This is a genomic window from Lactobacillus colini, from assembly GCF_017874575.1.
Taxonomy (GTDB): domain Bacteria; phylum Bacillota; class Bacilli; order Lactobacillales; family Lactobacillaceae; genus Lactobacillus; species Lactobacillus colini.
In genome coordinates, this window is the sequence record NZ_JAGGLU010000007.1 from 1 (window position 1) to 111,753 (window position 111,753).

A 111,753-nucleotide genomic window follows, 5' to 3' on the forward strand; every position below is an offset into this window, starting at 1 on the left:
TATATCGAATACTATAACAATGAAAGAATAAAAGACAGACTAAAAGGCCTGACTCCGATAGAATATCGAAATCAAGCCTTAGCATCTTAGATTAAGTTTTTGTCCAACTTTTGCGGCTCAGTACAATAAAACGTTGATATATCAGTATTTTTATTAATTTATAAATTGAATACTTTTTAGAATTTAAGTCATATACTATTTTATAAGGTTTATTAGCCGTTCTTTAATAGGTAAGCGTGTCATAACGGAGTACGTATAATTCATTAGCTAGCTGTCCTATATTTTATTTATCAATTTTCAAGGAGGACAAAAATATGACTGAACATCCAATTGTTCCTGTCCAATATAACCAGCTCCCTAAATCTGATTTACAGACACAATCTAACCTAATTCTTAGCGTCAAAACTCAGGCTATTGAATTCAATTTTTTCAAAGGAGTCGAACACGAAATGGTGAATAATATCGTGGAAAAGTTGCTTCATGAAAATAATTGATCTCTCTGAATTTGGTCAAGTCTACATCGTCTGTGGTAAGACTGATATGAGACGTGGAATTGCTTCGCTTTCTCTGATTATCAAGGAAGATTTTGAACGTGATCCAATGTCTGGTGAAGTCTTTCTCTTTTGTGGAGCTAAGCAAGACATCTTCAAGACACTCTATTGGGACGATCAAGGATTCTGATTACTATATAAAAGGTTCGAAAATGGCAAGCTTATAATACTTTTGAGTGCTAAAAAACATGTTCATTTTTTGTGAACATGTTTTTTTAAAAAAGTATATCTCTATATAAATATGTGTTTATTGGCTATCATAAGTAAAATTTACTGTAGTTTTGCGTATTCTCCTACTTACCAGTGATTAAGCCCTTCTTACTTTTTTATTTTAATAAACGTCATTATTCTTCTCTCATCCACTTCAGACTCATTCAAATCAAAATCTTTTAATTCATCTGAAATTTGATAATCAACATTTTTAGGTAAACTTACCTGATATTTAATACATTTCTTTGAATATATAGTCTTCACTTCAATTAATCCATGAATTGTATTAATACTAATCTCTGTATTGCCTAATTCGGAATTGAAATAAGGACTTAATTCTATCTTATTGAGCCCAGCTGTCTCTTCCAACAGCTTAATACCACCAATAGCTTCAAAATACCATTTTATATAACTAGAAAACATAGCATGATTAGCTGAATCGGCAGGATGGTGAACAAATTGCTCTTCTAATATTTTATTTCCACGTTTGAGCATATATTTGAAGCTTATATTGGTCTCATTAGTTAACCAATTATAAACATAGTCATCATAGCCTAATTCATGTAATTTAGAATACAAAATTGACTGTCCAAATATACCGCTTGACCATACACCATTATTCTTATCAATCAAAGTTAGCAATTGTTTAAGCAACACTTTTTGACTTCCCAAGTTTAATGCTAAGGCAAATGCATAAGAAGATTCGGTCTTTTCTCCAAAGCTACCATCATTATTTTGATATAACTTAATAATTTCTTGACGAATTATTTGATTATCCTTCTTTAAACTAGCAGTATTTTTGCCTAAAATTTCTGCTATTCGCTGATTCATTTCATTAAATAATAAGATTGTAGCGTAACCTACAAATGCCTTATCAGGTGTTGAATAAAATACACCCGTAATAATTGGACTACCATGGTCTCCAATACAATGTTGAGCCAAATCTTCAAGTTTCCAAGTCTTGAAATACTCGTATTGCTTTTCAACATATTGATAAGTGTCTAATACTAACTCTTTATCACCATAAAACTGATAAGTTTTATATATTAAATACGGTAGGACAAACTGCCAAAGAAGTGGTCCCTCGGTTGGCGCAGTGCCTTGAGTTTCAATACCTATATATGGTGCGGTTTCTGGTATTCCTCCTTTTTCAGTTTGACCTAAAATAAAATCATAAATTGTCTTTTTATTAAATTGACTTAAATCAAATGAATATAGCATTGACATAGCCAAAGCGACTATATCACCACCATACTGTAATCTTTCACGCGCACAGTCTTCAAAAATAGCATGTACATTATTTAAGCGCGTGTTAATTCCTGCATCAAATAGTTCATTAAAAAATCGATTACCAGTTTTAACATTACCAATTTGCTTCAAATCAGTATGAACCGGAATAGCTTCAATCAGCTCAATCTCTTCTATTGATATACCCGAAATAATTACATATCTAAAAGAGTGATAGGTAAACTTATTTTCATACTCATAATGTCCAGAAGATAATTCTAAATGATCAATCTCCTCTGCTTTATCTGGTGCACCTGGTCCACCTTTTACCTCTTCATAAACGCCAATACCACCAGCATATGAAGCAGAAAAATCTAATTTATCATTTTCATCTTTACTTTCACAATACTTTAATTCTATAGTTGCATCAACTTTAGGATTTATTTTCAAATGAATAAAGCCACTAGTTACCTGTCCAAAATCAACAAATAAATAATTATTTTTCCAATTTTTAATCACTTTAGCAGATATTGGACCAAACTTTTTGATTTTAGGAATAAAACTTCGCATAAAAGTTTTATTATCATTAATTGAAACTTTAATATGTTTGAAAGCAACTTTTTTACCTGCATAATTAGGATCAATAGATTCACCTAAGTAAACATTATTAAATTTAATTTCACTAGCATGTGCCTGCCAAGTTGCATCTGAAACACATAAGCGTTCACCATTATCCTCAATAATGTCTAGAACAAACTTAGGCTCACCAATTGCCAGATTTTCTCTAAAATTATGTTTACCAAAAAACAACAATGGTGCTGGATTATACATACCATTCCCCAATTGAACAGTAACAGTATTAACTCCGATATGAATTAATTCAGAAATATCATACTCTTCATAATATTTTCTCTTAGAATAGTAAGTCCAATCATTATTAAGAACATCAGTAGTGACTAATTTACCATTAATTTTAACTATATAATATCCTAAAGAACAAATTCTTATCTTTGTCCTTTTAACAGATGAAATTAAGAATTGCTTTTCATAAATAATACTTGGATTTTCTTCATAATAGTTTCTATCATTAGCTCCATAATCTATATGTCTTCTAGTTAACCAAGAGCCTCTAAACAATTCCGTCATTATTTACCATCACTCTCTCCTTTTATCTCTGCTTCCATATTCCTTTTATCGGCAATTTTAACAAATGGAAGCCAAATTAAGGTTACAACTATAAGATCTATAAACTGCAAAACTGCCCCCTGCCAGCTACCAGTTACTAAAAATCCACTAACAATAACTGGAGTGGTCCAAGGAACCTGAACTAAGCCAGTTGGAATTGGCACAAAGTGAGTTGCAAACGCTAAATATGAAATAACAACACTAGCCATATTACTAAATACAAGTGGAATAAAATATGTAAAGTCTAACATCAGTGGCACACCAAATAAAGTCGGTTCACCAATATTAAAAATATACGGAACTAATGCCACTTTTTTCAAAGCTCGATAACGGCTACTTTTAGCAACGATCGCAATAGCAATAATTGCACCGATAACACCAATACCCGCAAAGTTATCCCAAAAACTTTGGTTAACAATATTAGGTACAGCATGGTGGGCTAGAGAAGCAGTCTTATTTTCATCTTGTAAAACTTGTAATATAGGAGTCATAACGCCATTTACAATAGAGTCGCCATGAATTCCAAAGAACCACAAGAATTGTGAGAAAGTTTTAGCAATAACTATACCAATTAGAGATCCACCGACCGCTTTAAGTGGAGCACCTAAAACAGTATTGATTACATCAAGCGCGCTTTGCCCTGCAAATTGATCGAGTATTAATCTAATAATCCAAAATACTGTAATCACAGCAAAAGATGGAATTATTGATTCAAAAGGTTTGGAAACTGCAGGTGGTACACTTGCAGGCAATTTAATCTTAATACCTTTTCGATCAATTGCACGATAGATTACAGCTACCAAAATTGCCACCAAAATAGCTAAGAAAATTGCCTGAGCACCAATATGACTCACATTTAATAAAGAGTTACCAGATTTATCATGCTGATAAGGTGTCAAAATAAAGAATGAAACTAGTGTAGTTAACACTACTGGCATTTCATCCAACTTCATTTGCTTTGCCAAATTTTTGGCAATAGCAAGCAAAACAATTAATCCTCCAATTACTAAACTAGCATCATTAACGATTCCTAGCTTTGCGGCGAATTGATCGGGTGTCAGATGAAAAACACTAGCTAGCCAATTAGCCACAGCAGGAATCGGAAAGCTCCCAATTATCAAAAATACAGAAGTAATAATGGTAAATGGAACATAGGCTAACATCCCATCCTTGATTGCCTGAATATAGATATTTCTATTAAAAAAAGTTGTCAACTTTCCTAAGGTAGACTGAATCTTTCCTGTTTTTACAGCCATTTTTTATCCTCCAAAAATACTTTTTTTACTTGATTTACAATTAGTATTGTATATTTGTATTGAAAACGCTACAATATCAGTATTACAAATAAAAAATATCATTTTTACAGGTTATAGTATGGATGAGCAACTTTTAAAACATTTTTTAGAACCTACGCCTATTGAAGTTAAGCAATTAAAGAACCACAAGTTTTACAATGATTACGACAAAAAAACTTTTATTGGTAATCCATTATCTAAGATTCCCGTTTTTTCAGAACAATTTTTTATTGATCAACCGCTTTACATCTCCAAACATAGTAGATTCGCACCATATCCTGAGCACACTCATACTTTTATGGAAATTAACTACGTTTTAAAAGGTGAAGTAACCGAAACAATTAATAATGAAAAGATCACATTACATGCTGGTGACTTTTTATTGCTTGATTCTGGAACATCGCATTCTATTGAAGAGTTAAAATATTCAGATATCATGCTTAATATTGACTTTCACGACAGTTCTATTAACTTTAAAAAATTACAAAATCTTGGTGAATCCGATAATCTAAATAGTCTTTTCTTAGCCAATATGTTAAGTCATAACTTTTTGATTTTTTATAAAGATCAATCTGAGCCAAGATTAAGAGAATTAGCTAATCTAATTATCGAAGAGTATTTTTCATCTGAAAATAGCTCATATAGCATCATTTCATCCTTAACACACAGCTTTTTGTTAATGCTAGTGAGAAATATAAATATTTCTTCTATTAAATTTAACGATAACAATCAAAGGATTATTTATCGCATCTTAACCGATATCAGGGACAATTATTCAACTGTTTCGCTCAGTAGTTTATCTGAGAAGTATAATTATAATCGAAATTATCTTAGTAATTTATTTAAGCAAACCATTGGCAAATCTTTCTCTAGTGTTTTACTAGAAAAGAAGCTTTCTGTTGCATATTATCTTTTGCTAAATAGTAAATTATCAATTGCAGAAATTGCAGAGGAATCTGGCTTTTCGAACATGACGTTTTTCTATAAAAAGTTTAAAGAGCTGTATAATACTACGCCTCATAATGTAAACAAGAAAAATTGAATAATAACTTATTAAATTCTAATTTACACAAAAAATCAGTAATCAAAATTGACTACTGATTCTTCAATGTTTTATTTAACTGTATATATTTATGCAATAATTTATTTGTTTATGTCAATTTAACCAGTCCTAGTAATTGTCCAATTCCAATGAAAATTATTACTATTCCTAAAATTAAATATAACCAATCATAATGACCAGTTTTCTTTTTGTATAGAAAGCCAGTTGAAGATAACATAAATCCAATTCCCAAAGTTATCCAATTGTTCATCTATTTTAAAATTCCTAACCAATAACCAAGAATGCCTATGCCAAATAATATAAAGATAAGAATAATAGGGCTTACTCTCTTTTTTAGCAAATACATCATCAATAAAGTTAAGCCTAAGGCTAGTAAACCTGGACACATTTGATCCAAAATATTTTGAACAGTTGTAATCGTTGTTTTTCCATTAATTGTAGTTTTTGATACAACTAATGGAACTTTAATAGTAGTCCATGTGTTCACCAATACGCCCATTATGAAGAGACCTAATACAGTAGCACCTTCTGTTAATTTCTTCAAAAAATCGCCGGACATATCTTGAACAAATGATATACCTCTATCAAGCCCTAACTTAAGACCGTACCACTTCAGTGCCAATCGTACAGCATTAAATACCACAAAAAATAATACCGGGCCTAGCCAGGATCCTTGTAATGCTAATGTCGCACCTAAAGCAGCTAAAATAGGTCTTAATGTTCCCCACATTACAGGATCGCCCACACCACAAAGAGGTCCCATCAATCCAATTTTTAAACTATTAATAGTTTCTTCACTAACATCTTCACCTTGTGCCTTAGCTTGTTCCAGTGCGCTAGTCATACCAACAACAGGACCACAAAAACCTGGAGTGACATTAAAAAATGTATTATGTCTCTTTAAAGCTGCAACTTGGTCATCCTTATTTTTATAAACTCTTTTAATAGTGGGAATCATATCAACACAGAATGCCAATGCATGCATTCTTTCATAGTTATATGATGCTTGCTGAAAATTTTCAAAAATAAACGTCTGTAAAATATCTTTCTTAGTTAATTTATTTTTTACATGAGATTCCTTTGTCGGTGTATCTTTTTTCTTTAATTCAACCATTTTTATTACCTCAAAGTTAATCCTCCAATTCATCTTCCGGCAAATCCTCTACTTTAGTAGTGATAACCGGCGTCTGCGTATTTTTATTAAATTTAGGATCGAGCTGAACATATATAAGCGCTAATACCAGGCCAACTACTCCCCAAGCCAATAAACTTAATTTCATATAAGCGCTTAAAACAAAACCTAAATAGAAAAACTGCATTAGATATTTAACGTACATCATATTTAAGATCATTGCATATCCAACTGTCACAATAAAGCCACCAGCTACTGCTAATCCTCCAGTAACTACCTTAGGCAGGGCATTCAAAGCATTTTGAACCATCGCTGGACTTACAAAAATGGCAACTACGGCTGTAGGAATTGCAACACGCAAAGCCTGAACAATCAGCGACGAAAAGTTTAACCACTCCAACATTCGAAAATCTGCCTTTTCAACTGCCTTGTCAGAAGCATGCTGAAAAGCTACAGTGATTGTTCTGCATAATACCGTTAATACTTGTCCAGCTGCCGCAACAGGCAATGCAATAGCTATACCTTTAGTAACACTCTGGTTACCTATAATAACTAATATGGTAGAAATCGTACTTGCTAAAGCTGAATCAGGTGACTGTGCTGCCCCTACATTCATCCATCCTAATGCAATTAATTCCAAAGTACCACCCAGTATTAACCCCTTGACAGGATCTCCTAAAATCAATCCCATAACAGAGCATGCAATTAGAGGTCTTTGCGTTTGAAATTCATCTAGCACACTACCAGCGCCTACAATACTTGACCAGATTGTAATCAATACAACTTGAATTGCTGACATTTTCTACACCTAAATTCTATTTGCCATACTTTTCATCAATTATTTTTAAAATATCTTTTTTAGAGTCATCAGCTAATACTCTTAAATCCAAATCCACACCTAAATTATGTAATTCTCTAAATGCCTTGATATCCTGAGAATCTACAGAAATAGCTTTAGTAATTTGCGTTTTTCCTTGTTCATAACGCATTCCACCTATATTAATTGATTTTAGAGAAATACCTCCTTTCACTATATCTACCACCTCAGAAGGATTGGTAAATAAATAAAATACAGTATCATTAGCATATTTAGGATTATGATATGTTGCAATGGCTTTTTCTACATCTACCACGTTAACTTTCATACCAGCAGGTGCTGCCTGCTTAACAATCTTCTTTCTAATGTCATCATTAAAGACTTCTGCACTAACAATGATTATTCTTTTAGCATTAGCTTGTTTTGCCCATACAGTTGCAACCTGTCCATGGATCAATCTGTCATCAATTCTAGCAAAGTTAATAATCATTAAAAATCATCTCCCTCATCTTTATCTTGTATTTGACTCAAAATACTGATATATTGCTTTGAATTTGAAGAAATCATCTCAACAATTTCATCTATAGTTTTAGTTTCTAGATTAGTTGCAATTTCTAAAAGCATTGGTAGGCACATCCCAGCAACTACATCATTAACTTTTCCCTTAAGTGCTAAAATAGATGCAGCATTGTATGGTGTTCCAGAAAATAAATCCGTTACTACTAATACATTTTCTGCAGTATCGCCATTTATTTCAGAAGTTATTTTATCCTCAACATCCTTTAATCCTTCTCCTGATTCAAAAGTTAAAGGGATAAAATCAGGTACTTTTCCAAATATCATTTGAACTGCTTCTTTAAATGCTACTGCAGTTTTAGCATGACCAACTAAAATTATCTTTTTCATGATTCTAGCCTCTCGATTTACCCCCTGCGACATTAATTGTTACGCCGGTAATATAACTAGCACGATTTGAAAGAAGATACGCAACCAAATCTGCTACTTCATATAAATGACCGCTCCTTCCCATTGGTGTAGTTGTGGTACTGCTGTATCCAGCACGTAATTGATCAACTGTAATATTTCTAGTATAGGCTAGAGCTCTTTCATAACTTGGTGTCCGTAATCCAGTTGCTTCCATAATGCCAGGTGCCACGCCTACAACGCGAATATTATATTTTCCTAATTCTTTAGCAAGCGATCGAGTAAATGCATTTATTGCACCTTTAGTTGCTGAGTAAATACTTTGTCCCAGTGAACCTTCAAGACCAGCCTCTGAAGACATGTTAACAATGACGCCATTTTTTTGCTTTATAAGATATTTTCCAACTGCTTGCGTCATTAACATCACACTTTTTACATTGACATTGAACATTTTTTGCCAGTCATCTTCATCCATTTCATATTGACTATCGGCTACTTTGTCATCGACTAATAGTCTAGGTAAATTTATCCCGGCATTATTAACTAATCCATCAATATGCCCATTTTTTTCAATGGCATTTTTGACGACAGATTCAACATCTTCTTTTTTAGTTACATCTGCTTTTACGAATTCAACATGTTCAATATTGTCTTCTAGCGCATTTAGATCAGCATCAATGACTCTAGCACCTTCTTTTGCTAGTTCTTTAACAATAGCTAATCCTATACCCGATGATCCACCGGTTACTATGTAGTTTTTGCCTTTGATATCTAACCAATTTTCCATACTGTTATCCTCCACTATAACATTTGTGATTTGGTTTATACTTTCAAAGTTAGCGCTCTCATCACTTGTATAGTACAATATAGCAAAAAGCATTTCAATAACACGCTGTCTTTTATCACATTTGTGATTTTCTCATTGTACTAATACTTAACTAATGGAGGAAAAGATTATGGATAATAATCGTATTACATTACTTACAAAAATTGCTGAATTATATTATATGCAGGGACTGACCCAATCACAGATATCTGCGAAGATTCATATTCACAGAACTGAAATCAGTAAGCTACTAAAAGAAGCTCGAAAACTAGGTATAGTACAGATTACAATTAATCCTAATATTAAAAACTCCAGTAATTTGCAAAAGTTCTTTATTAAAAACTTCAACTTAAAAAATATGATAATAGTTCCTGATACTACTGAATCTATAGATTTAAAAGCATTGGGTGAATTTGCTGGTCCATATATATCAAATATAATTACAAGCAATTCTACTATAGGTATTTCTTGGGGTAGAACCTTAGCCCATGCAATATCAAACTTCACTAAAAATAATAAAAAACATAATATTACTGTAGTTCCTTTAATTGGTGGACCTACAGGAAGATTAAAAAATGATTATCAATCCAATAGGCTAGTATACTTATTATCAGAAAAACTAAACGCTAATAGTGAAACTTTAAATACCCCCGCTATTGTCAGTTCTAACACATTAAAAGAAGAGCTACTTTCCAATCCTAATAATCAAATAGTATTTAATTATTGGGATAAATTAGATTATGCGATAGTTGGTATTGGTAGTAACTTAATAACAGAACTAGAACAATGGAAAGAGTTTTATAAAAACTCTAACTTTAGTGATATCTTTAAAAATACAGCAGTAGTAGGTGATCTTCTATCCCATCCTTTTACTCAAAATGGAGATTTTATTGACATATCAAAACTAAATATAATTAGCATAGATATGCAAAAATTAAAAGAAGTACCAAATGTTATAGGTTTGGCATGTGGTAAAAATAAGGTTAATGCCATCTTAGGTGCCCTAAATACCGGTATACTCGACATTTTAATTACTACGGACACTACAGCTTTAGCAATCAAAAAAATATATGATAAAAAATCACAAATGTGATAATAATGTGTATATCATTGACTATCATTGCATTATTTTATAATATCATTTGTGAAGTTAGCGCTCTTATCTGTAATATCGTTTAGACAGAAGGAGTAAAAAATGGTTGTTAAAAGTACAGCTTTAAGAATTTATGGTAAGGAAGATATGCGCGTTGAAAACGTAGTTCTTCCTGAAATTAAGGATGATGAAATTTTAGCGGAAGTCATCTCCGACTCAATGTGTATGTCATCTTGGAAATTAGCCAAAGAAGGTGAAGATCACAAAAAAACACCTAAAGATCTAAAAAACAATCCTGTAATGGTTGGACATGAATTTTCAGGCAAGATACTTAAAGTTGGACCAAAATGGTCTAACAGGTTTCATGCAGGACAGAATTTTGTAATTCAGCCTAACTTAGCTAGGGATGATACGCCTTTTGTACCTGGATATTCATATCCATATATTGGTGGTGATGCAACTAAAATTATCATCCCTAATGAAGTCATGGAATTAGGATGTCTAATTCCATTTAATGGTGACTCCTATTATGAAGGCTCATTGTGCGAACCGGTTAGTTGTGTAATTGCTGCTTTTAATGCACAGTTTCATTTAATACCACATTCTTATAAACATAAAATGGGGATTAAGCCTAATGGTAATATGCTAATTATTGGTGGTACTGGTCCTATGGGGCTACTTGCCATTGATTACGCATTACATGCTGATACTAAACCTAAACAATTAATAGTTACTGATATCGATCAAGATAAATTAAACCGTGCCCAACATCTATATCCATCAAAGGAAGTAGACATTCAATTTATTAATACCAAAGACTTAACAATTGAAGAGCAAGAAAATATTCTAAAAACTAAAACGAACGGACAAGGTTTTGATGATACCTTTTTAATGATTAGCGTTGTACCACTTGCAAAAATGGCCGCTAAATTACTAAATGAAGACGGGTGTTTAAATCAATTTGCAGGACCTATAAAGAAAGATTTCACGGTTCCTATTAATCTTTATGATGTACACTATAATTTCACACATTTAGTTGGTACTTCAGGTGGTAATGCAGAAAATGAATCACAAGCAGCTAAACTAATTGCCGATCATAGATTAAATGTAGCTAAAGTAATTACTCATGTGCTAGGATTAAATGCTGCCGCTGAAACAACCCTTAGCCAGCCAAATATTGGAGGTGGAAAAAAAGTTGTTTATACTCACAAAAATTTTGACAGAATTGAATTAGCAAAAGTAGATCCTAACACCGAATTAGGAAAAATTTTAAGTAAACATGATGGTCTTTGGTCTCATGAAGCAGAGCAATGGATTATGAATAATATGCCAGATATTGACGAATAATCAATTTTCTAACTCCCCCTCATAGGCATTTATTATTTTCACCATGCTTAATTTAAATAGATGATTATCAAAATATATTATAAAAGCCTTGAAATTATACATAAGAATTTCAAGGCTTTTATTACACAGATTTATCATAATAAAGCATATTTTGTAGTTTTCTGTCATAAAGGCTGTAAATCAAAAATCAAACCAAATAAATTTTAATTATTATACCGATACTAGTATAGTAATAAATTGACCTATACCAATTTCAGTTGTATTTACTCTCACATATGTAAGCGCTATTATTATATGGAAAATATTCTAATAATATAGATAGGAGGACAAAAAATGAATAATTTCATGGAGTGGATACAGACTAAGTTAATTCCACCAATGGCGAAAGTCGGAAATAATAAATATTTAGTTGCTGTTCGCGATGGATTAGTTATCACTTTACCTGCAGTTATTGGTGGATCAATATTTTTAATTATTGGTAATATACCTATCACAGCATGGACTAATTTTATTAAGCCTTATAGTTGGATGTTAACACAGGCGGTTAATGGGTCTTTTGGAATAATTTCTTTATTGGCCGTTATTGGAATCTCATATCAACTAGCCATAGCTTTAAACATAGACAAAATATCATCTATAGGATTATCAGTAATGGCATTTATCATTACTTCTTTCAATGACAAACATGCTTTAAATTACGATAATTTTGGATCCAATGGTATTTTTACTGCTATTTTAACAGCCTTTGTTGCGACTTTTATTTTTAATTTCTTTATTAAGAAAAACATAGTACTCAAATTACCTAACGGTGTACCAGCTGCAGTTTCTAATTCTTTTATTGCCTTACTACCTGGTATGGCAGTTCTTGCAATATTCTGGTCGATAAGAGTCGTATTTAATATAGATATAAATGCTGTAGTTCAAGCAATTTTCCACCCTATTGTCTTTGCTCTGAATACTTTGCCTGGTATCTTAGTTTATACATTTATTGTAAGTTTGCTGTGGATATGTGGCATTCACGGAGATATGACTTTAGAAGGTATCGCAGATCCAATTTTTTTACAATACTTGGCAGCTAATGCTACAGCCTATTCACATCATCAAGCTCTCCCATATATTACTGCATCAGGCTTTTCTAGCTTACTAGTTAATGTAGGTGGCACAGGTGCTACTCTTACTCTTTGTGCATTGATGCTTTTTTCAAAAAGTAAAACTTACCGTGATTTAGGTAAATTAGCATTTCCAAGTTCATTATTTGAAATTAATGAGCCTATAATTTTTGGATTCCCTATTGTAATGAATCCGATGATCATGATTCCATTTATCTTAATCCCATTAGTTCTCTCTATACTAAGTTATATCTTAATTAACATTGGTTGGATATCCGCTCCTGTGGTCATGGTTCCATGGACTATGCCGCCAATTATTGGCCCAATGATGGCTTGTGGTTGGGATTGGCGTGCGGGTGTATGGTCAGCGGTTGAATGTGTAATTGCTGCTGCAATGTACTATCCATTCTTCCAAGCTTGTGAAAAGCAAATGTTAAGTAAAGAAAGAGAGGCAGTAACAAATGAAACTAAATAAAGACAAAGAAACGCTTGACGAAATTGCCTCATTAGTACAATATGCCTTTCTAAAAAAGAACGATATCACTAAAGACGTCAATTTTATGAGTAGATATTATCATAGTAGTGGCTATGGAAAATTTCATAAAGACAAACTAACTAGTTATGTGATGTCAAATAATTTTAAAAGTAAAATCTTCAATCAAACTGTAAAAATGGCAGGTATTGGCTACGTTTCAACCTATCCAGAAAACAGAGGACATGGGGATATTTCTAAGATAATGAATGAAATACTAATTGATTTACACCGCGAAAATATCCCCCTATCTAATTTAGCACCGTGGTCAGAAAGCTTTTATCGGCAATATGGATATGAAAACACAATTTATAGAAAGATATTAGAATTTAGGTCCAATGCTTTACACTACTTCAAGCCTTCTAAAGAAGGTAAAATAATACGTGGAACTTTAAAAGATGAAAAAATTTCCACTCTAGTTAACAAAATGTATACAAATCAGCTCAATTCGGCCACAGAGCGGAATACTGTTATTAGAGAGAAGTGGTGGTGGAATAGATTTAATACTTATTATCCAGATCGCTACGTAGCAATATACTTAGACGGCCACCAAAATCCTAAAGGCTATATGTTTTATACCTTAAGCAATAATAGCTTTGTAGCAGATGAATTCTATTTTACATCGCAAGAATCAGCAATCAATTTATTAAGCTTTATGGGTGGACATATTTCATCAAGTGATTCTTTTAAAATTGTTACCTCGGTTGAATCACTTCTAGAGGATTTGTTTCCAAATCAAGGTATGATTACTGTAACTGTTCATCCTTATATGATGAGTAGAATTATAGATTTTCAGACCATTGCATCATGTATAAAAATGGAAACAAGAGAACCTATTATCATTGAAGTCACTGATGATAAACAATGTGAATGGAATAATAAAAAATGGAAATTTACTCCACTTACAGATAAAACAAATTGTGAGCAAACGATTAAACCACCAGATTACACTGCCTCGATTACAAATTGGACTAAAGTATTACTGGGGCGATTAACAGTTGACCAGGCCGTAAATTTAGGAATAATAAAGCATCTAACATCAAATAAATTGATTTTAAAAAAAGGTAAAGTATCGTTTTACGATTATTTTTAAAATTTTTCTCAATAGATTACTTAAATAACTGAAACCAGATAGCCAAAAATCACGCTTTTTTGCGTGATTTTTATTTTTTTAATTATGATCTTTTTCTATAAACTTTTTAATAAATTCATCCCACTCTTTGTAGCCTAATTTTTATGAAAATCGTACTACAGAAGCTTCAGATATAAATGCAGCCTGAGCTATATTTTTACATCAAGGGTAATGACATCTAAATCTGCTTGCAAAAGATACTCAGCTATTGACCTTTAACATATACAAAAAGTAGTAAGTAATAGGTGTGTCAAATGTTAATTGTCGTTTTGAATCAAACAGAACTATTTTAACTAGCAAGTAGATTAAATATTCATTGACAAACACATAAAAAAACACCAAGCATCGCTAGCTTGGTGTTAATCTAATTTACTCTCCTACCAACAAAATTCTACAGAGAACTATATTCATCTTGTCGAATAGTTGTTATCTAATACTAAATTAGTATGCTACATTGACAGACATAATTAGGCTAAAATTGCTAATTTTTACTGTATTTATTTAACGTAATATCGAAATATTTTAAAGGAATATAATATTTATTTTGTCCAATTATTTTATTGTGGTCATCAAACAAATTTTCTAATATTAACATTACAACTTCTTTTTCTCCAAAAAAGCTTTTATGGAAAGTGTCCTTTTTTCTAAGTGAACGTTGGACATGTACTTGTGTATGATAACTTTTAAGATAAATATTTTTTTCAACAAATCTAGTAACAGATTTATCATCATTTATATCTAAATTGTCAGGAACATAATTAGAATCAATTATAGAAAATACATTGCCAATAATTCTATCCTCATGTTCATACCATAAATTTATAGAATAATATTTTCTCAAAGATTCAAAAATCTTTTCAGAATATGGACTTGCATCATTAATTTTAACTGCAGATCTAACTCTATCAATTTTTTGATTACAACTGCTATAAAACAAAGATTGATTTAGTTCAATTCCATGAAATTCTGAATCCACACTATGGTTAATATAATTTCCTTTGCCTTTAACAGAATAAACAATATTATCTTCTTTTAATAAAGCTAAAACGGATCTAATAGTAACCCGACTACACTTAAAATAATTACATAATTCTTTTTCTGTTGGTAATTTTGCTCCATACTCTGCCTTCTGTATTTTATTAAACATTTCATTGTATATTTGGACATATTTTGGAACAATACTCATATTTTACTATACCTTTACAATAACATGAACGACAATATTAACATTATAATAACACCACTTACCATTGGTATAGAAGTACGTCTAATTATATTTCCAGGATCTAAATGAGTTGTTCCAGCCACAATTAATACAACTGCAGCAACTGGAGAGACTGCCCTCATTAAGTTGCCAGCTAATTGTACAGGAACTGATAATTGCTCTGGTGAAATACCTGCTGATTTAGCCAATGGGAAGAATAGTGGGATCAATGCAAAAGTTAAGGCAACACCGCTACCACTTAGCATTACAATAACAATAGTAAATATTACCATTAGGATAGGTAAAATTACACCTGCACCTTTGACATTTGTCATAGCATTTTGGATCATTGACATAATTCCAATAGCATTCAATCCTTGTACAAAAGTTTGAGCAGCAACTAACAGTACAACAATTCCAATGGCATTCCCCATACCTTTAATAAATACGTTAGTACCTTTCAAAACTTCTTTAGCTTTATGCTTATTCAACAGCTCTACTATTATTGCTATAATCCAACTGATAATGGTAACCATTTGAACTGTTAAGGACATCGTTTTGCCTTGTATCGCATCAAAAATAAATGCAATAATTAAAACGATAATTGGTAACACTGGTAATAATCCGTAAATAAATCTAACTAACTTACTGTCACTAACTTTTACAGACTCTTTTTTATCATGACTAACACCAAATTGCTTTAATTCTTCATTATAAGATAATTCTTCTGGCATCTTCTTATCTTCATACTTTTGCCAAAAATACTGAACTATAGCAATAAACAACAAAGTAGGAATCGAAACAATTGCATGGTAGCCAAACACATATTGCGTAGTAGATAATTTAAAAGCTGAGGCAATGGCAACGTTATCCGATCCCAAAGGAGTGGGAATAATAGTTGCTGACGTTGCAATAATTGCACCAGCAGTTAATCTGCTCATGCCTGCGGTTCTTAAGACAGGATATAAAGTGGCTAACAAGATTATAGCTAAGTTAGATGCACTTGGCACAACTAGCGATAATAAATTTCCAAGTAAGAAAACAATTGGAACTAGTAAATAAACAGACTTTGCCCCTTTCATTGTTGATGTTAAGCTACCAACAGTAATGTCATTAGCACCAATATAACTCATATATGAACTATAGCCGGCTAATAATAAAATTACAAAACCTGATCCAGATAAAGTTGTAGTAAATTGTTCAATCATTACTTCTATTGGTTTAAGCAATATATTACTTACAGGTTGTATAGTTTTAATTGTATTCCCCATCATTAACCCGCAATAAAGTAATATAAGTCCTATTGCAAACAAAATGATTTTTATATCCATTTTTTTGGCTAACATCCAACATAATATTGCAACTGACAACAGTGTTAAAACGATAGATAGATATATCATAATCCCTACCCTCCTAAAAGATTAATCACAATCTTTAATAGACTTTTTAAACCATTCTACAAATTCATTAAAATCAACACTAGTTGCTACATAAGCATTTTCTAACTTTTTTAGTTTATTTTTTAAGTCAAATAATGAAGCTCCGTAGGTATAACCTTCCTGAGTATTAATTTCGACATGAACATGTTCAAAACGAAACATATCTGGCTTTAAAAGTATACCTATTGCTAATGCATCATATATTTTTAAACCTGTTGAAAAACTACCGCCTCTATATTTTTTAAACAAGCTATAGAACATATCACCAGCCTTACCGTATGTTTTAATCTCTTCACTAACATTCGGCATTATTTTAGCCTGTAATCCCAGCTCCATAGGAGCAACTTCAATTTTTAAACCACTTTCAAATACAATTCTTGCAGCTTCTGGATCACTCGCAATGTTAAATTCAGAATAAATTCCATAATTTCCTCTTCCTATGGCGCCTCCCATTATCACTATCTTTTCAATATTCTCTTTATCTTCTGGATATAATCTTAAATATAATGCATAATCAGTTAATGGACCAATTCCTATCAATGTAATCTTATCTAAAGAATTTGAAACTATATTATGAATTGCATCCGGTGCAATTTTATTAATCAACAGACTATAATTCGGATTAGGAAAATTATACCCATCCATCCCAGTTTTACCATGAACATGAGTTGCATTTATAGAAGATTTTATTATTGCACGATCAACTCCCTTTACTACTGGAATAGATTTTTTAAAAAATGATTCAAGCCTTAATATATTCTCTAAAGTTTGATTTATACCTACATTACCTGCCGCTGCAGAGATCAATTTTAAATCTATATCTTTATTGAACATACAAATCGACAATGCAACTGCATCATCAATTCCTGGATCTGTGCTTAATATTACTGGTATTGATTTATTCATAATTTATCCTTTCCTGGTATTATTCAATTGTATCCGCTTACAATTAAATAATACATCTATGTCTTAAATAATACAAGCATGTATTGCTTTTTGGATAATTTATTCTAATTTTCAAAACACTTTAGAAGAAGAAAACCAACTATCAAAAAGCATATACCTAGTTGGAATTTATTCTTGCAACTCCATCACTCCAGCTGGGAGTTAATAAAAAATGCTTATTATAGTCATAGACTTTAGCTAGTAGCTCGGTCTTTTTAGAGTAAGCGCACGAAATTAGAGTATCGTCAATGATTAAAGCTAATCTAGTCTTCTTCGCTTATCAATACTCGGTTTAAGCACAGTGATTATCTTAACAGCTACTAAATAAAGTAGTTTTTGCCAGTTAATACGACCATCATTTTAAACATTTCTTGCAGTTTTGGAAGAGAAATCTTTTGATTGGTTAAATCAATATAAAGATTTTCTAGCAAAGCGAGATCTAATCATCCAAGCAATAATCATTACTAGAGAAACTATCGAATGACGTTTAAAATTAACTTTTTTTACTTAGATCAGCTAGACCAATTAGTTTGGTGAAAGCAGAAATTAACGAATTAGTATCGTTTTTCTGATTAAATTACATTCGTAAGACCCTCTTTATACTTTAATTTAGTCACTTAAAGTATAACGCGAAGAGGTCTTGCGCTTTTTATTTTGCAAAGAAAAAGCCAAAAACCACGCGGAAAGAGCGTAATTTTCAGCTTTCAAGTTTCAGGACTTAATTAAAACTTTCAAAAATCTATTTTTGCATGAATACTTTTAAAATATTACTTTATGCAGAAAAGCAATTAATGTTCAGAAGCTCCACTAGTTACATCAGATTTGCTAGCTTCTGCTTGAGAGATAGCGTCCTTAACTGCTTCTTTTAGAGCATTAGTAGTTGAAGAAGCCCCGGAAACAGTATCAACATCAACAGTATTTTCTTCAACCATTTTTTCTGGCAATGTCTGAAGAGCCTTAAGTCCAATATCTGCACTTTCATGTTGTTCAACAACTTCTACATTCTTAATCTTGCCATCTTTATAAGCTACTTTAACAGCAAGTTGACCACCGATACCAGCCTTTGACTTACCTAAGTATTCATCCTGCTTAAGTTCTATATTAACAAGATTATCTTCATTAGCAAGATCATTAACACCTTGTAGGTCTAACTTGCCACCTTCAAGATTTAGACTATCTGTCTTAGCGACATTCTCACCGGCAATCTGGCCAAAGATAATTGTTTCAGCGACGTTTTGTGCACCTTGGTAAAGATTGGCCACCACGCTACCTAATTCACCTGCGCCGTACAAGTGTGGAATTGGCTGATTATCATTATCAATAATTTCAGCTTTACCATTACGTTGAGGACCACCTTGGGTATTAAGCATCGTATTAACCATTCGTACTGCGTAGAATGGTCCTTTTTCAATCTTGCGCATAGTCTCTGGATCACGGTGATAAGCATAGTCTTCACCATAATCAACAAACTTGTTATAGTCCGCAATAGTCTTTTCTAAGTTTTCTGTTGGAACGTCAATCTTATTAGCTAATTCTGCTAAAGTATCAGCTTTTACGGCTAATTCCTTTAGGTCAACAAGCTTGAAAGTATGGTTATTGATGTAGAATTCAAATTGCTTTTGATCCATAATCATGTGTGGCTTTTGACTTAGTGCTGCATGACGGAAAGTACCGTGACTTGAAATAAAACCATGACGTGCATGTTCAACTTCGTTAAAGTAACGTGTACCATCATCAGCAACTACAATCATACCAGCATCATTCTTGCCCAAGTCGTAATAAACTTCACGTGCACGCTTCTCACCAGGTACAAAGAAGTACATACCATGCATTAAGCTGTAAGAGTTATAAGTATGCATATGCCACATCTTAGCTCCAGCTTCTTCAGCCATGCTTATACCATCACCACGATTATAAAGACTACCCATAGGCTGTAAATTTGCTTCACCAAGATAGCTTTCAATCATTTCTTCATTTGCTTCAAAACCACCTGTGGTTAATACTATACCGTTGTTTGCACCAACATAAACTTTCTTGCCATTACGTAATACTTCAACACCAATGACAGTACCCTCTTCATTTTGGATTAACTTATGCGCACGAGATTCCATCCATACATCAATATTGTCTCTGTCAGTAACATTCTTACGCAATATATTCCAAAGTGCACTATCGAAACTTCCTAAATGGATTGACAAAGCATCATTTGTATCTGCACCTGTATACTCAGGATATTCGATAACTTGCTTACTTAAATATTCAAGCTTGGTGCCCCTATACTTTTCAATTACCTCTACTGGGTTAGGCGTAATATATTTTTTATAATATGCTGGTAGATTAACTAATCCATTAACAAAAGTTTCTTTAACGTCCTCATCTTCATAAAAAGGTTCATTTAAACGATTGAAGTAGGTCATCATTTTATCATGATCTTTAGCAAAGTTAGATCCCTGACCAGATACACGTGTATTACCACCTTCTTCACCAATAGGTGCAACTTCAACCATTAGCACTTTCTTACCAGCATCTGCCGCATGACGAGCAGCAGTAGCACCCGCTCCACCAAAGCCTAGTACAACAACATCGTAAATTGCATTCCAATCTTTTTTAGTCATAATATATTACCCTTTCTTTTTCTTGTTTACGCTTACATTTATTATTATTATTATTGAATTAACACATTTAGTAAAATACTTATTTTAGGTTCATACCATAACCATGGAGGTTATAATGAAAAAACGAGAAACTTTAATCAATGTACTCATGTCCGCCAAGTCCTGTAAAACAATTACTGAAATTGCTCAGCAATTATATGTAAGCCAACCCTATATTACAAAACTCCTTCGTGAATACGAAAATAAATACAATGTTAAGTTAATAAACAGAGAGCAAACGCCTATTAAACTGACTACTGCAGGAAATACATTATTAGAAAGTCTTAATGCTGTAATTAATGATGAAAATAAATTAAAAGAGAATATGCGGTTACTTTCACAAAAAGAGTTGGGGACAGTTTCAGTTACATTCAACCAGCCTTACGCAACTATTCTCTCAGGAAAGATTTTTAGAATGTTAGATTTAAAATTTCCAAATGTATTCTTCAATTTTTATGAAGATACTACAGACATAGCTCAACAAAAACTTTTAAATAGAGAAACAGATATTTTTGTTGGATCAATGCTTGACAATAACTACATCTCTTCTTATAAAGTTACAAATGTAGAAAGACCTTACTTTCTAATTCCAAAGTCAAATGAACTTTATTTTAAAATTGATGAAAATACCGACTTATCTGAAAATCTTTCACTTTTTGAAAATCATGACTTCATTGGATTAAATGGCCAATCCTATTTCCAAGAACGAGTCAATAATATGTTTAAAGAAAAGGGTGTAAACATTAATTTTAAAGCAAATATGCCTAATACTATTTCTGCTTCTTTTGTAGCTATAAATAGCTCAGCAATCGCAATCACTTTGCCACTCATTTTTTCTAACTTAAAACTTCCCTTTTCACAATTTAAATTGGTGCCAGTTCCAGAATCATTATTTCCTGCATACTTAGGCATTTCAATTCTTAAAAATACAAACAAATTAACCAGGGAGATTGTAGAAACACTGGTAGTCGCTGCGCTTAATCACTACAAGAAATAAATTCACAAAAATAGCATCCTTAACTGAACCTTGAAAGCACCAAAATTAGCTGGACCTCTTGACAGGCTTAGCTTTTTTGCTTCTAAATTAGTTTTCCTACGCTACTGCTTGAAGTTGATTTTGAATGAAGTTAGGCAATACTTTAATAAATTAATCAAGTGCGTTTTCTATTTCTTCTGAAATTTAATCTTTGACTTTATTTAACGTTGAGGTAGACCAATGCTTGTTCAAATGCTAAATTAGGTAAATAATCATTCATTAAGTAGAATAAATCGCCTAGAGTTTTATCATCTGTTTCTTGTCTTTCTTGCCAAGCTAATAAGTCATAGACTAATGCAGTTACTGCAAAGCAACCACATTGCCTGTCATAACTTTGGATTTGCGATTTATCTAAAGCCAAGTACTGTTTAGCTGCTTTGAAGAAGGTTTCAATTTGCCATCTGCGCTTATAAAGCTGGATATTTTCTTGGGGCTGAAGTTGATATCTGGTAGTTGCTAAAACTAAGTACTTACTCTTACTGCCACATTTAGACACGAATACTAGTCTAATAGGAAAACTTTGCCCCTGATATTCAGCTTGTACGACACAACTGTAGAGATAATTACTTTTCTTATGTATCTTAGATGCAGCTAGTCTTTCATAAAGTCTCTTAACATCATAAAGCCTGCCACGATAGCGATAGTAACCTTTTTTGCTTAGCTTGAGCATAACTTACACTGTCTAAACCCAACTGTTTCAAATTCCAAAACATTTTAGGAGAAGAAAACCAGCTGTCAAAAAGTACATACTTAGCTGGAATACCTTCATGCAATGCTTGTTTTAAAAGCTCAACAGTTACATCATTCATTTGACGACGTGCTTGATTTCTTTTTTTGCCAGCAAACGAGCGATTATCAGCTGTGATAGCTGACTTACCAATTAGATTACTTTACTTCTTGGTTGACATTAAAGCAAAATTAACCGGCAAATAAGTATTACCATCACTCCATCCGACAGTTAATCCGCGATAACTTGAAACATATTCGTGCTTATTATGGTCATATACTTTAGCTAATAGCTCGGTCTTTTTAGAGTAAGCGCACGAAATTAGAGTATCGTCAATGATTAAAGCTAATCTAGTCTTCTTCGCTTATCAATACTCGGTTTTAGAAGAGAAATTTTTTGATTGGTTAAATCGATATAAAGATTTTCTAGCAAAACGGGATCTAATCATCCAAGCAATAATCATTACTAGAGAAACTATTGAATGACGTTTAAAATTAAAGAATTAGTATCATTTTTCTGATTAAATTGCATTATACTTTCCATAGCGTAAGACCCTCTTTTTATTTTGAATTTAACACTTAAAGTATAACGCAAGAGGTCTTGCTCTTTTTATTTTGGCAAAGAAAAAGCCAAAAACCACGCGGAAAGAGCGTAATTTTCAGCTTTCAAGTTTCAGTATCTAATTATTATGTCGCAGTTTCAAATTCTGGTGAGCAAAATGAGGAAAAAGATGCTTATCAGTCCAGCCGATAAATGTTCCCTGAAATATTAAAGAAATAATCGTTCCAATATTTATTGCATACATATGGTGGCTAATAATCAAACAAACAATAGTCAAAACTATCGGTGGAATAAAGTTAACCCACTGAGCAATCACTGAATTCCCTTTAAAGAAATAAAACCTTAAAACCTGCATTAAATCATCAATTGGATGCAAGACCCAGTTAACCCTTTGATATAGCGACACAGATACGCTAATCATGTAAATTCCAAACAAATCTAATGCAATTCTAACTGGCAAGTTCAAATTATTAATTCCAATATTAATAAAGAAATTTGTAGCGAAACTTACCAAATAAGAAAATGGAATCATAAAAATGAAGTAACCAATTATTTTAATCAAGTTGAATTCTCTCGTAATTAACAGAATTACAACAATAACCGCTGTACCATCGATCATTAGCCAATCAGCAATCGACAAGCCAAACGTATGTGATAGATTGGTTGCTGCTGCAGTCCACAAAGCACTTCCCAAATTTAATGCAACAGTTAAGCCATTGCCCACGCCATTCAGAAATAACGACAGTACGAAAGCAAATATCATGAAGCCTTTACTTGGTTTTTCAATGCATTTCATTAATTTTGCTTCTTCCAATCATCCAAAGCTGCACCATTAGTTTTGATAATGTGTTTCATCCAATTATATGATTTCTTCGGTGTTCGCTTAAGAGTTCCATGCCCCTTATCATCCATATCTACATAAACAAAGCCATAGCGCTTCTTCATCTCACCTGTACCCAATGATACGAGGTCAATTGGTCCCCACATCGTATAACCCAAACATGGCACGTGATCAATATTAATTGCATCAGCCATTGCCGAAAGGTGCTCTTGTAAAAATTCAATACGATAATCATCTTCTACATAATCATTTTCATCAGCTTGATCAACTGCACCAAGTCCATTTTCAACAATAAATATTGGCTTTTGAATTCTGTCATAAATTTCATTCATGCAATATCTTAATCCTAATGGATCAACTGACCAACCCCATTGTGTCTTCTTCAAATATGGATTAGCCTCACCGCCAATATTAAACCAAGGATCACCATCTTTAGTAATATTAGAGCGATAATAGCTGAAGCTGACAAAGTCCAATTGCCCTTCACGCAAAATTTCTGCATCTTCCGGTTCCATATCAACCTTATCAAAACCATGATGCTGCCAAATTACAGGTGCGTAGCTTGGGTAATAACCTCTAGCCATAATATCAATAAAGTACCAATTTTCACGGTGTTCTTGCAAATGATGGAACATATCCTCAGGCTTGCAAGTAGCTGGATAAAGCTCACTCATCGCATACATTGCTGTAAATTTGCTGCCTGGCATCATCTTGTGGCCAATTTTGACCACTTTTGCACTAGCTAAGAACATATTATGATCAGCTTGATAACGCTCTTTACCATCAGCTTTGCGTACTCCTAATTGTCCAAAACCTCTAATTGCGTTAATTTCGTTAAAAGTTAACCAATACTTACAACGATCCCCGAAATTCTCAAATAATGTTTTAGCATATTTAACATAAGCATCCACTACTTTTTTACTCGACCAGCCACCATATTTTAAGACCAAGTTCATTGGCAATTCATCATGACAAATAGTAATCAAAGGCTCCATATTATACTTCTTCAGTTCATTGATTACATTGTTATAAAAGTCTAGTCCTGCCTTGTTGGGTTGGTCCTCCTCTCCAGTTGGATAAATTCTAGTCCAACAAATTGAAAAGCGATAAACATTAAATCCCATTTCGGCCATCAACTTAATATCTTCCTTATAATGATGATAAAAATCAACAGCCTTATGACTTGGATAATATTGTCCTTTTACAAATACAGGTACTGCTTCTTCTGGCACATCTTCAGCATCCTTAAAATTACTTTGAGGTGTAATAATCGTGCCATCTGGCATTTGTAAAGTATGATGACGAGGATGTTCTTGTGAGCCATCTGTTTCATAGTCATGAGACAAAATACCTCTGCCGCCTTCATCAAATCCACCTTCAAATTGAAAGTCTGCGGTTGCACCGCCCCAAAGGAAATCTTCTGGTAACTTTTTACTTGTCTTAATCATAATTAACTTCTCCTTAATTTAATTTGCTACCGACATCTACAGTGCCTTGCGTCTTTAACTTAATTTTATTATCTGAATCATTGGTAATGATCAACATAGTAGTTAAGTCATAACCTTCTTTTTCAATTGCTTTACGATCAATTCTAATAATTGGTTGACCCGCTCTAACTTTATCACCCTGGTTTACTAATACATCAAAACCTTTACCATTTAATTTCACGGTATCAATCCCAATATGAACTAAGAATTCCAAGCCATTATTAGTAGTCAATCCAAAAGAATGTCCAGTTGGGAAAAGTGCTGAAATAGTACCATTAGCTGGTGCACAAACAAAGTCACTATTTAATTTGAATGCTACACCATCACCCATTGCCTTAGTTGAAAAGACTTCGTCTTTCACCTGTTCTAGTGGCATTAATTCAGCTTCTGAAACTGCAATAATTGCATCATCGGGATAGATTTTTTGAACTGGTGGCGTAATTTTATTCTTTTTACTATCTTTTTCTTCAATTCCTAAAATATAAGTAACAACTATAGAAACAATTATTGCAACGATAATTGCAATTACCATTGCCATGATAGTTTTACTAAAGATTGGCAAAGCGATCAGATTAGAATATCCCATTACATAAGCTCGAGCACCTAACAAACCAGCTACAATACCACCAGTCAGACCACCAGCCATGACACCCCACATTGGACGCTTTAGCTTCAAGTTAACTCCATACAATGCTGGTTCAGTAACTCCAGCAACGATACAACCAACTGCTAATGACCAGCATTCGCTTCTAAATTTTGCATTTTTTGTTCTTAGAGCAACACCGATGTTTGCTCCACCTTCTGACATGTTATGCAAGATGAAAGCCGGTCTGAGCAATGCATCATAACCTGGATTAGTCAATAACTGCGTCATAAATGGTGCTAAAGCAGTGTGCATTCCTGACATTACCATCCATGGTAAAGCTGCTGCTAATAAACCAACGGCCAGAGGTCCAACAGTTCTGTTCAAGAACATAAATGCATCGGCGATCCATTGACCCACGATATTCCCAATTGGTCCTAAAATTAGGAACCCTAACGCTCCCGCAATAAAGATTGTTCCTGAACCTACAAGCACAGATTTAAAAATACCTGGCACAATCTTGTTAAGATACTTCTCTGCATAATAAGCAACGATTGCAATTAATAAAGCCGGTAAAAGACTAGTACTATAGCTGACTAATCGAACTGGAAGCGTAAATAAACTTACTGTCTTACCAGCTGTTACTAATGCTGTGTAATTACCATGTAATAATGCCGCTGAAGCAACCATTGCGTAAATTGGTGTACCACCTAATTTTTTAGCAGCGCCATAGGCTACAAAAATTGGCATAAAGTAAAATGGTGCATCTGCAATTGCTGCCAAAAGCTGATAACTACTTGTTGCTGTAAATCCTTTATCAATAAACGTACTCCACAATAAGAGAAATACCTTTAACATACCTCCAGCAACTAAACCTGGAATTAACGGCGTTACGGAAGCAGATACGAAGCCAATAATTTTCTGACCTGCGTTTTTCCAAGTCCATGGTTCTTTTTTTGGTGCATCTAAATTTTCATCAACTACTTCACCTGTTTTAACTGAATAATTTTTGTTAATGACATCAAATGTTGGAACTAGATTCTGTCCCAGCACAACCATATACTGACCACCTGCATAGACGACGCCTAGTACCTCATCGATATTCTCTAAGGCATCTTTGTTAGCTTTTTTCACATCCTTTAAATCAAAGCGTAATCGTGTCATGCAGTGAGTTAATGAATTGATATTTTCTTCTCCACCAACATTGGTAACAATTCGTTCAGCTAATTTTTGATAATCAACTGCCATTTTCCTTTCCTCCCGTTTAGCTCCCCTTTCGATATTTTTATAATAAACCGTTTTCAATTTAAAATCAATATTTTTTATCATTTTTAATAATAATTATTATCATAAACGATAAAATGCTATAATATTCCTTAATGGAGGATTAGTATCATGACTTTAATCGACAATATTATTAGAAAAAAAGACAGCCTTTCTTCTTCAGAAAAAGCTGTCGCAAATTATATTTTAAAAAATCAAAAACCTATCGCTACAATTACAATTGCCAAAATTGCTAATGAATCACAAACCTCTATCTCAGCGGTTCAGCGTTTTTGCCAAACAATGGGGTTTAAAGGCTTTAAAGATTTTAAGTTTGCTCTACAATCATATGAATTAATTAATCAAAAGTCCAATATTATTGACACTGATGACAATATTATTAACGCTTATCAACAAGTGTTACAAACAATGAATGATGTAAATAAAGATATTCTTCATCAACTTACTAAAGACTTAATTAATTCATCCGTCAATTTTATCTTAGGATCATTTTATTCCAGTATTCCCGCAAACTATTTGAGTCTTGCACTTAATGATTTAGGCTATCTTTCAATCTCAATCGACGATAGTGACAAAGCCAGTCACCTTATTAATACAATCAATAATGATTCTACAATAGTAGTATTTTCAATTAGTGGTGATGCTGGAGCATATCAAGATCTATTTTCTTCTCTTTCGGATTCACTACCCCAAAAATCATATTTAATTACTATGAATCCAAATGCATCCCAAAACTCATTATTTTCAAACATAATCATATTACCAGCTAAAAATTTAGATCATATTTCTGTAATTGATCCGCAAGGCATTAACATTATCTTTATAGAACGATTGATAAATAGTATCTATAAGTTACGAAAAAAATAGATTAAAAAGTCTCGACCTTTATATTTCTATGTCATAAGTTAAGCGCTTGACATTGTTTTAAACGCATGATGCATCTTTTTTGAATTGTAGCCATCTTTGAATGCTTCCATTAAAAGTCATGCTTATACACTGTATTTTACATGATTATATATGAATTTGATTAAGTTATATGCTTCTTGCTTTATATATAGACTTAACTTTGCTAATCAAATTTATATTGCTAGATTTAACATAAAATCCGTATTCCACATATAAGTCTGAATCTAGGGTCTTAATTAAGTATGGTGTACTTAAATTCGCTAAAGGCTCAGGAATTAATAAGTAATCGCCATTATATTGGCTTTTATTTATTTGTGCTCGATTTAGTATTTTATATTCTTGAATATTTATATGGCAATTAAGGCTTTGAAGTTCAGTTTTCAATCTTGAATCTCCAGTTATATTTTCTGCAGGGATATCTACAGTCTTATTTGCCAAATCAGATAAAGTAATTATTTTTTTGGAAACTAATGATGATGTATTAGGTACCGCTAAAACATAAGGTACTTTTTTTGCTTTTATAAAAGTAAAACCTTGTTTGCCAATAGGCTCTTTACTTTTAATCATTTCAATAATATCTATACTAGATGGAATGTGATTATAATCAACTATCTCTTGAAATCTAATATCGTTTTTAGCTATTTCTTTATTTTTTAGTATCTCAGGAATTAATTCTTGTTTATTAAGATAGCCTGCTCCTATAACCAAATATGATTGATATGCTGCCAAACCATGGGTTATTTCTTGGGCCAAGTTAACTAATTCTTTTGAGCGAATTAAGAAATAATGACCTGCCTTAGTTAACCTGACGCCATGAGTTGTACGATCAAAAAGTAATACTCCCAGCTTCTTTTCCAAGTTACTAATTTGCTGAGCAACTGCAGCTTTAGATATATATAAGTTTTTAGCAGTTTTAGAAAAACTACCTGTTTTTGTAACATCTATAAAAGTGTCAATTTCATGATTATACATAATAAACTCCTTACTATTTAGAGTAAAGTTTACCCTTTACACTGAAGCAATTCAACAAGTTCTCCAATAAACGTAAAAGCGCATACAATATATGTAAATACTAAAATTTAGGAGGACAAATTATGGATTATGATGTAGTTGTTGTAGGCGCTGGAGCATCAGGTATTAGCGCAGCATTAAGCGCAGCCCAAAATGGTGCTAAAGTAGCATTATTAGAAAAAGGCGATAAATTTGGTGGGGCTGGTATGTTTGGTGCCCAAGGATTATTTGCTGTAGGCTCTAAGGAACAACTTGAGCGTGGTGAAGAATATACTATTAAAGATGCTTACGAAGAAATTATGAATTATACTCATCATTCTTCTAACGCACGCATGACCAAGGCAATTTTACGTGAGTCTGCCGACACAATTGAATGGATGCGCCAAAATGGTTTAGATACTGAACTTGTCACTAATACTCAAGAAGTCCACCAAAATCATCCAAGAACTTATCATCAATTTATTGATAAATTTAATGGATTTCAACGCGTAATGGATAACTTCATCAACGCTGGCGGAACTTTATTAACAGAAACTAGTGGTAAAGAAATTATTACCGAGGGTAACAAAGTAGTTGGAATTAAAGTTATCACTAAAGACGAAGAAAAAGTTCTTACTACTAATAACGTAATATTGGCTGACGGTGGCTTTGTTGGTAATAAAGATGAAGTAAATCAATATGCAAAAATTGATAGCAATGACATGTATTCAATGGGTGAAAGAAAAGCCGTTGGTGATGGTTTAAGGATGCTCAAAGAAGTAGGTGGTGTTAACAATTATAAACGTATTTTTGAAAATCATGCTGCTACTGTTTATTCTAAGAAGAGCCATAAATGGCATAATAATACCATCTTTAGCTTGACCAATCTTCCAACATTATGGATTGATCGTGAAGGCAAGAGATTCACCAATGAAGATATTGTTTATGACTTTGCTTTATGGGGTGACACTGTTTACCAAGCCGGTGGTTATTACTACTTCTTGCTTGATCAAAAATTAGTCGATTACTTAAAGAAAAACTCTCTTAATTGGACCGATTCTTTTGAAAGAACTTTTAGATTGCTTGATGGCAAGCCAATGACTTATAAAGTTGGACCATTCGAAAGTATTGAACAAGATTTACAAGAGGCAATTGATGAAGGTGCTGGCTTTAAAGCTGATAGTGTCGAAGAATTGGCTGAACAAATTAATGTTTCACCCACTTCATTATCAGATAGTGTAAAGCGCTATAATCATTTAGTTAAAAAAGGTGAAGATACCGATTTTTATAAAGATAACAAGTTCATGAATGTTCCTGTGGAAGATGGACCATTTTATGCTATTCGTGCTAACTCTACTACTTTAGGTACTGTTGGTGGTGGTCTAGTCAATGAAGACTTCCAAGCACTTACTTCTGATAGAAAAGTTATACCTGGTGTTTATGTCGTGGGTAACAATGCTGGTGGATTATTTGATTCTTCTTACCCTACTATTGAAGGATTAAGTAACGCCTTTGCATGGAATTCAGGTAGAATTGCTGGAAAATTTGTTGCAAAAAATAAATAAAAACGTAAGCGTCCAATAATAAAGTATCTAAAGACCCGGTCCTAATTATGGTATAGGATCGGGTCTATTCGTTAGTAGCCTATTTACAATTTGCTTAGACTTCTTTTGCACACGGCAAATAGCCTTCTATTACTGCACTATTTGTCAAAATCTCTTCATTTGGCAGATGATCTAAAAGATAATTAATATTTAATGACGCTTGGCAGTTTCAATAATACTCATGATAATTGCACTATAGCGTGCAACTTCATAGCTTTGTGAAAAGAGTCAGTTATTGCGTCCCATGATGATAGACTCAACACTTCTTTCAACCATATTGTTAGATAACTCTAAATCACCATTCAAGAGTACATTCTTAAATGCTTCTTCATGGTCAAGACTATAGCTGAAAGCTTTGCCAAGTTTAGATTTAGGTAACCTTGTTTATCTCGGCACAAGTCAAAGAATTTATCCATCAGTTGCTTTAATTCTTCATTACGTTTAACTTGTCTTTCTTGAATGGATAACTCTAGCCAAGAGCGTTCAAGTCTAAACATTTCGTTACAAGTAGCAATTGCTTTTTGTGCTAATGACTTTTGACTTAATCTTTGCGGAGCTGCATCTACAAACCCACTTCTTAAGTGTGAACAGCAACCTACTAGTGTTAATTGTTTATAACCTGAATATTGGTCAACCATTCAAGAAAATCGACTGTCTCAAACCATAACAGATTTAGAGATTAATCATGGTTCATCAGTTTATTATTATGTGGATCATTAAGTCGGATTGCATCCCTTCATAAAAGCCGAACTTAGCACAGTCAATTCTAACTTTAAGAATCAAGCTGGGATTATGCTTCTTGGGTAGGCTCCTCTTAAAAGTTGGAATCTGCTTCTTATCAACTAGGTAAAATTGGATAATTATGTATTCCTTTTGTAGTGCGCTTATGAAATAACTGACCTTTTTATGAATGAATTAGCTAGTTGGTAAGCGTCCAATAACAAGGTATCTACAATTATCTGATTGTCTGTTTTATACTTGAATTATCAATTTTCAAGGAGGGGAAATTTTATAGTAGACAACCTAATTTACCTGTTCTATTGATAAGAAGCAAATCAGAATTTCTAAGAGATGCTTACAGAGTACTAGCTAGTTTCGGTGTTTTAATTCTTCTACAGCTTTAATAAATCTTTCTAAGCCGTCTTTAATTTTACTTTGTGGTGCTCCTTCATTGAATCTTAGATAATTTGTGCCACCATTTCCATATATTTGTCCATCCATAATAGCTACGTTTTGTTTATTAATCATATTGTCTTGCAACACATTCATTGGTATCTTTAGGGGGCTTATATCAATCCAAGATAAATATGTTGCATCAGGAATCTTATAATCTATATTAAGTCGCTCTTTTAATAAGTTTTTGGTTAATTTAAAATTGTCATCTATGTATTCATTTAATTGGTTAAGCCAATCTCTTTCATTATTATAGCAATCTATTAAAACTAGCATTCCTAAATAAGATGTAGATGATAAAGCATTTTTAGCTCTAAGAGTATGTAAGAAAGTCAACCTATCTAGTTCATCAGGAATAAGTGCATAAGAAAAAATTAAAGATGGTGTATTGAATGCTTTTGTTGCTGAAGTTATAACAGCACTATGAACAGTAAGTTTACTAAATAATTCAGCTAAAGAATTCTTTTTAACACCTTTTCGAACAATATCTAAGTGAATTTCGTCACTGATAATGTTTACATTATATGCATTACATAACCTAACAAATTCCATTAAATCATCTTTAGACCATGCAATTCCCATGGGGTTTTCTGGATTACATAAAACAAAGATACTAGGATATTCTTGAGAAAAAAAACTTTCTAATTTATCAAAATTAATTTTTTCCGTGATTTTAAATTCTATCAATTTCCTGTCATTTGCTTCAATTGTTTTAATAAAAGCATCATAGCAAGGACTTAAAGTCGCAATTTTATCACCAGGTTTACTGAATTGCTCTATCAACTTAGCCAAGCTAAAAATAACACTTGGACTATAAACAATCCAATCGACATCAATGTCACAATCATAACTATATTGATACCAATTTGAAATAGAGGATTTTAAGTCTGGATTATTCCAGCGTGTATATCCGAAGAGACCTCTTTTAGCGGCATTTATTATTGTTTCAGTAACACCTTCAGGAACTTTAAAATCCATATCAGAAATGGTAAATGGCAAAAGGTTCTCTTTTCCGAATCGGTCTTTAACAAAATCCCATTGGGTTGAATAAGTGCCATACCTATTTACAACCTTATCAAAATTATATTTTTTGATCATCTTTAAATCTCCTATAATTGATACCATTCTCTGCTAGACTTAGTCATTCTAATTGGTTTATCCTCTTCACTCATGAAAATATTATCTTCTATTCTTACACCGCCTAGTCCTTCAATATATATTCCTGGTTCAGTAGTAAAAGTCATACGTTCTTCCATTTTTGCTTTACTATTTTGATTTAATAAAGGATATTCATGAACACTTAACCCCAGTCCATGGCCTAAGCCATGTAAAAAGTATTCACCGTAACCATATTTATTTATTACATTTCGTGCTGCTGCATCAATTTCAACTAATGGTTTTCCAATTTCACAGGAATCAATTGCGGCTTGCTGTGCCTCTTTGTCAATTTCATAAATGTCATATAATTTAGAGTCAACTTTTCCAAGAGCTACTGTTCTGGTTACATCAGAGTAGTATTTGTCATATTGAAATCCAAAATCTATGACTATTAATTCATTATTTTCAATCACTTTATTAGAAGCATGTCCGTGAGGCATAGCCGATCTATATCCGGAAGCAACAATTGTTTCAAAAGCTCTGGTAGAAGCTCCTAACTTTAATCCGTAATTATCTAATTCATTTGCTACTTCTCTTTCAGTTAATCCAGGTCGTATGAATTCTTTAATATGTTCAAAAGCTTTATCTGCAATTTCATCTGCCTTTTCAATTTTTGATCTTTCAGAATTATCTTTATGCATACGTAAAGATTCAATAATGTCTTGTGTAGGTACAATATTAATGTTATTTATGGCTTTTATTTTTAAATATTGATCTACATTCATTTCTGTAGATTCAATTGCTAAAGTACGATAGCCATTCTTTTTTATCAAGTTTGCTATTGATTCACTTAATAATAATTCATCATTTACAACAGCAAAATCGGGTGCTTGCTTTTTTATCTGTGTAAAATATCGTCCATCGGCTATGATATATTGATTATTTGCATCAATTAATACTCTGCCATATGTTCCAGTAAAGTTAGAAATGTAGTAACGATTTGCACGACTGGTAACTAAGAATGCATCCCAATCATGATCTTTCATTATCTTTCGTAAGTTATTAATTCTATTATTTTCCATATAAAATCAGCTCTTTACAGACTTACTACTGTTGACTTAGATATATAATCGTGGATAGACAGATGTTTTGAAGTCATAAAGACTAAAACAATTGACAATAAAGTTAATATATTCCAGAAAAAGGCTACGTAATTATCAATATAATTCCTACTTATTGTAGATGTTAATACTCTAAAGTAGTTAGACGTAAATGTTGCGGCACCTTCAATTAAGTTTAGAATAAGAAAATTTCTAATAAAGTAATATTTTAAATTTAAACTGCTTCCGTTTAAATGAACTATCTTTAAATTCATAATATGTTTTCCAAGTGTTTGTCCCGGAAACACTCTGTAAGGAATGATGACGTAGTATACAAAAGTTAAAACTAAACTGATCATTAAAAGAACAATGACAGCTGCTTTTCCTATTCCAGAGCTCTCTATTTGATAAAAGCTTACCAAAGCAACAGCTTTTTTGTTAAAAAATGCAAATGCCAATACTAATGGTAAACTACAAATAATACCAGCAGTAAACCAGTCAATAACTGCTGCAACTATCCTTTTACTAGAATATTCTGTTTTGACATTTTCATCCTTTTTATATCCACTCATTACTATCTCTTTTCAATTAGTATATTAGAAGTCCAAATCCATATCTTTGATAAGATCTGCATCTTCTTTAGAAATAGCAGATTTCTTTCTCTTTTCTTCATCTAATTGTCTTTTTTCTGCTAGTTTGAAGAATGGGTACCAAATTATCAAAGAAAGCATAATCTGTATACCGTTAACAATTAAGCTATGCCAGTCAAACGTAGCAAGATATCCTTCTAAGAATACACCTACATATGGTGGTGTAAATGTTGATGGTCTCAAAAAGTCGAGCTTAGTTGCCCATGCAGCGACTGAAGAATTTAAAGGTCCTAAAATTGCAAATGGAATAAAGTAAAGAGGATTCAAAACAACTGGAGCGCCAAATAAGATAGGCTCATTAATACCAAATAATGCTGGAATTAATGACAAACGTCCAATCTTCTTTTGAGCAGCAGCTTTGGAAAACATACACCAAAATACAAGTCCAAACGTAATACCAGTACCGGTGAAGTTACCAAATGCAGAGTCAAAGCCAGGAGTAAAGAAGTGTGTTAAAGCTTCACCAGCTTTGGCATGTGCAATATTTTCTGCTAAGAATTGTGTGTTAATTGAGTTAGTTACAGGGCTCAATACAGCTGGGTGAATACCAAAGAAGAATAATAAACATTGCAAGAACTTTAAGAATGTATATGCAAACGGATTATCTAATGAACCTACTAATGGTGATAACACAATTGCAAATATCATAGCTGGCATAGTATGTAATACGTTTACACAGATAACTCTAATGATTAAAAATACACCAACAATAATTAACGATAGTGGTATCATTTCAAATGATCTAGAAACAAAGTCTGGTACTGTATCAGGCATTTTAATAGTAAAGTTCTTTTTCTTACACCATCTAAAAAGCATTACCGCGATGATTGAAGCGAACATTGACAAGAAAAGCCCTTTAGTACCTAAATAAGTTACATCAACATTTCCATCCTTTGTAAAGTCTACTGCTAAGATTAAAAAACTAATAATAGCCATAGTCATTGAGCCAGGAATGTCAATCTTCCATGAATTAGCCAAATGATAAGCAATAATTGCAGTGACATATAAAGCCATCATACTCATACCTACAGTTGATGGTATTGAGATGATTTGTTCATTTTGTGTGATCCAAACAGATACAGGATTTTTAGCTCCTATCATATTTGGAATAGCCCCTGGAATCAAGCAAAATGAACCAATAATCAAGATTGGCGTCATAGCCACCATAGCTTTTTTAATAGCACTTAAATAAACATTTTTATCCATCCAATTGGCTATAGGAGTAAAATATTTATTCATAAATGCTTCAAATGAATTAAACATTTGTCTACCTCCAAGTAATCAATACATTATTATTTTTGTAATTCAGACTTCCTTTTTGCTATAAATGCTTCTTTTAATACAGTTGCACCATCCATTGATCCATATGTTTCCCTATCAATTACAACAAATGGAACATGTTTCGGCTTTGTAATATTTTCTACAAAATCCTTTTTATAAGAAATTTGTGGGCCTAATAATACAACATCAGTATCGTCAATTTGCATTGGTAATTGCTCTACTGGAATTGCCATTAATTCAAAATCTTCCTCATCTAGCTTTTTACTTTTCTTCAATACATCCTTCATACTGTCCATCATCATAGTTGTTGATAAGCCTGCTACGCAGCATAATACAATCTTCATTTTTTACTTCTCCAAATAATCGATAAATATTTAATTGTTATCTCTTTCGTTAAAAATTTCAATTAACTCTTGAACAACATCACGTACTAGTTCAGCACACATATAATGATCTTGTGCATGAACCATTAAAAGTGAAACTTCATTATTATCTTCACCTCGAATAGCTTCTGTAATCATCTTTGTTTGCATATTGTGTGCTTCAACATCTGCTTTTTCTGATTCATCTATAAGCTTTCGAGCTTTGTCATAATCATGGCTTCTTACTGCTTTTAATGCCTCGAATGCTTTTGATCTACTGTCTCCTGCAGAAGAAATTAGGGTCATAACTTCTTTTTCATTTTCTTTCATCAAACATAACCTCTTTTGTTTAAAAATTATAAAATTCTGCCACTTTTTCTTTATCCATGCTTTCGGCTATCAATTGGATTAAGTTGCTTGTATATTCAAAATCTTCAATATTGGCGAACGAATATGGATCATGACAATATTTTATAGGGAAACCTATTACTGCACTAGCTACACCACTATTTTCCAAATGAGCTGTTGCGGCATCTGTTCCTCCGCCTTTAAACATATCTTCTTGATATGGCACTTTGTTTCTCTTAGCCAACTTTCTCAAATAGTTAATTAATTTTCTATTTGGAATCATTGTCTTATCATAAAATTCGATCATTGGACCATATCCCAGTTTTCTATGATTAGTAAAACCCCTGTCAAGTTCGGGATGCTTGGCAACATCTACAGCAAAGAAGAGGTCTGGCTTAACAATATTAGAACATAATCTTGCTCCTCTTGTTCCTACTTCTTCACTTGACGTGAAGGCAGCTATTACATTAACATTTAGATTTTTATTAAACAGGCCATGCATTGCTTTAATTAGTGCAAAATCTCCTGCGCGATTATCCATTGCCTTACCAGTGACATTTTTTGTTTTTTCAAGCCTTCTAAAACTTGAGCCAAAGACAACCATGTCGCCTATTTGTAAACCGCTGTTTTTAAATTCTTCCCTATTGTCAAATCCAAAATCAGCATATATATCTTCGATTTCACCAGAAGGATTTCTGATTATATTCATTACTCCGTAAAATTTTTTCCCAGTTTGGCTTGTCGCTCTTACTAATTGATTTATTTTTGCTCTATCTTCTACACCACCTACAGGCATAAGATGTACAAAACCAATATCGGAAATATTTCTAATCATAAATCCAACTTCATCCATATGTGCGGCAAACATGATAGTTGGCGCTTTTTCAATTGACGCACTCTTTTTAATCATGAGACTTCCCAGACCATCATATGTAAATGTTTTTGAATATTCACTTAGTTCATTTTTAATAATATTTCGAACTTCATTTTCATTACTTGCAATACTATCGGCATTTGATAACTTCTCTAAAAGTTCAATCATTTTATTCTCCAATATCTTTCAAAATCTTTTGTATTTGTTTTATATCAGGAGTTTTAATTATTAATTCCATTTTTTCCTTATCATTCATTAAATTATATAAAGAATCTGAAATTACTGAATAATAGGGTAAATCCTCTTGTCTTAAGCTAACTAAAAATATTAACTTTACCTCCTTCTCATTCACTTTAACTTTTTGAGTAGGTATACCAACAAAAATACTACTTTTATTGGCATCCATTTTAATTGGATGGGGAATTGCAAAGCCATTTTTGTAGACCGTACTCATGTACTCTTCTCGCTTTAATACATTATTTACAAAGTTAGTGTCTACATAGTTTTTATCTTGAAGCTTTGCGGACATTCTTTTTAATATTTCAAAATATGTTTGATTATTATATTTGCTTATCAGATCAGACCTAAAGAATTTCAACCAACTGTTATTATTTTTCTTAAAAGTCGTTTTAGTTGAAGGAACATCATCTAAAAATAGTATCTCTTTAATATCTTCCAAATCTTTCTTAGATAAAAGTTCATTTATAAAAATGGTCGGTACATCATATCCTTTTAAAAGAGAAACCATGGTGAAAACTAAATCTGGATTAAATTCCTCAATTTTCTGAGTATCATAAAAAGAAAATGCAACGATTTTTGATTTGGGCAATATGCTTAATAACCGTGTTTTAGTTAATTCACTTACTCCCCCACCACTAGTACAAATTACTGCTACATTTCTATATTTTCCTAGCTTATCTTTTTTTCGATTCTCTATACTATTTAGAAAATGTAATGCAATAAAACCAAGTTCATCATTTGATATTTCATACTTAAACTTTCGTTTTAAAAAAGTAGAAAGTTGTAACGCTATATCAAAAATGTCTGGATATTTAACACTAATTTCCATTAAAAGAGGATTTTTACAATCTATATTTTTATTTATCCTTTGAAATAACAAGTTAATGTGTCTTGAAAGCTTTGATATGAATTCGTCATCATCCGATAGTGAAGTATGACCTTTAATATCTATTTCCTTAATAAATTTTTTTAAGTTAACTTCAATATTGTCTATATCTAGTGAGTTTTCAGCTTTTCTTTCGAAGGCTATATCAGCTATCTTTGTATGAAATAAATTACTTTCATCTTCTTGAAATCCAAGCTGATAATAGTCATATATTTTAAGGAGTAAATTTTGATATTCATCATTTTTACTAATAAATATCTTTCTCTTTTTATCTCTAAAATGCTTTTTGTAGAAAATCAAACTCTTTATCCAATCAAGTAAGTTTTGATATTGGTAGTAATTAATATATGCATTCCGTCTTCTAAATACATCTTCTATTTCATTTCTTATCCACTCAATATTTCCAGTTGATGAATCAACATCCTCAACAATAATATTTGATTTGCGACCATATAAATCAGCAATTAATTGAATAATATCCTTTTTTTCGCCAACTATTTTTATACCATAGTGACTTTTTCTCAATAGTTCTAACTTATAAGTACTTAAATAGTTCTCTAATCTTTGAAGCTTTGAAAAAATTGTAGTAGGACTTAAATTTAAATAATTGGAAATTTGATTTACAGTAATAAAGTCATTTCCAGCAAGTAATAGCAAATGTATCTCGTCAATCATTATTTGAGTAGAATCTCTTACCATTTCAAATTTACTTTGACTTTTGTAATAGTCTATAAATTTATCTTGATTTACAATATCCAAATAATAGCCTTTACTGTAGATATTTTTTATCTTAAATCCAAACTTATTTCCATCTTTATTTAAATTTTTTAGCCTATTTTGAATAGTTCTTTTTGAAACATTTAACTCCTTGGCTAAGTATGCGCTACTTAAATAGTCTTCTGATTTTTTAAGTTTTTCTATAATCTCTTTTTCCAGCATTCTTCTCCTCCTTTCATAAATAATTGTAAGGAAAGCGCCATCATATTAACAGATTATTTTTTTCGTAACTTTGTGCAAATTGTATATTGATACTATAATAGTTAACTATTCATATACATGTTATCAGCGATATTCTCCTTGTCATGTAATAGATTATTACGAACGAAAAAAGCGACTTTCTCAATCCCATCATGGATATAAGAAAATCGCTATTGCTTCAGTGTATAAGCTCATTCGTCTACTGTTTGCGCTTATTCATAATAAAAATAAACAAACTTATAGTAGGCACTTTTTTGCATACTTTTAATTTCTATACGATATTGATTTAGATATCAGTATTAAACTAACTAGATAAATAAATTCACTAAAAATATTAATATTGCTTGACTTTAGGTAGAAAAAGTCAGTCCAAATTAATGAACTGACCAAATATAAATTTTATGTATTTCTACTATTACCTTACAAGAACAACATAAATTATTGAAATATAGTTTTAAATCAGACTATCTGATATGTACTAATTTTTAGCTGCATTCTTACCTGCCAAACGACCAAAAGTTTGAGCGTGACTTGAGCATAAGCCTGGAACACGATCTGGATATGATCCCCAGAAGAATGCACCGCTGTCATTACCTGCTGTATACAAGTGATTGATCGGTTCGTAATCTTCATCCAAGACTTCCATCTTTTCGTTAACTCTTAAGCCATCAAGAGTACCAAGAATACGTCCACCTAAAATACAACCATAGTAAGGTTTACTTTTAATTGGACTCATTCTGAAGTATTCCTTACCAAAATCACGATCAACGTGATCAATATAATTTTGATTTTGACGTTCAACAGTCTTCTTTAAGTTTTCTACAGGAAGATGAAGCTTTTCAGCTAATTCTTCAATTGTATCAGCTTTAACAACTAAGCCCTTCTTTACATATTGATCAACATCATCAATAAATGATTGCTTATCTTTCATATATCCTGGGAACCCAAACTTAGCACAACCAAGCATATGGAATTGTTCTAATCTGTCTGCATAGTCTGCGTCCCAAATCATTGCATATAAGTAACCTGGTTCTTTACTTGCTGCATTAGTGATGAATTGATAAGGTACAGATTCATTAGCAAATCTGTTACCGCGAAGATTAACCTTCAAGAAAGGATATGAACCAATCCAAAGCCAATTATCATAAGTTTCAGTTTGATAGTACATATCTTCTGTCTTAGTCCCAGCTGGAACTAAGCCACGATCAAAAATACACTCTGCTGGCTCTTGATCACGTAAAGCACCGACTTCAAGTGCGGCAATAATACCACCACCATTGTTTCTTGGACTATCATTATAGACATTCTTCTTAAGTGCTTCAGGATTCCATTTCTTAAGCAAGTCTTTGTTTGCAGAATAACCACCAGTACATAGGATTACACCGTTAGTAGCACTAATTTGATACTCTTCACCAGATTCATTATTTTTAACAATAGCACCGGTAACTGTATCACCGTCCTTGATTAATTTAATCAATTCAGTATGATAACGCATATCAATCTTATGATCTTTAGCCCATTGAACAAACCAATCACCATAAGAAATATACGATTTTCCATCAATTGTTGGATCGTTTTCAGTTGGAAATGCTTTATAAATATCGCCTGCAACCATTGCATCTGGTTCAGAGCGCATATAAGCACCATTTGGTTTTAAAATATTATCTTCAAGCCAGTTTACAGTTTCAGCACTGTGATCTGCCCATAAGTTTAAAAGTTTTTGATCTACATTGTGTTGAGCAAATGAGGCCAAGTATTCAACTAATTCGGCTTTATTAATTGTTACACCAGCACGCTTTTGCGCATTCGAATTAACAGCAGCGTTGCTTAATCTTAATAAGCCAATAGTACCTTCTTTTTCAATTACTGTGACTTGGACACCGGCTTCACGTGCAGCAGCTGCAGCCATCATACCTGAGTCCCCTGCACCAACTACTAAAACGTCAGTATTGTGTTGTTCTTTGTTTTCAGTCATAATAATACCTCTCTTATTTGTTATGCTTTTCACATATATAATACTTGATTTATTAAAGAACTTCTTATCAAAAATGTTATTATTGATAAGAATGCCTTATCAGGAGGATATATATGAATTTAGATCACTTAGCTATTTTTGTAGATTTAGCAGAAACACTAAATTATCGTAAAACTGCTGAACGTAAGCATTTATCTCAACCTGCAGTTACTCAAGTAATCAAATCTCTTGAAAAAGAAATTGGTACTATGCTTTTCGCTCGTTCAAGAAATGGCGTAACAATTACTACAGATGGCAGAATATTTTATCAAGATCTTAAGCCAATCATAAATAGTTACTATAAAGCTCTGCAACACGTGCAAACTCACGATAATCAAAAGCAAAAATTAACTATTGGACTGACTTTCTCACCCAATGAAACGACCTTCTTACCGGAGCTTTTGCAGTATTACACATTTAACCACCCAAACGTAAAAGTATTTTTACAATCATCAAATCATAATGACTTAAAGCATTCTCTTTTAAATGAAGATTGTGATTTAATTCTCAATACAAAAGACGATTTTCAAGAATTGCAAGAAATAAAATACGTCGAATTAACATCTGGACATTTTAGTGCTGTGATACCAACCACTAATCCATTATCTATATCTTTAAACTTAGAAGAGCTAGATAATAATTCATTAATCCTTATGGATAGTAACTGGTGTCCACCTAAACAATTTGAACTACAAGAATTATTAATTAAAAAGACTTCAAACCTTGACATTAGTTATGTAAATGACGTATCAACTGCTTATATGATGTGTAAATCTAGCTTGGGAATTAGTATTATGCCAGATTTTATTGCTGGTAAGTCTACAGATTTAGTATCAATTGTTCCTATTAATTACAGCGTCAAATTGAGTTATGGTATTGGAATACTTAATTCGCGCTATAAGGATTATTTAGTCGACTTTATTTCATTTCTAAAAAAAGAATTTTTAATAGTAACTAAGTAAAAAAATCTTATTTTGCTTAAAATAAAACATCCCTGTTAAATACAAAATGATGTATCGACAAGGATGTTTTTATCTATTATTTACATTCACTATACTTCAGCAAATGAATATCATTTGTTCTAATTAATTCAGCAACTTTAGGATCAATTGCCATTGATACTTCCTGCGTACGAGGAATAGTTAAACTGGAAGTATTCAGGATATACTGATCTAAGTATCCTGGATGACAGACCATCATCGGGATTTGTTCATCTTCACTATGCTTAATCATTTCTTCTAAAATTTTATACGGATCATAGTTAGGTCTCATACTTTCCATGAATACGTTAAATTCTGTATTATTTTTAAAATTTAGAGGACTACCATCAAAACTAAAATCAAGAATTGGTAAATCATATCTATCTGCGACAATATGCAACCCTTTAATGAAGTTATCGCTCATTACTGCATGTCCTTCAAAATAGTCAGGTTTACGTCCAATTAAATCCAAAAACCTATGATATTGTGCATCAATTTCTGCAGTAACTTCATCAAGATTAATAATATCTGGTTTACCGTAATTTTCTCTATAAATTTTAGATCTATTAAAATTCCCATTCTCATCAACTAAGCTGGGAACTTCTTCAGCCGAAAGAACTGGTTTACCATTAGTAATATTAGTGTGCATACCATAGTCGATATCCTCATCTTTTAATAAATCTATCCCCATTTGAGTTGAAGGCATGTTTACCATAACTCCCACATTATTAATGATCCCATTATGAATTGAATCATAAATTCCATAGTTTACTGCACGAGAATAACCTAAATCATCAGCTCTTAACAGAATTCGTTTCATTTCTATTGCCTTTCTATTTTGCATCTTCAACATCTTGCCCATTAAATCCTAATAAATAAGTAGCTACAGCAGCAACAACTAGGGCAATTGCACCACTAATTACACCATTAATAATATTAGTTACACTACCACCTACATAAGTAGATAAAGCCAAGAAGTTTGCTACTGGAACTAACACATAAGCAGTTTCATGTACAATCCCTGCATACAATGCACCAGCAAATCCACCAATCATCATACCTATAAATGGGCGTTTATATCTAATAGCTAAGCCATATAAAGCTGGCTCTGTTACACCACCAATAAGGTTAGAAATAAAATATCCCCATGCTAAAGCCTTATTTTGTTTACCTTTAATTTTTAATGCACAACCTAAGGCCATCCCTGCACAAGCCATACTTGCAGCAACACCACCTAAAGTAGCAAAGTTATCATGTCCACCCTGAGTAAAAATTAAAGTCATAGCACTAATAATAACTAAATGCATGCCTGTGAGAACCAAAAGCTCCCAAACAGCACCGATAATAGCTATAGCTATGATAGCCCAAATTCCACCCATTTTGCCGAATGAAAGTAATCCATTGCAGATACCATCACCAATAAAGCCACCAAGTGGTCCTAATACACAGAGAGTAACAGGAACCATAATGGCTATAGTCAAAAACGGTGTCATCATAGTACGCAAAGCTGCTGGCATATGTTTATCAAAGAATTTATAAATATATGACATTACCCAAACACTCAACAATATCGGAACTAATGTACTACCATAATTTACTAGCGTCATAGGAATTCCATATACAGTAAATGGCCTGCCTGCAGTAATTATTTTCACCAGATTTAGGTCGAGCATAATTGCTCCCAAGAACATTCCTAACATTTTAGAAGTATGGAACTGTTTAGCAGATGTATATCCTAAGAAAATTGGAAAAAAGTAAAATCCTGCATCCCCTACAAATGTAAATACCTTATATAAATCACTTGAAGCTGGAGTGATGTTTAACATCGTAGGTCCACAAACTGCTGCAAGCATTTTAAACAATGCAGCTGAAATTAAGATTGGGATTGTTGGGGTTAAAGAACCTGCCACCTTATTTAGCACGATGTTGAAGACTCTTTTAAAAGTCAACTTTTCTTTAGGGTTTTCATCTAGGTTTTCATCTATTGGTGCACCACCAACTAAAGCACCATTACCTGCATCAAGTACAGCCTGGTAAACATCAGGAACCGTTTGCCCAATAATAATTTGATATTGCCCACCTGATCTTGCGACTCCTAAAACACCAGTAATTTTCTTTACTTTGTCATCATCAGGGATGCTAGAATCTTTTAAATTAAATCTTAAACGTGTCATACAGTGCGTAACTGACAATACATTACTTATTCCACCAACTTCTTTCAAAATTTGGCTAGTCATCTCTCTATACTTATCGCTTTTAGCCATGATATTTACCTCTACTCTGCTATAGTCTTACTAATCATTCGATTGATATAAATCATTAAATAAAACATCTCATCATCTGTAGTTTGTGTATGTAATTGTTGATCTATTGTAACCACAATATCTTGTCCACATTTATAAACAGATTTCTTATTTGTAGAAAAATCCTTAATTAAGGATGATGTAATCTCTCCTGAAATTTGTTTATTATCCTGAAGTCTTTGTAAGTAATATTGAAAGTGAATTTTAAATCTATTAAAAGCAAAACTTTTACGATTTATTGTGATATCAAAGTGGCTTTCTATTTTGGTTATAACCATCTGTAATAAGTTATCATTACTGTTTTTATCAATTTTTTCTCCTGAAATTTCAGCGGCATTAATAAAATGCATTGCTATTGCAGTTGCTTCTTCATTAGGGAGAGAAACGTTCAAATCTTCTTGAATCAACTTTAAAGCAATTTGGCCAATAGCATATTCATTAGAATATAAATGTTCAATATCATATGTTAATGAAAAATCAAATGTCAATCCTTTTTTAACTCTTTCTATCGCAAAATTAATGTGATCTGCTAAACTAAAAACAACATTCGATGAAAGATTACTATTTGATTTTTGCCGTGCTAATTGAACAATATGAGCACTCACGGCAAGCACTTCTGAGGGTATCTCTTTTAAAAGATCAATCATTTGTGAACTAACACGATAAAATGTCATATCTATCTTTGAAAGGTCTGTTAATTCGTAGGGAGTTTTAGGAAAACCAATGCCTTTTCCTAATGCAATCAATTCTTGGCCATTGCCATCTTGACAAACAGCTACATTATTGTTGATTTTCTTAATCACTCTCATATTTAATACCTCTAACTATTACATTAATTTTTCCTTACTCTTTACTTCGTTATTGTAACCAATATCAAAATTTAATTGTTTGTCCGTTTCCCCAGTAAAAATTACCATTATCGTATTATCCAGTTTGGCATCCTTAAGTTTTTGAGCATCAACGGAAATTAATTTATCACCTCGATTAACCTGATCTCCTTGTTGTGCAAAAGCTTCAAATCCATCTCCTTTTAAATCTACGGTATCAATACCAATGTGTACTAAGATATCTTTCCCAGCTTTAGTATGAATACCTACAGCATGCTTGGTAGCTGGTAATGAAACGATCTTGCCACTCACTGGAGCAAAAATTTCAATAGTTCCTGAACTAACGTCAGGCTTAATTGCAAAGCCATCCCCCATCATCTTTTGCGCAAATACTGGGTCACTAACTGTACTTAAATCAATTAATGTTCCATTAGCTGGCGCAACAACTTCATTAGGATCTGATTTTAACTTTTTCAAAAAAGCAAGCATTTTTAATTTCCTTTCTTAAACACAAAAAACTCTTTAAAGCAATCACAAACAAGACTAGAGTACTATCCTCTAAACCTTCGTTCGTGGTAATGCCTCAAAGAGTTACAATCCAGTTTACGAATTTCTTTGCATTATTCTGTTCGTTTATTATAGTAACACAATCTCTAATAATTATAAAGCGTTTTCAGATAAAAGCTATTTTTATTTTCTCTGAAGATATATCTTAGTCTCGTAGCCATGTATCCTTTCTTTATTACCTATAATCTCTATACCATTAAATAAATCAGCTAATGGTTCCGTAATGTCTAATGACTGTGTGTTTGTAGACCAGTTTTGTACATAGTAATAGCGATATTTTGAATTTTCACGTACTTGAATTGTAATCTGCTTAGTATATTTTCTAATTGGATAATCTGGCTTAATATCAAACTTTAAGACTAAATCATGATAAAACTTTTCAAGAAAATCATAACTTAATCGACAAGCTAAGTAATATCCATATCCTTCACTACATTTATTTTTAGTTATTGCGGCAATATCTTTATAAAAATCATGCTGATAAGTTCCAAGAACTTCTGCACTATGATTAATTAAAGTTTCACAATAATCATATGCGTTGCCAGTAGTATTACCCCATAGAACTGAATTGCTTTGACTAGGATATAATACATCTGTTTCAAGTGGTTCAATTCCGTATACCTCTTGCAATTGCTTGGGCCACTCGTCCATATAGGCTAAAACATTATCGTCAACAACACCCGAGATGTAAGTTCCAACAACTACACCACCGTTTTTAACGTAAGTTCGAAGCTTGTTCATGTAGGCCTCAGACATTAAGAAATGCATAGGATCAATGATTAATTTATATGAGCTGAAATCGTCGTCAGGTCCAATAATATCCACTGGGATATCATTTTCGTAAAAGTAACGATAGTGCTTCTTAATAGTTGTCCAATATTTTTTGTCACTACTATAACTTTCGCAGTTAGCTAACGCCCAATCATTATCATAGCTATATACAATGGCAACTTTCGCTTTAACATAGCTAGTCTTTACGGCGTCTTTTATCTTTAATAGACCTTCTCCAAGCTTTTTAACATCATGGTAAGCACGTGTCATTTGGGGATGGCGGTGCTCAATTACTGCCCCGTGGAACATCTCACTGCTGCCTCGAGAAGCCCTTAATTGAAAGTACAGTGCACCATCTGAGCCATGAGCAATAGCCTGCATCTCTGATAATTCATGCATCCCGGGGCGTTTTGCTCTGTTTACATTTTGCCAATTAACCCTAGATGGGGTTGATTCCATAACTAAGAAGTTTTGATGTTTTAAGCTTCTATAGAAATCATTCAACAAGCTAACCTTCATCCCTACTTGGTAAGTGCTTTGATAATCATTACCCCAATCTGGGTAAGAATCCCAACTAATAATATCCAAATGCTTTGAAATCTTCTGATAATCTAAACCATTAAATACCTTTAATTCTGCACCACCAGCCATCATATTAGTAGTAACAGGAATATTAGGGGTTAGTTTTTTTAAAGGTTCTATTTCATTATCAATAAATGAAATAGATTGATCAGTTACGAATCTGTTCCAATCTAAATTCATTCCTTTATTGCCTGTCTCACTCTTAGGTCCAGGTGCCGTGATTTCATCCCAACTATCATAATAATGACTCCAAAAAGTAGTCCACCATGCATGATTTAAATTATCTAAAGTATGATATTTCCTTTGTAGAAACTTTCTAAAGTTTTCTTGGCATAAATCACAGTAACATACACTAGAATATTCATTTGAAATATGCCAAAGAATTAAGCTTTTGCGCTTACCAAAATGTTTTGCAAGTTTAGTATTTATTTCGTGTACCTTTTGGCGATAAATTGGTGAAGAAATGCAGTGATTATGACGTCCACCAAACTTTCTCCTTATACCATCGCTATCTACCCTTAATACTTCTGGGTATTTTTTGGCTAGCCATGCTGGACGTGCACCTGATGGGGTTGCCAGAATTACATGTCCATGCATTTTTTCAACTCGATCAAAGATATCGTCTAGCCAATCAAAGGTATAGTTTCCTTCTTTAGGTTCTAGCTTTGCCCATGAGAATACACCTACTGTAACAGTGTTAATATTTGCAGCTTTAAATAGTGCAAAATCTTGATTAAGAATTTCAGGTGTATCCAGCCATTGTTCCGGATTGTAGTCTCCACCATGGAGAAATTCATTGATATTTAGTTTTGTCATTTTAATTACCCTTATTTGCGCAAAAAGCTGTGACTTTCATTGTCGCAGCTTTTATAACTTATTTTTCCATTTTAATTTGGTATATATAAGATTGAAAATCACCGATTAATTCAGCTGTGTTCTTATTAGCACCATTAAATTGATATGGTTCACGTAAGCCACGCCTCTTCAGGATTGACCCACTCAGTTTAACTTTATTAACTTGATATTCTCGATCTTGATTAACATTTAGTATAGAAAAGTACCGATTAAGTGCATCATTAGCTCTTGCAAGCTTACGATAAAAGCCAATAATCATATTTTCCTCATTACTTACTTCAAATGCATAAGTATTCTTGTCTTCAATAGGTAAGAGGTTAGAAAATTTACCATTAACTAGCAAATCTCTCTTTTGTTTATACCAGTTGATTTGATTACGAATTTTTTGCTTATCAGAGGGGGAAAGTTTATTTAAGTCAAGTTCGTAACCTAATGGACCAAAACTGGCAAAATCTTGACTAAACTTTAAGTTAGTATTTCTCCCTACCTGTCCATTTGGAATATCAGACACATGATTACTAAAAGTTGATAATGGATAGGCTAGAAGTGTACCTTGCATAATGTCAAGTCTTTCGACCGCATCACTATCATCACTAGGCCAAATTTGAGGGCTATAATACATAATTCCTAAATCATACCTACCTCCACCACTTGCACACCCTTCAATTAATAAATTAGGGAAATTTGTTAGTAATTTACTGTATAGTTCATAAACTCCTTTGATATATCGGTGGAAGAACTCACCTTGTGGTAAGTTCTGCTTTTTCAAGTATGGTGAATATGCCTCAGTAATGTATCGATTCATATCCCACTTAATGTAGTCTACTTTACAATCTTCGATAATTTTGGCCATCTGCTGATAAATATTATCCACTACTTGCGGATTGGAAAAATCTAATACATATTGTCCTCTGCCAATTGCAGCTCTTGAGTAAGGATGGCGCACAATCCAATCTGGATGACTCTTATATAAAGATGTATCAGGAGATATCATTTCAGGCTCAAACCATAATCCAAATTGCATTCCCATTTGGTGTAACTTTTGGCTAAAATGATTTAATCCCCTAGGAAACTTTTTGCGATTAACCGTCCAATCACCCAAAGATGTGTTATCAGTGTCACGATGACCGAACCAACCATCATCTAAAACAAAGCATTCCATCCCTAAAGCTTTACCTTCTTTAGCTAATTGAAGCAGTTTTTCTTCATTAAAGTTAAAGACATAAGCTTCCCAACTATTGATTACAATTGGGCGTTTTTCATATTGCCATTTTCTATCTATTACATATTTTTGAGTAAAATAATGTGTTTCATTCATTAAGCCGTTATAGCCATTTTCAGTAAAAAACATCACTCCTTCCGGTGTTTTAAATGATTGTCCAGGTTTTAATAGCCAACGAAAGCCACTTGGATTAATGCCTGTCATTACCCTCGTAACTCCCCATTCATTCACTTCAGCTTGACTAATGAAGTTACCTGAATATATCAAATTGCTAGCATATATCTTTCCTTGATTAAGTCCAACTTTCTTTTCTGTTAAGGCAATAAATGGATTTTGGTGGTGGCTGCTAGCACCCCGTAAAGATTCAACTTTAGTAATACCTTGAATCAAGGGACGTTTCTTAATGTGACGTTCCTTCAGCCAAGCCCCAGATAACTGCAAAAAATCCCAATTATTATTATCTAAAGTAAATAGGCTGCTTTGCATATTAGTGAGATAAACTATATTTTCTCCTAAGTTCTTTATCTGAGCACTTCTAACAATTGCACTACTATTTTTAAAAATTGTATAGTTTAAAATTAATTCAAGTTGATGTTCTTTATCTACCAACCTAATGCTTAAAGTCTCTGATTCTCCGACTTCTGCATAACTTTTAGGAAAGTCTAAAGTACGTTTTTTTATGTTATTAATCTTATAATCTTCAAACTCAAAACTAGGATAGAGATATTCATTGCCATTATCTAAGTTAATAGCACCTTCACGAAAGTCAGAAGTGCCATTAACAGGAAATTCCGACTCATGATCTGCCAAAGAAAAGTTAGGGATATCAGGAGAATATTTTACAGTACCTGCTGATTTGCTTTTATCACATTTAAGATATTCTAAATCTTCCCGTGTTAACTCTCCTAATTCTCTGCCATAGTAAAGATGTCCTAGTTCACCATTTTCCATGATGTAGAATAGGTAGCTAGTCTTATCGTTATGAAGATGAAAATATTTATTAAAAAGATATTCAATCATTTTATCTGCCTAATTCAGTGCTAAATTTTCTAATTGTTGCATTCTTTTTTTCATGCCACGATTATAGAAAAACTTGTATAGTAATTTCGCCAAGAAAAAGTAACTTTGACCGCGAAAAGTAGTTACATTAGTTCTTTCCGAATAATCTAACTCATTACTTCCATTAGGGCTTTTTTTAAATTTAAATGTTTGAGTAATATCATGATTACCGACTTGATGAGTTACTAATTGAAATTCCTCATTAGGGATAATCTTTGTAACTTCCATTGTCGTTACTGAGTCATGATTTATTTTTGTTTTTAGTGTAGTGTTAATTTTATCCCCTACATGCAGTTCTTTAATACTCTTATCATGCATTTGAAAGTATTCAAGCTGTGTATTCAACAAAGTTTGATACATTTTTTGAGGATCAGCTTTGTAGAAATATCTATAAGTTAAGGTATTAGTATTCATTCTATTAACTCCTCATTCGTCTATTTGGCCATGTTAGCTTGCTCATCTTTTAAGTAAGATTTATCAAGAGCTATTAAGAATGGAACAAAAATGAAGGTCATAACCACTACGTCAACCAATTGTAAAATTGCCCCAGCAATTGAACCTGTCCCAAGCCAACCAGAAATGAAAATAGGTGTTGACCAGACTACTGTAGCACCAATAGGATGAGGTACTAGCCCAATTGCTATTGCAGCATATGAAATTGCTGTAGAAGCCATTGGAGCTAAAATCCATGGTATAAAGGTTATTGGATTCAAAACCATTGGCAATCCATATGTCATAGGTTCAGAAACATTAAAGATAGATGGAACAAGGACCGTCTTCATAGTTGTCTTCATTCTTGCAGAACGTGCAAGCCAAAAGGCAAAGACTATAGCAATACCTAATTGCAAACCTTGACATACGAATACACCCATGAAAGTAGTATTAATAATATGTGGTAAATGATTTGGATCTACACCGTTGCGGTATGCGTTATAGTTTTGAAGTGCTAAAGAATCCATGATAGGCTGAATAATTGAGTTAACTAACAAGGTACCATGAATACCAAACCACCAAAAGAGCTGTGTAAAGAACACTGCAAACAAAACTGCTGGAAGTGTATCACCCAATCCCATTAATGGTTGTTGCAAAACTTTATAAACAAAATCAATCGCATCTTTGTAAGATGTAAGCGTAAATACATAGCGAATAATATTTGCTAACAAAAGTGGTGCAGCACCTGGAATAATGGCAACAAATGATTGTCCAATCATTGGAGGGACTGAATCTGGCATTTTAATAGTAATGTTGGCCATACTAATGCGGCAATATATTTCACAAGAAACAATTGCCACGATAATAGCAACAAACATACCTTGTGCACCCAATTGATTAATTGGGAAAAATGCACCTTGTGTTTTATCATTACCAACTAAAGCAAGCATTAAAAATGATGATAATGATATTGCACCAGCAAATATCTGAGACTGCTTATAGTGCCCTGCTAATTGATAAGCAACACCAAAAGCAATAAACATTGCTGAAATATTCATAGTTGCATTACCAACAGGTGCAAAGAAGTCATTAAAGAACTTTAATACTCCTGGCGACAGAAATTTTGCAAAACCAAAAGTTTGCGGTAAGTTTTGAATAATTACCATGATTGCTCCAAACATTGTAGCTGGAAAAGCAATCATCATTCCATCACGTAAACTAGTTAAATATTTATTTTTTCCAAGCATTGATGCAAACGGTACGAGTCTTTTCTGCATCCAATCTAAAAAACTTTTCATAATGTTCTCCCAAGTTAATGAAATCGCTTACTGTTTACATTTATTATTATAAATGTTTATAATTTGTTTACACAATAACCAAATAAAAAAAGTTATAACTTGCTATAACTTTTCCATAACAGACTCTCTTAAATTAAATTTACTTCGACAAGTAATGACTAATGGCATTGCATTTTCTTCTTCGATCATCATGTCTCTAACTAATCTAACAGCTACATGCCCCATTTGTTTTGAATCCATATATACGCTAGATAGAGCAGGAGTCAAATACCTATTTAACTCAACATCATCAAAGCTGACTACAGAAACTTCTTCTGGAATCTTAATATTATGATTTTTGAGCGCTTTATAAACCCCTAATGCCATTGGATCACTGCCAACTAGAATAGCAGATGGCAATTCTTGACTTTCATTGATAATTTGATTGCAGAGATTATAACCATCTTTTATAGTCCAATTTCTTATATATAGATGTTCGTATTTATTTAATCCTTTCACTTTCATCCAATTAGAATAAGCTAAGGCTCTTTTTTCAACTTCTAAGGGTACAGTTTTTCCTTTAATATCTACTACATTTGCCCTTCCTCCCACATAAACTATATTTCTATGTCCTAGCTTATATAAGTAATTCAATATTTTTGTGGTTTGATTAGTGAAATCATTTTGAATATAAGTACAATCATCTAAAACTGGATCAGCATCTACTAAAACGATATTTTTATTGTAGTTCTTCAATTTTTCAATTGCATCATTGGTCATCTGCCCTACTAAAATAATTGCTCCATATTTAGAAAGTAGATCTAAATTTTTTTCTTTGTCGTGCATTCTAAACACAATATCTGTTTCTAAGCGCCATTTATCAGCTTCTTCAATAATTCCATCATGAATATTTTGAAAATAGGGATCTTGTGCTTCATCTTTTTCAGAATGTCTTAAAATAAGACCTATATTCATTCCTTTATTTTCTTTAGGTCCGGACTTATTTTTTGATTTGTTGTATTTTAATTTTTTAGAAACTTCTATAACTCGCTTTCTAGTATTTTCATTAATATGAAAACTCTTATCGTTATTTAAAATCCTTGAAACACTAGCTGGTGAAACCCCAGCCATTTTTGCAACATCTCTTATACTAGGCATAATTAAATATCTCTTTTTCTATTTTTTGTTTATGTTTACCAAAATATTGTAAACATTATTTCAATTTTTATAAAGATCTATTGCTCAAATATATCATACTAAAATGCATCTCTTACAACTTTTTTCATGTAAGGGATGCATTTACTTCATCTTAATTACTATTATGAGGAGGAGATATTGCAACGCTCTCTTTATATTTAAGCTGATTACTACCCATTTGTTACATAACTTTTTTAAATGTTTAAAAAGTATTATGGTACATCCCCACAAGAGTATCGTAGAAAATATGTGTTATAAAGGAATTAAAACAAGCCATTGAGGGCGCTAACAATGGAGTTTATGGTCATGTCTATGATTCTGTAGAGAAATTTAGAAAGCGAAATTCTGAATAGTGAAAGTAATAATTACTAAACAGTATGATCGCGCTGAAAAGAAAAATGAAGTCCTAAATAATTGCAAACAGGCTATTAATTTAATAAAGCCCGATCCTATCTACCATCGTTAGGACCGGGTTTTATTATAATCTATTATGACACGTTTATATTTTACTTATCAAAATCAGATAAATTATTGTATTTAGTATCTAAACCGTTGCTAAACCAACGACCATTCATAACCTTGCTAATAATATTCTTCTTTTGCGCAGGAGTAACTGAAGTATCTTGATCCATTGCGTTTAAAATATCTTGATCAGTATAAGTTTTAGACTTCATCTTAATTTTTGAATAATCTTTATCAGCATCAATGTTTAACACTGGTGCATTTTGCTTTTTATATGGCTTCCAATCGACGTTATTCTTATTTGAAGAACCGTCTTTAGAGATCATAAAGTTATAGATATAATTTTGGAATGCTGCTAACATTGCACGTGCACCGTCACTCTTGTATGCATCCCCCACTACTAACTTATAACTAGTATTATTAGTATCTAGCATTGGTACAAATACACCATGATAGGCACCATAAGTTGCCATTGTTGGACCAACGACTTTTATGTCATTACCAAAATCTATGTTCATACCATAGATATTAGCCTTATAGCCTTGTTTAAGCATCTTATTAGCCGAATTTTCTACATTAAAACGTCCGTATAATTCACCACCATACTTAAATCCAAATTGATATTGTGGATCAGTAAGCAATTTTCCATCAGCTAAAGTCTTAGCAAAGTATGGGTCATATGCTTCAAATAATGAAAATTCTCTAGATCCAGAAGTCATTACTACCGGAACTTGATTGTACTTTTTGGTATCAAAACCATTCTTAGGAATCACTACACCATCTTTATAAAGATGCGGAAATACAGACATTCTAATACTTGCATTTCCCATTAACTTAGCTAAATCTGAAGCTTTTATGTTGTACAGAAATTTTCTAACTGCTTTTTGATCAGACTTGTTAGTACTTGTTAACCATCTTACAGCTTCCGCTTCTGTCTTTGCTTTACCTGATTTAACAGCTAATGGTGCAATAGCCTTAGCAAAAACTTGTTGGCTCTTAACCGTATCTGACGTAGTCATCCCTCCTGAAAAGGCAATTGCTTTATTAAATTTACCTTTAAAAATTGGAGAAATTAACATTGCCATTACATCACGACCACCAGCAGAAAAGCCAGCTACTGTAACATTATTTTTATTACCACCAAAGTATTTTGCATTTTTTTGAACCCAGGTTAAAGCTTTAGCCATATCTAGCAAAGCATAATTACCTGAATTTTTTTGCTTAGAACCGTTTTTTAATGCAGAAAGCGGATTAAAACCTAATACTCCTAAGCGATAATTAATTGCAATATAAATAGCATCATGTTTCTTAATAAAAGAGGTACCTGGAATTTCTGTAGAAGATCCAGTTTGGTTATTACCACCATGAATATATACGATTACTGGTAGGTTCTTCTTATTAGTATTTGGCCGATAAATATCAAGAGTTAGTGCATTTTTTTCAGAACCACTTACCGTGCCTGAATTATATTGAATAGCGGAAATTGATTTAGTGGTATTTTTCACGCCTTTCCACTTTTTAGGATTATTTGGCGCTTGCCAACGATTCTTTCCTGAAACTGAACCCCCATATGGAATTCCTTTCCACTGCAATACTCCACCATCTTTTTGACCCTTAACTTTACCAAATTGTGTTTGTCGAATAGTTGTTGCTGCTTTAGCTTGATTCATGGTACCTAAACCTATCCCCACTAAAGTAGCTATTACAAAGGAACTACCAATAAGTTTTAATTTCATTTTTAATCTCCTTCAAAGTCTATTTCTTACGCTTTTAAGTTTATATTTGTAAGCGCTTTTAATAAAGGGAGAAAATTGACTTAAAAGGGTCAAAAATTAACTTTTTCGCAACTGATTGGGAGTAATATGATACTTCTTTTTAAACTTATTTCGTAGTGATCGAGTATCAGAAAAACCAACCAACTTAGCGATTTCCTTTATTGATAGATCTGTTCCTTGTATTTGTTCATAAGCATATTTTAAACGAATATCTTGAAGATACTGCATAATGCTAGTACCAGTTTGTTGTTTAAATACACGAGATAGGTAGGCAGCTGAAAATGAAAAATGATCAGAAATACTTTTTAATGTTAACTTCCTTTCATAATATTTTGAAAGATAACTCAAAACTTTCTTACTTAGTTCCTGTAATTTAATATCGTGCATATCTCGATTGCATGTATCTGCCAGACAATATATAAAAAGCAAACTTAATAGTGTCAAAACATGACCATGTTGATTTAATTTCCTAATATTATCTGGTAGATTTCTTGCCTCATAAATAGCATACAATTCTTTTTTTATACTGTTTAAAGCACTTTGCGAACAATTAGACGTTATAAACTGATGATGCAAAAATTGAGGATTATAATTCTCTACTACTTCTATTGGTATCAGTAATACTATCGATTTTCTTTCAGATATATTTTTATAATTGTTGACACTGTGAATTTGACCAGAATTTACAATTATAAATTCATTATCAGTAATAGTGTATGTTTTCCCAGCTACATGGTAATCTGCTTGACCATGAATTGTGTAATCTATTTCAATAGATCTATGCCAGTGTGGTGGTATTTCTAAGCCTAGACCTTCAATGATATTCAGTTTATACGGTAGTCCAGGATCTGTTGTTACTAATTCATGTTTCATTTTTTCTTTTTCATCACAGCTTTTATAGCACGTTGTTTAATAGCATTAGAATCTATTTTACTAATCTTTTCATATCCCCTTGCTAATACATCACATATAAATAGCTGTGATGTCTGTCCAGCAACTGATCCAATTGATGAAAATTCTCCGGCAGCAGTCTGGAGTTTAGCATCACCTAGTTTGGCAATTGGCGAAAGTAATTCATTAGTAATAACAATAATATTTGAACCATTATTTTTAGCTAATTTTAGAGAATCGTAGGTATCTTTGGTATGACCAGACAATGATAAACCTACTACTACATCATCTTTGTTAAGAAGATTACTTACTTGAACTTGTATATGCGGATCAGGTTCAGCATGTGCTATTAATCCAATTCTTAGCCATGTTTTTGCAAAATCACGTGCAGATTCTCCAGAATGGCCAACACCAAATATATAAACATTTTTAGCTTTAATTAACAGGTTTATGGCCTTATCCAATTCCTGCATATTAATTAGACTTCTTGTTTTTTCAATTGCAGTTACAAGCAATGACTCACTTTTATCAATATAATTATCTTGCGATTTTTTATTTTCAGATTCCATAGATTGTTTAGCCAAAGCTATTTTTAAATCTGAGAATCCAGAAAAACCTAATTTTTTGCATAGTCTTATTATTGTTCCATCGCCAGTTGCTGTAACTTTTCCCAGTGCTTTGATAGTATCGTAAATTACTTTATCGTTGTTAGTAATAATATAATTCACTAATTTTTCTTCAGATTTTGTTAATTCATCCCTATGTTGATTTACTATCTGAATAAAATCCATCTAATAACCTCGTTTCCTATTATCCGCATAATAAAGCGGTTACAAAAAATGTTGCATATCATCATGTATAGAGTTAAAATTTATTTGGAGGAAAACTCCAAAAAATATATATTTTGGAGTAAAAAGTGCAATGAAAAAAGAAGAATTTATTCAAAAAATCCATGGTGGATTAATAGTATCTTGTCAAGCTTTACCTGGAGAACCCTTATATACACCCGAAGGTGGAATAATGCCATTAATGGCTAAAGCTGCACAAGAAGCTGGGGCCGTTGGTATAAGAGCAAACTCTGTAAGGGATATCCAACAAATTAAAAAAATTGTTAATTTGCCTATGATCGGCATCATCAAAAAAGATTATCCACCCGAAAAACCTTATATTACAGCAACTATGAAAGAAGTTGATGAATTAGTTGAAACTGGTATTGAAGTGATCGCAATTGATGCAACCCTTAGAAAAAGGCATGACGGGTTAACAATATCCGAATATATCGACAAAATTAAAACAAAATACCCTCATCAGCTATTAATGGGTGATTGTTCTAACTTCAAAGAATGTAAAAACGCCTATGAAGCTGGAGTTGACTTTGTTGGGTCTACTCTTTCAGGCTATACTGATGAAAGTCCTAGATCAGATCATCCTGACTTCGATCTAATTCAAGCAGTTGTAGATGCCGGCATGGATTTAATTGCAGAAGGGAAAATACATACTCCAGAGCAGTTAAAGAAAGTCATAGATATTAACCCAACAGGAATTGTTGTTGGTGGCGCAATTACTCGTCCACTGCAAATTGCTAGAACTTTTACTTCTGTTTTTGATAAAAAATAGCTTTCCTTACGAAAGGAGGAAAATCTGATGTCCAAACGTTCCTCGAAGATTAATCAATCTCTTTCCCAATTGGGTCAAGCTTTTATGCTGCCTATTGCAATCTTACCAGTTGCGGGTCTTTTACTAGGTCTTGGTGGTGCCTTAACCAATGATGCAGCTATTCATACATATTCATGGTTAAATCAACAATGGTTACAAACCATCTTAAAGATTATGAACTTTGCCGGTAATGCTGTGTTCAGTAATTTAGCCTTGATCTTCTCAATTGGATTAGCTGTTGGACTGGCCAAAGGTGATAAAGGCACAGCGGGACTAGCTGGTGGAGTTGCATACCTTGTATATTCTGCTACTATTGCTGGATTCTTGCAATTGTTTAGTCCTAAAAACACCATTGATACGGGAGTTTTAGGTGCAATAGTTATTGGCTCTACAGTAGCTTATCTACATAATCATTATAGAAAAGTGCAATTACCTCAATTTTTAGGATTTTTTGGTGGTTCAAGATTTATACCAATAATTTCATCTTTAGTAGCTATCGTTATTGGCGCAATTTTCTTCGTTATTTGGCCACCAATTCAATCTTGGCTAACATCAGCAGGTTATGCAATTGCTAAAATGGGTAGTTTTGGCAGTTTCTTGTATGGATTTTTATTAAGATTAACTGGTGCAGTTGGATTACACCATACTATATATCCTATGTTTTGGTACACTGCTCTTGGTGGTACTGCAGATGTTGCTGGCAAGACCGTTGTTGGTGCACAGAATATCTTCTTTGCTCAATTAGCTGATCCTAATCATCATGGGCTATTTACTTATGGTACCCGCTTTTTTGCTGGTAGATTTGCTACAATGATGTTTGGCTTGCCAGGCGCTGCCTTAGCTATGTATCTTTGTTTACCAAAGATTAACCGTAAAAAAGACGGCGGTTTATATTTATCAGGTGGTTTAACTTCATTCTTAACTGGTATCACTGAACCTATCGAATATACTTTTTTATTTGTAGCTCCTTGGCTATATGTAATCCATGCCTTCTTAGATGGGGTTTCATTCTATGTTGCTGATATCATGAATATTAGAATTGGGAATTCATTCTCAGGAGGATTCATTGACTATTTACTATTTGGAGTTTTACAAGGACAAGATAAGACTAATTGGCCTAACGTACTCATTATGGGTATAATTTGGTTCTTCTTATACTTCTTCATCTTTACACTATGTATCAAAAAGTTCCATGTTGGAATTCCTGGTATGGAAGTCACGGAAAATAAAGAAGCCGAGTCAATTCTAACCAATTCATCAACAACTGATAATAAACTATTTAATGAATCAGCCGCAATTATTACTGCACTAGGCGGTATTAATAATATTGAAACTGTATCAGCTTGCGCAACTAGGCTTCGTGTGTCACTGAAAGACAATAATATTATCAATGAAGATGTATTTAAAATGTTAGGCGCTCCTGGTGTCTTAAAAGTTGGTAGTGGTATTCAGGCTATCTTTGGTGGTAAAGCAGATATCTATAGTCAAGAAATTAACGACATTCTTACTAACCCCTCTGTATTAGAAAACACAAAATCGATTAATACAGTATCTCCTGCCCCATCTATCAAACCAACAGCAGAAAAGCATAACGAAACAATAAGCTTCTCTGCTCCAGTTAATGGGATATACACTGATTTAGGCAATGTAAAGGATGATGTCTTCTCAAAGAAAATGATGGGCGAAGGATTCGCAATAATACCTTCTGATGGATTAATCTATAGCCCCATAAATGCAAAAATCACTTCAATATTTAAAACAAAGCACGCTATAGGTCTAATTACTGACGATGGCTTAGAGGTATTGTTACACCTAGGTCTTGATACTGTAGAACTTGAAGGAAAGCCATTTGATATTAAAGTAAAGACTGGCGATACTGTTACAACTGAAACTTTAATTGCTCAGATGGATATTGATCAAATAAAGAAACATGGAAAAGATCCTATAGTTCTAACTCTAATAACTAATTCAGCTACAAATGTTGCATCAGTTGTTAAAGAGACATCAAATGGAACTACAGTATCATCTAAAAAGAAAGTATTTGAAGTAAGAACTAAATAATTTTTTTAAAATTGCTTATTTAACATGTTAAAAAGCGGAATCCCAGCTATAGTATAGCCAAGGTTCCGCTTTTTGTGGCTTATTGATTAATGGAATTGCATTCCCCCCCCATCAATCTCTAAAGTTTGACCAGTCATGTAGTCTGAATCGCTACTTGCTAAAAAAGCAACGCCATTTGCCACATCTTCTGGTTTAGACAATCTATTTAATGCTATGCCTTCAGAACAGATTTTTATACCAAATTCATCATCTTTACCTGCTTGCTTCCCTAATTTATGTGCGATACTTCTTAGTAATGGTGTATCTACTTGACCAGGGGCGTAACAATTTACTGTTATTCCTTGTGATGCTAATTCTTTTGCTACCGACTGAGTTATACCACGTACAGCGAATTTCGACCCACTATAAATTACTGATCCATATGAACCCACTACTCCAACTTGTGAACTACAGTTAATTATTTTTCCAATAATTTCTATGTCTATGCGTTTCTTCTTTTTATAGTAATCACTTGACCAAAGCAAGTAAATTGTTCTATTCAATAATTTAACTAATTTAAAAATATTTGCCGTTTTTTGCGTAATTTATGATGGAGGATAAATCTACCTCCTTCCAATAAATTACGAAAGGACGTATCAAATGCTAAGAAGAAGTTATCTAGCCGGTGACTTTAAACAAGATCTGACACTTGATCCAATCTTTGGTTATGTGATGAGCAAGAAAGAAAATTGCTTGCATCTCTTGCAAATGGCACTACCAGAATTAGACATTCAAGAGATCGTTGACATCTCACCGCAAAAGCCGATTGACCTGAACTTATTTGAAAAGACATCAAGACTAGATGTCTATGCTAAGGATAAGCAAGAGCGAGTTTATGATATTGAGATGCAGAACTTGCCGGTTGATTTTTTGACTAGGAGGGCTTGGTATTATCTACGGCAGTTAAATATACCTAAGCCCGGAGAAAATTATGACCACGTTAAGGCATCATATGTGATCTTCTTTTGTATGTTTGATCCCTTTAATGAGGATAGAGCAGCTTACAGATTTGACTTTACTGAACAAAGAAATCATAATTTAACTATAGAGAATGTAGGACATTTGTTATTCTTTAATGCAAAGGGCAAGGATAGAAACAATATAACACCGCAAATGGCGGAATTCTTAGATTATTTAAATGGTCAAGTATCTAAGAAGCCAAGTAAGTATATCATTCAACTAAATGACGACATTAAAGAATACACGAGTAAATCGGAATGGGGCGAGATTATGAATCAGATTGCTTTAATGAGAGAGAATATTCAAGAAGATGATAGACGTGAGGCTGTATCAAAAATGATTGAATTATGCCGTGAAGATTTTAATCTTGATGATAACAAGATATTATCATTATTGACTAAAAGATATGGTGATGACTTCACTAAAGATCAACTTCAAGAGATGATTGAACAGACCAAATAAAATTATTAAGGCGGCTGAAAAGTCGCCTTTTTTATCAACAATGTTTACTGTGGTGCGGCAACTATCCTGCTTAATTTCCATCATCAAGTATTCCAATACTCCCTTTTCAATTACAGCTTTATTGATGTTCTCAATTTGCTTTTCACACAAACACTGCATTATATCATTCTGTATATACGTCAGCTATTTACTTGACTAAGGTTGCATTTATATTACTTTATGTAAAAATATCGTCTTTAATCGATAAACTATTCGTTTTAATATTTTTTATCTATTATAGTCGATAAAAAATATATTTTTTTGATTTTATAGAATATATTAGATAAAATTTAAGTAAAATATCCATGATGGAGTAATAAAATGATACAAAGACCTAGTTACATGAAATTTTTTAATGAGTTTAAGGATTCTGAATTTATTAAAGTGATTACAGGAGTTCGACGCTCAGGAAAAACATATCTAATGAATATGTTTATTGATGAACTTAAGAAGTCTGGTGTAAAAGATGACCAAATTATTCATATTAATTTTGAAAGTATGCAATATTCTAAAATTCATACGGCACAAGATTTATACGATTATGTAAGTGTCAGAAAATTAGACGATCAGAAAAATTATTTATTTTTTGATGAAATTCAATACGTTAATGAATGGGAAAAAGCCATTAATAGTTTTCGGATTGACTTTGATTCAGATATTTATGTTACTGGTTCTAATTCACATTTACTTTCAGGAGAATTGGCAACACTATTATCTGGTAGATATGTTCAGCTGACTATTTATCCAATTTCATTTGCGGAGTTTTTTAATTATAAAAATGGTCAATACTTCCAAGAAAATGAACTATTCGAACAATATCTTCAAGTTGGTGGCTTTCCTAATTCAATCCTAGCGCCAAGTGAGGAGTTTCGTAACACTGTATTGCACGATATTTTTAATACAATTATGTATCGCGATGTAGCACTACGTTCCACTGTCAAGAATGAACGAGCAATTACTGTGCTTGCAGAATATATGATGAGCGAAGTTGGAAACTCCGTTTCAGCAAACAAGATAGCCAATAATTTAAAATCTAGCGGCTTTAAAATTAGTACAGATACTGTTATTTCATATATGAATCTTTTAGAACAAGCATTTATATTCTATAAGGCTCGCAGATATGATCTTCGTGGTAAAAAGTGGTTACAAACTTTAGGAAAGTATTATGTAGTCGATAATACTTTACGCAATATTCAACTTAATCGTTCTTCTCACGATAATTTAGGGCATACTTTAGAAAATATTGTTTATATTGAGTTATTGCGACGTGGATATCAAGTTGATGTGGGAAATTATGATAATAAAGAAATAAATTTTATCGCACGCAAAGGCGAAAAAATTGAGTACTATCAAGTAACTTTGCAATTACCCGTTGGTAGCAATCGTGAAACTGATAATCTACGATTTATTCCAGATGGCTACCCAAAAACAGTACTGTCTCTTAATGCTAATGATGAAGGCGTTATTGATGGCATTCAGGTTAAGTATGTTCTTGACTGGCTTTTAGGAAAATAAAAACTTAAATTAAGGTATAAATGTTGTATAGTAAGTGACTTTCAGATCATTTACTATATTTTTTTAATTGTCTAACTTTCTGAACATAAAAAAATCCTACCCCCCCGTGGATAAATTTATATATTTGGGAGGTAGGATTGTATCAACTCTTTTATTGCTTTATCTATTATCTTGCATCCTCAGGTATACCAGCATAAAGTCTATTTACGATTACTTCTACTGGTTCAATTTCATGAATCATAGAGATACCTAAGCCAAATGAAGCAATACCTTTATCTAGCTTGCCGAATAACATACCTTGACGCAAGTCGTCATAGCCACCAGCTGCATCCCAGATTTCATTAGCTGTAGCTCCTGCTTTATCCATTTCAACTAATTTATCTGGTAATTCACCTGAAAGTGAACGATAGAAACTATTAGGTGCTCTAAACATTAACATTTCTTCCGCATTTGTAGTTAACATTCTTTCTTTAATATTCTGAGCCATTGGTGCTTCTTTAGATGCCAAAAACGCTGTCCCAGCATAAATTCCTTCAGCTCCAAGTGCAAAAGCAGCCTTAGCGGTTCTTTCATCAGTAATACCACCTGCGGCAATTACAGGCACCTTATCTTCAGTAGCATCAACTGCCATTGGAATTGCAGAGAACGTCCCTACTGTCTTGCTAGGAACTGTACCACCTTCGTCAAAGCCGGTCGCGATAATTGCATCAACACCGCCTTTAATAGCGTTTTTTATTACAGTTGGCTCTGGATCCATTGGTCTAAATAAGACTTTTATTCCAGCATCATGGAAGCGCTCTACCCAACCAGGGATAAAAATTCCACTCCACATTACAACCTTAATATTCTCTTCTTTAGCTAAATTTAAAAGACCATTGGTTAATAGATCTGCATCTAAACCGAGTTCTTCATTACTATTTTTATCTGCTGATAAAATAGCTTTACCTAAATCCTTTATATCAGTTGTTTTATCGCTGTTCTGACTAGCTCCTGAACTAGTATCTACTGTCTTTTTCTTAATTGGCATTGGACTAATTGTTAACCCAAATGGCTTATTGGTTAGCTTCTTTGTCTTTTCAATTTCTTGCTTAGTAAAAGCTAAACTCTTTTCAATATTAGCTTCATAATGATCTATGCCTGCAGACATACCAATGATACCTAAACCACCCGCATTTGAAACTGCAGCAACTAATTTTGCATCTGTTAAATAAAACATTGAAGCTTGAATGATCGGCTTTTCAGTTCCGATAACTTTTGTAACTCGATTTACCAAGGTTATAACCTCCTATTTATAATCATCTTTCTAAATGATATTATAATAGTTAGTAAGCGCTTAATCTAATAACTATTGAGCTAGTAATTATAACTAAAAAGGAATAATCATGAGTAAAAGAATACTATATCAAATCTTACAAGCAACGCAATACTCTAAAACCATATCTGAAATTGCAGAAAAGCTTTATTTTAGCCAACCTTATTTGTCAAAAGTACTTAAAAATGCCGAAAAAGAATATGGCGTAACTCTAATTAAAAGAAATACTACACCTATTTCGCTAACTAATTCTGGTCTAATTGTTTTACAACACCTCCAAGTAATTTTAAAGACTGAAGATGACTTAGAACACGCTCTAAAAAATCAAATTACTACTATGTCAATTAAAATACTAGTAACTAATCCATTTCTGTATGATTTAGTTCTAGATTTAATGACACCATACATATTGGAAAATTCAAATATAGCTTTTGAAATTAATGCTTATCCAATAACTAACAGTTTAAAAGCAATTCAAGATCATAGTTTTGACATTGCAATTGGTCGACGATACATAGATGAACAAGTAATTACCAAAAAAATTCCTCAAAATCAGGTTTTCACATTTATATCCAATAGTTGTGAAGTTTATGATTCAAGTAAATTAATTTTGCCTTTCAAATCTGAATATTTAGAAAGCCTAAAAGATGCTAGCTTTGTAGCTCCCGAAAATTCTGATGGCATTCAAAATTATATCCTTAATCGATTTACTGAAGTAGGCATTCAAGTAAAAAATACTATCAAAGTTGATACTGTTAGTCATGCATGCTTAATGGCCAAGTCCTTAGGACATACTGCAATGACTCTAGTTAGCAATTATGTTGCTGAAAAAATTGCTGGCAAAAACAACTATAACTTAATGGCTTTACCTGATGATACCCTGCACTTAGACAATGCCATCATGACTAATCAAGAATCACGACTTGAGGTTAAAAAGCTAGCTCAATATTTACAACGAGAAATTACTAGTCAAATTAATCAAGAAAACGAGTTACTCACACTTTCGACTGCATACTAAAAGCATCCCCTTTAGAAATTATCGAGGATGCTTAGCTTGCACGTTAAGATCAGCTCTTATAGTCTTTTATTAATTTATCGATTTTTTACTAGCTCTTTGTCAGTCTTTTTCTATTTTAAGTATTCGGACCAAGCGCCATAATAAATATTTATATTCAGACCAGTCATTCGAGTTAACTGCTCAAATTATTTAATCAATTTGCTTAATAAAAGTTGCCATGCTATATGGTTCTATTATAAAGGATTGCTCAATATTATCTTCTAAGGCATTAGTTTGAATGTAGCCTTGATCTTTTAATTGATCTACAGCAACATCTTTATCAGACATGTTAGATAATCTTAAGACATAATGATCTTTTACAGAATATGCAGGATATATGGCTGATACTTCACAAGGCAAGTCAAGATTCAGCCAACTTTCATTTTCTGTAATCTCTGGTAGATTATCAGGAAATTCAATATCCCAAATTTTATTGTCTAAGCGATTTACAAATAAATTATACTTTTGCATTTGATATGAAACCGATGGACTAAGCCATTCATAAACAGAATGAGCAATATTAGCATCATTTAAATCCTTGCTATCAAATGCTTCTAAACCAAACTCAAAAACATTTTTGCCTAATTCTTGAGCCATTGGTGTCGGCGTCATAGTATGCCCAACTGAAGTTGTATCACCTGATGCACGTCCAGGTCTCCAAATAAGGTTAGGCTTGCCTAATTCACCGGTTGTTGCCATTAAAGTAATAAACACGCTATTGCCAATTTTTTCATATTCCTTTTCACCTTTGGCTAAGAAATAAAGCCCCCTTTCATTATCTTGAATACCTACTGACTTATCAAAAATATAAATATTAACTGGCTTTTCAACGAATTCATCGTTCCAGTTATCATTAATTGGTAAGTTTTCAGTATTCCTAAATCCGCCTTGAATTTGTGCATGAACAAATTTAGATTCAATACCAGTATTAAGTGCTAAGCGCAGACGATGAGAAAGCACCGTATTTTCAACTGTCAACTTACCTGATACAGCTTTGCTGGAAGAATTTAATGATAATTCAAGAATATATTGAACCTTCTTAGTTCTACCCGAATCATTGTTTCTGTCTTCAAGATCATAAGGAAGAACCCATTCACCCTTCAACACAAGCTTTTGATTATCATTAGCAGCATAAGCCTTAATCTCGCCATTCCAATCAAGTTTAACTTCGCGATCACCTCTTAACGGTGAAAAGTCATAGGTATCGCCATCATTTGCTTGATCATGCAGAGTAATGACATCTTTATATTCATGTTTATTACTCTTTAAGTTAAATTTACCATCTTCAAAGCTTTGGGTAACTAATTTCAAAAAAACATTTTACCGTTTTTTGCGTAAGTTATGATGGAGGATAAATTTATCTCCTTCCAATAAATTACGAAAGGACGTATCAAATGCTAAGAAGAAGTTATCTAGCCGGTGACTTTAAGCAAGATCTAACACTTGATCCAATCTTTGGTTATGTGATGAGTAAGAAGGAAAATTGCCTACACCTCTTGCAAATGGCACTACCAGAATTAGACATTCAAGAGATTGTTGACATTTCACCACAAAAGCCGATTGACCTAAACTTATTTGAAAAGACATCGAGATTAGATGTCTATGCTAAGGATAAGCAAGAACGTGTCTATGATATTGAGATGCAGAACTTGCCGGTTGATTTTTTAACTAGGAGGGCCTGGTATTATTTACGGCAGTTAAATATACCTAAGCCCGGAGAAGATTATGACCAAGTTAAAGCATCATATGTGATTTTCTTTTGTATGTTTGATCCTTTTGATGAGGATCGGGCGGCTTATAGATTTGACTTTACTGAACAAAAAAATCATAATTTAACTATAGAGAATGTAGGACATTTGTTATTCTTTAATGCCAAGGGCAAGGACAGAAGCAACATAACGCCGCAGATGTCAGAGTTCTTAGATTATTTAAATGGTCAGACAGTCAAGAAGCCAAGTAAGTATATCATCCAACTAAATGACGACATTAAAGAATACACGAGAAAACCAGAATGGGGCGAGATTATGAATCAGATTGCTTTGATGAGAGAAGCCATTAGACAAGAAGCCGTAGTAAAGATGATTGAATCTTATCGTGAAGATTTCAATCTTGATGATAACAAGATATTATCATTATTGACTAAAAGATATGGTGATGACTTCACTAAAGATGAGCTTCAAGAGATGATTGAACAGACTAAATAAAATTATTAAGGCGGCTAGCAAGTCGCCTTTTATCAACAATGTTATTGAAGAATACACGAGTAAACTGGAATGGGGCGAGATTATGAATCAGATTGCTTTAATGAGAGAAGATATTAGACGTGAAGATATAGCAAAGATGATTGAATCTTATCGAAAAAACTTTGAATTAACAGATGAAAAGATTTTACTACTGTTAACCCAAAGCTATGGTGACGACTTCACTAAAGATGAGCTTCAAGAAATGATTGAACAGACTAAGTAATCTACTCCGGTCTTTCAAGAATATAATCATAAACAAAGACGACCTTAGCACAAGCTAAGATCGTCTTTTCGTCTATTAAACATTGGAGTGCATTTAGCACAACCTATCTCTTATTAAATTCTGCTTCAATCTCATCTAAATTCAATTGGCTAGTATCAGGCACAATATAGTCAGCTTCCTTAAGCAACTCTTGGTTGCCAATTCCTACTGCAAACTGTCCTGCAGCCTTAATAGCTTCTACACCAGCCTTTGCATCTTCAAGGCTAATTACTTCATTAGCCTTCAATCCAGCGATTTTTTGTGCTTTGATATAAATTTCTGGATCAGGCTTACCATGTTTGAGTGTAGCTGGATCAACAATCCCATCAAATTCATCAATAATGCCCAATCGTCTTAAGATCTTAGGGGCATTCTTAGAAGCTGAGGCAATGACGATCTTTAAATTATGCCGTTTGGCAGCTGCTAATAATTCAGGAATACCCGGCAGAATATCCTTAGGTGTCATAGTTTCAACTTGTTCTACGAACTTAGCATTTTTTTCTGCTGCAAGTTTTTCTTTTTCTTCTAAGCTATATTTATCGCTCTGGTCCCCATATTTCAAAATTAAATTCAAAGAATCCATTCTTGAAATACCACGCAAGCTATCAAGCTGGCTCTGATTTAACTTTATCCCTAATTCTTTAGCCAAATTATTCCAAGCAGTCAGATGAAATTTAGCCGAATTGGTTAACACACCATCTAAATCAAAAAGCAATCCTTTAAGCATATTAAAATTCCTTTCAACATCTTTACTTAAATTTATTCTAAGGCTTGCTATTTACACCTACTATGCTTAAAAGAAATAACAATTATGTCGATTTCCTAGATTAATTATCAAAACTATCCTTTAATTGCTTGCTTACGATATTCTGCTGGCGAACAACCGATAAATTTTTTAAATACTTTATAAAAATATGATGGATTCTCATATCCTACCTCCAAAGAGATCTTATCAATGGGCGCATTAGTAAAAGCCAGATACTCGGCTGCGGTATTTATTCTTTGAATATGGACTAATTTGATGAAGGTATAACCTGTTTTTTTCTTTAAATATGATGATAAATAATTGGGATTAAACCCAAAATGCTTAGCCATTTGATCTAAATTAGCCGTCCTAAAATTCTTTTCAATATATAGTAACAGGGTCAAAGTATCAATTTCATTAACATTTTGTGCAGATTTTTGCACCTGCAAAACAGGATTCTTACCCGCTCCCCTGACTAATCGAACCAAGAGCTCTAATATCTCTAAGCGTATAATCTGATTGCTTTGGCTATCTGGGCGATAATATTCAGAAATAATATCATAAATAGTATTTACGACATGAGGATCGTGTTTGGTATGAAACAAATTAAATGCACCATGAGAATTAGTACTAGACAATAACGAGAACATTAATGATGAAACTGACTTAGCATTGGGGCTATGAGTTAAGAAATCGAGATCATTTAAGGAAAATGCTGCCTTCTTCATTGCAATATTAATAACAATAGTACCATTAGATATTGGCTCTACCTTATGGATTGTCTTATTCCCCATAATAATTATTTCATCCTGCTTCATGGGAATCTCTTCAGTTGGAGTACGGACAATACAATGACCTAATAGTACAACCATGATTTCGACATAATTATGTATATGATATGGAACAAATGAATTAATTGGCTGTGTAGAAATTGAAATTAACTGTCCATTTCTCTTTAAAGACTTATCTTTTAAAGCTTCGAAAAATTCATACACTGGTTCGCCATTAACCTCTTTAGCAATCATTGGTTTAAATCGTTCTCTAACCTCATCCCAACTCTGAGTTCTATTATTTTGTTGCAGCAATTCTAATATCTCTGTGTTCATTTTATACCTCACATTATTCTCAATAGCTATTATCTATTCTATATATAAATTATTAGCTAATATGTGAAATCGACATATATTTTATTAAATTTAACAATAGTATCTTATCAAACTTTACTATAAAATGTAAGCGTTAACTAAAGTGAAGATTATGGAGGTTTATTATGGTTGATTTAACTGCAAAACCATATTACTTAAACAAAGAACAAATAAATTATATTAAAAATAAACTCAAAACTATGTCTATCGACGAAAAAGTTGGTCAATTGTTCTTCGTAATTGGTCAAGATGAAGACACTGTTGATATTAAAGAATTTATCAAAAAATACCAACCTGGTGGTATGATGTACCGCCCCGATAAAGCTGAAAAAATTAAGCGTGAAATTGGCCTTGCTCAAAGCACTGCTAAAATTCCAATGTTTTTCGCTGCAAACTTAGAATCAGGTGGTAATGGTATTGTCTCAGAAGGTACCTGGTTCGGCAATCCTCTACAAATGGCTGCTACTGATGATCCACACAGTGCTTACGAATTAGGTAATGTATCAGGACAAGAGGCTTCACAAGTTGGTAATAATATGTCATTTGCACCGATTGTGGACATCGATAACAATTTTAGAAATCCAATCATGAATACCCGTACCTTCGGTAGTGATAAGGATCGAGTTATTAAGATGTCTGATGCCCAAATAAAAGGGTTAGAAGAGAATCATATTATTCCTGTTATCAAGCACTTCCCTGGTGATGGAGTCGATGATCGTGACCAACACCTAGTAAGTTCCGTTAACTCACTTCCAGCTGACGAATGGATGAACACTTATGGACAAATCTACCACCACTTAATTGAAAACGGTGTACCTTCAGTCATGATTGCCCACATTATGCAGCCTGCATGGGAACGCCGCCTGCAGCCTGGTATTGAGGATAAGGATTTGCGTCCAGCTTCAAGCTCTAAACTATTAATTGATGGTCTCTTAAGAAAGGTACTCAACTTCAATGGCTTAGCTATAACTGACGCTACGCCAATGATTGGTTATAATGCGGCATTACCTAGAAAAGAATTATTACCTGCAACTATTAATGCTGGCATTGATATGATTTTATTTAATAAGAATATTGATGAAGACTATAAGTTCATTCACGAAGCTATTGCAGACGGCAAGCTATCAATGGACCGTGTTGACGAAGCTGTAACTCGCATTCTTGCTACTAAGCTTGCTCAGGGTATCATGAATACCAAAGAAGAAGCAACTATGGAAGTCCCAGATGTTATTGACCTACATTCTGATGAACACCAAAAGTTAGCCCAAGAAGTTGCTAAGAAGGCAGTAACCTTGGTTAAAGATCGCGATCAGCTCTTACCATTAACTCCTAAGAAATACCCACGCGTTCGGTTAGTAGTCATGGGAGATTCTGATGATGGTGGTTTCAAAGAAGGTGGACATGTAACTGATGCCTTCAAGAAGGCTCTTGAAGATGAAGGTTTTCAAGTAACTATCTTCGATAAAAAGCACCTAGACTTCCATGAAATGTTTGAAGAAGGTGTGCAGGATATGAAGGATAAATTTGACCTAGCTTTCTATGTTGCCAACGTCGAAACTGCAAGTAACCAGACCACTACTCGTCTAGACTGGATTCACTTGATGGCTGCCGATTCTCCTTGGTACATGAAGAGCATCCCTACTGTCTTCGTATCAACTGCTAATCCATACCACTTGTATGATATTCCTAACGTTTCAACATTTATTAATGCCTATACTGGTAACAAGCCTTCAATTGATGCTGTTATGCGCAAGGTAACAGGTAAGGAATCCTTCGAAGGGATTAATCCTGTAGACCCATTCTGTGGTGACTTTACTACTAGACTTTAACATTTTAAGAGTGCAATATGTGTTGCGCTCTTTTTTATAATACAAGGAGAAAATTATGAATTACGATGAACAATTACAAGCATTATTGCAGGCTAACACTGAAGGAAATACTACTATCAAATATGTACCTGGTAAAAATGAAAGCGGCTGGCTTTCAGATGATACTCGCAATGAATTAACTAATATGTTTGCCCATAATCCTATGTTTCAGAATATGGACAAGCATGATGTTAAACCTAAAGCTACTCCTTCAATTCAAGACTTCCGTGATGGCATGGGCTCTAAGAACAAGAATGTCGCTAAACACGAGTTAATTATTGACAATGAAGTCTTAAATGGTTCACTTATTACTAGAACTTATGTAAGAAGCGACTTGCAAGATAAGGTCCTCCCTGCCCTAATCTATGTTCACGGTGGTGCATTCTATGGTGGCTCCGCTCTTGCAGTTGATAATGTAGCACGCGCTCTAGCAGACTTTGGTCCCTATCGTGTCTATAATCTTGAATATCCTCTGGCTCCAGAGCATCCATATCCATCAGCACTACTATCTTGTTACAACTTACTTAAATACCTGACTACTCATGCTAAGGAATTGAGGATAGATCCTAACAAGATCTATATGTCAGGTGATTCTGCTGGTGGTAACTTAACTTTAGCCACTGCAATCTTAGATCACATTATTTTTAGGACTAAGTATCTTACAAGAACTGTCCTCTACTACCCTGACGTTACGATGGTTAAAGAAGAAAAGGAAGAATTATGCAATCCAGACAAGTTCGAAGCTAAGGAGATGGAAGACCAGATTAAATCATTTATTAAATTTTTTAGTACAGATGATTTAGCAGAAAGGATGTATGCCAATCAGCATGATCTACATAATCCTCTTCTTTCACCACTAAATGCAAAATATTATGAAGAATTACCAGCTACCGAAGTAATTGTAGGTGAATTTGATCCTCTTCGCTTCCAAGGTCAGGCACTAGTAGATAAATTAAATAAAAACGGTGTAGAATCACATTTTGTGCTCTACAACGGAATGAGTCATGCTTTCTTAGATTCTATTGGCTACTATCCTCAAGCTGAAGACTCTATTAAGGAAGCTGTGAAGTTTTTGAATAAATAAAATCTTTACCAACTAAAAATGCGTTCATGTTATTATCTTTAGCATGAACGTATTTTTCATTGATTAAAAACTAGTAATCCCAGTAATTATTCCCAGCACTACCCCTGGTGCATTAGCAATGATAATTGGCCAGTCCCTCTTAACTGCATACCAGCCATAAATAACCCAAAGCATAGCATTTATGGCTGCGACAAATGGCTGAACTGGATTGCCCTTATGTCCACTTAAATTACTCATTATCTGAGCAATATAAGAAACATACATCAACACCGAAATAAACGATGCAACTCTTCCTAAAATTATGTAGCCTGTCCTCTTATGCATAAATACCTCCAAAAATTAATAACAAAAAAGAGTCTAAAATAGACTCCCTTTATTTTAAACACGCTTTACATTCTCGACAACCATTTCTGCATTTTCTTTAGCATATAACCCTTGAAAATCACCAGTATTCAAAGCTGCAATTGCTTCATTAGATAAATGAATTGCATCTGTTGTAAAGCCAATGACATTTCCTTTTTGATCTTTAACGATAAATTCTTTCTCTTCAACAGTATTGATTAATTTAAATTCAATAGGTTTTGCTTTTAGTTGACCAATTTTTTCATTAATCTCTACATCAAAAATTTGTTGATCGCGGTAAACGTCATATTCATTGCCGTTTTGTTTAACCATAATTGCTGCATGATTATCTGCATCAATTAAAGATACAATACCCAATTCGCCATTATTAAATTTACTTAAATTATAATCTACATTTACGATAAATTTCTCATTATGTTCAGTTTGTCTTAATCCTACAAATGCTGGAGTTGACAAGTCACTAACTGTCTTATTATTACCAATCAGATGCAGTTTATTATCCTTGATGAATAAGTTATTCTTTAATGAGTCCCTTAAAGTTAACCATTCTGGACGTAGTTTTTCTTCAGAAAAGTTATCTACGAAGTTAGTCAATTCTTGTAAATTATCCAACGACTTAGCATGCTCTGGAAAGTTAGACAGATCCACTTCTTCAGTTGGAACACCACCATTAATTACAGGCCAGCCATTTCGCCAAACTACGGGATAAAGTAAGGTTTCACGACCTAAATTAGTAATTGTCTTAAAGCCACTGGCAGCAGGGCGCGTACCTAAGCATACCATCCACCAATTACCTTCTGAATCAGTGAACAAGTCCGCATGCCCGACATTCTGAATGCCTTGTTCAGCACGATCACGATTAGTAAAGATAGGGTTAATACCATCCTCAGCCTTATATGGTCCCCACAAGTCTTTACTGCGCATAATAGTAATCATATGGCCTTGCCCTGTGCCGCCTTCAGCCATCAACAAGTAGTAATAGCCATCTTTCTTAAAAATATGTGGTCCTTCTACATCGCGTCCACCAGTACCATAGGTTAGGATCTTAGGACCATCTAAGATTTCACCGGTTTCAAGATTTATCTCTACCTGACGAATAGCCTTAGTGCCTCGATCATCAATATAACCTGTGAATTGAACATAAGTCTTATCATCTTCAAAATATAGATCTGGATCAATTCCTGGAACATCTACTTCAACACGATTCTCTTCCCAGTTAATCGTTTCACCATCATCACTCAACTTACCACGAATAATAAAAGTCTTAAATTCCGCAAAGTTAGTAGTAATTACATAGAAATATCCTTCATGATAACGAATATTAACAGCAAAAATGCCCTCATTAGACTTCGAACTTCTTAAATCAGCTTGCTTAGGCGTTACTGCTATCCCACCTAATGTTTTCCAGTTAAGTAAGTCCTTACTGCTCAAAACCGTCATCCCTGGATAGTATTCAAAGGTACTATTTACCAAGTAATAAGTATCATTTACCCTAACAAGGCTAGGATCTGGGTGCATCCCACGAATAATTGGATTTTTATATGATGTAATCATTTTTTAGTTTCTTTCTTCTAAAATTGGTGTAGTTGTCAAAATTGCATAAATCTTTTCAAATTCTTCAGCAGCAATATTAATTGATGGATTGATTTCATTAATTTTAGCAATGCTCATACCTCCCATTGGGCCTTGTAGTCCATTAGGATCGTTTTCAAACATTTTGAATACATCACTGACTTGATCAATTCTCTCAACTAATTCTCTATCACTCATAATTACCTTAACCGGCGTATCCTCGGTATAGCGTTCGATATAGTCATGATTTGGAATATACTCAATCATATAATCACCAGCAGCAAGTTCAATTCCATTAGCTACTTCTTCACCGTTTAAATTAAACTTATCTGTTCTTGGTAAATGTACTTTAACTACTACCCCATAAGGCACAGACAAGTTAAGTTTAATGGTATGTTCCTCATCTGCTTCAATTTGATATTCAACCTTAAAGTCGCCGTAGCTGCTTTGATAGTGGCCCTTAATATGCTTCAAACGATAATCAAATTCTGGTGCAAAGTCAATTCTTTGATAACCAGCAGAATGGCTTCTTATACCAAGCACATAACGATATACCCACTCCATAATGGCACCAATACTATAGTGGTTAAGCGAGTTCATGCCTTCAGGATTCATTGAACCATCTTCTTGTACTGAATTCCAACGCTCCCAAACAGTAGTAGCACCCATCTTAACTGCATAAAGCCAACTTGGGAAATCTTCTTGCATAAAGATCTTAGTTGCCAATTTATGGTGACCATATTCAGATAGAACTTGGTTAACAAATGGGGTGCCAACAAAGCCAGTCTTCAAGTGATCGTTATCCTTATGCAATCTAGCCGCTAAATCATCTGCAACCCTAGCTTTCTTATCTTCTGGTACTAAGTTAAACTGCAAAGCTAGTGCATAGGCTGTCTGAGTATCAATTGCAACACGGCCATTCTTAGTAATGTATTCATCTTGAATTGCCCTTAAAATAACTTTTGCCTTATCACCATAAACTTTTGCATCTGCTTCATTACCTAATAACTCAGCAGTCTTAGCAACAATCTTAGTTGAAGCATAATAATAAACTGAAGCAACATAATCTTCATTAGTTTTACCAGTTGGCAGACCTGGCACTTCACCATCAAGTGCTAACCAATCACCAAATTGGAAAGTTCCTACCCAAAGATTTGGCACTTTTGTTTGTTTAGTAATCCAATCAACCCATGACTTCATATCTTGGTAGTTTTGCTTCAAAATTGCAGCATCGCCATATGCTTCATACATATTCCAAGGGATAAAAGTTGCAGCATCACCCCATACAGCAGCACCACCGTCATCAACGCCCATCTTAGGAGCATACATAGTAAGCATACCATCGTGATCTTCTTGCTCAGTTGCCATGTCCTTAGCATACTTCTTAAAGAATTCAAATACATTCATATTAAGTGCTGCAGTCTTAGAAAAGACATTGGCATCCCCAGTCCAAGGCAAACGCTCATCACGTTGTGGACAGTCAATTGGATCATCAATAAAGTTAGATTTTTGACCCCATAAAACATTTTCAAGCAAGCGATTAACCAACTTGTTATCAGTCTCAATCTTACCTGTTTCTGGCATATCGGAATACAAAACTGGCGCCCTAAAGTCATCTACACTAAGAGGCTTAGTATTACCAGTTACCTTAAGATAACGAAAGCCATAGTAAGTAAAGTGTTGACGAACCCAACCTTCTTGTCCATCTGATACATATGTAAATGCAGCTCTAGCTGCTCTTAGGTTATCACGGTAGAAGTTGCCCTCTTGTAGAATTTCACCTGCTTGTAAGGTAATCTTAGTTCCTTTAGGTTCGCGATTATAGAATTCGATTAAACCAGCATGGTTTTGACCAAAATCTATAACTTGCTCTCCTTTAGGAGTATGGATTAATTCAACTGGTTTCAATATTTCATGAATAGTAATTGGTAAGCTCAAGCGATCTTTTAAAAGTGAAGTATCCTTGTCAAGTACAACTACTGGCCGCCAATTCTTGATCTCAATAGTACTATCATAATCTTCACCATAATAAATTGCAGACTTAGTAATGCGACCGCTTGTCGTTTCCCAAGAACTGTCAGTATTAACGACTTCTTCATGACCATCTTCATAAATAATATGCATTTCTGCAATTGCCATGTGTTGATCGCCATAAATGTTTGCTTGGCCACCATTAAAGCCTATATTGCCTTTATACCAACCATCACCAGTTGAAATCAAAATTTCATTCTTAGCTTTAAGCAAATCTGTAACATCATAAGTCTGTACTTGAATCCACTTATCATAAGCGGTTAAACCTGGTGCTAGGTATTCATTGCCTACTTTTTCACCATTAAGGTATGCTTCGTATAGTCCTAAAGCTGTAATATATAATCTAGCGCATTTAATAGTAGAAGTTGTTTCAAAGTCTTTCTTAAATAAAGTGTTTTGAATATCTTTATTCTCATTTGCGATCCACTTAGCATTCCAAACTTCATTCATTTTTCCTGTTTCAAAGAATGTTGTGCTGGAAACCGAATCCTTACCTGATACTTTAACTTCAACACTGTAGCGAGTGCGAGGCTTTAAATTTGCAGATATATCAAAGCAGTTGTTATCGTATTCTACTTCACCTGAATCATAAATAACTTCGTCATTAGCAGTAATGATAACCTGCTTTTTCAAATCTATTTCATCAGTATCTTTAATTGAAAAATTAACCCTTAAATCACTTAAGTTAAATCCAACTGGTTCAGTCATATGATTGATTTGAATATTTGTAATTTTCATAATTATCTCCTTTTAATTAGCAAAAAAGCGCGAAGCTTTTTTGCTCCACTCTTTTACTTAAAATCATCTAAATTCCATTCATCTTTCCAATGAATTTTCACATTTTTACCGTCAAACTCAATTGGTAACCATACGTAATCTGCAATACTTGTATTTTGTACAGGTTGATCTCCCATTTTAGAAAAATCAAATTCTCTATTTTCATAAATGGCATTAAACATTTCTTCATATATTTCGTATTTTTTATCCATTGCTTCTGGTAGCCATCGATCTGCACAAGCTATATATAAGTCTTTTTTATTCTGTACCTTGAATATTGATGAAATTTGAGAGTGAAACGACGTATTACTTTTATCTCCAACATGTGGATTTCCTAATACTTCATATGGACCATGCCAAGTATCAGCTACTGCAGCCATTGAAGGATTAGGCAAATAACCAGTAGTACCAGAAGTTATTAAATAATGTTTACCATCTCGTTGAAAATGAGCTGTTGCCTCACGAACATACGGAGGGTGTCCATAAGGAAAATGTGTAGAATAATAACCAGTAACTCCACAATAATCTTCTGTTAAATCCGCACATATTGTTTCTGTATGACATCTTTCAAAATAAATATATGCTTTTCCATCAGAACCAACAACTAGATCAAAGTCTCCCGAATTCATTTGAAGAGGTTTGTACCATTTCTTAACTATTGTATATGGCCCTAATATATTATCTGCCGTTAAGATAGTCATAGATTGTTCTGATTCACTTTGCATAACCTTTAACCAGCATACAAACTTCTTAGTTTTTTTATTATAAATAATATGCGGTCTATCCATTGATGCCTTAGGATTTAACGGTGACTTCTCATCCTTTACATCAGGAGGAATAATAATTCCTTCACTTTTCCAATTATATAAATCAGTAGAAGAATAGCATCTTATTCCCCAATGCCAAATGCCGTTTTTTCCGTCAGTTTTCTCTTTATTTTCTCCACACCAATAGTATTTACCGTTTAAGTACATTACGGATCCACCATGTGCTTGAATCCTATTACCATCAGTATCTAGCCAAACTTTTCCTGGATGAAATTCCGTATACATTTTATCCCTTCCTAATCTTGGGCACTATTAACTTTCTTTATTTCTTTACCAATAGGTGCAATAAACAAAATTACTGCTAAGACTACAGAAATTACAATACCTGCTAAAAATTGATTTTTGCCAACAGATAAATGTAAAGCACCTAAAATAATCGGAGCAATTGTACCTGCAATCGAGCTAACTAATGTATTAAGAGAAATAATAATTGGAAATTCAGACTTATCAGCAATATTAGATAATCTAAATGGAATAGTCGCATTAATTAGCACGATTCCTGCACCTGAAAACATATTTCCAATAACATGCATTGCCACATTATTAAAGAACAATACACAAGCAAATGATAATGCAAAGCAAGTAAAACCATATGCAATAGTTTTTGATCTAGTAAATTTAGTAATCTTACCCATAAACATGGCAGTTAAAATACCACCGATATTACCAACTGTAACTACTAAGCTTGTATATCCAGTTCCCATACCTTTGCCAGCCAATACAATAGATTGGTTAGCCATAAATGACATCATACAAATAGAAGTTAAAAATGTAATTAAAATGAACAAGTAAGCTAAGCCATTTACATGTTTTAAGGTAGCAAAATAACTGGTTTTTCCTGCACTATTAGTTTCTTTTTTAACTACAGTATCTTTAGGAACTAAGAAGAACGTAATGGCAAAAACAATAATAGCAATACCATAAATCCAGAACATATTACGCCAATTATTAGCTCCAAGAAATCCTCCTAAAGCTGTGAAGAGCATCATACCAATATTATTAAATCCGACACTCCAGCCCATTGCAGTTGCGCGTTCATCACCATCGAAGTGTTCTTGAAGAAGTACTGGGCCAACATTGCTAATTGTACCAGTACCTAAGCCTAAGATAATCATGCAAAGTAAAATTATATTTAAGTTACTATTATAAACTAGTGGTATTAATCCACCGACAACAACACAAAGAATACCTAACAAAGCAATATTCTTTCTGGATATTTTATATGTTAGCCAACTAAAACCTAATGTAGCAATAACTTGCCCTAATTGTGGCACAGTACTTAACATTTGAACTTTAGAAATTGGTTCATTTGGAAATGATTTTGCAATCGCGGCAATTGCATTACCTATAACCGATGACATTAATAGTAAATTCATTATTAAGATACCAAATGCCAATGGCAATTTTTTCTTACTCATAATTATCCTCCTAAATAATCCTGTTAATTGGAATCCTTTTACATTTATTATCTTACTTGCATAAAACCGCTTACACTATCATCAAATAAAAGACGCAATATGTCGATTTCATAGATTTAAGCATATCGATACATTGCGTAAATCTTCTTTTATTTTTCTATAGATGCTTGTAAAGTAGCGCTATTATCAGCTTCATGCTTTACAATTACAACTGCCTTACCTGAGAATAAGCTAACTTCACCTGTCGAAATATCATGATCCACAGGATTACCATTACCTACTCCAATGATGTGACCATTGGTACTGGTTATCCTTATTCTATCAACTGCATCAGGCACTAAGTTACCATTTTTATCTAGCGCACTAAGCTCAAAAATAGTAGTAGTGATTCCAACATAGCGAGCTGTGATTTGAACAGAGTTAGTTTTATTGCTAGTTATCCTTTTATCGGTTGCAACTAATTCACCTGATTTAAATCCTCTAGCTTCTAGCTCTCCTGATTGATATCTAACATTCCAATTGCTTTCACAATCAACTACTTTTTGTTTTCCTAGGCTTTGACCATTTATAAGCAATTCAACTTCGTCCATATTACTGAAGATACGGACATTAACCTTACCATTAAGAATCTCTAAGTCATCTTTATTCCAACTAGTTGCTAAATGAATGACAGGCTTATCTATCCAATGAGCTTGATAATAGTAATAGTAATCTTTAGGCAATCCGCCTAAATCGCTGATACCGAATTGTGAACTGATTGCTGGCCAGCCAAATGGAGACGGCTCACCATAATAATCAAATCCAGTCCATAAGAACACCCCGCCCATATAACTATGTGAGTTAAGATAATCCATTACCGTTTCTGGATGGGCAGTTCCTCCAACTCCAGGGTCTCCTGGCTTTCTCTTGCCTGGGAGTACCATCGAATACATTGATCCTAAGTTATTGCATTGTGCCAAGTCACCATTATCTTTATAAATTCCACGAGTTGAGAAGTATGACGCATTTTCAGTACTCATCATTGGCAAATCGGGATGATTTTTGTGAATAATTTCTGCTCCATTGCCCATTACACCGGCTTCAGGATAATTTACACCCAAGACATCATAATATTTAAGGTAGTCGTCATTTACCTCACCTTCAGGATTAAGCAATTCTGCAGAAACTAATATCGTTCCTGGATGAAGTGACCTAATTAAGCTGGTAACCTTTTTAGCGGACCGCTTGGCAAACTCAGTATTACCTGAAATTTCTTCATTTGCTACTGACCAAAAGGCTAAGCTTGCGTGACTTCTGCTCTTTTTCACCATCTTCTCTAAATCTGATAATCGCCATGGTGTTGCTTCAAGTAGTCGGTTCTCATCCATTAGAATAATTCCTAACTGATCACAAGCATTAAGTAGTTCTTTTGATGCAAAATGATGTGAGCTACGTAAGGCATTAATTCCCATCTCTTTCAAAGTTTTGATCTTATAATTAACAATATCTTGATTTAGGGCTACACCTACACCAGCAAAGTCTTGATGCTCACAAACTCCATGCAATTGATATGGCTTATTGTTTAAAATAAATCCACCCATATCATATGAAACTAGGCGAATACCGAATCTTTGGCTAAGTTCATCCCCATCAATACTTAACTCAGCTTGGTACAAGTTAGGTTCTTCTGGACTCCATAACTTAGGATTATCAATTGTAATAATCTTAGAAAAATGTTGCTTACCTTGTGGTTGGACTAGAACTTCATGGAACTTGACTTCCTTATCTTGGTTAATCCTTAGTGTAGGAGCAACTTTAACTTTCTCAGCAGAATTATTTTTCACTGAAAAGTTAATCTTAACCTCCGCTGGATTAGAGATTGCTAAAGTCTGAAAATAAAAAGAATCTCTTTCAATATGGACAGGACTAACTTCCTCAAGCCAAACATTCTTATAGATGCCAGCTCCTTCATACCACCATCCCTCAGCACCAGTAGTTGTATCAACTCTAACTAAGACAACATTTAATCCTTCGTCATCAAATTTAATTAATCCTGTAACATCAAGATCAATCTCAGTATAACCACTCTCATTATGCCCAAGATATGCTCCATTCATCCAGATATCAGCTGAATGCATAATTCCGTCAAAATGTAAGATATATTCCTTATCTCCGTCTTTAGTTAAAGTAAAAGTTCGACGATAATAAGCAACATTATCTTCCTTAGAACCATTCATTACTAGTGAAGGATTATTTTTATAAGGAGTTCTTCTCTTCCAATCATCAGGAAGGTCTACCTTCTCCCAGCCATCGCCCAACTCATCTAGAATTTGTGTACCTGCTAAGTTACGTAGACCAACATTTTCATCCCCTTGCGCAATCAATTTAAGAAAATGATGTCCACCCATACCAATTGGAACATTCTCTCCTGCTTCACTTGATAATGTAGAAGTTAAGCTGCCTAACGCAAATGACTTTCTAGATAGAGTATTAGGCTTAGACAATTCACCTAAATGAAAACTCCAATTATCGTTTAAATTAATATTTTTTCTCATATTATCACCATCAGTAAATTTATCTTTTTCTTTACATTAAATATTGTAAGCGCTAACTACCAATGGTAAGATGATGTTAATAAGCTATTTTCTAACAAAATTAGTGATTTTGAGGTAATGAAATAATGCAATCTTATGTCTCCTGCCGCGATATTCAGCAGTATCTAAATAACTATTATGAAAAAACAAAAAAAACCGCATCTCTATATGATGCAGTCTTTGGGCTATATCAGCAGCGACAGTTTCACAATTTAAAAAATAAACAATTACCTTCTTCTAATAATCTACAAGATCAATTAATAAATTCCTTGTTAGACTTAAAACTAGATATGTTACCTATGGTTACCAAACCATCCCAATTAGACAAAAATGTATCTGAGAATTACTTTATGTTTAATAAAAAAGATGCCCGAATAATGCTTCAATTTCATCATGAAAAAACTAACATGCATTATCATGATTACTTTGAAATAAATATTGTTTTAAAAGGTCAGATGAAATTCACTTGTCAAAATGAAACCCAAATAATTAAAGAAAATTCTTTAGTTATTATCAGTCCACTAGCCCACCATAAAATTGAAATTATTGATGATAGTCAGGTCATCTGTATTGCAATTAAAAAGAGCACCTTCGATAATAACTTCTTTAGCCTATTGAAAAACGATAACCTGTTGTCTAAGTTTTTTAGTAATAATCTCTACTCTTCGAGTTATAACTTTCTTTTATTTCACATCCAAACTGATGAGTTATTAATTAGGACACTACAGCGCATTGTAGATGAATCCTATTCTGATAGCCCCTATGCAAACGAAATTTGTTGCAACTATATTTCTATACTATTGTCGTATATTCTTCGCGATTTGAGTAATTCAACATATAATCATCCTAAAAATAATTTTCTACCTAATAAAATCGCTGCCATTATTAATCTAATTAAATTTCAATCCAATTCAGTTAATCTTGATTTTTTATCTAAAAATTATGGCTATGACAAAGCTTATCTAGGTAAACTAATTAAACAAAATACCGGTCACTCTTTTAACTATCTTCGAAATTATTATCGGATTCAAAATAGTCGTCGCCTATTAGAATTCTCAGACAAGAGTATTGCAATTATTAGTCAAGAAGTTGGTTATAATTCACCTAATCACTTCGAACGCTGCTTTCAAAAATTTATGGGCACTTCTCCAATTAAATATCGCCAGCAATCACTAAAAAGCCAAATGTCTTATACAAAAAGTACATAGATATATTCCAATTAAAAACAGGAAGCCAAGCTTCCTGTTGAATATCTTTATTCTAATTTTTTAAAATTATCTAAATTATTATCATGCTTAGGACGATAAAAGCGCCGATTATCCTTTGAGCGGACCATCTCTGAAAACTCTCCTGGCACAGTATGTTGCAAGGCATTAGTAATCGCATAAACAGTCGCATCTAAGTCATCAATCTTATGCAATAATTCAGCTTCTAAGGTTGCAGGTCTTCTAGCTGCGCCATATTCTGGCAAGCCATGATGAGAAATTACCATATGTCGCAAAAGCAATATATCCTCACTATGGGCATCAATATTCAATTCGTCAGCCGCCAAGACAATTTCTTCATCTATCAATACTAAATGGCCAATTAAGTTACCTTCTGCAGTATACTTAGTTGCTACCGGCCCTGTCATTTCATATACCTTACCCATGTCATGCAAGATGCATCCCGCATAAAGAAGCTCACGATTAACTTGAGGATAATTGTTAGCAATAGCTTCCGCATCTTTCAACATAGTTGCAGTATGAAAGGCTAGGCCGTTTTTTACTGCATGGTGGTTTGACTTGCCAGCTGGAAAGGAAAAGAACTGTCTTTCAAACTTATGCAATAAATATTTAACAACTCTCTTCCAGTTAGGATTAGCTATCTGATCTACCTTCTGATTAATTTCATTCTTTAAATCAGATACGGGAATCGGGGCAGAATTTACAAACTCACTCATATCATATCCTTCCTCAGGTCCGACTAACCGCATACTATAAATTCTAATCTGCGGATGGTCTTGATACTCCTCGCGCCTTCCATTCACCTCAACTAAGCTTCCAACCTTAAATAATTCCGCATCGCTTGCGCTAGCATTCCAGTAATTACCACGTATTACACCACTACTATCAGAGAAATACAACATTAAATATTGCTTACCATTTCTGCTTGGTCGCAATTGTGCATCTTTCAACATAACGACAATATCCATTTCTTCGCCGTCGTTATAATCAAGGAGCTTTTTATTTATCATTTTGCTTCCCCTTTCTCTGTTAATCGTAATGCCTCATTACCTAACGACTCAGCCAATTCTTCTCTTTGTGTAAAAATAATAACCTGCACTTTACTACTTAAACCCTTCAATAATTGCACAATATACTTGGTCCTCTGATTGTCAAAGTTAACAAACGCATCGTCAATCAGAATCGGCAAACTGATCTTATCTGCCACTTGTTCAACAAAGGCCAATTTCAAGGCAAAGTAAAGTTGCTCGCTAGTCCCTCGTGATAAATATTGAATATCGTATTTTCTTTTAGTTTTAGTAATGACCTTAATCTTTTCATCAACTTCTAGATCAAGATACCTTCCGCCTGTAAGCAGCTTAAAGTATTCCTTAGCGCTCTTAATCATCTTGGGAAAGCGACCATTTGAAGCTAAGTCTAAGCTTACTGCAATCCAGCGAGCAGCAGTTAAGTTAGCTAGATACTGGATACTTCTTTCACGCAGCTGTGACTTTAAATTAGCTAGGGCTTGTTTTTCATCAAAGACTAAACTTGAATCAGCAAGTTGAGCCATTTCAGCCTTGAGTCGTGCTATTTGTTCTTGCAAATTGTTCAAATCAGCTTGCTTATTAGCTAATTCATTATTAACTTGTTTTTGCTTCTGCATAAAATTAGCTTCATTAGGAGCCAATTGCTTTAATTGTTCTAAGTCATCTTTTAGGCTATTTTGCAGAGTAGCCACATGTATTTGTAACTTTTCTTGTTCCTTTACTCGATTATAAAGTTCTCTAAATTCTTCCAAGTTAGCAACTTTATTTTTAACATAAATTTTATTTAACTTGACCTGATCAGTATTAATTTCATCTTTAAGCTGATTTTGCTGCAGTTTTATATCTTGTAAATGTTGCTTGGCTTGGTTAAAGTTATCAATTTTATTTTGAACTTGACCAAGAATTGGAACTATTTGACTAACTGAATCAACACTATATCCTGCATTAAGCAACTTTTGAGCAACTTCTTGCAAATTACTTTCTAGACTGTTTTGACTGCTTTGATTATTAGCTAATTCTTGCTGCTTACTTTGTATATGAATCATCTGGTTAATAGCCTCATTATAGTCAAAGTTATCTAGGCTTAATTGATACTTTTCTTTAAAAGCTTGTACTTCATCATTTTGCTTATGCAAATTATACCAATTTAACCCCAGCATCCCTGCTCCTATTGCACTAAGTAAGATACTTATTGGGTTAACAAGCCAACTTAATAACAAGCCTAAGATAATCAATATAATGCCAATAACATTTAAATTCTGCATTTTATTAGTTGCTTGTTCTCTGGCTTGCTTTTTTGCTTTTTGATAATCATCTTTTAATTCTTGGAGCTGAGTTTCAGACATTACTAGCAGTTTAAATGCCTCAGGTTGATAAGCTTGTAATTGATCCAATTCATTTTGTAAGGCCGTAGTCTTTTGACTTATCTGCTTTAATTCTGCTTCCCACTGCAAGACTTGGGCTTTTTGATTAACTATATCTTGTAAACTTAAATCTTGGTCACCTAAAGTTACTGTAATTTGATCGAATTGCTGGATTAACTTTTGCAAGGATACATTTAAGTTCTTTAACTCTAATTCTAATGTCTGCGCCTTATCAAAGTCTACTTGTGAAAAGGCTATTTGCCTTAATTGCTTTTTTAGGTTTTGGTAATCACGATAATTAGTTATCTGCTGCTTTAGAGTGTTCATCTTTTGAACTTGCTCTTCCACTTGCGCTAGGGAATTTTTTACTGCTTGCTTTTGCACTTCCAAATTTTGTCTTTGCTGGTCTAATTGGTGGTATTGTTCAAATTCTTGACTAGCAGCACTAACTTTATCTGTTTGCTTATCAATTTCCTTTAGTAATTTATTTATTTCAGGATTGCGACCAGTCTTTTTAAAGAGCTCGCTAGCTTGCTTATCGAAGTCATCCCGCAAGTCCAGCAGCTTACTGCTTTCAGCAGCTCCTAAGAAATAGATCCTCTCCATTAACTGCTCTTGACTTAAACTAGTAATTTCACGCAGGGTGTCTTGATTGAAGATGAAGCTATCAACATAAAACTTAGGTCCGATATTTTGAATCTTTTCAAAAAATACTTCTTCTGGAACTTGCTGGCCATTCAAGCTAACGGTTAAGACACCTTTTTTGGAATCACCTTTGACATATAGACGCTTTAAAATATATTCATCAGTTCCATCTTCAAAAGTTAAACTTCCGCCCATCGGACTAACCCTTGCAAGGGGATTATAATCTTCAAAGTATGGTGCTGTCTTATTATTACGTAAATAAAAGCCAAACATTACCTGCTTAATAAAGGCTACTGTAGTACTCTTCCCTGCTTCATTAGCTCCTTGAAAAACCGTCAGACTATCCTTCAAGTTAAAACTAACATTATTCAACTTACCAAAATGAATAATATCAATCTTAGTTAATTTCATCATTTAATTCCTTTAATTTTTGTCCTAATTTGACTTGAGTCAAGCTTTTTACCTCTTCGACAAAGTTATCATCTTGCATCATATCAGCAAGCCAATCATCTTTTTTGGCTAAGCTTTGCCCCAAAGTTAATATCTCTGACTTATTTAATACCTGTTTTTGAGCCTGGTTAAAGGCTGCTTGATCGCTTTTATTGAGAGATAAATTCTCATCTGCGTGTAACTTAATGCGCACTAATAAGGAATTATTATTCAATTTACGCGAAATTTCTTCCAAAGCCTCACTTTCCTGTAAGAAGTCGGCTTCTTTCTCAGTCAAAAAATCACTACCATAGATATTAATTCCCCAAAGGCTACGCTTTTGCATTTCAGCATTTAGTTTAGCAGCAATCTGCTCAATTAAATCACTAAGTGCCAATTCTTGCTGCAGATTGAACTTAGCTTCATGCCATTCAATTGGTGCAGTTGCTATAAAACTAATCTGCGCTTGCTTAGTTTTTTCATTGACTTCAATCAAATCAAATCCCTTAGCACCCTGTTCATTAATGTGGCGGCCTTGAAGATTACCACTATAAGCAATCAAAGGATGCTCACTTAAGACTTGCCGGTGATGGATATGCCCAAGGGCAAAATAATCATAGTTAAGGTTCTTTAATTCACTTAAAGTAAAAGGTGCATAAACATTATGGCCTTTTTGCATCTTCTCTCCGGCATGCATTAGACCTATATTGTACTTTCCTGTTACTTTTATTGGGAATTGGGCTGCCATATCTTGTTCAATGTGATTTTCACGATAAGAGAACCCATGCACCACATATTCGAAGTTAGATTTAGTTTTAAAATTGGCAGATTCAATCTTCTGATCTTGACCCAATAACTTGAAATAGGTACTGTTTACCAAAAGCATTTCCTCTGGATTCAGATAATCATGATTACCCAAAATCATTACTACTTGGATTTCATGATCTACTAATCTCCTAAGCTGCTGGACCAAGAATACTTGGCTCTTGGGACTAGGATGAATGGAATCAAAAGTATCCCCTGCAATTAAAAATAAGTCTACCTGTTCATCAATTGCGTAATCAACGCTTCTCTTAAAAGAGATCTCAGTAGTCTGTTTGATTTGTTCAAATTGCTTAGATGGCAAAAAAGATAGCCCCAAAAAAGGACTATCTAAATGTGCATCAGAAAGATGGATAAATTTCATAATTACTTATCTTCCAACTTTAAATTATCATATAAATCTGTCAATGGCTTAGTGAAGGCTTGTTGAACTTCATTGATTACTTGAAAGACTGCTTGTTCCTTGGTAATCATATCTTTCAAATATTCATTAGCTTCAACTTCCTCGTTGATTTGCTGATATTCTTTTTTTAGTTCTTCAGAAAGAGGTTGTCCACTTTGTTGAGCAGACATAATCTTGCCTTGTAATTCATCCATACGATGGTAAAGATCCATGCTAGCGGAATCTTGCTTCATACTTGCAATCGAAGCCTCAAGAGCCTTATATTGATCAATTTGCTTCAAGTCGTTAGCTAATTGGTTAGCGGTGTCATAAATATTTACCATAAATATTCTCCTCGTATTTACATAGATTAGTGGTCAAATAGACCTTTAATACTATTATACCATTCATTAAGCTTGCTACCGGCATTACCGAAGCCTTTTTGTATATTTTCTTGAACATTATCAAGCCAGTTGGAGTTAGCACCAGTTTCAGTAGAAATCTGTTGCGCACTCTTAACCTTAAATTGGGTCTTAGGGGTATATGGTAAGATGCCTTCCATCTCTGACTTATAGAGATGAGTAATACCTGTTTCAGAAATTCCCGGCATAAAATGCTGCCGATCAGTCTTATCAAACCCTACCCAGGTTGCTACTACAATATCAGGAGTATAACCAACGATCCATTGATCCTTAGTACCAAAGCCATAACTATCAGGCACTTCCGTTGATCCTGTCTTACCAGCCACACTATAGCCAGCAGGCTGAGCAGTAGTAGCTGTCCCGTTTGTGAAGACACCAAGCATCATTGAAGTCATTTCTTTAGCTGTATCAGATGAAATAATTCGATGATTACCAGTATCATTATTCTCTGCAATTACCTTACCACTGGCATCAGTTATTTTAGTAATGCAATAAGATTGGTTAGGCAGATTACCATCATTGGCGAAGGCAGAATAAGCACGAGCCATTTGCAGCGGCGATACCCCTGTTGAAAGACCGCCCAGAGCTAAGGCTAAGTTATGGTCTTTTTTAGATACTTTGATACCGAAGTTCTCAACTGATTGGACACCCTTATTAACTCCGATCTTGTCTAATAGCCATACTGCTGGGACATTCTTACTCTGGGCTAAGGCAGTATACATACTGATCTTGTCAGAATATTGGTTATCAACATTGTGCGGCTCATAGCCATTCTTGCCAAACTTCTGCAATTTATTAGAAAGTTCAGAATCATAATTATAACCATTCTGCAGTGCAGGAGTATACACAGCTAGGGGCTTCATAGTAGATCCTGGTTGACGCTTCATCTGGGTTGCACGATTGTAACCCCTAAAGACATGCTCACCACGCCCACCAACAATAGCAGTTATAGCACCAGTCTTAGGATCCATTGCTACGCTAGCTCCTTGTGTCTTAGTACCATCTGTACTATTAGCTGGGAAGTTCCAATCTTCATTAAAGCTATTCTGCATTGCAGTTTGATAATTTTGATCTAGAGTAGTATAAATCTTTAAGCCCTTGTTCATTACGTCTTCTTCTTTGATGCCATAACGATCAATTGCTTCATTAACCACAGTATCAAAGAAATATGGATAGCGATAGCCATCATTTTGAGTGAAAGTATTACGAAGAACTAGTTGAGTTGACTTAGCATTATCGGCTTGAGCTTGGCTAATCTTATGGTTATCGACCATTAAGCCTAAGACAACATTTCTTCTATTGGTTGCATTTTCTAAATGGTCGGCAGGATTATAAGCGCTGGGATTCTTGAGCATACCAGCCAGCGTAGCCGCTTCGCCTAGAGTAACATCAGCAGCATCTTTACCAAAGTAACGCTTGGAGGCATCTTGAACTCCCCAAACGCCATTACCAAAATAAGCGTTATTCAAATACATCGTAAGAATATCTTTTTTGGAATAAACGTGATTAATCTCAATAGCAAAAAATAGTTCTTCTAACTTTCTAGAAAAAGTTTGTTGTTGCGTCAAGAGTGCATTCTTAGCTAACTGTTGGGTCAAAGTTGAACCTCCACCAACAATTCCATGGTGAATAACCCCCATAATCGCAGCTCTCGCCATCCCCTTAACACTAAATCCAGGGTTATGGTAAAAAGTCCTATCTTCTGTTGAAATAACTGCCTTTTGAATATAAGGTGAAATTTTATTTAATTCAACAAAAGTTCCCTTTTGCGAATAGAGCGTACCAGCTTTTTGACCTTTGTTATCATAGATTACGGTAGTGGTAGCTAGTGATGCTTTTAAATTACCAATGTTTGAAGTTTTTACCTTAACGGTATAATAAGTACAAACAAATAAAAACATACTCAAAATAATCAAAATTAACCAACGCAAAATTTGAAAGCGATGATTAAAATTCTTGATAGCAGCAAATACTTGTTGCTTAAAATTTTGATTTTTGGGATGCATTCATTAAACTTCCTTTTTCAATAAACATTATGTTAGTTATTCTAACATAATAGCCTAACTAACAAGATGATTAATATTTTTAGTTTCAAATAAGAGAGATCACAATGTCACAATATAGTTTTACTTTAAGATATCCCGATAATTATTCAGAGATTTCAGTCGATCAGTTAATGCGTAAATTACTAATTCCACGTAAATGGCGTCATTTTTTGCGTAGTGAAAGACAAATCTTAATTAATGGAAAATATTTACCACTTAACTTTTTAATTCATGGCAACGATCATATTCAAATTAATCTCAATCACGTTGAAAGCTTTCAACAAACCTATAAACCTAGCGGCAAGTTACCTCAGATTATCTATGAAAATGACAACTTATTAGTAATTAATAAGCCTGCCGGTCAAAAGACCCATCCTAACTTAGACGAAACAAATACTGCCCTTAATGATTGTGCCACATACTTAAATAAGAGCCCTTATATCGTACACCGACTTGACATGCTTACTAATGGTCTATTATTAGTTGCCAAGAACCCAGCAGTTGTCCCAATCTTAAATCGTCAACTAACCAATAAGACACTCAATCGTGAGTATATTGCCACAGTCGATGCAACTAACTTAACTAGTAATAAAGGAACAATCTCTATGCCAATTGGTCAAGACCCTAATGATCAAAGAAAGAGGATAGTTCGCCCTGATGGCTTAAAGGCAGTCACTCATTATCAATTAATTTCTAAAAAGGCTAACCTAGCAACTTTAGCAATTAAGCTCGAAACCGGTCGTACCCATCAAATTCGGGTTCATCTTAGCAGCATTGCTTGTCCAATTATTGGCGATCCTCTTTATAATCCTAATTTTAAAAATGGTCAAAAATTACTTCTTACAGCTTATCGCTTGACCTTTCAAGATCCATTTTCATTTAATCAAGTAACTGTTAAGCTTTAGTAATTCTAGCTTTCTGATATGCTTGAATTACTTCTTTGAGGGTAATGGATTTTCCTTTTTGATCATAAAGAATCAATACCTCGCATACTCCTTCCATAATCTGCGATAGCCACCTAAATACCGTAATCGCTACACAGAATAAGGCCACTAAGACAAAGATTGTTTTAGCAGTAATCATCTCCATAGCAAATAATCTCGGCAAGAATATAACCGCTAAAATTACTCCTAAAAGCGAGCAAATCATAACAGCTAATCTAAACTTATTTAAAGGACGAGAAATACGGTACATCACTAGCATCCCCACTGCAATCAACAAAATAGTCGCTATAGTGCTAACTTGACTATGCGCCATCTTAATATAATTACCAGCTACTACTACAACGCTAACCGTAAGCATATCTACTAGTCCACCAGGTATTGACCGCGCTAAAATATTAGCAATAAAATTACCCCGAATACGAGTATGGTTGCTTTCTAAAGCTAATAAAAATGACGGGATTCCAATAGTAAAGCCTGATATTAAAGCTAGCTGTGTTGGTTGCAAGGGATAGTTAATTGTCATTACCAGTGCAAATATTGCCATTAGTAATGAAAAGACATTTTTTACTAAGAATAAGCTGGCTGAACGTTGAATATTATTAACTACTTGACGGCCCTCATTAACCACATCAGGCATTTTAGCAAAGTTAGAATCAAGTAATACCACCTGAGAAGCCTGTACAGCCGCTGAATTTCCCGAAGCCATTGCAATGCTGCAATCGGCTTTTTTCATAGCTAAAATATCATTAACCCCATCTCCAGTCATTGCCACAGTATTACCAATATTTTGTAAGGCAAGCACTAGCTTACGCTTCTGCTCGGGCTTGACCCGACCAAAGACGGTATAACTTTTGACTGCTGTTTCATATCCATCATCTTTAATCGTCTGGGCATCAATATATTGTTCACTATTTTTTATACCAGCTTGGCTAGCAACACGGGAGACTGTTAGAGGGTTATCACCAGAAATAACCTTAATTGCTACACCTTGTTTGGCAAAATATTCAAAAGTTGCCTTAGCTTCTTTTCGAATTGGATTTGATAATAATAAATAACCTAATAAAATTACTGGCTGAGTTAATTGGGAATTACTTTCGCTAATTTTCTCTAACGATGAGGCTACTGCTAGGACTCGATAGCCACTTGAAGTATATTGTTCAATCTCGTTTTCATATTTAGAAAAATCACTCCTTAAGACCATTTCTGGCGCTCCAATGATTATAGTTTCATCTGAAAAGACCACAGCCGAATACTTATTAACTGAAGTGAAAGGAACAACTGACATTGCTTTAATGCCTTCATTTTTAGAAAAATGTGCACGAATTGCCTTCATGGTGGCATTTTCAGCAGGCATATTACGAACGAAGTTCCCCACTTTTAACTCAAATTTATCTTGATTGAGATAATCTTTGCTAATGAAGTCAGTGACTGACATCTTGGGCTCTGTAATTGTCCCTGTCTTATCAACACATAAGACATTGACTCTGGCTAAGGTTTCAACGCTTTTCATATCATGAAGTATTACTTTTCTTTTAGCTAATCTAGCAGCAGACAGAGCAAGGGCAAGAGTAGTTAATAAATACAAACCTTCTGGAATCATCCCAATCACAGCAGCCTCCATTGAAACTACACTTTGCTGGATTGAAGCATGGTTAAGAAAGTAACTTTGACAAAATAAAGCCAATCCCATTGGAATAATGATAATCCCTGCCCATTTAACAATAGTATTGATATTGCGAACCATCTCAGATTGTTCACTACTGCCCATCTTTTTAGCTTCCAAGGTTAGCTTTGAAATATAGGACTCTGCACCTACCTGCTCTAACTTCATATACGCTTTACCAGATACTACGAAAGAACCTGAAAGCAAATTGGCATTTTGTTCTTTAAGAATCTCATCAGACTCACCTGTAAGTAGTGATTCATTCACTCTAATATGTCCAGATACTACATAACCATCTGCAGGAATTTGATCACCAGTATTTAATAAGATTATGTCGTCTACTACTAAATCTTCGATTGGGATCTTCATTTCATGACTATCACGCATCACGGTAATTTCGGTGCTGTCGAGCACATTTAATTTTGATAATATACGCTTGGCTCTAATTTCTTGAATAATACCAATAATAGTATTCAAGATTATCACCGGTAAAAAAGTAAGATCACGATATGCTTTGACAATAATCAATAACACAGCCAAAATCAAAAAAATTAAATTGAAATAGGTAAATAGATTTTCCTTAACAATTTGCCAATCAGACTTGAATTGATTATCAACCGTTTTATTTATCTTTCCTTGTTTAACTCTTTGATTCACTTGTTCAAGAGTCAGTCCATTTACTTTAGTCATAATTGTTCTCCATTTTTATTATTAATTTAAGCACAAAAAAAGACCCTAGAAAATCCTAGAGTCCTTGTAATAGCCAATTTTTAAATAAGCTTAAATTATTCTTCGTTTAATGAAGAACGGTCAAATGAAGCATCCTTAAGTTCATCATCAATGGTCTTAGTACCCATCCATGAGATCATTTCCTTCATCTTATCAGTAATAGCTTCAGTACCAGGTAATAATAACTTACGTGGGTCGTAACCCTTGTTACCCTTATCTTGGTCCTTACCTGCTTCGATGTACTTACGAGTAGCATCTTGGAATGCTAATTGGAATTCAGTGTTAATGTTAATCTTAGCAATACCAAGTGAAATAGCCTTTTCGATTTGGTCTTGAGGAATACCAGAACCACCGTGAAGAACAAGTGGAGTTTCTGGAACAGCTTCAGCAATTTCTTTTAAACGATCAAAGTTAAGACCCTTCCAGTCATCTGGGTAAACACCGTGGATGTTACCAATACCACAAGCAAGCTTATCAACACCTGCAGCAACGAATGCCTTAGCGTCTTCAACAGATGCTAATTCACCACCGCCTTGGTTTTCACCGATCTTACCAATTTCAGCTTCAACTGAAATACCACGTTCGTGAGCTAACTTAATGATTTCCTTAGTCTTAGCTAAGTTCTCTTCAGTTGGAAGTGCGTGACCATCAAACATAACTGATGAGTAGCCAAGCTTAATACATTCTTTAGCAGATTCAAAATCACCGTGGTCCAAGTTTAAGATAACTGGAACTGAGATGTTCATAGCATCCATTTGGTCAGCAACCATGTCCTTAACGAACTTGTAGCCACCCATGTACTTAGCTGCACCAGTAGAAACTTGAATCAATAATGGAGTTCTAGTTTCTTCTGCAGCACGAAGTTCTGCACGAGTCCATTCCAAGTTGTTAGTGTTGTAAGCACCTACAGCATAGTGGTTCTTACGAGCATCTTTAAAGATTTGGTTACCATTGTCAAAATAAGCCATTAAAAATACCTCCTAAATTTTTAACACATTCATATTGTAACGCATTTGTTCACAAGTTAACATAGTTCTGCTTAGAAAAATTTATTTTCTTTTACATTTCTTTAGGTGCATTGACACCTAATAAGCGTAATGCTTCAGTTAAAACTATTGAAGTAGCTTGTACTAAGGCTAAACGAGCATTTAATTGGCTATTTTCATCCAAGATACGTACATTTGCATAGTACTTATTAAACTTTTTACTTAAATTTAGAGCATACTTAGCAATAATTGATGGTTCAAACCTCTCTGAAGCTTTAGCTACAATCTCTGGGAAGTCCGCTAAATCCTTAGCTACCGCAAAAGCCCAGTCGTCATCTAAAGCTAGATCATTCATTGAGATAGGCTTATTAGCCTTACGCAAGATACTCTGAGCACGAGCATTAGTATATTGAACATAAGGACCAGTATCACCTTCAAAGCGTACGACTTCTTTTAAATCAAAGTCAAAGTTATCTAGACGATCATTCTTCAAATCATGGAAGATAACTGCTCCAACACCGACATCATGAGCTACTTGATCTTTATTTTCAAGACTTGGATTCTTTTCTTCTATTTGCTTTTGAGCTAAGCTAACAGCGTCTTTTAGCACTTGATCTAAGAAGACTACGTTACCCTTTCTAGTAGATAACTTCTTACCGCCCTGAGTAATTAGACCAAATGGAACATGATGAATTTCATCAGCCCAGTCATAGCCCATCTTCTTGAGAACTGTTTTTAACTCTACGAAGTGTTGCGCTTGTTCATTACCAACTACATAGAGCATCTTAACAAAGTTATATTCCTTCATTCTCCACTCAGCAGCTGCCAAATCACGAGTTAAGTAAATTGAGGTACCATCTGATTTAACAATGATAGCTGGATTCTCATCTTCGCCCATGTCAACTACTTGTGCACCTTGTGATTCATGCAAAAGACCCTTATCTTTTAATTCATCAATAACTGGTTGCATCTTATCGTTAAAGAATGCTTCACCATTATAAGAGTTGAATTCTACTCCTAGTTCTTTGTAAATGCGGTTAAAATCAGCCAGTGATACTTCTCTGAACCATTGCCAAAGCTTAGTTGCTTCTGGATCCCCTTCTTCAAGCTTCTTAAACCAAGCGCGTCCTTCTTCCTCTAGGGCAGGATTTTTTTCTGCTTCTTTATGGAAGCGAACATAATAGTGGAAAAGATTCATAATTGGATCTTTTTTTACTTCTTCTTCACTGCCCCAATGCTTATAAGCTGCAATCAATTTACCGAATTGAGTGCCATAATCACCTAAATAATTAATTTTAATTGGCGTATAGCCAACCTTCTCCATAGTTTTGGCAATAGAATTACCAATTACAGTTGAACGTAAGTGTCCCATTGACATTGGCTTAGCAATATTAGGGCTAGACATATCAATTGGTACATTGCCGTGACCTAGTTCTTGATCACCATAGTGGGCTTTTTTATTCAAAATATCATTCAAGGTAGCCTTAACTAACTTTTCATGGTTAATAGCAAAGTTAACATATGGTCCTACTGCTTGAATATTAGAAAAATTGTCATCACTAATCTTCTCTGCAATTTCTTGTGCAATAATTGCAGGATTCTTACGTTCAATTTTAGCTAATGCAAATGCAGGAAAGGCGTAATCCCCCATCTTAGCATTTTTAGGACGTTCAATTAACATTGCGACTTTTTCTTTAGGTAAGCTAACTTGTTCACTGACTAAGTCAACTACTTTTTGTTTAAAATCCATCTTTACACCTCATTTTTGCAAATAAAAAGTCTCCTTCTAGCTTAAAACTAGAAAGAGACGGGAATTCCCGCGGTACCACTCTAATTGATACATATATAGTATCCGCTCTAATTGACTATCTTAATGTATTAAGTCAAACACGCCTTCGTAAAAAATACTGCTTGTCTTCCACCAACACAAACTCGCTGAAAAATATTAAATTACTACTACTTTTGACTATATTGTATAACGATTATATCAGGTCTAAGCATTTTAGCCAAACTAAAATTACTCATCCTTAATTACGACCTTAGTTCCCATTGGCAAGTTATAACAGAACCATTTAGCATCTGGCAAGCTTAAGCGTACACAACCATGAGATCCCTGTGTCCTACCTAATTTATCTGCTTCTTGAACATTAATTTTCTTATCTGCCTTAGTTGGTACTGAGTGGAATAAATAAATTCCATGATCCTTCCAGCTCACATAGTATCTAGCGCCTTCATTTAAGCCCTGGTTAAAGAACTCTGCTCCACGTTCAGCTTCAACATAAAAGGTTCCAGTTGGTGTTGCAGACTTACCATCTTTATAAACACCTCCAGTTGAAAGCATCGTATAGACTGGCTTTTTTCCGCTCATTACATAGGTTCTATTGCCTTTTAAAGAAACCCTAATCCATAAATTCTTAACTGCTTTTAATTCAGGATGAGCTTTTCTTTCGCTTTTTACTTTCCAACTGCCAGGTTTAGACAAGTCCTGCGGATCTTCATAAGGAAGGTATTTTTGATTTTTATCAGTTACTTTTTTAGGAGTTTTCTTTTTTTCTTTTACTTTTTTAGTAATTGTTGCGACCTTAGTAGTTTTAGCTGCACTGTCGGAAATATTTATTTTAGGAAAGAATACAACTCCAGCACAGATAATTGCCACAACTGCCACAGCAGTCAATAATTTACTTTTTGTAGATTTCAATGACGTTCTCTTCTTTTTATATTTAAGATCTTATACAAGCTTATTATATGTGAGTTCTTCAAATTTCTCAATAAAAAAAGAATTAAGCTTTAATACTTAATCCTTTATTGCATAAGCTAATGAAAAATTGCTCGCCATATTCTAACAAAAATATTCGCCTTAGCTACATCATTTTTTACTGTAGCTGGCAATTCTACGCCTTTATCAGACTTAATAGATGGAATACTTCTAATTTCAAAATTACCAATCTTTTGTCCAGCTTTTATTGGAGCTGCTAGTTGTTTTTCAGAGAACTTAGCACTAATGCTCTTACCATTTTGAATCCAGATGCCAGTGTCCTTTTGCATGACTAAATTAGCAGTCTCACTCTTGCCATCAGGGACAGAAACAGTCTTAGCACCGTCAATTGCTTGATTCTTCTTCATGATATAAAGCTGATAGTTAGAAAAGACATAATTTAATAACTTCTTAGTTTGTGTAAATCTTGACGGATCGGTACCATCCTTATGCTTAGCGCCCATGACAACAGTAATAATGCGACGGCCATTCTTAACCATTGTACCAGTAAAGCATGCTCCTGCTGCATCAGTAGTACCAGTTTTAAGACCATCTAAAGGATAATTAGGATCATATTGAGATAATCCCTTAAGCATCCAATTCCAATTATCCATCTTAGTTATCTTACCATGATCATTAAAGTTCATATGAGCTATTTTAGTAGTCTTAGTAACTTCAGGAAAGTCGGTTAATAACTTATCGACTATAACTGCCATATCAGAAGCAGAGAGCTCATTTTCAGAATTTTTACTTACATTAGTATAAGCATCCTTACCTTGTGTGTAATTAGGCAAGCCATCAGGCGTATAGAGTTTGGCGCCCTTAATCCCCCAATTCTTAACTAGCGCTCTCATCTGACTTACGAATTTTTGCTGCGAGCCGGCAACACTCTGAGCTAAAAGCATTGCACTACCATTAGCAGATTGAATTAAGGTTGATTGATACAATTGCTTAATTGTATAACTATGCCCACTATATAGTGGAACACCTGAATAATCTGGATTTTGGCTGACTTTGACAATTTGCTTAGTTGGTTTAACTTTTTGATTCCAAGAGAGTTTATTATTCTTAATTGCCTGTAAAGTTAAGTAAATTGTAATCAACTTCGACATAGAAGCAATTGGCATCTTTTGACTGGCATTTTTAGCATAAAGCACTTGCCCATTCTTGGCATCAATTGCAATTGCAGCTTTAACATCTAAATTCACCTGATTGGTATTATAGTCAGAAACTGTAGCTGCCATTGCTTGATGATTACTTATCCCCAATATTAGAGAGGACAAAAGCAATATTAACGCTATTAGACACTTTTGCCACTTATATTTTGTTATTCTCATTGAATAAATTCCTTTCAAATATTAACAACACGTCAATTTTAACAAAATTTCCCAATCAGAATTAGCCTTTTTGACAATATTTTTGCATTAACTTCGGTAACAGTGCACTAAGAGCCGTCGGGCGAACTAAATAATTATCTTTATATATTTGATCTCCTGCTAAAGAATGCAAATAGACAGCAGCGCTAATACTTTTCAAATTAGATCCAAATTGCCCGCAAAAGCTCCCAATTATTCCAGCCAGAGTATCCCCCATCCCGCCAGTTGCCATTCCAGGATTACCCAAGGGATTGATTAATATATGGCCATGCTGATCATATATCTTTGTTTGATTAGACTTAAGAACTAAGTAGGCATTTTTATTGATTACTAATTTATTTAGAGCACCAACATTGTTAGCATTAGTTTGATCTGTAATTTTTATTTTACTTAGACGTTGCCATTCCATTTGATGTGGGGTAAAAATTAATGCCTTAGCCGTCGTTGGCAATAAATTGGAGTCTAGTCCAATTAAATCTAAAGCACTAGCATCCAAAACTAAAGTTTGTTTTTCAGTAATGTTATCTCTAACAGTAAGTAAAATATTTTTAGCAAATTCATCACTGCCTAACCCCATTCCGCAAATCACTACATCCATAGTTGGTATCATTTGACTCAGCTGAGCTTGATCATTCCAATCGATAAACATTGCTTCAGGATTACGAGTATGAAGTGCAGTTGCATTAAAAGGATCTGTTGCAACAGAAATTAATCCAGCACCACTATTAAGTGCTCCTTGCGTTGCCATAATAACGGCACCACCATAATTTTTATTACCACCAATTAATAAAATTCTACCAAACTTACTTTTATAGGAATTACTAGGTCGAGGTTTAATAACCTCAGACAGAATTTTTGCATTAATTTTTTCCATTTTAAAATCCTTCTTAATGTAATTACTTATTCCCATTTTAACTATTTTTATGTATAATAATAGCTAGGTTGCCCCAATGGCGGAATTGGCAGACGCGCAGCGTTCAGGTCGCTGTTCACGCAAGTGAGTACAAGTTCGAGTCTTGCTTGGGGCACATAGTTAGAGCATCCCTTGAAGGATGCTCTTTTTAATTATTGTTTGCTTTTTCAGCAATGTCTAAAGCAAATTTAGCTACCTTATTAGCAGCTATTTCACGACTATCATTTTGAACATCTAGAGCAAAGTGCATTAGTTGATCGCGTAATTCTTGAGAAATATTGTCTTCATATTTACCCAAATTATTTTCACTAAACGGCTTTAAAAAATTATTCAAATTGTTAAATAATCTCTCTAATGAATGACGCAATTGCTTATCTTCTATCTTACCCACTTCAATTATTTGGCTTTTTATCTTTTTTAAACTCTGTACAGTATGTGACAATAGAATATATTCCTTATCACTTCTTTGCCAAACAATGACCTCATTAGTATCAATATTATTGATAGCTTGTTCAACTTTGGTCAACTTACTATCAGGACCGAAGGAGTAGCTTAATGAATTATCTTCTAAAAATTCTTGATACTTTTCTTTTTTCTTAGCTGCATCGCCAGAATAGTTGTCTAAGAATTCTCTAGCAACCTCAATGTCACGCTTAATCTCATGCTTAGTTGTATTACTTAAAAATTCTGGTGCATAATCTTGATAAATATCATTACCAGCTTCAAATTCAGTTAGTAGCTGACTATCTTCTTTTTGAACATCTGAGAGAATTTTTTCAATTTTTTGGTAAGAATCTAGTCCTAGAAAGGGATTTTTGACATTTACTTCAAAATTAAAATCATTGTAGCAAAGATCACGAAAACCTAATAAATTCATATATGTATCTTTTTTCATAAAATCCTCCTAAATCAACTTAATTCTACTATAATTTTTTGTGAATTTAAAAATTTGTAATCAAAATATGCTATACTTGAATTCCTTGGCAGGGGCATTTCTCAGTTGAGAAATCAAAAAAGTCTTTCGTTTAATTCTAATACCATTACTGGTATTAAATTAGATCGAAAGACTTTTATTTTTTAAACTTTAATATGTAATTTAAGCGCTATTGACTCTATTTTATGACCTAGAACTTTTTGAGCCAATGATGTTTTTAAGGTGATTAAAATATAGAAGATACTTCCAACTCCAACTCCCAAAGCAACTAAAATCATCGCTGAAAAACGCTTCTCAGGACTAAAGATTATTCCACCAAAGTATACTACGCCTGTTACAATTAGGAACATTATAATAGAGAAACATGATATTCCGACGAATCTTCTTGCCGTTCTATTGCTATCGTAGTTGTACTTCATCTGTAAGTGTTCTAATGACAACCAAATCGTAAGTGCTAAGCCGATATTAGTTGCAATCAGCGGTCCATATACTTTAAACAACTTAATCATTGGCAGCTGAACCAGCATCTTAATTACTAAACCGATAACTAAGTATTTAATAGCTAAGCCATTTTCTGACAAACCTTGTAAAATCGCCATCAACACTGTAAAAGACCCTAAGCTAATTGCAGTAAAAGCTGATAGATATAGCACACTTGAGCCTAATGGATCATAACCATAAAAAATAGTATAGATTGGCTTACTTATTGCTGCCATTCCTAGCGAAGCGGGAATCATAACAAAGAAAAATAATTCCAAGGTATTTTCAATTTGGTTAGCAATATCACGATAATCTCTTCTCGCATGTGCAGCTGAAAGAAGTGGAATTGCAGTCACTGCCATAGCAGTCGCAACAGAGATGATAATCATAATCAACTTATTAGCATTTAAACCAAATAAAGCATACCAGCTCTCAATTTGATCACTGCTTGCATGAACGAACATTGCTAACATGGGATGGAAAGTATATTGATCGATTAATTGGAAGAAGGTAATCCCAGAATCAATAATAATAAATGGAATTGATTGAGCAATAATCTCATTAAAAAGACTGCCCGTTGAAACATCAATAGCATTATTTGAATTCTCAATCAAGCCATTCAAACTTGCACGCCGCTTAAATAGAAACCACATTAGCAAGCCAATTCCAAATAAAGCACCAACAGCGGCAGCAAGATTAGATTGAATAACTGCCTTTAAATATGAACCATGTTGAACTTGCATGATAAAGTAAGCAGTTAATAACATCCAAGCTACACGAGCAAGCTGCTCCACAAACTGTGACATTGCACTAGGCATCATGTCCGCATAGCCTTGAAAATATCCTCTCATAATGCTCAAAATTGGAATAATCAAGACAGCATAAGATAAACTATGTAGAATTGGTATTTGACGTGAATCCCCTCCGGCGAGAATTGGTGAGGCAACATACATAAAGGCTGCTGCAACAATGCCAAAAATAGTCATCAAAAATAATCCATGTCGGAATAGTTTCCTTCCGACTCGATATTCATTTAAGGCATTATATTTAGCAACTTGCTTAGCGACTGCTCCCGGAATTCCTGCCGTTGAGATAATTATAAATAAACTATAGATGTTATAGCTCTTAGCTGTTAGCGCATTAGCTAAATTACCATAGCTACCCATCCAGGCATACCATGGAATAATATAAATTGCCCCTAAAATACGTGAGACGATCGACCCAAAGGTCATCCACGCAGACCCCTTGATCATGGTTTCATGTGAATTGTTCCTTTGCGTATTGTTTCTATCCATAAATTAATTTTCCCTAATTTCTAAATATAAGAGTCCAAGACTTATATTAATCACTTCTTAACAAAACTTATAAAACAATTTTGCTTTTTAGGAAAAACTTAACTTATTTGGCAACAATATTGACAATCTTATTAGGGATAACGATGACTTTCTTAACATCTTTACCTTCTAAGAACTTTTGAACATGAGGTATAGCAAGAGCTTGCTTTTCTAAGTCATCCTTAGCAGAATCTTTAGCTGCTTCAAATTTACCACGTAGCTTACCATTTACTTGAACCATGATTTCAACTGTTGATTCAACTAATTTACTTTCATCATAAGTTGGCCACTTAGCATAGCTGATAGATTCATTATGTCCTAAAATTGACCAAATTTCTTCCATCATATGTGGAGCAACTGGTGCCAATAGCTTTACAAATCCTTCCGCATATTCACGTGGAATTTGCTTAGCCTTTTGTGCTTCATTCATGAAAACCATCATTTGGCTGATTGCAGTATTAAAGTGAAGTGAGTCAAAATCTTCAGTAACTTTCTTTACAGTTTGGTTATAGATTTTATCTAAACTGCCATCGTTTTCATCAACGATCTTTTCACTAGCAATTGCCTTCAGGTCTAAGTCATTAACCATTAGACGCCATACTCGGTCTAAAAACTTCTTAGTTGAAGCAGGACCATTATCATCCCAATCAATTGAAGCATCAAGAGGACCCATGAACATTTCATACATTCTTAGGCTATCTGCACCATATTCATCAATCACATCATCAGGGTTAACGACATTTCCTTTAGATTTTGACATCTTCTCATGATTTTTCAAGATTAATCCTTGATTATAAAGACGTTGGAATGGCTCCTTAGTTGGAACAACTCCCAAATCATAAAGAACCTTGTGCCAGAATCTTGCATATAGCAAGTGTCTAACTGCGTGTTCAGCACCACCGATATAAAGGTCTACTGGTAGCCATTGCTTGAGCAAATCATAATCTGCCAGTTCTTTATCATTATGTGGATCAATATATCTTAAATAATACCAAGACGAACCAGCCCAGTTAGGCATAGTATTAGTTTCACGTTTACCTTTACGACCATTTTCATCAACAACATTTACCCAGTCAGTTAAGTTAGCTAATGGACTTTCTGGAGTTCCTGAAGGCTTAATGTTGGTTGCATGCGGTAAACGTAGCGGCAGTTCTTCTTCTGGTACTAAACTAGTTGTACCATCTTCCCAGTGAATAACTGGAATTGGTTCACCCCAGTAACGTTGACGACTGAAATCCCAATCACGAAGTTTGTAGTTGACCTTTTGTTTACCAACATTATGTTCTTCTAACCAATCAACCATGCGCTTTTTAGCTTCATCGTTACCTAAGTCATCTAAAAAGTCAGAATTGATGTGCTTACCATCACCGGTGAAGGCTTCTTTTTCGAGATTACCACCTTCAATTACGCGTTTAATTGGTAATTCAAACTTTTTGGCAAAAGCATAGTCGCGTTCGTCATGAGCAGGAACTGCCATAACTGCACCAGTACCATAACTTGCTAAAACATAGTCAGAAATCCAGATTGGAACCTGTTTACCATTGACCGGATTAATTGCATAGGCACCAGTGAAGACTCCAGTTTTATCTTTGTTTAAATCTGTTCTTTCTAAATCTGATTTTGATTCAATTTGCTTAATATAAGCTGCTACGGCTTCCTTTTGTTCAGGGATAGTAATTTCTTGAACTAACTTATTTTCTGGAGCTAAGACAGTATAGCTTACACCAAATAAAGTATCCGGGCGAGTAGTAAAGATATCAAATGTCTTATCACTATCTTTAACTTTGAAAGTTACTTGTGCACCTACTGAACGGCCAATCCAATTTCTCTGCATTTCTTTAACAGGCTCTGGCCAATCCAAATCATCTAAGTCCTCAAGTAACCTATCTGCATAGGCAGTCATCTTAAGCATCCATTGCTTCATATTACGACGGTATACAGGATAACCACCACGTTCAGTTTTGCCATCAACTATTTCTTCATTAGCAACAACTGTTCCTAAATCTGGTGACCAATTAACTGGAACTTCAGCTTCATAAGCAAGACCTTTTTTATACATTTGTTCAAAGACCCACTGAGTCCACTTATAAAAGTTAGGGTCAGAAGTTCTAACTTCACGATCCCAATCATAAGAAAAACCTAACTTATTCAATTGGCGCTTGAAGTTAGCAATGTTTTCATCAGTAACCTTGGCTGGATCTTCGCCTGTCTTTAACGCATATTGCTCTGTTGGTAAGCCAAATGCATCCCAACCCATTGGATGAAGCACATTATAACCTTGTGCGCGTTTCATACGCGCCATAATATCCGTTGCAGTATATCCTTCTGGATGTCCTACATGGAGGCCCTTGCCCGAAGGGAATGGAAACATATCTAATGCATAATAATTCTTCTTATCTTTATCTTGGGTAGTCTTGAATGTGTCATGCTCTGCCCAATATTTTTGCCATTTCTTTTCAACAACTTTATGGTTGTACATATGATCTCTCTTTCTAAAAATAAAAAGGTCCTATGAAAAAACTTCATAGGACGATTAATTCGCGGTACCACCTAAGTTTCGCATTATTATGCGACCCTCTTTGAGCATCTTAACGTAATGCCAAACCGAAAGGCTTTTAAATGAAACAAGTTCGCAACTTCTTCTTAAGACTTTTCACCGTCCAGTCCCTCTCTGAAAAAGAAAGATTAGCTGCTACTACTTTTCAACCTTTATTTTCTTTTTGATAATGATTATAATTTACCACAAATACTAGAAAAAACAAGAGGAGTGTATTCATTGATACAATCTTATAAAAAACACCATGATCCACTGGTAATAGGAATAATCTTTGCAATTATCTTTACAATATGGGCTTTTAGTATAGCTACCAATCAAGCTTTTATTAGATCTTTTGACCAGGCAATAATTAATATTGTCTATAACAATAATAAAGTCAACCTGCAGATTGCACGATTATTGACAAATTTAGGTAATACTTCGACAATAACTATCGAAGCAATTATTATCTTCATTGCCTTACTGACTTTTAAAAAATATCCCCTAGCTTTCTTTGAAGCGGGGGTTATGATCTGCGGCAATGCTTGCAATTGGATTATTAAAAATCTTGTTCGCCGCTCACGCCCTAGCGTCCAACATTTAGTTCATGCGGACGGCTTCTCCTTCCCATCTGGACATTCACTAGGTAGTATGACTCTATTTGGTTGTCTATTTGTCATTACCCTACTTTTAGTTAAGAATAAAAAGACAAAGATCATTCTAAACATACTATGGTGCTTATTTCCTTTAATAATTGGCTACACTAGAATTTATCTTCATGTCCATTACCCATCTGATGTCTTTGGTGGTTGGATTGAAGGATTAGCATTTGTGTTAATCGGTTATGCGATTTTATTAAGAAGCTACGTTACTAAACATCCACAAAAATTTTATTGATTTTTATAGGTTTCGAATTATCGAAGCCTTTTTTATTGTTTCTTATCTTTTACTTAATATTCTTAAAGACTAAGTGTAGTAAGATTATTTCATGAATATTTAAAGATAAGGTAATCAAAAATGAATTTCAAAATTAAAAATCAGCGCTTAATCTTCGCTCTTATTTGTCTAATACTGGGTGGAGCTATAACATGCTGGACATATTTTTCAACTAATATTTATCATAAAGAAGATATAGCTGTCATCATGCCCGATAAGTTTGAAGATCGGCTAATTCACAAAGATACGGATATTTATCAAAATAAAGATCAAACTCGTCAGCAAACTTTTTATATCAAAATGCTCTCAGGTAAACATAAAGGCCGTGTATATAAAGTTATCAACCACTACTATCCTTCACAGCTAACAACTCAAAAATATCGCATTCATAACCGAGTTCTAGCAAAAATTAGTAAAAACAAGGCTGTAGTATTGAGTCCTAAGCGTGACTGGATTCCAATCATGGTGTTGACGATTACACTTAGCTTAATGATTATCCTAGCAGGCAAACATACTATTGCATTATTAATTTCAATGATTTTAAGTTGGGCTATCTTTTTTGGACTAATGTTTTGGGACTTAAAGACTAATTCCAACTTAAGTATTTTGATTTATGGGCTCGCCGATATAATTTTTTCTTTCATCTGCCTAATTATTGTTCAAGGCTATAACAAAAAAATGCTAGTTACTTGGTTAGCGACTCTAATTGGAATTTTTTCTTCGTTTATACTGTGCTACTTAATTATGCAATTAACCGGCAATACTCAGATGCGATATGATACATCCGACTTTATCACCCAAGACCCACAAGGAATATTTTTAGCTCAAACATTGCTAGGAATATTAGGTGCTGTATTAGACGAAGCTACAGATATTGTATCTAGTCTTCATGAATTGATAATTCACAAGCCTAATATTACAAAGCAAGAGCTGATTAATAGTGGTAGAAATATGGGAAAAGAAATTACCGGACCATTAATCAATGTCTTATTATTAATTTTTATTGCTAGTGCATTACCTGAAACAATTCTATATCTGCGTGATAATGCTGGATTAGGCAATACTTTTAACTATACCTTAGCAATTGGATTGACCCAGAGTGTTATTTCAGGTATCGGGATCGTCTTGACTGTAGTGTCAGCTACCGGTGCGAGTTTATTATTTCTTAAGCAAAAAGACAGGAGTTAATTATGAATACCTTACTTGTCTTAACTATAACTTTAGCCATTTTAATGACTGTAATTAGTGGCGAAACTGGCCTTAGAAGCTTTTTCAGTATAATTATCAATGTAGTTCTATTAATTTTTGTTGCAATGTTAATTTCATGGGGATTGAACATTCCTGTTATTACTCTAATATTTGTCCCACTAAAATTAGCTACAATTATTTTTGCTGGTACTGAAAATAAAACTGTCGGCAAAAATGCTTTTCTTAGTTCATTATTAGTGTGTCTTGTGCTTATTTCCTTAATTTTTGTTTGTCAGTATTTCGCACAAGCTGCAGGAATGGGATTAGAGGTTAATGATGTCTTAATGGGACAATCGCAACAGCCCGGCATAGATTACTCTCTAATTGCAATTACCGTAGCAATTTTTTCAACATTAGGTGCAATTGCAGAAGCTGCCGTATCAATTACAGCTGGTCTAGTAGAAATTAAAAATTCCAAACCTACAATCACTAAAGAAGAATTGATCCAGAGTGGAACAAATATTGGAAAAGATATCATTGGTACTTCTATGAATACCATACTTTTTGGACTATTTGGGAGTGTCCTATCACTAATCTTATGGTTCTATCCTCTAAATTATTCTTGGGGCGAAATTTTAAATGATAAGCTAGTTATTAATGAGCTTTTAATTATGATGTATTCCTTAATAGGTGTCTTGTTGATTATTCCTTTAGCAACTCATTTTTTGGCTCATACTCTAACTAAAAAATAAAAACGGATGCAAACATCAATCTCTGAATTGATAGTTGCATCCATTTTTTATTTAACTTCATTCTTATTTATTTGATACATTTGGTTAACAATTAAAGCTAGGACTACTAAAATAAGTGAAGCCCAATAAACACCCTTTAAAGCGCCAAACAATACATTTCTCAGATCAGGAATTAAACTTGCACTCAAATGCTTAGCCTTTTCTGCATTTACTATCTTGTTCATCATATCTTGATTTAAATTAGGATAATGGGCCAATCCATTAGCTACCTTTAAATTAAAGACAATACCAAAAATTGAAACCATCATTGTTTGACCAAGATACCGCACTAGGGTATTAAATGAAGTAGCTATACCAATATGATCAGGCGATACCAAAGTTTGGGACTCAACCGTGCTAATTGTAATAATAATTCCAAAACCAACACCATTAAAGCCAGCAATCACACAAAAAAGCCAAAATGGCGTTGCTTGTGGTACCAATAATAAAGCTACATCAGCTAATAAGATGATCAATAATGTAGCGTCAAATAGCTTTCTTACTCCCCAGCGACTCATTAAAGCTCCTGAAATAAAAGATCCTAGAATCCACATTAATGAGCTAGGAGTTACGGCAAAGCCTGCCAACGACGCATTAGTGCCATTTATTCCTTGCATCCAAGTAGGAATATAAAATTCAAAGCCAATCACTACACCTGAAATAATTAAGGAAATAAGATTTTGGCAAATAAATTCTTTATTTTTTAGCATATTTAGTGGCATTATTGGGTCTTTAGCAAACTTTTCTGTCTTAATGAACCAAAATATTCCAATAATAAATACTATAGCTAATCCACTTAAAAGTGGGATATTTTTACTTGTTCCTAATTCTTGTAAAAACAACATTAAAGCAAGCAAAATCAAAACTAATAATGTTGTCCCTTTATAATCTAGCCTGGTCTTGGAATGATTTTTTGATTCTACAAAAAAGAACTCAACCATAATAATCGTAGCTATACCAATTGGAACATTAATATAGAAGACCCAATGCCAGGAAAGGTGCTGAACAATAAATCCGCCTAATAGCGGGGCAATGACAGAAGCGACTCCCCAAAAGCCTGAATTTAAACCCAACATCTTAGTTCTCTTCTGTAATGTATACATATCGGCTAACATGGTTATTGCCACTGGTTGAATAGCCCCTGATCCTAGACCTTGAATTACCCTAAAAATAATTAGTTCGAACATATTATTAGCCAAACCACACAGAGCTGAGCCCATAATAAACAATATTAGGCCGAATAAAAATATTGGTTTACGTCCTATATTATCAGCTAGCTTGCCATAGATTGGCGTTGATACTGCAGTCATTAATAAGAAAATAGAAACTACCCAATTCATAATCTCCAATCCATTTAAATCAGAAACTATGGTTGGCATCGCAGTTGAAACTATTGTTCCTTCTATTGCAGTCATAAAAGTAGTTAAAAAGATAGCCGTTGTAATAACGGCTACATTTGTTTGTTTAGTTCTCATATTTTTTAACATAATCTAACAATTCTTGAGTCTTATCAGTATGCTCCCATGGCAAGTCAATGTCAGTTCTACCAAAGTGACCATATGCGGCAGTTGGACGATAGATTGGCCGACGTAAATTAAGCATTTCTATAATTCCTGCAGGACGCAAATCAAACACATGGCGAATTGCATCAACCAATAAATCATCACTAACCTTACCTGTTCCAGCAGTATCAACCATAATTGATACAGGATGAGCAACGCCGATTGCATAGGCTAATTGAATTTCACAACGATAAGCTAAGCCAGCAGCCACAATATTCTTAGCTACATACCGTGCAGCATAACTGGCACTTCTATCAACCTTAGTAAGGTCCTTACCAGAAAATGCTCCACCACCGTGACGAGCATAGCCGCCATAAGTGTCAACTATAATCTTTCTACCGGTTAAACCAGAGTCACCTTTGGGTCCGCCAATAACGAATCGACCGGATGGATTGATAAGAAACTTAGTGTTCTTATCTAGATACTTCTCAGGAATAACATTCTTAATTACCATATTAATCATAGAATTACGAATTTCATCGTTTTCCACTTTATCATCAGTTTGAGTAGAGATGACAACAGTTTCTACTCGTTTGGGTTTATTATCTTCATCGTATTCTACAGTTACTTGAGCCTTAGCATCTGGACGAAGCCATTCTAAAGTTCCATCTTTGCGAAGCTGAGCAACACGTCTCATTAATTTATGAGATAAAGAGATTGGCAATGGCATTAGCTCTGGTGTTTCCTTAATAGCGAAACCAAACATTAATCCTTGATCGCCAGCACCGATTTCATCAAGCTTATCACTATCTTGACCATTCTCACGAACTTCCAAAGACTGGTCAACTCCGTTGGCTATATCAGAAGATTGTTCATCAATGTCTACCAAAATAGCACAGTTATTTCCATCAAAACCTAATTCAGGTCTGTCATAACCGATATCTAAAATAGTCTTTCTAACTACACTTTGAATATCTACGTAAGCAGACGTTGAAATTTCGCCAACTACTAAAACTAAACCGGTAGTAACAGTAGTTTCACAAGCCACGCGTCCATTAGGATCTTGGGCTAGTATTGCATCCAAAATAGCATCAGAAATTTGATCTGCGACTTTATCTGGATGTCCTTCAGAAACAGATTCAGAAGTAAATAGACGTTTTTCCTTTTTCATAGAGTCCCCCTAAAAATTTCGGTTACAAGGCATCTCCGTTGTCGGATCCTTTCGGGACCTTAATCGGTCTCTATACCCATAATTTTATTCAACACCGTATAAAAAAAGACTACCTAGTGGTAGTCTTTCTTCATATACGGATGGAGGATACAGGGTTCGAACCTGTGACCTCCTGCTTGTAAGGCAGATGCTCTCCCAGCTGAGCTAATCCTCCAAAAGTGACCCGTACGGGATT

At 33.8% G+C, this 111,753-nt stretch carries 89 protein-coding genes, 2 tRNA genes, 4 pseudogenes, 1 riboswitch and 1 other annotated feature; of the genes and pseudogenes, 27 read left to right on the forward strand and 68 right to left on the reverse strand.

Annotated features, from left to right (window positions below; all coding sequences use genetic code 11):
- The 3 genes from J2Z60_RS06745 to tnpB form a co-directional block, all read left to right on the forward strand.
- The coding region (locus J2Z60_RS06745) for an IS3 family transposase (protein WP_209687016.1) at positions 1-90 on the forward strand (90 nt) is incomplete at its 5' end.
- Positions 91-314: 224 nt separating this feature from the next.
- Positions 315-494: a hypothetical protein gene (locus J2Z60_RS06750; RefSeq protein ID WP_209686934.1), complete on the forward strand. Its 180-nt coding sequence runs from the start codon at positions 315-317 to the stop codon at positions 492-494.
- Positions 481-681: an IS66 family insertion sequence element accessory protein TnpB gene (gene tnpB, locus J2Z60_RS06755; protein ID WP_209686935.1), complete on the forward strand. Its 201-nt coding sequence runs from the start codon at positions 481-483 to the stop codon at positions 679-681. Before J2Z60_RS06750 ends, tnpB begins: the two co-directional genes overlap by 14 nt.
- A gap of 188 nt (positions 682-869) precedes the next feature.
- On the opposite strand, the gene J2Z60_RS06760 is transcribed toward tnpB, so the two are convergent.
- Positions 870-3,134, reverse strand: a complete 2,265-nt coding sequence (locus J2Z60_RS06760) for a family 78 glycoside hydrolase catalytic domain (RefSeq protein WP_209686936.1) — start codon at positions 3,132-3,134, stop codon at positions 870-872.
- Positions 3,134-4,429: a PTS sugar transporter subunit IIC gene (locus J2Z60_RS06765; protein ID WP_209686937.1), complete on the reverse strand. Its 1,296-nt coding sequence runs from the start codon at positions 4,427-4,429 to the stop codon at positions 3,134-3,136. Before J2Z60_RS06765 ends, J2Z60_RS06760 begins: the two co-directional genes overlap by 1 nt.
- A 118-nt stretch (positions 4,430-4,547) precedes the next feature.
- On the opposite strand from J2Z60_RS06765, the gene J2Z60_RS06770 reads away from it, so the two are divergent.
- Complete coding sequence (locus J2Z60_RS06770) at positions 4,548-5,510, forward strand: AraC family transcriptional regulator (protein ID WP_209686938.1); 963 nt, start codon at positions 4,548-4,550, stop codon at positions 5,508-5,510.
- Between the two features lie 109 nt (positions 5,511-5,619).
- On the opposite strand, the gene J2Z60_RS06775 is transcribed toward J2Z60_RS06770, so the two are convergent.
- Genes J2Z60_RS06775 through J2Z60_RS06800 form a run of 6 tightly spaced genes read right to left on the reverse strand, consistent with a single transcriptional unit; the run spans position 5,620 to position 9,191 of the window.
- The gene (locus tag J2Z60_RS06775; protein ID WP_209686939.1) at positions 5,620-5,781 is read right to left on the reverse strand and encodes a hypothetical protein; all 162 of its coding nucleotides are present in this window, start codon (positions 5,779-5,781) and stop codon (positions 5,620-5,622) included.
- Positions 5,782-6,645, reverse strand: coding sequence for a PTS system mannose/fructose/sorbose family transporter subunit IID (locus tag J2Z60_RS06780; protein WP_209686940.1), 864 nt, complete (start codon positions 6,643-6,645; stop codon positions 5,782-5,784).
- A 16-nt stretch (positions 6,646-6,661) separates the two neighbouring features.
- Entirely contained in the window at positions 6,662-7,462 is an 801-nt protein-coding gene (locus tag J2Z60_RS06785; RefSeq protein WP_209686941.1) for a PTS mannose/fructose/sorbose transporter subunit IIC, read from the reverse strand.
- A 16-nt stretch (positions 7,463-7,478) separates the two neighbouring features.
- On the reverse strand, positions 7,479-7,970 hold the full coding sequence (locus J2Z60_RS06790) for a mannose/fructose/sorbose PTS transporter subunit IIB (RefSeq protein WP_209686942.1): 492 nt from the start codon (positions 7,968-7,970) through the stop codon (positions 7,479-7,481).
- Entirely contained in the window at positions 7,970-8,386 is a 417-nt protein-coding gene (locus J2Z60_RS06795; RefSeq protein ID WP_209686943.1) for a PTS sugar transporter subunit IIA, read from the reverse strand. Before J2Z60_RS06795 ends, J2Z60_RS06790 begins: the two co-directional genes overlap by 1 nt.
- Positions 8,387-8,390: 4 nt before the next feature.
- Entirely contained in the window at positions 8,391-9,191 is an 801-nt protein-coding gene (locus tag J2Z60_RS06800; RefSeq protein ID WP_209687017.1) for an SDR family oxidoreductase, read from the reverse strand.
- A 169-nt stretch (positions 9,192-9,360) separates the two neighbouring features.
- Between J2Z60_RS06800 and J2Z60_RS06805 the strand changes: the two genes are divergently transcribed.
- The 4 genes from J2Z60_RS06805 (at position 9,361) to J2Z60_RS06820 (ending at position 14,404) form a co-directional block, all read left to right on the forward strand.
- Entirely contained in the window at positions 9,361-10,323 is a 963-nt protein-coding gene (locus tag J2Z60_RS06805; RefSeq protein WP_209686944.1) for a sugar-binding transcriptional regulator, read from the forward strand.
- A gap of 102 nt (positions 10,324-10,425) precedes the next feature.
- Positions 10,426-11,670, forward strand: coding sequence for an alcohol dehydrogenase catalytic domain-containing protein (locus J2Z60_RS06810; RefSeq protein ID WP_209686945.1), 1,245 nt, complete (start codon positions 10,426-10,428; stop codon positions 11,668-11,670).
- A 333-nt stretch (positions 11,671-12,003) separates the two neighbouring features.
- The gene (locus tag J2Z60_RS06815; RefSeq protein ID WP_209686946.1) at positions 12,004-13,254 is read left to right on the forward strand and encodes a PTS sugar transporter subunit IIC; all 1,251 of its coding nucleotides are present in this window, start codon (positions 12,004-12,006) and stop codon (positions 13,252-13,254) included.
- On the forward strand, positions 13,241-14,404 hold the full coding sequence (locus J2Z60_RS06820; protein ID WP_209686947.1) for a GNAT family N-acetyltransferase: 1,164 nt from the start codon (positions 13,241-13,243) through the stop codon (positions 14,402-14,404). Before J2Z60_RS06815 ends, J2Z60_RS06820 begins: the two co-directional genes overlap by 14 nt.
- 520 nt (positions 14,405-14,924) lie before the next feature.
- On the opposite strand, the gene J2Z60_RS06825 is transcribed toward J2Z60_RS06820, so the two are convergent.
- The 5 genes and pseudogenes from J2Z60_RS06825 to J2Z60_RS06840 form a co-directional block, all read right to left on the reverse strand.
- The gene (locus J2Z60_RS06825; RefSeq protein ID WP_209686948.1) at positions 14,925-15,629 is read right to left on the reverse strand and encodes a GntR family transcriptional regulator; all 705 of its coding nucleotides are present in this window, start codon (positions 15,627-15,629) and stop codon (positions 14,925-14,927) included.
- 14 nt (positions 15,630-15,643) lie between these two features.
- Complete coding sequence (dcuC, locus tag J2Z60_RS06830) at positions 15,644-17,050, reverse strand: C4-dicarboxylate transporter DcuC (RefSeq protein ID WP_425352231.1); 1,407 nt, start codon at positions 17,048-17,050, stop codon at positions 15,644-15,646.
- Between the two features lie 18 nt (positions 17,051-17,068).
- Positions 17,069-17,992 (reverse strand): nucleoside hydrolase, encoded by a 924-nt coding sequence (locus J2Z60_RS06835; protein ID WP_209686950.1) that lies wholly within the window; start codon positions 17,990-17,992, stop codon positions 17,069-17,071.
- A gap of 181 nt (positions 17,993-18,173) precedes the next feature.
- Positions 18,174-18,578 (reverse strand): annotated as a pseudogene (locus J2Z60_RS10915) (IS4 family transposase); the annotation flags it as partial.
- Positions 18,579-18,819: 241 nt separating this feature from the next.
- A complete protein-coding gene (locus J2Z60_RS06840) occupies positions 18,820-20,646 on the reverse strand; it encodes an FAD-binding protein (protein WP_209686951.1) in 1,827 nt (608 codons plus the stop codon).
- A gap of 115 nt (positions 20,647-20,761) precedes the next feature.
- On the opposite strand from J2Z60_RS06840, the gene J2Z60_RS06845 reads away from it, so the two are divergent.
- The gene (locus J2Z60_RS06845; protein ID WP_209686952.1) at positions 20,762-21,682 is read left to right on the forward strand and encodes a LysR family transcriptional regulator; all 921 of its coding nucleotides are present in this window, start codon (positions 20,762-20,764) and stop codon (positions 21,680-21,682) included.
- A 208-nt stretch (positions 21,683-21,890) separates the two neighbouring features.
- Here J2Z60_RS06845 and J2Z60_RS10920 read toward each other — a convergent pair.
- From J2Z60_RS10920 to J2Z60_RS06870, 4 genes and pseudogenes are all read right to left on the reverse strand, one after another.
- Positions 21,891-22,944, reverse strand: a pseudogene (locus tag J2Z60_RS10920) (IS4 family transposase); the annotation flags it as partial.
- A gap of 183 nt (positions 22,945-23,127) precedes the next feature.
- Positions 23,128-23,805, reverse strand: a complete 678-nt coding sequence (locus J2Z60_RS06860; protein ID WP_209686954.1) for a DUF6198 family protein — start codon at positions 23,803-23,805, stop codon at positions 23,128-23,130.
- Positions 23,805-25,298 carry a glycoside hydrolase family 1 protein gene (locus J2Z60_RS06865; protein WP_209686955.1) on the reverse strand — a complete coding sequence of 498 codons (1,494 nt, stop codon included), beginning with the start codon at positions 25,296-25,298 and terminating at the stop codon, positions 23,805-23,807. The genes J2Z60_RS06860 and J2Z60_RS06865 overlap by 1 nt, the downstream gene beginning before the upstream one ends.
- A 13-nt stretch (positions 25,299-25,311) precedes the next feature.
- Positions 25,312-27,168 carry a glucose PTS transporter subunit IIA gene (locus J2Z60_RS06870; protein ID WP_209686956.1) on the reverse strand — a complete coding sequence of 619 codons (1,857 nt, stop codon included), beginning with the start codon at positions 27,166-27,168 and terminating at the stop codon, positions 25,312-25,314.
- Between the two features lie 147 nt (positions 27,169-27,315).
- Here J2Z60_RS06870 and J2Z60_RS06875 point away from each other — a divergent pair, with 147 nt between their 5' ends.
- Entirely contained in the window at positions 27,316-28,071 is a 756-nt protein-coding gene (locus J2Z60_RS06875; protein WP_209686957.1) for a MurR/RpiR family transcriptional regulator, read from the forward strand.
- Between the two features lie 165 nt (positions 28,072-28,236).
- Here J2Z60_RS06875 and J2Z60_RS06880 read toward each other — a convergent pair whose 3' ends face one another.
- The gene (locus J2Z60_RS06880; RefSeq protein WP_209686958.1) at positions 28,237-29,082 is read right to left on the reverse strand and encodes a LysR family transcriptional regulator; all 846 of its coding nucleotides are present in this window, start codon (positions 29,080-29,082) and stop codon (positions 28,237-28,239) included.
- 122 nt (positions 29,083-29,204) lie between these two features.
- On the opposite strand from J2Z60_RS06880, the gene J2Z60_RS06885 reads away from it, so the two are divergent.
- Positions 29,205-30,665 carry an FAD-dependent oxidoreductase gene (locus J2Z60_RS06885; RefSeq protein ID WP_209686959.1) on the forward strand — a complete coding sequence of 487 codons (1,461 nt, stop codon included), beginning with the start codon at positions 29,205-29,207 and terminating at the stop codon, positions 30,663-30,665.
- 267 nt (positions 30,666-30,932) lie between these two features.
- Here J2Z60_RS06885 and J2Z60_RS06890 read toward each other — a convergent pair.
- The 10 genes and pseudogenes from J2Z60_RS06890 to J2Z60_RS06935 form a co-directional block, all read right to left on the reverse strand.
- Positions 30,933-31,342 (reverse strand): annotated as a pseudogene (locus J2Z60_RS06890) (IS66 family transposase).
- Between the two features lie 451 nt (positions 31,343-31,793).
- The gene (locus tag J2Z60_RS06895; RefSeq protein ID WP_245328746.1) at positions 31,794-32,975 is read right to left on the reverse strand and encodes a MalY/PatB family protein; all 1,182 of its coding nucleotides are present in this window, start codon (positions 32,973-32,975) and stop codon (positions 31,794-31,796) included.
- 11 nt (positions 32,976-32,986) lie between these two features.
- Positions 32,987-34,057 (reverse strand): M24 family metallopeptidase, encoded by a 1,071-nt coding sequence (locus tag J2Z60_RS06900; protein ID WP_209686961.1) that lies wholly within the window; start codon positions 34,055-34,057, stop codon positions 32,987-32,989.
- Positions 34,058-34,071: 14 nt separating this feature from the next.
- Positions 34,072-34,647 (reverse strand): RDD family protein, encoded by a 576-nt coding sequence (locus J2Z60_RS06905; protein ID WP_209686962.1) that lies wholly within the window; start codon positions 34,645-34,647, stop codon positions 34,072-34,074.
- A gap of 24 nt (positions 34,648-34,671) precedes the next feature.
- On the reverse strand, positions 34,672-35,988 hold the full coding sequence (locus J2Z60_RS06910) for a PTS sugar transporter subunit IIC (RefSeq protein ID WP_209686963.1): 1,317 nt from the start codon (positions 35,986-35,988) through the stop codon (positions 34,672-34,674).
- A gap of 29 nt (positions 35,989-36,017) precedes the next feature.
- Positions 36,018-36,350 (reverse strand): PTS sugar transporter subunit IIB, encoded by a 333-nt coding sequence (locus tag J2Z60_RS06915; RefSeq protein ID WP_209686964.1) that lies wholly within the window; start codon positions 36,348-36,350, stop codon positions 36,018-36,020.
- Positions 36,351-36,380: 30 nt separating this feature from the next.
- Positions 36,381-36,701 (reverse strand): PTS lactose/cellobiose transporter subunit IIA, encoded by a 321-nt coding sequence (locus tag J2Z60_RS06920; RefSeq protein ID WP_425352228.1) that lies wholly within the window; start codon positions 36,699-36,701, stop codon positions 36,381-36,383.
- 16 nt (positions 36,702-36,717) lie between these two features.
- Positions 36,718-37,758 (reverse strand): aminopeptidase, encoded by a 1,041-nt coding sequence (gene ypdE / locus J2Z60_RS06925; RefSeq protein WP_209686966.1) that lies wholly within the window; start codon positions 37,756-37,758, stop codon positions 36,718-36,720.
- Position 37,759: 1 nt separating this feature from the next.
- Positions 37,760-39,655 carry a BglG family transcription antiterminator gene (locus J2Z60_RS06930; protein ID WP_209686967.1) on the reverse strand — a complete coding sequence of 632 codons (1,896 nt, stop codon included), beginning with the start codon at positions 39,653-39,655 and terminating at the stop codon, positions 37,760-37,762.
- 517 nt (positions 39,656-40,172) lie between these two features.
- Positions 40,173-41,669 (reverse strand): FAD-dependent oxidoreductase, encoded by a 1,497-nt coding sequence (locus J2Z60_RS06935; RefSeq protein ID WP_209686968.1) that lies wholly within the window; start codon positions 41,667-41,669, stop codon positions 40,173-40,175.
- 113 nt (positions 41,670-41,782) lie between these two features.
- Between J2Z60_RS06935 and J2Z60_RS06940 the strand changes: the two genes are divergently transcribed.
- Positions 41,783-42,670, forward strand: coding sequence for a LysR family transcriptional regulator (locus J2Z60_RS06940; protein WP_209686969.1), 888 nt, complete (start codon positions 41,783-41,785; stop codon positions 42,668-42,670).
- Positions 42,671-42,746: 76 nt separating this feature from the next.
- Here J2Z60_RS06940 and J2Z60_RS06945 read toward each other — a convergent pair whose 3' ends face one another.
- The 12 genes from J2Z60_RS06945 to J2Z60_RS07000 all read right to left on the reverse strand — a co-directional run bounded on the left by J2Z60_RS06945 (position 42,747) and on the right by J2Z60_RS07000 (position 57,699).
- A complete protein-coding gene (locus J2Z60_RS06945) occupies positions 42,747-43,508 on the reverse strand; it encodes a ChbG/HpnK family deacetylase (protein ID WP_209687020.1) in 762 nt (253 codons plus the stop codon).
- Between the two features lie 13 nt (positions 43,509-43,521).
- Complete coding sequence (locus J2Z60_RS06950; RefSeq protein WP_209686970.1) at positions 43,522-44,952, reverse strand: PTS transporter subunit EIIC; 1,431 nt, start codon at positions 44,950-44,952, stop codon at positions 43,522-43,524.
- Positions 44,953-44,963: 11 nt separating this feature from the next.
- A complete protein-coding gene (locus tag J2Z60_RS06955) occupies positions 44,964-45,800 on the reverse strand; it encodes a PRD domain-containing protein (RefSeq protein ID WP_209686971.1) in 837 nt (278 codons plus the stop codon).
- Positions 45,801-45,818: 18 nt separating this feature from the next.
- Entirely contained in the window at positions 45,819-46,307 is a 489-nt protein-coding gene (locus J2Z60_RS06960; RefSeq protein ID WP_209686972.1) for a PTS sugar transporter subunit IIA, read from the reverse strand.
- 201 nt (positions 46,308-46,508) lie between these two features.
- A complete protein-coding gene (locus tag J2Z60_RS06965) occupies positions 46,509-48,554 on the reverse strand; it encodes a beta-galactosidase (protein WP_209686973.1) in 2,046 nt (681 codons plus the stop codon).
- 58 nt (positions 48,555-48,612) lie between these two features.
- On the reverse strand, positions 48,613-50,835 hold the full coding sequence (locus J2Z60_RS06970) for an alpha-galactosidase (RefSeq protein WP_209686974.1): 2,223 nt from the start codon (positions 50,833-50,835) through the stop codon (positions 48,613-48,615).
- 9 nt (positions 50,836-50,844) lie between these two features.
- Complete coding sequence (locus J2Z60_RS06975; protein WP_209686975.1) at positions 50,845-51,288, reverse strand: SRPBCC family protein; 444 nt, start codon at positions 51,286-51,288, stop codon at positions 50,845-50,847.
- Between the two features lie 20 nt (positions 51,289-51,308).
- The gene (locus J2Z60_RS06980; RefSeq protein WP_209686976.1) at positions 51,309-52,604 is read right to left on the reverse strand and encodes a PTS sugar transporter subunit IIC; all 1,296 of its coding nucleotides are present in this window, start codon (positions 52,602-52,604) and stop codon (positions 51,309-51,311) included.
- A gap of 102 nt (positions 52,605-52,706) precedes the next feature.
- Entirely contained in the window at positions 52,707-53,741 is a 1,035-nt protein-coding gene (locus J2Z60_RS06985) for a LacI family DNA-binding transcriptional regulator (RefSeq protein ID WP_209686977.1), read from the reverse strand.
- A 545-nt stretch (positions 53,742-54,286) separates the two neighbouring features.
- Positions 54,287-55,978: a carboxylesterase family protein gene (locus tag J2Z60_RS06990; protein WP_209686978.1), complete on the reverse strand. Its 1,692-nt coding sequence runs from the start codon at positions 55,976-55,978 to the stop codon at positions 54,287-54,289.
- A gap of 96 nt (positions 55,979-56,074) precedes the next feature.
- Positions 56,075-56,890: an AraC family transcriptional regulator gene (locus tag J2Z60_RS06995; RefSeq protein ID WP_209686979.1), complete on the reverse strand. Its 816-nt coding sequence runs from the start codon at positions 56,888-56,890 to the stop codon at positions 56,075-56,077.
- Positions 56,887-57,699 (reverse strand): MurR/RpiR family transcriptional regulator, encoded by an 813-nt coding sequence (locus tag J2Z60_RS07000; protein WP_209686980.1) that lies wholly within the window; start codon positions 57,697-57,699, stop codon positions 56,887-56,889. Before J2Z60_RS07000 ends, J2Z60_RS06995 begins: the two co-directional genes overlap by 4 nt.
- Before the next feature lie 130 nt (positions 57,700-57,829).
- Here J2Z60_RS07000 and J2Z60_RS07005 point away from each other — a divergent pair, with 130 nt between their 5' ends.
- Both J2Z60_RS07005 and J2Z60_RS07010 read left to right on the forward strand, forming a co-directional pair.
- Positions 57,830-58,525 (forward strand): N-acetylmannosamine-6-phosphate 2-epimerase, encoded by a 696-nt coding sequence (locus tag J2Z60_RS07005; RefSeq protein ID WP_209686981.1) that lies wholly within the window; start codon positions 57,830-57,832, stop codon positions 58,523-58,525.
- 27 nt (positions 58,526-58,552) lie between these two features.
- Positions 58,553-60,625 carry a PTS sugar transporter subunit IIABC gene (locus J2Z60_RS07010; protein ID WP_245328747.1) on the forward strand — a complete coding sequence of 691 codons (2,073 nt, stop codon included), beginning with the start codon at positions 58,553-58,555 and terminating at the stop codon, positions 60,623-60,625.
- A gap of 86 nt (positions 60,626-60,711) precedes the next feature.
- On the opposite strand, the pseudogene J2Z60_RS07015 reads toward J2Z60_RS07010, so the two are convergent.
- Positions 60,712-61,092 (reverse strand): annotated as a pseudogene (locus J2Z60_RS07015) (SDR family oxidoreductase); the annotation flags it as partial.
- A 172-nt stretch (positions 61,093-61,264) separates the two neighbouring features.
- Here J2Z60_RS07015 and J2Z60_RS07020 point away from each other — a divergent pair.
- Positions 61,265-62,086, forward strand: a complete 822-nt coding sequence (locus J2Z60_RS07020) for an Rpn family recombination-promoting nuclease/putative transposase (protein ID WP_209686982.1) — start codon at positions 61,265-61,267, stop codon at positions 62,084-62,086.
- A 360-nt stretch (positions 62,087-62,446) separates the two neighbouring features.
- The gene (locus J2Z60_RS07025) at positions 62,447-63,640 is read left to right on the forward strand and encodes an ATP-binding protein (RefSeq protein WP_209686983.1); all 1,194 of its coding nucleotides are present in this window, start codon (positions 62,447-62,449) and stop codon (positions 63,638-63,640) included.
- A gap of 166 nt (positions 63,641-63,806) precedes the next feature.
- Here the strand turns inward: J2Z60_RS07025 and J2Z60_RS07030 are convergent, their stop codons facing one another.
- A complete protein-coding gene (locus tag J2Z60_RS07030) occupies positions 63,807-64,913 on the reverse strand; it encodes an NAD(P)H-dependent flavin oxidoreductase (RefSeq protein ID WP_209686984.1) in 1,107 nt (368 codons plus the stop codon).
- A 109-nt stretch (positions 64,914-65,022) separates the two neighbouring features.
- Between J2Z60_RS07030 and J2Z60_RS07035 the strand changes: the two genes are divergently transcribed.
- Positions 65,023-65,970 (forward strand): LysR family transcriptional regulator, encoded by a 948-nt coding sequence (locus J2Z60_RS07035; protein ID WP_209686985.1) that lies wholly within the window; start codon positions 65,023-65,025, stop codon positions 65,968-65,970.
- A 189-nt stretch (positions 65,971-66,159) separates the two neighbouring features.
- On the opposite strand, the gene J2Z60_RS07040 is transcribed toward J2Z60_RS07035, so the two are convergent.
- Positions 66,160-67,320 carry a glycoside hydrolase family 38 C-terminal domain-containing protein gene (locus tag J2Z60_RS07040; RefSeq protein WP_209686986.1) on the reverse strand — a complete coding sequence of 387 codons (1,161 nt, stop codon included), beginning with the start codon at positions 67,318-67,320 and terminating at the stop codon, positions 66,160-66,162.
- A gap of 83 nt (positions 67,321-67,403) precedes the next feature.
- Between J2Z60_RS07040 and J2Z60_RS07045 the strand changes: the two genes are divergently transcribed.
- A complete protein-coding gene (locus J2Z60_RS07045; RefSeq protein WP_209686987.1) occupies positions 67,404-68,213 on the forward strand; it encodes an Rpn family recombination-promoting nuclease/putative transposase in 810 nt (269 codons plus the stop codon).
- Entirely contained in the window at positions 68,197-68,475 is a 279-nt protein-coding gene (locus J2Z60_RS07050; RefSeq protein WP_209686988.1) for a hypothetical protein, read from the forward strand. The genes J2Z60_RS07045 and J2Z60_RS07050 overlap by 17 nt, the downstream gene beginning before the upstream one ends.
- 103 nt (positions 68,476-68,578) lie before the next feature.
- Here the strand turns inward: J2Z60_RS07050 and pgmB are convergent, their stop codons facing one another.
- Together pgmB and J2Z60_RS07060 are read right to left on the reverse strand one after the other, a co-directional pair.
- Positions 68,579-69,241, reverse strand: a complete 663-nt coding sequence (gene pgmB / locus J2Z60_RS07055) for a beta-phosphoglucomutase (protein WP_209686989.1) — start codon at positions 69,239-69,241, stop codon at positions 68,579-68,581.
- A 113-nt stretch (positions 69,242-69,354) separates the two neighbouring features.
- The gene (locus tag J2Z60_RS07060; RefSeq protein WP_209686990.1) at positions 69,355-70,365 is read right to left on the reverse strand and encodes an AraC family transcriptional regulator; all 1,011 of its coding nucleotides are present in this window, start codon (positions 70,363-70,365) and stop codon (positions 69,355-69,357) included.
- A 164-nt stretch (positions 70,366-70,529) separates the two neighbouring features.
- On the opposite strand from J2Z60_RS07060, the gene J2Z60_RS07065 reads away from it, so the two are divergent.
- Both J2Z60_RS07065 and J2Z60_RS07070 read left to right on the forward strand, forming a co-directional pair.
- Positions 70,530-72,233: a glycoside hydrolase family 3 protein gene (locus J2Z60_RS07065; RefSeq protein WP_209686991.1), complete on the forward strand. Its 1,704-nt coding sequence runs from the start codon at positions 70,530-70,532 to the stop codon at positions 72,231-72,233.
- A 55-nt stretch (positions 72,234-72,288) separates the two neighbouring features.
- Positions 72,289-73,356: an alpha/beta hydrolase gene (locus J2Z60_RS07070; RefSeq protein ID WP_209686992.1), complete on the forward strand. Its 1,068-nt coding sequence runs from the start codon at positions 72,289-72,291 to the stop codon at positions 73,354-73,356.
- A gap of 63 nt (positions 73,357-73,419) precedes the next feature.
- Here J2Z60_RS07070 and J2Z60_RS07075 read toward each other — a convergent pair whose 3' ends face one another.
- From J2Z60_RS07075 to J2Z60_RS07100, 6 genes are all read right to left on the reverse strand, one after another.
- Positions 73,420-73,680 (reverse strand): SemiSWEET family transporter, encoded by a 261-nt coding sequence (locus J2Z60_RS07075; protein WP_209686993.1) that lies wholly within the window; start codon positions 73,678-73,680, stop codon positions 73,420-73,422.
- 54 nt (positions 73,681-73,734) lie between these two features.
- Positions 73,735-75,273 (reverse strand): glycoside hydrolase family 43 protein, encoded by a 1,539-nt coding sequence (locus J2Z60_RS07080; RefSeq protein ID WP_209686994.1) that lies wholly within the window; start codon positions 75,271-75,273, stop codon positions 73,735-73,737.
- A 3-nt stretch (positions 75,274-75,276) separates the two neighbouring features.
- Positions 75,277-78,060, reverse strand: a complete 2,784-nt coding sequence (locus J2Z60_RS07085; RefSeq protein ID WP_209686995.1) for an alpha-L-rhamnosidase — start codon at positions 78,058-78,060, stop codon at positions 75,277-75,279.
- Between the two features lie 53 nt (positions 78,061-78,113).
- Positions 78,114-79,151 carry a family 43 glycosylhydrolase gene (locus tag J2Z60_RS07090; RefSeq protein WP_209686996.1) on the reverse strand — a complete coding sequence of 346 codons (1,038 nt, stop codon included), beginning with the start codon at positions 79,149-79,151 and terminating at the stop codon, positions 78,114-78,116.
- Between the two features lie 11 nt (positions 79,152-79,162).
- Positions 79,163-80,344: an MFS transporter gene (locus tag J2Z60_RS07095; RefSeq protein WP_209686997.1), complete on the reverse strand. Its 1,182-nt coding sequence runs from the start codon at positions 80,342-80,344 to the stop codon at positions 79,163-79,165.
- A gap of 149 nt (positions 80,345-80,493) precedes the next feature.
- Positions 80,494-82,878, reverse strand: coding sequence for a glycoside hydrolase family 2 TIM barrel-domain containing protein (locus tag J2Z60_RS07100; RefSeq protein WP_209686998.1), 2,385 nt, complete (start codon positions 82,876-82,878; stop codon positions 80,494-80,496).
- 125 nt (positions 82,879-83,003) lie between these two features.
- Here J2Z60_RS07100 and J2Z60_RS07105 point away from each other — a divergent pair, with 125 nt between their 5' ends.
- Positions 83,004-84,125, forward strand: coding sequence for a helix-turn-helix domain-containing protein (locus J2Z60_RS07105; protein ID WP_209686999.1), 1,122 nt, complete (start codon positions 83,004-83,006; stop codon positions 84,123-84,125).
- 47 nt (positions 84,126-84,172) lie between these two features.
- Here the strand turns inward: J2Z60_RS07105 and J2Z60_RS07110 are convergent, their stop codons facing one another.
- The 5 genes from J2Z60_RS07110 to J2Z60_RS07130 are packed head-to-tail and all read right to left on the reverse strand — an operon-like array spanning position 84,173 to position 91,241.
- The gene (locus tag J2Z60_RS07110; protein ID WP_209687023.1) at positions 84,173-85,150 is read right to left on the reverse strand and encodes a 3'-5' exoribonuclease YhaM family protein; all 978 of its coding nucleotides are present in this window, start codon (positions 85,148-85,150) and stop codon (positions 84,173-84,175) included.
- A complete protein-coding gene (locus J2Z60_RS07115) occupies positions 85,150-87,594 on the reverse strand; it encodes an ATP-binding protein (RefSeq protein ID WP_209687000.1) in 2,445 nt (814 codons plus the stop codon). Before J2Z60_RS07115 ends, J2Z60_RS07110 begins: the two co-directional genes overlap by 1 nt.
- Positions 87,578-88,795, reverse strand: coding sequence for a metallophosphoesterase family protein (locus tag J2Z60_RS07120; protein ID WP_209687001.1), 1,218 nt, complete (start codon positions 88,793-88,795; stop codon positions 87,578-87,580). The genes J2Z60_RS07115 and J2Z60_RS07120 overlap by 17 nt, the downstream gene beginning before the upstream one ends.
- A gap of 2 nt (positions 88,796-88,797) precedes the next feature.
- Positions 88,798-89,157: a YlbF family regulator gene (locus tag J2Z60_RS07125; RefSeq protein WP_209687002.1), complete on the reverse strand. Its 360-nt coding sequence runs from the start codon at positions 89,155-89,157 to the stop codon at positions 88,798-88,800.
- Positions 89,158-89,183: 26 nt separating this feature from the next.
- On the reverse strand, positions 89,184-91,241 hold the full coding sequence (locus J2Z60_RS07130) for a PBP1A family penicillin-binding protein (protein WP_209687003.1): 2,058 nt from the start codon (positions 91,239-91,241) through the stop codon (positions 89,184-89,186).
- Between the two features lie 104 nt (positions 91,242-91,345).
- Between J2Z60_RS07130 and J2Z60_RS07135 the strand changes: the two genes are divergently transcribed.
- Positions 91,346-92,185, forward strand: coding sequence for an RluA family pseudouridine synthase (locus J2Z60_RS07135; RefSeq protein WP_209687004.1), 840 nt, complete (start codon positions 91,346-91,348; stop codon positions 92,183-92,185).
- On the opposite strand, the gene J2Z60_RS07140 is transcribed toward J2Z60_RS07135, so the two are convergent.
- The 6 genes from J2Z60_RS07140 to J2Z60_RS07165 form a co-directional block, all read right to left on the reverse strand.
- Positions 92,175-94,577, reverse strand: a complete 2,403-nt coding sequence (locus tag J2Z60_RS07140; RefSeq protein ID WP_209687005.1) for an HAD-IC family P-type ATPase — start codon at positions 94,575-94,577, stop codon at positions 92,175-92,177. The two genes, J2Z60_RS07135 and J2Z60_RS07140, sit on opposite strands and share 11 nt — an antisense overlap.
- 95 nt (positions 94,578-94,672) lie before the next feature.
- A complete protein-coding gene (locus J2Z60_RS07145) occupies positions 94,673-95,584 on the reverse strand; it encodes a class II fructose-bisphosphate aldolase (RefSeq protein WP_209687006.1) in 912 nt (303 codons plus the stop codon).
- 91 nt (positions 95,585-95,675) lie between these two features.
- Positions 95,676-97,352, reverse strand: coding sequence for an arginine--tRNA ligase (gene argS, locus J2Z60_RS07150; RefSeq protein ID WP_209687007.1), 1,677 nt, complete (start codon positions 97,350-97,352; stop codon positions 95,676-95,678).
- A gap of 267 nt (positions 97,353-97,619) precedes the next feature.
- Complete coding sequence (locus tag J2Z60_RS07155; protein WP_245328749.1) at positions 97,620-98,300, reverse strand: L,D-transpeptidase; 681 nt, start codon at positions 98,298-98,300, stop codon at positions 97,620-97,622.
- Between the two features lie 116 nt (positions 98,301-98,416).
- Positions 98,417-99,694, reverse strand: coding sequence for a D-alanyl-D-alanine carboxypeptidase family protein (locus J2Z60_RS07160; RefSeq protein WP_209687008.1), 1,278 nt, complete (start codon positions 99,692-99,694; stop codon positions 98,417-98,419).
- Between the two features lie 61 nt (positions 99,695-99,755).
- On the reverse strand, positions 99,756-100,607 hold the full coding sequence (locus J2Z60_RS07165; RefSeq protein ID WP_209687009.1) for an NAD(P)H-hydrate dehydratase: 852 nt from the start codon (positions 100,605-100,607) through the stop codon (positions 99,756-99,758).
- A 70-nt stretch (positions 100,608-100,677) separates the two neighbouring features.
- On the opposite strand from J2Z60_RS07165, the gene J2Z60_RS07170 reads away from it, so the two are divergent.
- A tRNA-Leu gene (locus tag J2Z60_RS07170) sits at positions 100,678-100,761 on the forward strand.
- A 33-nt stretch (positions 100,762-100,794) separates the two neighbouring features.
- On the opposite strand, the gene J2Z60_RS07175 is transcribed toward J2Z60_RS07170, so the two are convergent.
- The 3 genes from J2Z60_RS07175 to leuS form a co-directional block, all read right to left on the reverse strand.
- The gene (locus tag J2Z60_RS07175) at positions 100,795-101,541 is read right to left on the reverse strand and encodes a hypothetical protein (protein ID WP_209687010.1); all 747 of its coding nucleotides are present in this window, start codon (positions 101,539-101,541) and stop codon (positions 100,795-100,797) included.
- Between the two features lie 182 nt (positions 101,542-101,723).
- Positions 101,724-103,355, reverse strand: a complete 1,632-nt coding sequence (locus J2Z60_RS07180; RefSeq protein ID WP_209687011.1) for a putative polysaccharide biosynthesis protein — start codon at positions 103,353-103,355, stop codon at positions 101,724-101,726.
- 103 nt (positions 103,356-103,458) lie between these two features.
- Complete coding sequence (leuS, locus tag J2Z60_RS07185; protein ID WP_209687012.1) at positions 103,459-105,873, reverse strand: leucine--tRNA ligase; 2,415 nt, start codon at positions 105,871-105,873, stop codon at positions 103,459-103,461.
- 43 nt (positions 105,874-105,916) lie between these two features.
- Positions 105,917-106,107: a binding site (T-box leader), on the reverse strand.
- A 63-nt stretch (positions 106,108-106,170) separates the two neighbouring features.
- On the opposite strand from leuS, the gene J2Z60_RS07190 reads away from it, so the two are divergent.
- The 3 genes from J2Z60_RS07190 to J2Z60_RS07200 all read left to right on the forward strand — a co-directional run bounded on the left by J2Z60_RS07190 (position 106,171) and on the right by J2Z60_RS07200 (position 108,806).
- Positions 106,171-106,827 (forward strand): phosphatase PAP2 family protein, encoded by a 657-nt coding sequence (locus J2Z60_RS07190; protein ID WP_245328750.1) that lies wholly within the window; start codon positions 106,171-106,173, stop codon positions 106,825-106,827.
- 120 nt (positions 106,828-106,947) lie between these two features.
- The gene (locus tag J2Z60_RS07195; protein WP_209687013.1) at positions 106,948-108,054 is read left to right on the forward strand and encodes a YibE/F family protein; all 1,107 of its coding nucleotides are present in this window, start codon (positions 106,948-106,950) and stop codon (positions 108,052-108,054) included.
- A gap of 2 nt (positions 108,055-108,056) precedes the next feature.
- Positions 108,057-108,806: a YibE/F family protein gene (locus tag J2Z60_RS07200; RefSeq protein WP_209687014.1), complete on the forward strand. Its 750-nt coding sequence runs from the start codon at positions 108,057-108,059 to the stop codon at positions 108,804-108,806.
- 47 nt (positions 108,807-108,853) lie between these two features.
- Here the strand turns inward: J2Z60_RS07200 and J2Z60_RS07205 are convergent, their stop codons facing one another.
- From J2Z60_RS07205 to J2Z60_RS07215, 3 genes are all read right to left on the reverse strand, one after another.
- Entirely contained in the window at positions 108,854-110,332 is a 1,479-nt protein-coding gene (locus J2Z60_RS07205) for an MDR family MFS transporter (RefSeq protein ID WP_245328751.1), read from the reverse strand.
- Entirely contained in the window at positions 110,310-111,518 is a 1,209-nt protein-coding gene (gene metK, locus J2Z60_RS07210) for a methionine adenosyltransferase (RefSeq protein WP_209687015.1), read from the reverse strand. The genes J2Z60_RS07205 and metK overlap by 23 nt, the downstream gene beginning before the upstream one ends.
- A riboswitch (SMK box riboswitch) is annotated at positions 111,516-111,587 on the reverse strand. Its footprint overlaps the gene before it by 3 nt.
- A gap of 72 nt (positions 111,588-111,659) precedes the next feature.
- Positions 111,660-111,732, reverse strand: a tRNA-Val gene (locus tag J2Z60_RS07215).
- Positions 111,733-111,753 lie beyond the last annotated feature (21 nt).

Excerpts from the sequence above, each read along its gene's own strand:
- J2Z60_RS06750 (WP_209686934.1), top strand. The coding sequence starts at position 315 with ATGACTGAACATCCAATTGTTCCTGTCCAATATAACCAGCTCCCTAAA.
- tnpB (WP_209686935.1), top strand. The coding sequence starts at position 481 with ATGAAAATAATTGATCTCTCTGAATTTGGTCAAGTCTACATCGTCTGT.
- J2Z60_RS06760 (WP_209686936.1), bottom strand. The coding sequence starts at position 3,134 with ATGACGGAATTGTTTAGAGGCTCTTGGTTAACTAGAAGACATATAGAT.
- J2Z60_RS06765 (WP_209686937.1), bottom strand. The coding sequence starts at position 4,429 with ATGGCTGTAAAAACAGGAAAGATTCAGTCTACCTTAGGAAAGTTGACA.
- J2Z60_RS06770 (WP_209686938.1), top strand. The coding sequence starts at position 4,548 with ATGGATGAGCAACTTTTAAAACATTTTTTAGAACCTACGCCTATTGAA.
- J2Z60_RS06775 (WP_209686939.1), bottom strand. The coding sequence starts at position 5,781 with ATGAACAATTGGATAACTTTGGGAATTGGATTTATGTTATCTTCAACT.
- J2Z60_RS06780 (WP_209686940.1), bottom strand. The coding sequence starts at position 6,645 with ATGGTTGAATTAAAGAAAAAAGATACACCGACAAAGGAATCTCATGTA.
- J2Z60_RS06785 (WP_209686941.1), bottom strand. The coding sequence starts at position 7,462 with ATGTCAGCAATTCAAGTTGTATTGATTACAATCTGGTCAAGTATTGTA.
- J2Z60_RS06790 (WP_209686942.1), bottom strand. The coding sequence starts at position 7,970 with ATGATTATTAACTTTGCTAGAATTGATGACAGATTGATCCATGGACAG.
- J2Z60_RS06795 (WP_209686943.1), bottom strand. The coding sequence starts at position 8,386 with ATGAAAAAGATAATTTTAGTTGGTCATGCTAAAACTGCAGTAGCATTT.
- J2Z60_RS06800 (WP_209687017.1), bottom strand. The coding sequence starts at position 9,191 with ATGGAAAATTGGTTAGATATCAAAGGCAAAAACTACATAGTAACCGGT.
- J2Z60_RS06805 (WP_209686944.1), top strand. The coding sequence starts at position 9,361 with ATGGATAATAATCGTATTACATTACTTACAAAAATTGCTGAATTATAT.
- J2Z60_RS06810 (WP_209686945.1), top strand. The coding sequence starts at position 10,426 with ATGGTTGTTAAAAGTACAGCTTTAAGAATTTATGGTAAGGAAGATATG.
- J2Z60_RS06815 (WP_209686946.1), top strand. The coding sequence starts at position 12,004 with ATGAATAATTTCATGGAGTGGATACAGACTAAGTTAATTCCACCAATG.
- J2Z60_RS06820 (WP_209686947.1), top strand. The coding sequence starts at position 13,241 with ATGAAACTAAATAAAGACAAAGAAACGCTTGACGAAATTGCCTCATTA.
- J2Z60_RS06825 (WP_209686948.1), bottom strand. The coding sequence starts at position 15,629 with ATGAGTATTGTTCCAAAATATGTCCAAATATACAATGAAATGTTTAAT.
- J2Z60_RS06835 (WP_209686950.1), bottom strand. The coding sequence starts at position 17,992 with ATGAATAAATCAATACCAGTAATATTAAGCACAGATCCAGGAATTGAT.
- J2Z60_RS06840 (WP_209686951.1), bottom strand. The coding sequence starts at position 20,646 with ATGACTAAAAAAGATTGGAATGCAATTTACGATGTTGTTGTACTAGGC.
- J2Z60_RS06845 (WP_209686952.1), top strand. The coding sequence starts at position 20,762 with ATGAAAAAACGAGAAACTTTAATCAATGTACTCATGTCCGCCAAGTCC.
- J2Z60_RS06860 (WP_209686954.1), bottom strand. The coding sequence starts at position 23,805 with ATGAAATGCATTGAAAAACCAAGTAAAGGCTTCATGATATTTGCTTTC.
- J2Z60_RS06865 (WP_209686955.1), bottom strand. The coding sequence starts at position 25,298 with ATGATTAAGACAAGTAAAAAGTTACCAGAAGATTTCCTTTGGGGCGGT.
- J2Z60_RS06870 (WP_209686956.1), bottom strand. The coding sequence starts at position 27,168 with ATGGCAGTTGATTATCAAAAATTAGCTGAACGAATTGTTACCAATGTT.
- J2Z60_RS06875 (WP_209686957.1), top strand. The coding sequence starts at position 27,316 with ATGACTTTAATCGACAATATTATTAGAAAAAAAGACAGCCTTTCTTCT.
- J2Z60_RS06880 (WP_209686958.1), bottom strand. The coding sequence starts at position 29,082 with ATGTATAATCATGAAATTGACACTTTTATAGATGTTACAAAAACAGGT.
- J2Z60_RS06885 (WP_209686959.1), top strand. The coding sequence starts at position 29,205 with ATGGATTATGATGTAGTTGTTGTAGGCGCTGGAGCATCAGGTATTAGC.
- J2Z60_RS06895 (WP_245328746.1), bottom strand. The coding sequence starts at position 32,975 with ATGATCAAAAAATATAATTTTGATAAGGTTGTAAATAGGTATGGCACT.
- J2Z60_RS06900 (WP_209686961.1), bottom strand. The coding sequence starts at position 34,057 with ATGGAAAATAATAGAATTAATAACTTACGAAAGATAATGAAAGATCAT.
- J2Z60_RS06905 (WP_209686962.1), bottom strand. The coding sequence starts at position 34,647 with ATGAGTGGATATAAAAAGGATGAAAATGTCAAAACAGAATATTCTAGT.
- J2Z60_RS06910 (WP_209686963.1), bottom strand. The coding sequence starts at position 35,988 with ATGTTTAATTCATTTGAAGCATTTATGAATAAATATTTTACTCCTATA.
- J2Z60_RS06915 (WP_209686964.1), bottom strand. The coding sequence starts at position 36,350 with ATGAAGATTGTATTATGCTGCGTAGCAGGCTTATCAACAACTATGATG.
- ypdE (WP_209686966.1), bottom strand. The coding sequence starts at position 37,758 with ATGATTGAACTTTTAGAGAAGTTATCAAATGCCGATAGTATTGCAAGT.
- J2Z60_RS06930 (WP_209686967.1), bottom strand. The coding sequence starts at position 39,655 with ATGCTGGAAAAAGAGATTATAGAAAAACTTAAAAAATCAGAAGACTAT.
- J2Z60_RS06935 (WP_209686968.1), bottom strand. The coding sequence starts at position 41,669 with ATGACTGAAAACAAAGAACAACACAATACTGACGTTTTAGTAGTTGGT.
- J2Z60_RS06940 (WP_209686969.1), top strand. The coding sequence starts at position 41,783 with ATGAATTTAGATCACTTAGCTATTTTTGTAGATTTAGCAGAAACACTA.
- J2Z60_RS06945 (WP_209687020.1), bottom strand. The coding sequence starts at position 43,508 with ATGAAACGAATTCTGTTAAGAGCTGATGATTTAGGTTATTCTCGTGCA.
- J2Z60_RS06950 (WP_209686970.1), bottom strand. The coding sequence starts at position 44,952 with ATGGCTAAAAGCGATAAGTATAGAGAGATGACTAGCCAAATTTTGAAA.
- J2Z60_RS06955 (WP_209686971.1), bottom strand. The coding sequence starts at position 45,800 with ATGAGAGTGATTAAGAAAATCAACAATAATGTAGCTGTTTGTCAAGAT.
- J2Z60_RS06960 (WP_209686972.1), bottom strand. The coding sequence starts at position 46,307 with ATGCTTGCTTTTTTGAAAAAGTTAAAATCAGATCCTAATGAAGTTGTT.
- J2Z60_RS06965 (WP_209686973.1), bottom strand. The coding sequence starts at position 48,554 with ATGACAAAACTAAATATCAATGAATTTCTCCATGGTGGAGACTACAAT.
- J2Z60_RS06970 (WP_209686974.1), bottom strand. The coding sequence starts at position 50,835 with ATGATTGAATATCTTTTTAATAAATATTTTCATCTTCATAACGATAAG.
- J2Z60_RS06975 (WP_209686975.1), bottom strand. The coding sequence starts at position 51,288 with ATGAATACTAATACCTTAACTTATAGATATTTCTACAAAGCTGATCCT.
- J2Z60_RS06980 (WP_209686976.1), bottom strand. The coding sequence starts at position 52,604 with ATGAAAAGTTTTTTAGATTGGATGCAGAAAAGACTCGTACCGTTTGCA.
- J2Z60_RS06985 (WP_209686977.1), bottom strand. The coding sequence starts at position 53,741 with ATGCCTAGTATAAGAGATGTTGCAAAAATGGCTGGGGTTTCACCAGCT.
- J2Z60_RS06990 (WP_209686978.1), bottom strand. The coding sequence starts at position 55,978 with ATGAAATTAAAACTTATTGGTAGTTCCTTTGTAATAGCTACTTTAGTG.
- J2Z60_RS06995 (WP_209686979.1), bottom strand. The coding sequence starts at position 56,890 with ATGAAACATGAATTAGTAACAACAGATCCTGGACTACCGTATAAACTG.
- J2Z60_RS07000 (WP_209686980.1), bottom strand. The coding sequence starts at position 57,699 with ATGGATTTTATTCAGATAGTAAATCAACATAGGGATGAATTAACAAAA.
- J2Z60_RS07005 (WP_209686981.1), top strand. The coding sequence starts at position 57,830 with ATGAAAAAAGAAGAATTTATTCAAAAAATCCATGGTGGATTAATAGTA.
- J2Z60_RS07010 (WP_245328747.1), top strand. The coding sequence starts at position 58,553 with ATGTCCAAACGTTCCTCGAAGATTAATCAATCTCTTTCCCAATTGGGT.
- J2Z60_RS07020 (WP_209686982.1), top strand. The coding sequence starts at position 61,265 with ATGCTAAGAAGAAGTTATCTAGCCGGTGACTTTAAACAAGATCTGACA.
- J2Z60_RS07025 (WP_209686983.1), top strand. The coding sequence starts at position 62,447 with ATGATACAAAGACCTAGTTACATGAAATTTTTTAATGAGTTTAAGGAT.
- J2Z60_RS07035 (WP_209686985.1), top strand. The coding sequence starts at position 65,023 with ATGAGTAAAAGAATACTATATCAAATCTTACAAGCAACGCAATACTCT.
- J2Z60_RS07045 (WP_209686987.1), top strand. The coding sequence starts at position 67,404 with ATGCTAAGAAGAAGTTATCTAGCCGGTGACTTTAAGCAAGATCTAACA.
- pgmB (WP_209686989.1), bottom strand. The coding sequence starts at position 69,241 with ATGCTTAAAGGATTGCTTTTTGATTTAGATGGTGTGTTAACCAATTCG.
- J2Z60_RS07060 (WP_209686990.1), bottom strand. The coding sequence starts at position 70,365 with ATGAACACAGAGATATTAGAATTGCTGCAACAAAATAATAGAACTCAG.
- J2Z60_RS07065 (WP_209686991.1), top strand. The coding sequence starts at position 70,530 with ATGGTTGATTTAACTGCAAAACCATATTACTTAAACAAAGAACAAATA.
- J2Z60_RS07070 (WP_209686992.1), top strand. The coding sequence starts at position 72,289 with ATGAATTACGATGAACAATTACAAGCATTATTGCAGGCTAACACTGAA.
- J2Z60_RS07075 (WP_209686993.1), bottom strand. The coding sequence starts at position 73,680 with ATGCATAAGAGGACAGGCTACATAATTTTAGGAAGAGTTGCATCGTTT.
- J2Z60_RS07080 (WP_209686994.1), bottom strand. The coding sequence starts at position 75,273 with ATGATTACATCATATAAAAATCCAATTATTCGTGGGATGCACCCAGAT.
- J2Z60_RS07085 (WP_209686995.1), bottom strand. The coding sequence starts at position 78,060 with ATGAAAATTACAAATATTCAAATCAATCATATGACTGAACCAGTTGGA.
- J2Z60_RS07090 (WP_209686996.1), bottom strand. The coding sequence starts at position 79,151 with ATGTATACGGAATTTCATCCAGGAAAAGTTTGGCTAGATACTGATGGT.
- J2Z60_RS07095 (WP_209686997.1), bottom strand. The coding sequence starts at position 80,344 with ATGAGTAAGAAAAAATTGCCATTGGCATTTGGTATCTTAATAATGAAT.
- J2Z60_RS07100 (WP_209686998.1), bottom strand. The coding sequence starts at position 82,878 with ATGAGAAAAAATATTAATTTAAACGATAATTGGAGTTTTCATTTAGGT.
- J2Z60_RS07105 (WP_209686999.1), top strand. The coding sequence starts at position 83,004 with ATGCAATCTTATGTCTCCTGCCGCGATATTCAGCAGTATCTAAATAAC.
- J2Z60_RS07115 (WP_209687000.1), bottom strand. The coding sequence starts at position 87,594 with ATGATGAAATTAACTAAGATTGATATTATTCATTTTGGTAAGTTGAAT.
- J2Z60_RS07120 (WP_209687001.1), bottom strand. The coding sequence starts at position 88,795 with ATGAAATTTATCCATCTTTCTGATGCACATTTAGATAGTCCTTTTTTG.
- J2Z60_RS07125 (WP_209687002.1), bottom strand. The coding sequence starts at position 89,157 with ATGGTAAATATTTATGACACCGCTAACCAATTAGCTAACGACTTGAAG.
- J2Z60_RS07130 (WP_209687003.1), bottom strand. The coding sequence starts at position 91,241 with ATGCATCCCAAAAATCAAAATTTTAAGCAACAAGTATTTGCTGCTATC.
- J2Z60_RS07135 (WP_209687004.1), top strand. The coding sequence starts at position 91,346 with ATGTCACAATATAGTTTTACTTTAAGATATCCCGATAATTATTCAGAG.
- J2Z60_RS07140 (WP_209687005.1), bottom strand. The coding sequence starts at position 94,577 with ATGACTAAAGTAAATGGACTGACTCTTGAACAAGTGAATCAAAGAGTT.
- J2Z60_RS07145 (WP_209687006.1), bottom strand. The coding sequence starts at position 95,584 with ATGGCTTATTTTGACAATGGTAACCAAATCTTTAAAGATGCTCGTAAG.
- argS (WP_209687007.1), bottom strand. The coding sequence starts at position 97,352 with ATGGATTTTAAACAAAAAGTAGTTGACTTAGTCAGTGAACAAGTTAGC.
- J2Z60_RS07160 (WP_209687008.1), bottom strand. The coding sequence starts at position 99,694 with ATGAGAATAACAAAATATAAGTGGCAAAAGTGTCTAATAGCGTTAATA.
- J2Z60_RS07165 (WP_209687009.1), bottom strand. The coding sequence starts at position 100,607 with ATGGAAAAAATTAATGCAAAAATTCTGTCTGAGGTTATTAAACCTCGA.
- J2Z60_RS07175 (WP_209687010.1), bottom strand. The coding sequence starts at position 101,541 with ATGAAAAAAGATACATATATGAATTTATTAGGTTTTCGTGATCTTTGC.
- J2Z60_RS07180 (WP_209687011.1), bottom strand. The coding sequence starts at position 103,355 with ATGGATAGAAACAATACGCAAAGGAACAATTCACATGAAACCATGATC.
- leuS (WP_209687012.1), bottom strand. The coding sequence starts at position 105,873 with ATGTACAACCATAAAGTTGTTGAAAAGAAATGGCAAAAATATTGGGCA.
- J2Z60_RS07195 (WP_209687013.1), top strand. The coding sequence starts at position 106,948 with ATGAATTTCAAAATTAAAAATCAGCGCTTAATCTTCGCTCTTATTTGT.
- J2Z60_RS07200 (WP_209687014.1), top strand. The coding sequence starts at position 108,057 with ATGAATACCTTACTTGTCTTAACTATAACTTTAGCCATTTTAATGACT.
- J2Z60_RS07205 (WP_245328751.1), bottom strand. The coding sequence starts at position 110,332 with ATGTTAAAAAATATGAGAACTAAACAAACAAATGTAGCCGTTATTACA.
- metK (WP_209687015.1), bottom strand. The coding sequence starts at position 111,518 with ATGAAAAAGGAAAAACGTCTATTTACTTCTGAATCTGTTTCTGAAGGA.